The 114,878-nt window shown below is 60.4% G+C and carries 109 protein-coding genes, 3 tRNA genes and 2 pseudogenes (2 of these 114 only partly in view); 44 read left to right on the forward strand and 70 right to left on the reverse strand.

The genetic code is table 11. The features are described from left to right. From CFter6_RS16230 to CFter6_RS16275, 10 genes are all read right to left on the reverse strand, one after another. Positions 1–1,161 carry the 5' portion of a type VI lipase adapter Tla3 domain-containing protein gene (locus CFter6_RS16230; protein ID WP_061540810.1) on the reverse strand. Its footprint begins 510 nt before the window's first position, so only the first 1,161 of its 1,671 coding nucleotides appear in the window; its start codon is at positions 1,159–1,161; its stop codon lies beyond the left edge, outside the window. Next, positions 1,158–3,446 (reverse strand): DUF3274 domain-containing protein, encoded by a 2,289-nt coding sequence (locus tag CFter6_RS16235; RefSeq protein ID WP_061540811.1) that lies wholly within the window; start codon positions 3,444–3,446, stop codon positions 1,158–1,160. The genes CFter6_RS16230 and CFter6_RS16235 overlap by 4 nt, the downstream gene beginning before the upstream one ends. 19 nt (positions 3,447–3,465) lie before the next feature. Further along, the gene (locus CFter6_RS16240; protein ID WP_061540812.1) at positions 3,466–6,258 is read right to left on the reverse strand and encodes a type VI secretion system Vgr family protein; all 2,793 of its coding nucleotides are present in this window, start codon (positions 6,256–6,258) and stop codon (positions 3,466–3,468) included. A 509-nt stretch (positions 6,259–6,767) separates the two neighbouring features. After that, the gene (locus tag CFter6_RS16245) at positions 6,768–6,980 is read right to left on the reverse strand and encodes a SymE family type I addiction module toxin (RefSeq protein WP_061540813.1); all 213 of its coding nucleotides are present in this window, start codon (positions 6,978–6,980) and stop codon (positions 6,768–6,770) included. 222 nt (positions 6,981–7,202) lie between these two features. Beyond that, entirely contained in the window at positions 7,203–8,054 is an 852-nt protein-coding gene (locus CFter6_RS16250; protein ID WP_061540814.1) for an ABC transporter permease, read from the reverse strand. A gap of 34 nt (positions 8,055–8,088) precedes the next feature. Continuing rightward, positions 8,089–8,898 carry an ABC transporter ATP-binding protein gene (locus CFter6_RS16255; RefSeq protein ID WP_061540815.1) on the reverse strand — a complete coding sequence of 270 codons (810 nt, stop codon included), beginning with the start codon at positions 8,896–8,898 and terminating at the stop codon, positions 8,089–8,091. Between the two features lie 111 nt (positions 8,899–9,009). Next, positions 9,010–10,047: an ABC transporter substrate-binding protein gene (locus CFter6_RS16260; RefSeq protein WP_014006789.1), complete on the reverse strand. Its 1,038-nt coding sequence runs from the start codon at positions 10,045–10,047 to the stop codon at positions 9,010–9,012. Between the two features lie 177 nt (positions 10,048–10,224). After that, positions 10,225–10,821, reverse strand: a complete 597-nt coding sequence (recR, locus tag CFter6_RS16265) for a recombination mediator RecR (RefSeq protein WP_061540816.1) — start codon at positions 10,819–10,821, stop codon at positions 10,225–10,227. Between the two features lie 62 nt (positions 10,822–10,883). Beyond that, a complete protein-coding gene (locus CFter6_RS16270; RefSeq protein ID WP_014006791.1) occupies positions 10,884–11,204 on the reverse strand; it encodes a YbaB/EbfC family nucleoid-associated protein in 321 nt (106 codons plus the stop codon). 84 nt (positions 11,205–11,288) lie between these two features. Next, complete coding sequence (locus tag CFter6_RS16275; RefSeq protein WP_061540817.1) at positions 11,289–13,415, reverse strand: DNA polymerase III subunit gamma/tau; 2,127 nt, start codon at positions 13,413–13,415, stop codon at positions 11,289–11,291. 233 nt (positions 13,416–13,648) lie between these two features. On the opposite strand from CFter6_RS16275, the gene CFter6_RS16280 reads away from it, so the two are divergent. Continuing rightward, positions 13,649–15,295 (forward strand): isovaleryl-CoA dehydrogenase, encoded by a 1,647-nt coding sequence (locus CFter6_RS16280; RefSeq protein WP_061540818.1) that lies wholly within the window; start codon positions 13,649–13,651, stop codon positions 15,293–15,295. A 75-nt stretch (positions 15,296–15,370) separates the two neighbouring features. Here CFter6_RS16280 and CFter6_RS16285 read toward each other — a convergent pair whose 3' ends face one another. The 4 genes from CFter6_RS16285 to CFter6_RS16300 all read right to left on the reverse strand — a co-directional run bounded on the left by CFter6_RS16285 (position 15,371) and on the right by CFter6_RS16300 (position 22,117). Then, positions 15,371–17,818 (reverse strand): penicillin-binding protein 1A, encoded by a 2,448-nt coding sequence (locus tag CFter6_RS16285; RefSeq protein WP_061540819.1) that lies wholly within the window; start codon positions 17,816–17,818, stop codon positions 15,371–15,373. Positions 17,819–17,880: 62 nt separating this feature from the next. After that, positions 17,881–18,708: an alpha/beta hydrolase gene (locus CFter6_RS16290; RefSeq protein WP_236904304.1), complete on the reverse strand. Its 828-nt coding sequence runs from the start codon at positions 18,706–18,708 to the stop codon at positions 17,881–17,883. A 147-nt stretch (positions 18,709–18,855) separates the two neighbouring features. Further along, positions 18,856–21,291 carry a DNA internalization-related competence protein ComEC/Rec2 gene (locus CFter6_RS16295; protein WP_061540821.1) on the reverse strand — a complete coding sequence of 812 codons (2,436 nt, stop codon included), beginning with the start codon at positions 21,289–21,291 and terminating at the stop codon, positions 18,856–18,858. 16 nt (positions 21,292–21,307) lie between these two features. Beyond that, positions 21,308–22,117: a TatD family hydrolase gene (locus CFter6_RS16300; RefSeq protein ID WP_061540822.1), complete on the reverse strand. Its 810-nt coding sequence runs from the start codon at positions 22,115–22,117 to the stop codon at positions 21,308–21,310. 160 nt (positions 22,118–22,277) lie between these two features. Between CFter6_RS16300 and CFter6_RS16305 the strand changes: the two genes are divergently transcribed. The 5 genes from CFter6_RS16305 to CFter6_RS16325 all read left to right on the forward strand — a co-directional run bounded on the left by CFter6_RS16305 (position 22,278) and on the right by CFter6_RS16325 (position 27,951). Beyond that, positions 22,278–23,267, forward strand: coding sequence for a flavin reductase (locus CFter6_RS16305; protein ID WP_061540823.1), 990 nt, complete (start codon positions 22,278–22,280; stop codon positions 23,265–23,267). Positions 23,268–23,329: 62 nt separating this feature from the next. Next, on the forward strand, positions 23,330–24,280 hold the full coding sequence (locus CFter6_RS16310) for a LysR family transcriptional regulator (protein WP_061540824.1): 951 nt from the start codon (positions 23,330–23,332) through the stop codon (positions 24,278–24,280). 228 nt (positions 24,281–24,508) lie between these two features. After that, positions 24,509–25,795, forward strand: coding sequence for an MFS transporter (locus tag CFter6_RS16315; RefSeq protein ID WP_061540825.1), 1,287 nt, complete (start codon positions 24,509–24,511; stop codon positions 25,793–25,795). Positions 25,796–25,862: 67 nt separating this feature from the next. Next, positions 25,863–26,549 carry a DUF2848 domain-containing protein gene (locus CFter6_RS16320; protein ID WP_061540826.1) on the forward strand — a complete coding sequence of 229 codons (687 nt, stop codon included), beginning with the start codon at positions 25,863–25,865 and terminating at the stop codon, positions 26,547–26,549. A gap of 43 nt (positions 26,550–26,592) precedes the next feature. Further along, positions 26,593–27,951: an amidase gene (locus tag CFter6_RS16325; RefSeq protein WP_061540827.1), complete on the forward strand. Its 1,359-nt coding sequence runs from the start codon at positions 26,593–26,595 to the stop codon at positions 27,949–27,951. A gap of 46 nt (positions 27,952–27,997) precedes the next feature. Here the strand turns inward: CFter6_RS16325 and CFter6_RS16330 are convergent, their stop codons facing one another. From CFter6_RS16330 to CFter6_RS16345, 4 genes are read right to left on the reverse strand one after another with little or no spacing between them, the layout of a single operon-like run. Next, a complete protein-coding gene (locus CFter6_RS16330) occupies positions 27,998–28,879 on the reverse strand; it encodes a DUF1223 domain-containing protein (RefSeq protein ID WP_061540828.1) in 882 nt (293 codons plus the stop codon). A gap of 26 nt (positions 28,880–28,905) precedes the next feature. Beyond that, a complete protein-coding gene (locus CFter6_RS16335) occupies positions 28,906–29,700 on the reverse strand; it encodes an SDR family oxidoreductase (protein WP_061542417.1) in 795 nt (264 codons plus the stop codon). Positions 29,701–29,714: 14 nt separating this feature from the next. Beyond that, a complete protein-coding gene (locus CFter6_RS16340; protein WP_417924807.1) occupies positions 29,715–30,050 on the reverse strand; it encodes a 4a-hydroxytetrahydrobiopterin dehydratase in 336 nt (111 codons plus the stop codon). A gap of 46 nt (positions 30,051–30,096) precedes the next feature. Then, positions 30,097–31,095 (reverse strand): alpha/beta hydrolase family protein, encoded by a 999-nt coding sequence (locus CFter6_RS16345; protein ID WP_061540830.1) that lies wholly within the window; start codon positions 31,093–31,095, stop codon positions 30,097–30,099. Between the two features lie 76 nt (positions 31,096–31,171). Between CFter6_RS16345 and CFter6_RS16350 the strand changes: the two genes are divergently transcribed. Next, complete coding sequence (locus tag CFter6_RS16350) at positions 31,172–31,780, forward strand: NADPH-dependent FMN reductase (RefSeq protein ID WP_417924772.1); 609 nt, start codon at positions 31,172–31,174, stop codon at positions 31,778–31,780. Here the strand turns inward: CFter6_RS16350 and CFter6_RS16355 are convergent, their stop codons facing one another. Further along, positions 31,781–32,137, reverse strand: a complete 357-nt coding sequence (locus CFter6_RS16355) for a DUF1304 domain-containing protein (RefSeq protein WP_061540831.1) — start codon at positions 32,135–32,137, stop codon at positions 31,781–31,783. Positions 32,138–32,219: 82 nt separating this feature from the next. After that, positions 32,220–32,870, reverse strand: a complete 651-nt coding sequence (locus CFter6_RS16360) for a glutathione S-transferase family protein (RefSeq protein WP_061540832.1) — start codon at positions 32,868–32,870, stop codon at positions 32,220–32,222. 370 nt (positions 32,871–33,240) lie between these two features. On the opposite strand from CFter6_RS16360, the gene CFter6_RS16365 reads away from it, so the two are divergent. After that, positions 33,241–33,642 (forward strand): hypothetical protein, encoded by a 402-nt coding sequence (locus CFter6_RS16365; RefSeq protein ID WP_061540833.1) that lies wholly within the window; start codon positions 33,241–33,243, stop codon positions 33,640–33,642. A gap of 12 nt (positions 33,643–33,654) precedes the next feature. On the opposite strand, the gene CFter6_RS16370 is transcribed toward CFter6_RS16365, so the two are convergent. The 6 genes from CFter6_RS16370 to CFter6_RS16395 form a co-directional block, all read right to left on the reverse strand. Beyond that, the gene (locus tag CFter6_RS16370; RefSeq protein ID WP_061540834.1) at positions 33,655–33,870 is read right to left on the reverse strand and encodes a hypothetical protein; all 216 of its coding nucleotides are present in this window, start codon (positions 33,868–33,870) and stop codon (positions 33,655–33,657) included. 47 nt (positions 33,871–33,917) lie between these two features. Beyond that, positions 33,918–34,142, reverse strand: a complete 225-nt coding sequence (locus tag CFter6_RS16375) for a hypothetical protein (RefSeq protein WP_061540835.1) — start codon at positions 34,140–34,142, stop codon at positions 33,918–33,920. Between the two features lie 123 nt (positions 34,143–34,265). Continuing rightward, a complete protein-coding gene (locus tag CFter6_RS16380; RefSeq protein WP_061540836.1) occupies positions 34,266–36,155 on the reverse strand; it encodes a S53 family peptidase in 1,890 nt (629 codons plus the stop codon). Positions 36,156–36,658: 503 nt separating this feature from the next. After that, positions 36,659–37,651 carry a DMT family transporter gene (locus CFter6_RS16385; protein WP_061540837.1) on the reverse strand — a complete coding sequence of 331 codons (993 nt, stop codon included), beginning with the start codon at positions 37,649–37,651 and terminating at the stop codon, positions 36,659–36,661. Between the two features lie 163 nt (positions 37,652–37,814). After that, the gene (locus CFter6_RS16390; RefSeq protein WP_061540838.1) at positions 37,815–38,564 is read right to left on the reverse strand and encodes a 2OG-Fe dioxygenase family protein; all 750 of its coding nucleotides are present in this window, start codon (positions 38,562–38,564) and stop codon (positions 37,815–37,817) included. Then, positions 38,565–39,803, reverse strand: coding sequence for an argininosuccinate synthase-related protein (locus CFter6_RS16395; RefSeq protein WP_061540839.1), 1,239 nt, complete (start codon positions 39,801–39,803; stop codon positions 38,565–38,567). It abuts the gene before it with no gap. A gap of 136 nt (positions 39,804–39,939) precedes the next feature. On the opposite strand from CFter6_RS16395, the gene CFter6_RS16400 reads away from it, so the two are divergent. After that, entirely contained in the window at positions 39,940–40,893 is a 954-nt protein-coding gene (locus CFter6_RS16400; protein WP_061540840.1) for a LysR family transcriptional regulator, read from the forward strand. Then, a complete protein-coding gene (locus CFter6_RS16405) occupies positions 40,890–41,600 on the forward strand; it encodes an N-acetylmuramoyl-L-alanine amidase (RefSeq protein ID WP_061540841.1) in 711 nt (236 codons plus the stop codon). Before CFter6_RS16400 ends, CFter6_RS16405 begins: the two co-directional genes overlap by 4 nt. A 14-nt stretch (positions 41,601–41,614) precedes the next feature. Here the strand turns inward: CFter6_RS16405 and CFter6_RS16410 are convergent, their stop codons facing one another. Beyond that, positions 41,615–41,869, reverse strand: a complete 255-nt coding sequence (locus CFter6_RS16410) for a hypothetical protein (RefSeq protein WP_061540842.1) — start codon at positions 41,867–41,869, stop codon at positions 41,615–41,617. An 83-nt stretch (positions 41,870–41,952) separates the two neighbouring features. On the opposite strand from CFter6_RS16410, the gene CFter6_RS16415 reads away from it, so the two are divergent. From CFter6_RS16415 to dapA, 3 genes are all read left to right on the forward strand, one after another. Next, positions 41,953–42,753: an AraC family transcriptional regulator gene (locus CFter6_RS16415; RefSeq protein WP_061540843.1), complete on the forward strand. Its 801-nt coding sequence runs from the start codon at positions 41,953–41,955 to the stop codon at positions 42,751–42,753. A 263-nt stretch (positions 42,754–43,016) separates the two neighbouring features. Then, positions 43,017–43,247 (forward strand): hypothetical protein, encoded by a 231-nt coding sequence (locus tag CFter6_RS16420; protein WP_236904305.1) that lies wholly within the window; start codon positions 43,017–43,019, stop codon positions 43,245–43,247. A gap of 45 nt (positions 43,248–43,292) precedes the next feature. Then, positions 43,293–44,237 carry a 4-hydroxy-tetrahydrodipicolinate synthase gene (dapA, locus tag CFter6_RS16425; protein ID WP_061540844.1) on the forward strand — a complete coding sequence of 315 codons (945 nt, stop codon included), beginning with the start codon at positions 43,293–43,295 and terminating at the stop codon, positions 44,235–44,237. A 6-nt stretch (positions 44,238–44,243) separates the two neighbouring features. Here dapA and CFter6_RS16430 read toward each other — a convergent pair whose 3' ends face one another. Then, on the reverse strand, positions 44,244–44,609 hold the full coding sequence (locus tag CFter6_RS16430) for a VOC family protein (RefSeq protein WP_061540845.1): 366 nt from the start codon (positions 44,607–44,609) through the stop codon (positions 44,244–44,246). A 280-nt stretch (positions 44,610–44,889) separates the two neighbouring features. Here CFter6_RS16430 and CFter6_RS16435 point away from each other — a divergent pair, with 280 nt between their 5' ends. From CFter6_RS16435 to CFter6_RS16510, 16 genes are all read left to right on the forward strand, one after another. Next, the gene (locus CFter6_RS16435) at positions 44,890–45,972 is read left to right on the forward strand and encodes a calcium:cation antiporter (RefSeq protein ID WP_061540846.1); all 1,083 of its coding nucleotides are present in this window, start codon (positions 44,890–44,892) and stop codon (positions 45,970–45,972) included. A gap of 347 nt (positions 45,973–46,319) precedes the next feature. Beyond that, entirely contained in the window at positions 46,320–47,573 is a 1,254-nt protein-coding gene (urtA, locus tag CFter6_RS16440; RefSeq protein ID WP_041742114.1) for an urea ABC transporter substrate-binding protein, read from the forward strand. Positions 47,574–47,751: 178 nt separating this feature from the next. Then, positions 47,752–49,356 carry an urea ABC transporter permease subunit UrtB gene (urtB, locus tag CFter6_RS16445; RefSeq protein ID WP_061540847.1) on the forward strand — a complete coding sequence of 535 codons (1,605 nt, stop codon included), beginning with the start codon at positions 47,752–47,754 and terminating at the stop codon, positions 49,354–49,356. Further along, the gene (gene urtC, locus CFter6_RS16450; RefSeq protein ID WP_236904306.1) at positions 49,353–50,504 is read left to right on the forward strand and encodes an urea ABC transporter permease subunit UrtC; all 1,152 of its coding nucleotides are present in this window, start codon (positions 49,353–49,355) and stop codon (positions 50,502–50,504) included. The genes urtB and urtC overlap by 4 nt, the downstream gene beginning before the upstream one ends. Then, on the forward strand, positions 50,501–51,367 hold the full coding sequence (gene urtD / locus CFter6_RS16455) for an urea ABC transporter ATP-binding protein UrtD (RefSeq protein WP_014006828.1): 867 nt from the start codon (positions 50,501–50,503) through the stop codon (positions 51,365–51,367). Before urtC ends, urtD begins: the two co-directional genes overlap by 4 nt. 6 nt (positions 51,368–51,373) lie before the next feature. Next, positions 51,374–52,072: an urea ABC transporter ATP-binding subunit UrtE gene (gene urtE, locus CFter6_RS16460; protein WP_061540848.1), complete on the forward strand. Its 699-nt coding sequence runs from the start codon at positions 51,374–51,376 to the stop codon at positions 52,070–52,072. A 6-nt stretch (positions 52,073–52,078) separates the two neighbouring features. After that, positions 52,079–52,999 carry an urease accessory protein UreD gene (locus tag CFter6_RS16465; protein WP_082814837.1) on the forward strand — a complete coding sequence of 307 codons (921 nt, stop codon included), beginning with the start codon at positions 52,079–52,081 and terminating at the stop codon, positions 52,997–52,999. A 40-nt stretch (positions 53,000–53,039) separates the two neighbouring features. After that, positions 53,040–53,342 carry an urease subunit gamma gene (locus tag CFter6_RS16470; RefSeq protein WP_061532893.1) on the forward strand — a complete coding sequence of 101 codons (303 nt, stop codon included), beginning with the start codon at positions 53,040–53,042 and terminating at the stop codon, positions 53,340–53,342. Between the two features lie 17 nt (positions 53,343–53,359). Further along, the gene (locus CFter6_RS16475; RefSeq protein WP_061540850.1) at positions 53,360–53,683 is read left to right on the forward strand and encodes an urease subunit beta; all 324 of its coding nucleotides are present in this window, start codon (positions 53,360–53,362) and stop codon (positions 53,681–53,683) included. Next, on the forward strand, positions 53,680–55,383 hold the full coding sequence (gene ureC / locus CFter6_RS16480) for an urease subunit alpha (RefSeq protein WP_061540851.1): 1,704 nt from the start codon (positions 53,680–53,682) through the stop codon (positions 55,381–55,383). Before CFter6_RS16475 ends, ureC begins: the two co-directional genes overlap by 4 nt. 21 nt (positions 55,384–55,404) lie before the next feature. Continuing rightward, positions 55,405–55,935, forward strand: coding sequence for an urease accessory protein UreE (ureE, locus tag CFter6_RS16485; RefSeq protein WP_061540852.1), 531 nt, complete (start codon positions 55,405–55,407; stop codon positions 55,933–55,935). 14 nt (positions 55,936–55,949) lie between these two features. Next, entirely contained in the window at positions 55,950–56,630 is a 681-nt protein-coding gene (locus CFter6_RS16490) for an urease accessory protein UreF (protein WP_061540853.1), read from the forward strand. Positions 56,631–56,665: 35 nt separating this feature from the next. Beyond that, positions 56,666–57,295: an urease accessory protein UreG gene (gene ureG, locus CFter6_RS16495; RefSeq protein ID WP_061540854.1), complete on the forward strand. Its 630-nt coding sequence runs from the start codon at positions 56,666–56,668 to the stop codon at positions 57,293–57,295. A 63-nt stretch (positions 57,296–57,358) separates the two neighbouring features. Next, a complete protein-coding gene (locus tag CFter6_RS16500; protein ID WP_061540855.1) occupies positions 57,359–57,961 on the forward strand; it encodes a HupE/UreJ family protein in 603 nt (200 codons plus the stop codon). Positions 57,962–58,148: 187 nt separating this feature from the next. After that, positions 58,149–59,021 carry a pirin family protein gene (locus CFter6_RS16505; protein ID WP_061540856.1) on the forward strand — a complete coding sequence of 291 codons (873 nt, stop codon included), beginning with the start codon at positions 58,149–58,151 and terminating at the stop codon, positions 59,019–59,021. An 88-nt stretch (positions 59,022–59,109) separates the two neighbouring features. Next, positions 59,110–59,673: a TetR/AcrR family transcriptional regulator gene (locus CFter6_RS16510; protein ID WP_061540857.1), complete on the forward strand. Its 564-nt coding sequence runs from the start codon at positions 59,110–59,112 to the stop codon at positions 59,671–59,673. A gap of 155 nt (positions 59,674–59,828) precedes the next feature. Here CFter6_RS16510 and CFter6_RS16515 read toward each other — a convergent pair whose 3' ends face one another. Beyond that, on the reverse strand, positions 59,829–60,716 hold the full coding sequence (locus tag CFter6_RS16515) for a DMT family transporter (protein WP_061540858.1): 888 nt from the start codon (positions 60,714–60,716) through the stop codon (positions 59,829–59,831). Between the two features lie 133 nt (positions 60,717–60,849). Here CFter6_RS16515 and CFter6_RS16520 point away from each other — a divergent pair, with 133 nt between their 5' ends. Continuing rightward, entirely contained in the window at positions 60,850–61,293 is a 444-nt protein-coding gene (locus tag CFter6_RS16520; protein ID WP_061540859.1) for an Lrp/AsnC family transcriptional regulator, read from the forward strand. Positions 61,294–61,621: 328 nt separating this feature from the next. Here the strand turns inward: CFter6_RS16520 and CFter6_RS16525 are convergent. From CFter6_RS16525 to CFter6_RS16655, 28 genes and pseudogenes are all read right to left on the reverse strand, one after another. Further along, positions 61,622–61,697 (reverse strand) — tRNA-Gly (locus CFter6_RS16525). Between the two features lie 10 nt (positions 61,698–61,707). Beyond that, positions 61,708–61,781: transfer RNA gene (locus tag CFter6_RS16530), tRNA-Cys, on the reverse strand. A 120-nt stretch (positions 61,782–61,901) separates the two neighbouring features. Next, positions 61,902–61,977 (reverse strand) — tRNA-Gly (locus CFter6_RS16535). Between the two features lie 127 nt (positions 61,978–62,104). Beyond that, positions 62,105–62,698 carry a CDP-diacylglycerol--glycerol-3-phosphate 3-phosphatidyltransferase gene (pgsA, locus tag CFter6_RS16540; RefSeq protein WP_061540860.1) on the reverse strand — a complete coding sequence of 198 codons (594 nt, stop codon included), beginning with the start codon at positions 62,696–62,698 and terminating at the stop codon, positions 62,105–62,107. A 121-nt stretch (positions 62,699–62,819) separates the two neighbouring features. Beyond that, positions 62,820–64,700 (reverse strand): excinuclease ABC subunit UvrC, encoded by a 1,881-nt coding sequence (gene uvrC / locus CFter6_RS16545; protein ID WP_061540861.1) that lies wholly within the window; start codon positions 64,698–64,700, stop codon positions 62,820–62,822. 178 nt (positions 64,701–64,878) lie between these two features. Next, entirely contained in the window at positions 64,879–65,928 is a 1,050-nt protein-coding gene (gene nagZ / locus CFter6_RS16550) for a beta-N-acetylhexosaminidase (protein ID WP_061540862.1), read from the reverse strand. After that, a complete protein-coding gene (gene acpS, locus CFter6_RS16555) occupies positions 65,925–66,332 on the reverse strand; it encodes a holo-ACP synthase (RefSeq protein WP_061540863.1) in 408 nt (135 codons plus the stop codon). The genes nagZ and acpS overlap by 4 nt, the downstream gene beginning before the upstream one ends. An 11-nt stretch (positions 66,333–66,343) precedes the next feature. Next, positions 66,344–67,102, reverse strand: coding sequence for a pyridoxine 5'-phosphate synthase (gene pdxJ / locus CFter6_RS16560; RefSeq protein ID WP_061540864.1), 759 nt, complete (start codon positions 67,100–67,102; stop codon positions 66,344–66,346). Positions 67,103–67,155: 53 nt separating this feature from the next. Next, on the reverse strand, positions 67,156–68,004 hold the full coding sequence (gene recO / locus CFter6_RS16565; RefSeq protein ID WP_061540865.1) for a DNA repair protein RecO: 849 nt from the start codon (positions 68,002–68,004) through the stop codon (positions 67,156–67,158). A 52-nt stretch (positions 68,005–68,056) separates the two neighbouring features. Further along, the gene (gene era, locus CFter6_RS16570; protein ID WP_061540866.1) at positions 68,057–68,977 is read right to left on the reverse strand and encodes a GTPase Era; all 921 of its coding nucleotides are present in this window, start codon (positions 68,975–68,977) and stop codon (positions 68,057–68,059) included. After that, positions 68,974–69,969 carry a ribonuclease III gene (gene rnc / locus CFter6_RS16575; RefSeq protein ID WP_061540867.1) on the reverse strand — a complete coding sequence of 332 codons (996 nt, stop codon included), beginning with the start codon at positions 69,967–69,969 and terminating at the stop codon, positions 68,974–68,976. The genes era and rnc overlap by 4 nt, the downstream gene beginning before the upstream one ends. 62 nt (positions 69,970–70,031) lie before the next feature. Beyond that, positions 70,032–70,400: a DUF4845 domain-containing protein gene (locus CFter6_RS16580; RefSeq protein ID WP_061540868.1), complete on the reverse strand. Its 369-nt coding sequence runs from the start codon at positions 70,398–70,400 to the stop codon at positions 70,032–70,034. Positions 70,401–70,428: 28 nt separating this feature from the next. Continuing rightward, positions 70,429–71,346 (reverse strand): signal peptidase I, encoded by a 918-nt coding sequence (gene lepB / locus CFter6_RS16585; protein ID WP_061540869.1) that lies wholly within the window; start codon positions 71,344–71,346, stop codon positions 70,429–70,431. Beyond that, on the reverse strand, positions 71,343–73,136 hold the full coding sequence (gene lepA / locus CFter6_RS16590; protein ID WP_061540870.1) for a translation elongation factor 4: 1,794 nt from the start codon (positions 73,134–73,136) through the stop codon (positions 71,343–71,345). The genes lepB and lepA overlap by 4 nt, the downstream gene beginning before the upstream one ends. 389 nt (positions 73,137–73,525) lie before the next feature. Then, positions 73,526–73,804: a glutaredoxin family protein gene (locus CFter6_RS16595; RefSeq protein ID WP_061540871.1), complete on the reverse strand. Its 279-nt coding sequence runs from the start codon at positions 73,802–73,804 to the stop codon at positions 73,526–73,528. A gap of 113 nt (positions 73,805–73,917) precedes the next feature. Next, positions 73,918–75,431: pseudogene (locus tag CFter6_RS16600) on the reverse strand (DegQ family serine endoprotease). Between the two features lie 6 nt (positions 75,432–75,437). After that, a complete protein-coding gene (locus CFter6_RS16605) occupies positions 75,438–76,454 on the reverse strand; it encodes a MucB/RseB C-terminal domain-containing protein (protein WP_061540872.1) in 1,017 nt (338 codons plus the stop codon). A gap of 1 nt (position 76,455) precedes the next feature. Further along, complete coding sequence (locus CFter6_RS16610; RefSeq protein WP_061540873.1) at positions 76,456–77,079, reverse strand: sigma-E factor negative regulatory protein; 624 nt, start codon at positions 77,077–77,079, stop codon at positions 76,456–76,458. A 54-nt stretch (positions 77,080–77,133) separates the two neighbouring features. Continuing rightward, positions 77,134–77,736 carry an RNA polymerase sigma factor RpoE gene (rpoE, locus tag CFter6_RS16615; protein ID WP_014006857.1) on the reverse strand — a complete coding sequence of 201 codons (603 nt, stop codon included), beginning with the start codon at positions 77,734–77,736 and terminating at the stop codon, positions 77,134–77,136. 112 nt (positions 77,737–77,848) lie between these two features. Next, on the reverse strand, positions 77,849–78,334 hold the full coding sequence (locus CFter6_RS25715) for a flagellar hook-length control protein (RefSeq protein WP_150118794.1): 486 nt from the start codon (positions 78,332–78,334) through the stop codon (positions 77,849–77,851). A 68-nt stretch (positions 78,335–78,402) separates the two neighbouring features. Continuing rightward, positions 78,403–79,644, reverse strand: a complete 1,242-nt coding sequence (gene fabF, locus CFter6_RS16620) for a beta-ketoacyl-ACP synthase II (protein ID WP_061540874.1) — start codon at positions 79,642–79,644, stop codon at positions 78,403–78,405. A 30-nt stretch (positions 79,645–79,674) separates the two neighbouring features. Then, positions 79,675–79,914: an acyl carrier protein gene (gene acpP, locus CFter6_RS16625; RefSeq protein WP_014006859.1), complete on the reverse strand. Its 240-nt coding sequence runs from the start codon at positions 79,912–79,914 to the stop codon at positions 79,675–79,677. Positions 79,915–80,149: 235 nt separating this feature from the next. Continuing rightward, positions 80,150–80,919 (reverse strand): annotated as a pseudogene (gene fabG, locus CFter6_RS16630) (3-oxoacyl-ACP reductase FabG). Further along, positions 80,916–81,848 carry an ACP S-malonyltransferase gene (gene fabD, locus CFter6_RS16635; RefSeq protein WP_061540875.1) on the reverse strand — a complete coding sequence of 311 codons (933 nt, stop codon included), beginning with the start codon at positions 81,846–81,848 and terminating at the stop codon, positions 80,916–80,918. The pseudogene fabG and the gene fabD overlap by 4 nt, the downstream one beginning before the upstream one ends. Before the next feature lie 95 nt (positions 81,849–81,943). Further along, the gene (locus CFter6_RS16640; protein ID WP_061540876.1) at positions 81,944–82,930 is read right to left on the reverse strand and encodes a beta-ketoacyl-ACP synthase III; all 987 of its coding nucleotides are present in this window, start codon (positions 82,928–82,930) and stop codon (positions 81,944–81,946) included. Beyond that, a complete protein-coding gene (gene plsX / locus CFter6_RS16645; RefSeq protein ID WP_061540877.1) occupies positions 82,927–84,018 on the reverse strand; it encodes a phosphate acyltransferase PlsX in 1,092 nt (363 codons plus the stop codon). Before plsX ends, CFter6_RS16640 begins: the two co-directional genes overlap by 4 nt. Positions 84,019–84,167: 149 nt before the next feature. Continuing rightward, positions 84,168–84,350: a 50S ribosomal protein L32 gene (gene rpmF, locus CFter6_RS16650; protein WP_014006864.1), complete on the reverse strand. Its 183-nt coding sequence runs from the start codon at positions 84,348–84,350 to the stop codon at positions 84,168–84,170. Positions 84,351–84,552: 202 nt separating this feature from the next. Then, the gene (locus tag CFter6_RS16655) at positions 84,553–85,053 is read right to left on the reverse strand and encodes a YceD family protein (RefSeq protein ID WP_205631404.1); all 501 of its coding nucleotides are present in this window, start codon (positions 85,051–85,053) and stop codon (positions 84,553–84,555) included. A gap of 157 nt (positions 85,054–85,210) precedes the next feature. Between CFter6_RS16655 and CFter6_RS16660 the strand changes: the two genes are divergently transcribed. After that, the gene (locus CFter6_RS16660) at positions 85,211–85,870 is read left to right on the forward strand and encodes a Maf-like protein (RefSeq protein ID WP_061540879.1); all 660 of its coding nucleotides are present in this window, start codon (positions 85,211–85,213) and stop codon (positions 85,868–85,870) included. A gap of 6 nt (positions 85,871–85,876) precedes the next feature. Next, complete coding sequence (locus CFter6_RS16665; protein WP_061540880.1) at positions 85,877–86,632, forward strand: SAM-dependent methyltransferase; 756 nt, start codon at positions 85,877–85,879, stop codon at positions 86,630–86,632. Between the two features lie 395 nt (positions 86,633–87,027). Here the strand turns inward: CFter6_RS16665 and CFter6_RS16670 are convergent, their stop codons facing one another. The 4 genes from CFter6_RS16670 to CFter6_RS16685 all read right to left on the reverse strand — a co-directional run bounded on the left by CFter6_RS16670 (position 87,028) and on the right by CFter6_RS16685 (position 90,163). After that, entirely contained in the window at positions 87,028–88,005 is a 978-nt protein-coding gene (locus CFter6_RS16670) for a S49 family peptidase (RefSeq protein WP_082815039.1), read from the reverse strand. A 54-nt stretch (positions 88,006–88,059) separates the two neighbouring features. Continuing rightward, positions 88,060–88,431 carry a Rieske (2Fe-2S) protein gene (locus CFter6_RS16675; protein ID WP_061540882.1) on the reverse strand — a complete coding sequence of 124 codons (372 nt, stop codon included), beginning with the start codon at positions 88,429–88,431 and terminating at the stop codon, positions 88,060–88,062. 25 nt (positions 88,432–88,456) lie between these two features. Beyond that, entirely contained in the window at positions 88,457–89,116 is a 660-nt protein-coding gene (locus CFter6_RS16680) for an HAD-IIIA family hydrolase (RefSeq protein WP_061540883.1), read from the reverse strand. 81 nt (positions 89,117–89,197) lie between these two features. Next, positions 89,198–90,163 carry an RluA family pseudouridine synthase gene (locus tag CFter6_RS16685; protein ID WP_236904307.1) on the reverse strand — a complete coding sequence of 322 codons (966 nt, stop codon included), beginning with the start codon at positions 90,161–90,163 and terminating at the stop codon, positions 89,198–89,200. A 744-nt stretch (positions 90,164–90,907) separates the two neighbouring features. Between CFter6_RS16685 and CFter6_RS16690 the strand changes: the two genes are divergently transcribed. The 6 genes from CFter6_RS16690 to CFter6_RS16715 all read left to right on the forward strand — a co-directional run bounded on the left by CFter6_RS16690 (position 90,908) and on the right by CFter6_RS16715 (position 98,350). Then, positions 90,908–94,006: an Rne/Rng family ribonuclease gene (locus CFter6_RS16690; RefSeq protein WP_061540885.1), complete on the forward strand. Its 3,099-nt coding sequence runs from the start codon at positions 90,908–90,910 to the stop codon at positions 94,004–94,006. Positions 94,007–94,225: 219 nt separating this feature from the next. Beyond that, positions 94,226–95,356: a GTP 3',8-cyclase MoaA gene (gene moaA, locus CFter6_RS16695; protein ID WP_061540886.1), complete on the forward strand. Its 1,131-nt coding sequence runs from the start codon at positions 94,226–94,228 to the stop codon at positions 95,354–95,356. A 12-nt stretch (positions 95,357–95,368) separates the two neighbouring features. Further along, positions 95,369–95,977 carry a molybdenum cofactor guanylyltransferase MobA gene (gene mobA, locus CFter6_RS16700; RefSeq protein ID WP_061540887.1) on the forward strand — a complete coding sequence of 203 codons (609 nt, stop codon included), beginning with the start codon at positions 95,369–95,371 and terminating at the stop codon, positions 95,975–95,977. Positions 95,978–95,987: 10 nt separating this feature from the next. Then, positions 95,988–97,295, forward strand: a complete 1,308-nt coding sequence (gene moeA, locus CFter6_RS16705; RefSeq protein ID WP_061540888.1) for a molybdopterin molybdotransferase MoeA — start codon at positions 95,988–95,990, stop codon at positions 97,293–97,295. 9 nt (positions 97,296–97,304) lie between these two features. Continuing rightward, a complete protein-coding gene (locus CFter6_RS16710) occupies positions 97,305–97,772 on the forward strand; it encodes a GNAT family N-acetyltransferase (protein ID WP_061540889.1) in 468 nt (155 codons plus the stop codon). Then, on the forward strand, positions 97,769–98,350 hold the full coding sequence (locus tag CFter6_RS16715; protein WP_061540890.1) for a nucleotidyltransferase family protein: 582 nt from the start codon (positions 97,769–97,771) through the stop codon (positions 98,348–98,350). Before CFter6_RS16710 ends, CFter6_RS16715 begins: the two co-directional genes overlap by 4 nt. Here CFter6_RS16715 and CFter6_RS16720 read toward each other — a convergent pair. Further along, a complete protein-coding gene (locus CFter6_RS16720; RefSeq protein WP_061540891.1) occupies positions 98,326–98,745 on the reverse strand; it encodes a DUF1810 domain-containing protein in 420 nt (139 codons plus the stop codon). The genes CFter6_RS16715 and CFter6_RS16720 overlap by 25 nt on opposite strands. Before the next feature lie 27 nt (positions 98,746–98,772). On the opposite strand from CFter6_RS16720, the gene CFter6_RS16725 reads away from it, so the two are divergent. Further along, positions 98,773–99,168: a VOC family protein gene (locus tag CFter6_RS16725; protein WP_061540892.1), complete on the forward strand. Its 396-nt coding sequence runs from the start codon at positions 98,773–98,775 to the stop codon at positions 99,166–99,168. 114 nt (positions 99,169–99,282) lie between these two features. On the opposite strand, the gene CFter6_RS16730 is transcribed toward CFter6_RS16725, so the two are convergent. Further along, positions 99,283–99,546, reverse strand: coding sequence for a hypothetical protein (locus CFter6_RS16730; RefSeq protein WP_061540893.1), 264 nt, complete (start codon positions 99,544–99,546; stop codon positions 99,283–99,285). 369 nt (positions 99,547–99,915) lie between these two features. Here CFter6_RS16730 and CFter6_RS16735 point away from each other — a divergent pair, with 369 nt between their 5' ends. From CFter6_RS16735 to CFter6_RS16755, 5 genes are read left to right on the forward strand one after another with little or no spacing between them, the layout of a single operon-like run. Next, positions 99,916–102,165 carry a TonB-dependent hemoglobin/transferrin/lactoferrin family receptor gene (locus tag CFter6_RS16735; RefSeq protein WP_236904308.1) on the forward strand — a complete coding sequence of 750 codons (2,250 nt, stop codon included), beginning with the start codon at positions 99,916–99,918 and terminating at the stop codon, positions 102,163–102,165. A gap of 49 nt (positions 102,166–102,214) precedes the next feature. Beyond that, positions 102,215–103,309, forward strand: a complete 1,095-nt coding sequence (locus tag CFter6_RS16740) for a hemin-degrading factor (RefSeq protein ID WP_061540894.1) — start codon at positions 102,215–102,217, stop codon at positions 103,307–103,309. Further along, the gene (locus tag CFter6_RS16745; protein WP_236904309.1) at positions 103,306–104,211 is read left to right on the forward strand and encodes a heme/hemin ABC transporter substrate-binding protein; all 906 of its coding nucleotides are present in this window, start codon (positions 103,306–103,308) and stop codon (positions 104,209–104,211) included. The genes CFter6_RS16740 and CFter6_RS16745 overlap by 4 nt, the downstream gene beginning before the upstream one ends. A gap of 18 nt (positions 104,212–104,229) precedes the next feature. After that, positions 104,230–105,330 (forward strand): FecCD family ABC transporter permease, encoded by a 1,101-nt coding sequence (locus CFter6_RS16750; RefSeq protein WP_061540895.1) that lies wholly within the window; start codon positions 104,230–104,232, stop codon positions 105,328–105,330. Positions 105,331–105,349: 19 nt separating this feature from the next. Next, positions 105,350–106,159 (forward strand): ATP-binding cassette domain-containing protein, encoded by an 810-nt coding sequence (locus CFter6_RS16755; protein ID WP_061540896.1) that lies wholly within the window; start codon positions 105,350–105,352, stop codon positions 106,157–106,159. Positions 106,160–106,207: 48 nt separating this feature from the next. Here the strand turns inward: CFter6_RS16755 and CFter6_RS16760 are convergent, their stop codons facing one another. From CFter6_RS16760 to CFter6_RS16790, 7 genes are all read right to left on the reverse strand, one after another. Continuing rightward, the gene (locus CFter6_RS16760) at positions 106,208–107,671 is read right to left on the reverse strand and encodes a DNA recombination protein RmuC (protein WP_205631405.1); all 1,464 of its coding nucleotides are present in this window, start codon (positions 107,669–107,671) and stop codon (positions 106,208–106,210) included. Between the two features lie 37 nt (positions 107,672–107,708). Further along, positions 107,709–108,080, reverse strand: a complete 372-nt coding sequence (locus CFter6_RS16765; protein ID WP_417924808.1) for a group II truncated hemoglobin — start codon at positions 108,078–108,080, stop codon at positions 107,709–107,711. Between the two features lie 116 nt (positions 108,081–108,196). Continuing rightward, positions 108,197–110,698, reverse strand: coding sequence for an ABC transporter permease (locus tag CFter6_RS16770; protein ID WP_061542424.1), 2,502 nt, complete (start codon positions 110,696–110,698; stop codon positions 108,197–108,199). Next, entirely contained in the window at positions 110,698–111,282 is a 585-nt protein-coding gene (locus CFter6_RS16775) for a DUF4126 domain-containing protein (RefSeq protein WP_061540898.1), read from the reverse strand. Before CFter6_RS16775 ends, CFter6_RS16770 begins: the two co-directional genes overlap by 1 nt. Before the next feature lie 296 nt (positions 111,283–111,578). Further along, positions 111,579–112,667, reverse strand: a complete 1,089-nt coding sequence (aroC, locus tag CFter6_RS16780) for a chorismate synthase (protein WP_061540899.1) — start codon at positions 112,665–112,667, stop codon at positions 111,579–111,581. 99 nt (positions 112,668–112,766) lie between these two features. Then, positions 112,767–113,837, reverse strand: coding sequence for a nucleoside hydrolase (locus tag CFter6_RS16785; RefSeq protein WP_150118796.1), 1,071 nt, complete (start codon positions 113,835–113,837; stop codon positions 112,767–112,769). Positions 113,838–113,878: 41 nt separating this feature from the next. Continuing rightward, on the reverse strand, positions 113,879–114,878 hold the 3' portion of the coding sequence (locus tag CFter6_RS16790) for an MFS transporter (protein ID WP_061540900.1). 887 nt of this gene lie beyond the right edge of the window; the window shows 1,000 of its 1,887 coding nt (coding positions 888–1,887); its start codon lies off the right edge, out of view — the gene reads right to left on this strand; it ends in the stop codon at positions 113,879–113,881.

Here is a 114,878-nt window from a genome sequence, read left to right on the forward strand (position 1 = left end):
CACCGGAATATAGGGTGTTGGTTTAAACTCGCCCGGGCCTTGGTTGCCTATCGTTTGCCACAACTCCGGTAACTGCGACTGCCACCAGCTGGACGACATCGCACCTGCGGAAGGACTGGTAACCCCAGCGGCTTTTTCTTCCTTTCTGAATTGGGCCTCAAAACTGTCAGGGCCTTGATCATCATTTTTTTTCCAAAAGAAATTCCACAGCTTGACGACGTCATACTCGGTATTGGTTTTATTGATATTGGCCGTCTGCGTGACGGCAAACGGCCGGATCAATTTGTCTACACGATCCGAACGCGACACCAGAAACGCGCCGACACTGTCCGGCATGGCTGGAATAACGTGCCCTTCCTTCGGAGTATCCACGTTGCCTGGAGTCTCAACCAGCGAGCGCGTCATTGAACCGTCGGTGCTAAATAGCAGCGCCGCCGGCACATCCGGATGGGTATCGAAAAATGCAAACAGCTTTTCGATCATGGCAGCGCCGTCATCAGTATTGGCATCTTCCTGCCACAACAGCAAGGTCACACCCAGGCTCGCCTGTTGGCGTAATCCCGCCAGGTCTCCCGCTGGCCGGGAAGCTCTTTTTGCCTTCGGCGGATACCAAATAATGACAGGCAGCGGCCACTGATCGACTGCATGGCGTGCGCCTTCTTTGAACGACAGGCCTGTTGAAACACCTAAATCGGACAAGCGTTGACCTGCGCTATTCGTGTAATCTTCTGGGTTCCGGGATGCATAGCTTGCGTAATTGTCGGCCTTTTCTTCAATAGCCTGCCAGATTTCCTCGTCGGCTTTATCGGCAACGACAACTCCCATTCCCCGTACTTCCAGCGCAAACTTCTTTCCCGTTTGCGCAAGCATCGCCTGGGCGCCGGGCAGACTCGACGCCACTGCAGCGGAAGCAGCCTGTTTTGGCGAAGACGAATCCGCGGAGGCATTCGACGACCGATGCATCCACGCCAAACCCCCACCGTATGCAAGGATGGCAATGCCGAGCGCAGCCAATACACCATTTCGAATACTGCTTCCCATATACGACGTCTCCTGTCCTGTTGCTTGCCAATGATTATAATTCCCAACCATCACATAGATGGTCCAGATGATCGCCACCAGCAAGAATCCAGCAGCATATGGCCAAATACGCGGCCTCATCGTAAGCTACCCAATCTTGCCATGCCCTGAGCGGCTTGGTTCTGGTAAAAACGCATTTCCGCTTCTCTCTGTAGATCCGCTGCCTGTTGCTGCGCTGCTGTAGCCTTTGGCGTCAGTTCACTGGTCACCAGCGGTGGCATTGTCATGGAGACAAATTGTTCACCAGGAAATATACCTTTCTGATAGTAGTCTCTGCATGCCTCAATAAAACCCCTTTCTTCCTGAGTAAGCCGATCTGTGTAGGCTTTGTTCTTCGCAATCACATTGAAAACCGCTGGAGACAATTTCCAGTCCGCAATGGCCACCAGCAACTCACGCCAGATTGGATCATCCATCGTCACGGCCTGTCCGATGGCGACATCCATCGCCGTTACCCAGCGGTGATTTTCTGCAGCATGCAGCAAGCCAGAATGATAGTTGTTGGCTTCGTAAGCGTCCTTGTCGGTTTGCATTCGTTCACGCGCTTCTTTCGGCGTCTCCTCGCGTTCCAGCGAAATTCCACTCCAGCTCACGCGCCAATTCTGGGATTGCTCGTCGACAGGATTATTGGCATTGAACTTCGCTTTCTCTTTTTCCAGGGCCGAATAGGGATCGAAAAAGTGCCCCGCTGTTTTCCATTCCAGATCCGCGTACTGATTGCCCAAGATCACATTCTTGGTAACGTCGTCCGGTGTCATCATCCCAGCCCTATCAGCATGTCCAGGCCGGGAGCCACCGGTTTCACCCTTGACCTCGCCACCATACATGTCAGGTTCGCAGGGTGGTTTCAACTCTTCTCCGTTGATGAAACGAATATCGTTGTGCTTAAAGTTCGCCTGCAGAGCGATGTTCGTAGCCATATTCATCGCGCCGGCATCGGGACCTGGCGTCAAGCGCTCGTATTGATCACGAACCGGCACCCGTGCCGGCTTGCTGCCTACCAGCACCTTCTTGTACTTGCCATCGAAGTTGTGGTCGCGCGTCATCCGCGTCCACATCCGCTGAAAGAAGCGCTTGCTCTCCAGAATCTTCATGGCGTCCATGGTCTGCTTGTTTGCTTTTTTTGCCGCGCCGTCGGCAGGCACTACATCGGGAACCCCGAAGGTGCCGATGCCATGGACTGTCTTCAGCCCGACGACAGTATCCTCTGGACAAAAGTACAAATACACCTTGCCGCGGTTATCGCGTTCGTCAAAGGTCACCCAGTTCTTGCCGCTCTTGTCCAGGCGCTTGCCTTGCGTCTTGCTCCAGTCCGTCCCGGCGCGGCCACCGTGCTTGTCGTGATTGATCATCATGTCGGCCAGGTCGGGAATCGTGTAGGGCTTTTTGGTCACTTCGTTGACGATGTCGATCAGGGTCTTGAGTTTGGCATGGCCGGTTTGATTGCAGCCGTCCGTCTGGTAGAGGCTGTAGGGAGTATCGACCATGATGATGCAATCGACGCAGCGCTGGCCCTTCTGTTTCAGGATCGCCTGCGCCAGCAAGGTCAGGATCGTTCCCTGGCTATGCCCCATGATGGTGATCGTTTCATGTTCAGGCTGCATGCCTTGCGCCGCGGCGAGCGCAGAGGGCTTGACCGATCGAATCATGTTGATCAGATGCGCCAGACGCGTCGCCGCCAGGACAAAATAGCGACGCTCCGGTGCATCAGCGGCATACATCGAGTTCCCACCCAAGGCATGCTTGGTCACTGAGCGCGCGGCAAAGTCCGCCCTGAACCCCTCACCGTACATTTGTGGGATATTGTTCGTCGCGTTTGCGAAGAAGCCTCCCGCCTTGCCGAAATGCTTATCGAGGCGATTTCCGTGAATGTCCTGATACTGGTCCCGCATCATCAAATTGCCGTCCTTATCAGCGACACCACCTTTCACCTCTTTGGTGTTGCTTTGCCCCTTGGAGTTGAGCCGCGCAATTTCATCGTTTTGTGCGCGATACCCCCAGTAAAACGGAATGAAGCTGCTTTTGGTTGTGCCAGCAATTTCCTGACGCTGATACAGATAGGTATCGGGGTCGGACAGTACATCATTGTCCGACTTACCGGGATTTTTCTTTGCTTTCAATTTGTTATATTGAGCGCCATAACTTCCCGCATGCAAGTCATTCCGCGATAGGCGCTCGTTGAGCCCTTTGAAAATCCCGTCTTCGACGAACGAATATACCGCGCCAGGATCGTTGACGCCATGGAGAAAAATCACGATGCCCGGCAGATCGCGAGGCAGTTGCGCCGGACGGTCGTTGCCCCGGTCTGCATAGGTGACGGCGCCGGCGGCGCCGACAACGTGGTAGTCGCTGTTGGTATCGGCCATAATTATCCTTGTTGGCTTCTCATAGTGCAGGTTTCAGGATGTCAATCTTGAGGATGCGCATGGCGTCGTCCTTGACCAGGTCGGTATGGCCGTTCGCATCGCTCTTGCCCTCGATCACCCGCCCGTCGTCCATCGTGATACGGTAAGGCTGGTGAGCCGCAGCGGCCGCCGATTCTGGCGACTCGCCAGGGTAGTGCAGCTTGAAACGCTGATCGGTCGGTGCGTTGTTGAAATTTGCCTTGGCCGCCTGCTGCGTCGAAGGACCGCCCCACTGGTGCGACGCGGAGAGCAGTTTGATATCGCCGTTCGTGCCCAGCGTCACGCCGCCGCCGATCTTGATGTAACTGCCGTCTTCGGCAACGAAGCGAATCGTCGGCGCCGTGACCAGGACTTCATTTTCGTTGCTGCTGATCTTGACGCCTTTTTGCGCGTTGGCCGTCAATGCATCCGTCTGCACCTGCAGCAGCATCGGCCCTTCGCCTGCGATCGCCTGGATGCCTTTGCCGCGCGCGAACAGTTGCATGCCCTGGCCCGCAGTGGCATTCAGGCGCTGGCCACTCATCAATTGCAGATGCTGCTGCGCTACCTGGTCGATGTTCTCGCCGGCATAGGTCACATGCGTTTTAGGCGTGACAGCGACGGACCCCGTGGCCGCGCCGAATGCCATGATGGCTGCTGTGTCCCCGGCGCCAGCAGATGTACTACCCGTGCCACTGCTGGTTGCATCCCAATTCTTGAGTGCTGCTGCGAGCTGGTTCTGGGCAGCGCCATCCGCGGCCTGGCCGCCATGCTGGCCGGCATAGTCACCTAGCGCCTTGAACAATTCCGTGCACTCGCCGAGCAACTGGTTCAGTTCATCGCGCTCAAGAAAGTGTCCGGTCGCCTTGTTACGTGCGTAGGTAGTCAGGAGGATGCCTTTCGCAGCGCGCAGCGAAGCCGCCGCATCCGTGCGCAATTCTGCGCCTTCACCGCGGGCCTCGCCACTGCCGTCGGTGCGCGGTTGCGTCAGAAAACCGAGGTTGAGCTCACTGGCCGCATGCTCGCTGGCCAGCTGGCTGCTGATCTGGCCCGCAGTGTCATCAAAACGCAACTGGTTGTAGCGGTTTCCTTTGATCTCTTTCGTCTTCACGCCGGATAAAAAACGATTGCCCGGCAACGCGCCGGTATGACTGAATGTCGCTGGCATGTTCGGCCCATTGTGCAGGACGCCGGTGACGAACATCTTATCCGGATCGCCATTCAGGAAATCCAGGGCAACCTCCATCCCTACCCGCGGCACGGTGTCGTGGCCATAGTTTTTACCGGCCCAGCTGCTGCTGACCCGCACATAGGCGCTGTCTGTCTGCGTTCCGCTGGTTCCCGCGCCTTGCGCATGCGCATGATCGTCCGGATTCAAGCCCTGTATCTGTATCTTGATGCGACCGAATTCGTCACAGTGAACTTCTTCCCCTTGCGGTCCGACTACCAGCGCCGTGATCGGATAGACACGCGGCAGATCGATGCGAGGATCGTATGCCGGAGTCAATGCGACGCCACGCCGTACGCAGGTAAAGGTGTTGTTGTAACGGGTGTCGGGTGTTCCTGGTGAGAGTGCCTGGGTGACGGCTGCCAACGAACCGGCGTGCCAGCGGCTGCTGTCAAACAATGATTGCGCGCGCTCGTTGAGCTCCTTCGGCAAGTTATTCTCGCCGCGATGATGCAAGGCGGTGACCATGAACTGCCGCTGCTCCTGCGGTTGCAGATCCACATCGGGATGGCCAGTCAGTTCGAACCAGCGGCCGACCGCCAGATCGCGCACGCCACTTGCGCCGTCGACGCTGGCGGCCCGTAATTCGTGCGACAGCATCCGCGCCTTGGTCAGCCGGTCGTAATCCGCCCAGGAATCCCCAGCGTGCGGCACATCAATGACGCTATCGGAGAGAAGTTGCGCGAGATCGTTGCCGGCTTGCCCTTGGTCGATGATACTGGTTTGCGACGCCTTCGCCATCTTGCCGCTCTTGTAATCTGCGCTGGCACGATTGACACTGCCGGAAACCAGTTGTTGCGAGGCTGACCACAGCGTCACTGAATCGCGTTCTTCAGTAGCGGCATCACGGTGATAGCGGATCGTGCCGGCGCCCGATTGCGGCAATTTCATCGGGTCATCGAAAAACACCAGCGTATGTATCGGTAAATCGTTTTTATTGCTGGAAGACGAATCCTGTTCCCGTTGGCCGGCTGCCGTGAACCAGGCAATACCTTCGCGGCGGCAGAGCCGGCGGATAAAATCGGCATCAGATTCATGAAACTGCACCGTGAGTTCGCGCACAGGGTACTGGCTTCGATCTGTGCCGGACAGATCAAAGTCGAAGGCCCGAGCAAGTGCGGGACTTTTCTTCTGCCATTCCTTCAGCAAGATATCAATCACGTCCACCACATTTTTAGTGCGGAACATGCGGGTATTGATCCGTCGCTCCAGCACCGACAATGCATCGCGGATAGTTAATTGATAGGTAGCGAGCGATCCATCCGATTGCCCCGCACGCGCGTCCGTGATGATCCCGCAAATCTGATGCAGTGCGCCCCGGTCGTTAACCAGCTGAACCGATACCGGCAGCCCGATAAACGCGTTGAGCGGCAGGTTGGAGCGCGTTGACAGACAGGTCAAATGCCCTTCGATACCTGAACAGAGGCCCTCGGTAATGTCGATGCGCTGAATGACCAGGACCTGTTCGAGGGTAGCCTGGGCATTGCCCCAGTGCAGACGAATAGGCCGGTTTTCCTGACTCAACGAACCGGAGGCAAACGCTTGCAATGCGTCGGCGAGATTCACGCTACTGCTCTCTTGTAGCGAAGAACATATACGATCGGCATTTTGGTGTCCTAGTTGCAATTAATGGAAAATGCAGCGGTCAGGTGGATCCGGGGCGAAAACGAAACGCGCCTTACTTAAATTGGTACGCACCCTACACGCTTGAATATTCTTGTGTAACTGTCAAAATTATCAGGTGTTGTTTCTGAAAATGCGATTATCAAACGAGCATCTTTATAAGTGAGGAACAAGACATTCAGTGAACTCTAGCACTGGATCAGAGGGTATCTCGATGGGAAAAGACTAACATCTTTTTACAGCTCTTATTGCCCAGTAGGAATATATGTGTACTGTATTCATGCCGCTTCCAGATTGCCTCTTAAAGAAACGCACATTGCCGCATCACAATTTTACCTGCCATGGCCAGATGACATTGCAAACAATTGTGGCATCCATATATCGCAAGGCATGGCCCAAAAAACCGCTCCACTGCAACGCAGCGCATTGGCGAAGCGGCTCAATCCGGATAATCAGTTATCGGTGATCACCAGGCAGCCAATCATGATCCTGATGCGCAATGGAGTCTCCGGCATGAAACCGGCTTGCCTGACGGTGGAACCGCATAGGCGGACCCAGAGTGCCTCGAGATCGTCCTCCTGATGGAAGGAGGCTGTGGGCCGCTGCACCTGCGTATCAACTGCTATCGGCGTGCGGGTGTCTCGCGTATGATTGCGCTTAGCCATATTCAACTCCTTAGACTTTAGTTGTTTGTGGTTAGCGGTGCGGGGATGTTGACGCATCCTCGCGCCGCGTTTGTTGCCGTGCCTGCCAGGTCTTTGCAGGCCTGGCGTTTAATACAGTAGCACCATCAACACAAAAAATATCGCTTAAAACGCGCCCGCCTCGTTTTTAAGAAAAAGCATAGAACAAAGGCCCGATACCAATCACGCCGCTTGCGATCATGCTCACAAACGCTCGGTCTCGCCACTCTTAGGCTGCCATTTCATCAGGCGCTTTTCCACCATGCCCACCACGGTATCGAGCACCAGCGCAAATGCCGTCAACACCAGGATGCCGGCAAACACGGTATTGATGTCGAAACTGCCTTCGGCCTGCAGGATCAGGTAACCGACACCGCGTGCAGAACCGAGATATTCACCGACGATGACGCCGACAAACGCCAGGCCGACCGAGGTATGCAGGCTGGAAAACACCCAGGAAGTGGCCGACGGCAGGTATACCGTGCGCAGCAGCTGGCGCTGGTTGGCGCCCAGCATGCGGGCATTGGCCAGCACTACCGGGCTGACTTCCTTGACGCCCTGGTAGACGTTGAAGAACACGATGAAGAACACCAGCGTCACCGCCAGCGCCACCTTGGACCAGATGCCGAGCCCGAACCACATCGCAAAGATCGGCGCCAGGATCACGCGCGGCATGGCGTTGGATGCCTTGATGTAGGGATCGAGGATGGCCGATGTCAGCGGCGACAAGGCCAGCCACAAGCCGACGCCGAGGCCGAGCACCGTGCCTATGCCGAACGCCAGCATGGTTTCGGTCAGGGTCACCAGCAGGTGCGAATAAATCTCCGCCGGAAAAGTCAGGGTGAACCAGGTGTGGTCGCCGAAGCCGACTTCCACCGAACCGCTGCCGACGGTGAACCACTGCCAGATGCGCTGCAGCACCTTGACCGGCTCGCCGAAGAAAAACGCGGTCTGCGGATTGCGCGTGGCGAGGTGCCAGATGAGAAAAAACACCAGCAGCACCAATACTTGATAGATGCGCAGATTCCTGTAATTCGGCTTGATGGCTTTCCACATGATCTTGTTTTATCCCTGTTTCCCGATGCCGCCTTCAGGCGGCTTTTTTCTGTTGCTGGTAACCCTTCAGCACTTCGTCGCGCAGCACGCTCCAGATCTGCTGGTGCAGCTCTACAAAACGCGGCTCGCTACGGATTTCCGCGACGTCGCGCGGCCGCGGCAGGTCGATCACGAATTCGCCGATAGGATGGGTGCCGGGTCCCGCTGACAGTACGATCACCCGGTCCGACATGGCGATCGCCTCATCCAGGTCATGGGTGATGAACAGCACCGCCTTGCGCTTGGCGCTCCACAGTTCCAGCACTTCGTTTTCCATCAGCTGCCGGGTCTGGATATCGAGCGCCGAGAACGGCTCGTCCATCAGGATGATGTCGGGATCGAGGATCAGGGTCTGGGCCAGCGCCACGCGCTTGCGCATGCCGCCCGAGAGCTGGTGCGGATAGCGGTCGCCGAAGCCTTGCAGGCCGACCCGCGCCAGCCATTCTTCTCCGAGCTGGCGCGCCTTGCTTTCATCGGTCTCGCGGTACTGCAGGCCGGCGATGACGTTCTGCAGCGCGCTACGCCACGGCATCAAGGCTTCGGCCTGGAACATATAGCCGGCGCGGCGGTTGATGCCGAGCAGCGGCTCGCCGAACACCTGGACGCTGCCGGTCGACGGTTGCAGCAGACCGGCGCCAACGTTGAGCAATGTCGATTTGCCGCAGCCGGTCGGACCGACCACGGAAACGAATTCGCCCGGCGCGATCGACAGGCTGGTATCGGCCACCGCGGTATAACGCTGGGAACGGTCATCCTTGGAGATGAAGGTGCAGCTGACGTTGTCGAGAAAAAGGGCTGGTGTCATGGGAGTCGGGATGAGCTTGTAGCGATAAGCCGGTAGGGTGGGCAGGGTTTTTTCCCACGCGGACACCCGATTCAAAAAATGTGAGGTTCCGCGTGGGCACAGGCGCCCGCCCTACTTGTATTTGGCGTTGGCCTTCTTTACAAACTCGTTGGTATAAGTTTGCGACAGGTCGATATTCTTGCCGGCCAGGTCGGGATCGAAGGCCTGCAAGGTGCGCAGCGCGACTTGCGGGCCAGCGTCAGGAATGGTGCCGTCCGGTGAAATCGCCTCGCGCACTTTCATGAAGGCTTCGATGTACAGGGCGCGATCGCCTAGCTGGTAGCTTTCCGGCACTGTCTTGACGATGTCGGACGGACCGGCTTTCTGCAGCCATTTCAGCGCGCGCACCATGGCGTTGGTCAAGGCTTGCGTGGTGTTCGGATATTTCTTGATGAAGTCGGCCGAGGCGTACAAGGTGGCAGCCGGCATCGGGCCGCCGAATACGGCATTGGTGTCTTTCAGGGTGCGGGTGTCGGCGATGATCCTGATCTCGTTATTCTGCTGCATCATGGTGATCAGCGGATCGAGGTTGGCGATCACGTCGATCGAACCGGAACGCAGCGCCGACAAGGCGCCGGCCGAAGCGCCGACGCCGATGTAGGAAACATCGGTCGGCTTCAGGCCACCCTTGGCCAGCACGAAATTGGACATCATGCTGGTCGAGGAACCCGGCGCGGTGACGCCGATCTTCTTGCCTTTCAGGTCGGCGATCGACTTGTAGTTAGGCATGGTCTTGTTGGACACGCCCATGACGATCTGCGGCGCCCTGCCTTGCAATACGAAGGCGACGATATGCTGGTTCTTGGCCTGCATGCTGATGGTGTGTTCGAACGCGCCCGAGACCACGTCGGCGCTGCCGCCGACCAGCGCCTGCAGCGCCTTGGCGCCGCCGGCAAAATCGGAAATCGTGACATCCAGGCCTTCATCCTTGAAGTAACCGAGCTGCTCGGCGATTGTCAGCGGCAGGTAATAAAACAGGTTCTTGCCGCCCACGGCGATCGCTACCTTGGTTTTCTCGGGGGTCTGCGCAAACAGTTTGCCATTGAAGGTAAAGTACCCCGCCAAGAATAGGCAAAGGGCGATGCCGAACTGCTTCCAGCTGAATTTCATATTGTCTCCTCGTATATCCAGGGTTATTTCACTGCTGTTTGTTTTTGCAATGTATGTTTTCTTTGCCGTCTTGGCGCGGCTGTCTCGAAACTGGTTACTAGTCTTCTATGATAATACTGCCCGAGCCGGTTTAATTCGGACTACTGCTATGTTTTTTTGGCATGGCGCTCCGTTTTGTCAGGTTGCGCGCCGGTCCAGCATGGCGCGCGCGATGGTGCCGGCGTCGACATACTCCAGCTCGCCGCCTACCGGCACGCCGCGCGCCAAACGGCTGACCTGCAGGCCGCGGGCTTTCATCGTCTCGCTGATGTAATGGGCAGTGGCTTCGCCTTCGTTGGTGAAATTGGTGGCCAGCACCACTTCCTTGACGACGCCGTCGGTGGCGCGGCTGATCAGCTTCTCCAGCTGGATGTCTTTGGGGCCGATGCCGTCCAGCGGCGACAGGCGTCCCATCAGCACAAAATACAAACCCTTGAAAGTCAGCGTCTGTTCGATCATCAGCTGGTCGGTAGGCGTCTCCACCACGCACAGCAAACTCGGATCGCGCTCCGGATCGAGGCAGGTTTCGCACACCTCGTTCTCGGTGAAGGTATTGCACAGCGCGCAGTGGCGGATCTGGTCGACCGCCTGCGTCAGCGCCCGCCCCAGCAAGGCCGCACCGTCGCGGTCATGCTGCAGCAAGTGATAAGCCATGCGCTGAGCCGACTTGGGGCCGACACCGGGCAGATGACGCAAGGCTTCGGTCAGCAAGGTGAGACTGGAAGGAATTTTCACGGCTGGCCCTGCATCAGGTTACAAGCGTCATGCGGTCGGTGCTCAATCAATGATACGGTTGATCAGAATGGCAGTTTGAAGCCGGCAGGCATGCCAGCGGTCAGGCCGGACATTTTTTCAGCCGACAGCGCTTCAGCCTTGCGCACTGCATCGTTGAACGCGGCGGCTACCAGGTCTTCCAGCATGTCCTTGTCGTCAGCCAGCAGCGAAGCGTCGATTGCCACCCGCTTGACTGCGTTCTTGCAAGTCATCACGACTTTCACCAGGCCTGCGCCCGACTCGCCTTCGACTTCGATCAAGGCCAGTTGGTCTTGCATCTTCTTCATGTTGTCCTGCATTGCCTGGGCTTGTTTCATCAGCCCTGCCAGTTGGCCCTTCATCATGGTGCTTCTCCTATAAAAACAGATAATCTGACTGGTATTTCAAACGGGCCAAGCCGATGCCGGCCCGCGTTGCTTCCGGCTGCTTCAGCCCAGAGGCTTGATCGATCCCGGCACGATCGATGCGCCGAATTCACGCATCATGCTCTGGATGAAGGGATCGCTCTGCGCGGTCAGTTCCGCCAGGCGCTGGCGCTCTGCCTGCGCCGCCAGCATCTGCGCGTTGGCGGTATGGCGCACCGTACCGAGCTCGGTTTCCACTTTGACCGGACGGCCGAAATGCTCGCTCAGCGCAAGCTCCAACTTATCGACACTGCCAGCCGAGCGCAGTGTATCGAACGGAATCCGCAGATGAAACTGGGTCGCCGGGCCGCTGCTGTCGGACTTGACCAGTTCGCTCTGCTGCGCCAGCTGATGTGCCACGCCGCGCACCGCAAGGGTGGAAGCCAGCAAGGGCCAGTTGCCGTCCCAGTTCAGGTTCGGATCGGGCTGCAGCACCAGCGGCGGCAGCGGCTCCGGCGCAGCTGCCGGCTGCTGCACCACCGGTTCGGCGCGCACAGGCTGGCGGCCATTGCTCACTGCGCCGTTGGCGGCAGCTGGGCGCGACGGAGGGGCTGGCGATGAATACGACTCAGTTTTTTTTTCAGCCGCCGAACTGGAAAATTCGGTGTCCGGCAAATCCATGGGCAGCGGGATCTCTTCTTCCCAAGGCGGCACCGAAGAATTCTGCGGCACTTGCTGCACATAGGCCGGCGCCGCCGGTTTGGCGTCCGCTACGTCCGCTACGGCCGCCGCGGCTGGCTGGCTGACCGGTGCTGCCGGCGCCTGGCTTGACTGCGGCCGTGCCGGTGCGCCGCCCTTGCGGGAAGACGCGGCGCGCGCTGCTTCCAGCGCCGCCCGGGCCGGACTCATGGCGCCGTTGCCGGCGGCTGGCGCAAGAGGTACAACTGGTGCGCTGGTGCTGAGTGTCGGCGGTGCGCTGCTCAGGCGGGCGGCGGTTGGCGCCGCCTGTGCTGGCGGCCTCGTCGATGCAGCAGGCGCGGCTGTGGCTGGCGCAGTGCTTGCCTGCGGCCGCGGACGGCTGACCGGCGGCGGCGCCGCGATGCTGCCGCCGGCTTGCGGCCGGAACGCCAGCATGCGCAGCAGGGTCATCGAAAAACCGGCGTATTCGTCCGGCGCCAGGCCAAGTTCATTGCGGCCGTGTACGGCGATCTGGTAAAACAGCTGTATTTCTTCGGCATCGAACAAGGCCGACAGCCGGATCACTTCTTCGCGTTCCGGCAAATCGTCGGCCAGGGCTGCCGGCACGCTTTGCGCCAGCGCTACCCGATGCAGCAACGTGCCCAGGTCTTGCAGCGCCGCGCTGTACGACAAGCTGCGGCTGGCCATGTCGTCGGCCACCGCCAGCAAGCCGGGGCCGTCTTTCGCCACCAGCGCATCCAGCACGCGGATCAGGTAAGACTGGTCGAGCGCACCGAGCATGCCCTGCACCGCTTCCAGGGTCACCTTGCCGGCGGCATAGGCGATCGCCTGGTCGGTCAGCGACAGCGCATCGCGCATCGAGCCGTGCGCGCCTTGCGCCAGCAAGCGCAGCGCCGGGGTTTCGAATTCGATCTGTTCCTGGCCCAGGATATTGTCCAGGTGACTGATGATATGGCCGGGCGGCATCTGCTTCAAATTGAACTGCAGGCAACGCGACAGCACCGTCACCGGGATTTTTTGCGGGTCGGTGGTGGCCAGGATGAACTTGACATGTTCAGGCGGCTCTTCCAGCGTCTTCAGCATCGAATTGAAAGCGTGGTTGGTGAGCATGTGCACTTCGTCGATCATGTAGACCTTGAAGCGCGCATTGGACGGCGCATACACAGCCTGCTCCAGCAACTGCGCCATTTCGTCGACGCCGCGGTTCGAGGCCGCGTCCATCTCGATATAGTCGACAAAGCGCCCGGCGTCGATCGCCACGCACGCTTCGCACACGCCGCACGGCGTCGCGGTGATGCCGCCGTTGCCGTCGGCGCCGATGCAATTCAGCGATTTCGCCAGGATCCGCGACAAGGTGGTCTTGCCGACGCCGCGCGTGCCGGTAAATAAATAGGCGTGGTGCAGGCGCTGCTGCTCCAAGGCATGCGTCAAGGCCCTTACGACGTGTTCCTGGCCGACCAGCGTATCGAAACTCCTGGGGCGATATTTACGGGCGAGAACTTGGTAGGACATAGGCAGCGGATAGGGGCAGCAAGTTGTGAAAGCAAATTGTGAAATACAGACAGCATTTTACCTGACAGACGAAGCCCGCACAGCTTTTAAACTTGCCGGCATTTCATTGGGGAAGCGCCGACTGAAGCGCCGCTCTAGATAATTGCCTGACAACACCTTCCAGAGAACCCGGGCAAGGGGTAAAGTCAAGGTAAAGCCAAGCAACACAGCCCCATAAAATCAGGAGATCACTCATGCAAGGGCAGACCCACGAAGTCACCAATCAGGTGCCTGAACTGTATGGCAACAACCTGTACCTGGACGACACCATCTTGCAAGCTGGCGTGCAGCGCCTGCACGGACAATGGCGCGCCGAGCAGCTGGCGCGCTACGGCGCCGAGCTCGGCAGCAAGGAAAGCTGGCAGCTGGCTGAACTGGCCAACCGCCACCAGCCCGAACTGAATACTTTCGACCGCCTCGGCAACCGCATCGACGCCGTCGAATTCCACCCGGCCTGGCACGCCCTGCTAGGCATGCTGCGCCGCGAAGGTTTGCATGCCCTGCCCTGGATCAAGCCGCAAAGCGGCAGCCACGTGGCGCGCGCCGCCGGTTATTTCCTGCACGCCCAGCTGGAAGCCGGATCGCTCTGCCCCACCACCATGACTTTCGCCTCGATCCCGGTGCTGCAGCAGGAACCAGCCTTGTTTGCCGCCCTGCAGGCAAAACTGTTGTCATGTGAACATGACAGCCGCGACCTGGCGCTGGAACACAAGAACTCTATCCTGCTCGGCATGGGCATGACGGAAAAACAAGGCGGCTCCGACGTGCGCAGCAATACCACCACGGCCATCCCGCTCGAGGGCGGCGGCGGACGCGGCGCCGGTTACCTGCTGACCGGACATAAATGGTTTTTTTCGGCGCCGATGTGCGACGCCCACATGGTGCTGGCGCGTACCGAGATGGGCTTGAGCTGTTTTTTCGTGCCACGCTGGCGGCCTGACGGCAGCAAGAACCCGGTGCAGATCCAGCGCCTGAAAGACAAGCTCGGCAACCGTTCCAATTCCAGCAGCGAGGTGGAATTCCGGGAAGCCTTCGGCATCATGGTCGGCGACGAAGGCCGCGGCATCCCGACCATCATCGAAATGGCCAACCACACGCGCCTCGATTGCGTCATCGGTTCCGCCGGCCTGATGCGCCAGGCGCTGGTGCAGGCGCTGCATCATGCGCGCCACCGCAGCGCTTTCGGCCGCCATCTGGCAGAACAGCCGCTGATGCAAAACGTCTTGTCCGACCTGGCGCTGGAAAGCGAGGCGGCGACACTGCTGATGCTGCAGCTGGCTAGCGCTTTCGAACATCCGGACGATCCGCTGCAGCGCGCCTGGCGCCGTATCGTCACGCCCGCCGCCAAGTTCTGGGTCTGCAAGCGGGCGCTGGAATTCAGCGGCGAATGCATGGAAATCTGGGGCGGCAACGGCTATGTCGAAACCGGTCCGATGGCGCGTCTTTACCGCGAAGCGCCGGTCAACTCGATCTGGGAAGGTTCGGGCAACGTCATGTGCCTGGACGTGCTGCGCGCCATTGAACGCGAGCCGGCCAGTTTCGGCTTGCTGCTGGCGCAGCTGGCTGAAACGGCGCGCGACCATCTGGGCCTGCGCGGGATGCTGGACGATTTGCAGAAGGATCTGGCGGCGCCAGCCGAACAGCGCGAGATGCTGGGACGCCGCTTCGTGCAGCGCCTGGTGCTGACGGTCCAGGGCGCTTTGATGCTGCAGCACACGCCTTCAGTCATTGCCGACGCTTTCATCGCCAGCCGCAGCGAAGCGATGGGCGGACGGGTCTATGGAACCTTGGCGGCGGCGCATCTGCAGCAGCAGATTTTGCAGCGGACCTGGGCCAGCTAAACGGCAAATCGGCACGTAGGGTGGGCACCTGTACTCACCCTACCGAAAACAATACGCTTCTATCCGCAAGCAGCGTCAATGACCGCTGAACAACTTCAGGATATTCTGCTTCTCGTCTTCCTGCGGATTGGTTTGCGGCACAGGCGCAGGAACAGGCGTCCCGTCCGGACCGATTTCTACTGGCGCTCCGCTCGCGCCGGCACCCAAGCCAAGCGAAGCGATGAAGCCGTTGCCCGGGGTGAAATTGTCGAAGTAAAACTCGTTGTTGATGGTGGCGACGCCGGGCGGCATAGGCATCTGGTATTCCGGCACGCCACGCAAGGCACGGCCCATGTACTCGGTCCAGATCGGCAGCGCCAGCTGGGCGCCGAATTCGCGGCTGCCCAGGCTCTTCGGCTGGTCGTAGCCCATCCAGGCCACCGCCACCAGGCTGTTCTGGTAACCGGCGAACCAGCCGTCGAAAGCATCGTTGGTGGTGCCGGTCTTGCCGGCCAGGTCGGTGCGGCGCAGCACATTGGTGCCGGCGCCGGTGCCGCGCTGCGCCACCGATTGCAGCAAGCTGGTCATGATGTAGCTGTTGCGCGCATCCAGCACCCGCGTCGCGTTCTGGCCGGCGACCTGCGGCTCGACCTTGGACAATACGGCGCCGCGGGAATCGGTCACTTGCGAAATCAGGTAGGGATTGACACGGTAGCCGCCATTCGCCAGCACCGCGTAGGCGCCGACCAGTTGCAGCGGCGTCACCTGCCCCGCACCTAAAGCCAAAGGCAGGTAAGGCGGGGTCTTGTCGAGATCGAAGCCGAAATGGCTGGTGACAAATTCCTGGGCGTACTTGACGCCGATCGCATCCAGCAGGCGGATCGACACCAGGTTCTTCGAACGCTGCAAGCCGGTGCGAAGCGGCATCGGGCCGTCAGGCTGGTCGTCGTCCTTCGGTTCCCATGGTCCCTGGCCAGGCGCGCCGGGGAACGACACCGGGGCGTCGTTGATGATGGAAGCCGGGCCAAAACCCTTTTCCAGCGCGGCCGAATAGATGAACGGCTTGAAAGTCGAACCAGGCTGGCGCCAGGCTTGGGTGACGTGGTTGAATTTATTCTGGTTGAAATCGAAACCGCCGACCAGGGAACGGATGGCGCCGGTCTGCGGCGTCAGCGACACCATGGTGGCTTCGACCTGCGGCAGCTGGGTGATCTGCCAGCCCTTGGCGGCATTGATGACGCGGATCACCGAACCCTTCTGGATCTTAAGGTTCTTGCCGGCTTTTGCACTCAAGGCCGAAGCGGCAAGACGCAATCCCTCGCCGCTGATGGTGACCACGGTATCGTTGCGCAGCATTGCCTGCACCTGCTTGGAATCAGCGCTCAACACCACGGCGGGCAAGATGTCGTCATTGTCGGGCTTGTCTTGCAGGGCGTCTTCGATGGCCTGGTCGCGCTCGTCGCCGCCGGCCGGCAGCTCGATGGTGGCTTCCGGTCCGCGGTAGCCGTGGCGGCGGTCGTAGTCCATCACACCTTTGCGAACCGCGTCATATGCTGCCTGCTGGTCGGCGGCATTGAGGGTGGTAGTCACGCTCAAGCCGCGCGTGTAAGTATCTTCCTTGAATTGCGCGTACAGCATCTGGCGCACCATTTCGATGGCGTACTCGGCATGCACGCTGTAGTTGTTGCCCTTGGTCTTGACCTGGATGTCTTCCGCCATGGCCTGGTCGTACTGTTCCGGGGTGATGAATCCGAGGTCGCGCATGCGTTTCAGGATGTATTCCTGGCGCACCCTGGCGCGCTTCGGATTGACCACCGGGTTGTAGGCGGAAGGCGCTTTCGGCAAACCGGCCAGCATCGCCGCCTGCGCCAGCGTGATGTCCTTCAGATCCTTGCCGAAATAGGTGCGCGCTGCGGCGGCAAAACCAAACGAGCGCTGCCCCAGGTAGATCTGGTTCATGTAGACCTCGAGGATCTGGTCCTTGCTCAACGCCGTCTCGATCTTGTAGGCCAGCAGGATTTCATAGATCTTGCGCGAGTAGGTTTTTTCGCTGGACAGGAAAACGTTGCGCGCCACCTGCATGGTGATGGTGCTGGCGCCTTGCGAAGCACCGCCGTGCATGATGTCGGCCAGGCCGGCGCGCAGGATGCCGATGACATCGATGCCGCCATGCTGGTAGAAACGCGCATCTTCGATCGCCAGCACCGCATTCTTCATGTCAGCCGGGATGTCATCCAGCTTGACCAGGCTGCGCCGCTCCTCGCCGAACTCGCCGATCAGGACGTGGTCGGCGGTGTAGATGCGCAGCGGCACCTTCGGCCTGTAGTCGGTGATTGCGTCCAGCGCCGGCAGCTGCGGCGTCATGACCACCAGCGCATATGTCACCAGCAAACCGGCTATCACCACGCCGGCCAGGACCAGGCCGCCGATGGTGAGCAACAGTGCGTGCGCCACGCTGCCCTTGCCGTTTTTACGGGCCTGGCCAGAACGGGACTTGTTTCCGAACCTGTTTGTATCTTGCTGGGTTTTCTTTGTTGATGACATAGCAATATTCGAGGGAAATAGCCCTGTATCCTACAACATGCCGGGGATCGGACCTCGAATGGCTACGAATTGTTACGAATCGATGGCCCGGGAGCCCGCTGCCCCAGCAGGGATTGGATCATCTGACGCGTGGTGGCCGCCGCCAGTTCCGGCGTTTCCATCGGAAACAGGTGGCCGCCGGGAATTTGCCTGAAATATTTGCCGACCAGGCGCTCGGTGGCATCCAGCCCGGCCTGCCGGCATTCGACCGAATCGACGCCGCCGACAAAACCGATAGGCACCGGGAAACCGCCTTTCAACACATTGCCCATGTCGTGCGGCAGGGTCCGGTAGACGGCGGTTTCGATATCGCGCCGGAAACGCAGGACCACATTGCCCCGCTCTTCTTCCAGTCCGTAGGTGATGTAGTCGCGCAAGACTTCAGGCGCCCAGCTGGCGAATACCTGCTTGCCGGCGAAATGCTGGTAGGCCGCCTCCGCGCTGGGCCACAGGTTGCGCCGCTTCACCGAAAACCGCGCTTGCGAGACCCGCTTGTCCAGCCCCAGCGCCTTGGCGCCGCGCAGCAGGCTGGCGCGCCAGCCGACCACCACCGGCGTGTCCAGCATCACCACGCAGCTGACCAGGTCGGGACGCTGCTGCGCCGCCAGCAAAGCCAGGCCGCCGCCCATCGAGTGGCCGACCAGGATCACCGGCTCGGCATAACGCGCCGCCAGCTCGTCGATCAGCTCCTGCACCAGCGCCGGCCAGCCGTCTGTGACCGGGTATTTCGGATTATGGGCGTGGATGTCGAGCGAACGCACGTCGTAGTCGTGGCCGAGGAAGTCAAGGAACTGGCGGTAAGTCCCCGCCGGAAAACTGTTGCCGTGGATGAAGTGCAAAATCGGATGCATAGCGTGTTTCATGAATAAAACAGAAAACCTGTCTTGATGGGGTCTCATTTAAAACCGAAAGTAGCCATGTTCCAAAGGGAATTTTAGAGCTTGCGCTCAGGACTGGAGAAAAAAAACCGGCATGGAATTCCTGTTTTACCGGGCAGGTCAGCGGCCGTACCAGTAGCGCCGGTGCCGGTTCCTGTATGTATCGACGCTGACGGCATCGCCGAATTTCAGCAAAATTGCACCGCCTGTGTCGTTGCGCAGATTGGTGCTTCCCAATGCCTGGTAACGTTCCAGGATTTGCTGTTTCGGATGGCGGAAACGATTGCGGTAGCCAACCTGGAACAGGACGATTTGCGGATCGACGGCAGCCAGGAACGCGGCTGTCGACGACGTGCCGCTGCCGTGATGCGGCGCCAGCAGCACGGTCGATTTCAGTTGACCGGCATGGCTGGCGAGCAGCTGTTTTTCCTGCGCCGCTTCGATATCGCCCGGCAGTAACACCGTATGCTGGCCGTGGCTGATCTTGAGCGTGCAGCTGACCGTATTCGCCTTGGTTTTGGCAACGGTCGCCGGCGTCGCCGATGCCGGATACTGCCCAATATCCGGATACAGCATTTCGAATTTCACGCTGCCCCACTGCCACGCCTGGCCGCTATGGCAACGCTGGTGCACGGCTGCGGCCCTGGCGATAGCATGGTCCGGCGCCAGCGAGGAATATACCTTGGCCACCTTGATGCTGGCCATGACCGACAGGGCGCCGCCGGAATGATCATTATCGGCATGCGACACAATCAGCGCATCCAGCGCAGCGATGCCGCGCGCCCTCAGGTAAGGCACGATGATGCGGCTGCCGGCATCCGATGCCGGTGAATAATAGGGCCCGCTGTCGTACAGCAAACGGTGCTCGGCGGTCTCCACCAATACCGCCATGCCCTGGCCGACATCGAGCGCCGTGACCCACATTTCTCCTGGTGCGGGACGGCTGCCGTGATCCAGCAGCAGCGGCAGCCAGCCGGCCAGCGCCAGCCAGCGCAACGGCCATCCGCGCGGCGCCAGCAGCCAAAGGGTGGCCAGCAGCGCCAGCGCAAAAGTCCACGCTTGCGGCAGCGGCGCCTGCCATACCGCAAACGGCAACAGGCTCAGCCAGTTCAGGAACAGCGCCAGCTGCTCCACCAGGACATGGGCGCCGCGCCACAGCCAGGTCGATAGCGGCACCGGCAGCAGACCGGCGATCAAGGTCAGCGGCGTCACCGCCAGGCCAATCAGCGGAATCGCCAGCGCATTGGCGAGCGGGCCGATCAGCGAAACGCGGCCGAACAGCAAGGCCGTCAGCGGCAGCAAGCCGATCGTCACCGCATACTGGGTGGAGCCGGCCGCTTTCAAATTTTTCCGCCAGCGCGTCAGCCACGACTGGTTCTCGGCCGGAGCGGCCAGGCTGCGGCCGACGCTGGTGTACAGGATCACGCCGACCGCGCAGAAAGACAGCCAGAATCCCGGCCACAGCAACGCCCAGGGATCGGCCAGCAAGACCGCCGCCAGCGCCGCGCACAACACATGCGAGACACTGGCGATGCGTCCGCTCCACAAGGCCAGCGCCACCACCAGCAGCATGTACAAGGTGCGCTGCGCGGGTATGCCGAAACCGGCCAGCGCGACATAACACAGGGCCGCCAGCGCGCCGCCCAGCGCCGCCGCTTTTTGCGCCGGCAGCAGTAGCGGCAAGGCTGCAGCGGTAAAAAAGGAACGGCGCCACAGCGCCGCCGTGATGGCGGCGAACATGCCGGCAATCATCGTGATGTGCAAGCCGGAAATGGCGACCAGGTGACTGATGCCGGTACGGTTGAACACTTCCCAATCGGATTGCTCTATCGCGCGCTGGTCGCCTACCGCCAGCGCCACCAGCACGCCGGCATAACGATGTTCGGGCAAGGCTTGCAAGATCCGGTCACGCAGGCGGCTGCGCAGCACTTCGACCAGGTTGCCCGGACTGAACACAAACGCCTGCAGCTGCCGGTTCTGCTGGTTGGAACGGACATAGCCGGTAGCGCGCAGGTTGCGTTCCAGCAGCCATGCCTCATAGTCGAACCCGTGGGGATTGGCATTACCGTGCGGACGCTTCAGGCGCACCGTCAACTGCCAGCGCGCACCAGCCCCCACCCGGGGCTGTTCACCGTTTTCCGCCTGGTACCAGCCCAGCGCCAGGCGTCGCGGAACAGGTGGTGGTTCGCCACTCGGCGCTCCTCCATCCTGATCCAGCACTTTTTCCACGGCAAAAGTAAAACGGACGCCGCTCTCCGAATATGAGGGCAAGCTGTCGACCGTACCGATCACGGTGATATCGCGCCCCTCCCATGCCGGCGGCAATTCATTCCTCAAATAATATTGTGCGAACAATCCGGCCCAGGCAAAACCGAACAGGGCGCCGGCCAGCACGCAGGCAGCCGATCTGAAATACGGACCAGGGATTTTGCGAGAAATCGCCAGCAGCACCGGCCCCAAGGCCAATAAGCCGCACAGCAGCCAGACCGCGGGCAATACCGCCAGGGTTTGCAAAAAGCCAACACCAAGGACAAAACCGATAACGGCGCTGCGCATGCCCGCAGCGTGCTGATTAAGCCAGAGCCGCCAGGCGCGGCAAAGCAGCGCGGGCGTTATCGGCTGTCGCCTGCGCCAGTTCAGGCACAGCCATTCCGCGCAGCTCGGCCAGCACGGCGCCGATGCGGGGAACCTGCTGAGGCTGGTTGATCGGCCGACTGAGTTCCGAATGCAGCCAGGCCGGCGACATGTCGGGCGCGTCGGTCTCCAGCACCAGCGCTGCCAGCGGCAGCTGGACCGCCAGCCGGCGGATCTGCAAAGCGCGGGTAAACGTCATGGCACCGCCAAAACCGAGCCGGAAGCCAAGCCCGATGAAGGCTTCGGCCTGCTGGAAACTGCCGTTGAAAGCATGGGCGATGCCACCCTGCACCTTGATCCGGCGCAAATGCTTGAGCAGGATGTCCTGCGAGCGGCGCACATGGAGCAGCACCGGCAGGTCGAATTCGCGCGCCAGCTTCAATTGTTCGACGTAGAAATGCTCCTGCTTTTCGCGATTGGGCCCGCTATCCATGCCCGGAACAAAAAAATCGAGGCCGATTTCGCCTATCGCCACAAAACGCGGATCGCCCATTGCCGCGGCGATCGCCGTGCGCAGCGCCAGCAAATCGGCTTCCTCGGCCTGCGGCACGTAGAGCGGATGTATGCCGAGCGCATAAGTGCAATTCGGCAGTTGTCCGGCCAGCGTCGCGACCGTGGCGAAATTGGCGCGTTCGACCGCCGGGATCACAATCCAGGCTACACCCTGCTGCGCCGCCGCTGCCGCCGCTTGCGCCTGTCCACCGCCGAATTCGGCAGCGTCAAGATGGCAGTGGGTATCTATCCACATCGTATCCACATCGGCAGGTCTTTTCAAAAGAGATTGATAGATTGCCATCCTAGCATGGGCAAACATTGCCTTGCATAAGCATGCGGATAAACAATCCCCTCGTTCCGGCCCAGAGCCTGATAACATGATGCCAAAAAGTATTTGTTAGAAAGCAATGTAGATGTCCAAACCGTCCACCCCGTTCGACCAGCGTGAATTCCGCAATGCGCTGGGAACCTTCACCACCGGCGTCACCATCATTACCGCCTGCCAGGCCGACGGCAAGCTGGTCGGCGTTACCGCCAACAGCTTCAATTCGGTCTCGCTCGATCCGCCGCTGGTGTTGTGGAGCTTGTCCAAATCCTCGAACAGCCTGGCAGCCTTCGAAGCCGCCGAATACTGGGCGGTGCATATCCTGTCGCACGACCAGGACCAGCTGGCCACCCATTTCAGCAAACGCGCGCACGACAAATTCGCCGGCCTCGACCTCGAAACCGGCATGGGCGGCGCGCCGCTGCTGGACGGCTGCACCACCCGCATGCAATGCAAGACCGCCTACCGCTATGATGGCGGCGACCATATCATCATGGTCGGCGAAGTCATGCATTTCGAACACTCCGACATCGCTCCCCTGGTGTACCAGCGCGGCAATTACGCCGTCGCCACCCGCAAGGAACTGGCCGATGAAGCCGAAGCCCTGATCAAGGCCACCGCCGCTTCCGACAGCTTCGATGAAAACTCGATGAGCTACCTGCTCGGCAGCGCTTATTTCCATCTGTACGGGAAACTGCGCGAATTCGGCGCCCTGCAAGGCTTGAACGACGCCGAATTCTTCGTGCTCAACACGCTGGCCGCCCGCAACGGCCGCAGCCTGGCGGAACTGAACCGCCTGTTCGTGTATGCCGGCCATACGCCGCTGATCAATGTGCTGGACGACATGACCGCGCGCGGCTTGCTGCAAGTAGTGGTAGACCAGGGCGAGCGCACCGAGCGCGGGCTGTTTTACCTGACCGCCATGGGCCAGGCCATGGCACAGGAAATCGCCAACGCCGGCAAAAAAACCGAACTGGCTTTGCTAGGCAGCCTGGGCGCGGTCGACACCATCGCCTTGCGCACGCTGCTGCGGCGTTTCATCACGCTTACCGACGACGGCAAGCTGCCGGGCGAATAAGCTGCCGGCACGGCGGCGATGCGCTACACTGGAACCTCACTGATGGATTGCCGACGGCACCGATGAACATTCGCTTCCTCGAAACCTTCGTCTGGCTGGCGAAATTGAAAAACTTCCGGCTGACGGCGGAAAAACTGCACACTACCCAGGCCGCGGTATCCAGCCGCATCGCCACGCTGGAGCAGGATTTCGGCGTGCGCCTGTTCGACCGCGGTGCGCGCGAGGTAGCCCTGACCACCGACGGCAGCAAAGCGCTGGTGTATGCAGAACGCATCGTCAAGCTGATGCGCGAAATGAAGGACGACATGTCGGCGCGCGACAACTATTCCGGCGTGCTGCGCATAGGCGTGATCGAATCGATCGTGCACAGCTGGTTCCCGGACTTGATCGGCCGCATCCACAAGCTGTTTCCGCAGCTGGAAATCGAAATCGCCAGCGACACCACCATCCACCTGCGCGAGCAGTTCAGCAAGGGCGACCTCGACCTGGTGCTGCAGGCGGAACCGGTGATCGCGCCCAACATCCGCAACCTCAAGCTGTGCGAACTGCCGATGCGCTGGGTCGGCAGCAGCAAGCTGGAGATCGGCAACGAAACCCTGAGCCTGTCGGACCTGGCGGCCTTCCCGCTGGTCAGCTTCGCCCGCAATTCCGGGCCGCACACCATCATCGAGCAGCTGTTCTCCAACAGCGAGCGCGGTTCGCTGCACATCAACTGCATCACTTCGGTGGCGACCATGATACGGCTAGTCAGCGACGGTTTCGGCGTCGCCGTGGTGCCGCCGGCGATCATCCAGCGCGAGCTCAACGACGGCAGCCTGCAGCTGCTGCGCGTGGATGCCGATTTCCCGGCCCTGCTGCTGATGGCCTCATTCCGCAACGACCCGGAAAACGCCCTGACCGAGACTATCGCCAGCATTGCCCAGGAAACAGCCTCCGAATTCGCACTGAATTGGGGCCCGGAAATCGCCCGGTTGCCTGCCGGACCGCTGGAACTGCCCTTTCCGCCGGCCTGACCACAGCTGGCACCATTTGCGCGCACAGGCTTTCCAGGCGCCCCACTTTTGCTCATAAGATTTTCCAATCAATCGCGCTGAGAATTTCTTGTTGGACAGCTGCCGGCCGGCTGCGCATACTCGATTCATCCGGCGGCCAGTCCTGGCTGCCGGTGACGGACGCCAGAGAAGCGCCGCGCTATCCTTCGCCAGCCATGGCGGAGCAAATCTATTTCCGGGTGACATCATATGAGCAACAACCTCAACATAGCGCCGGACGCGCTGGAAGCGACCTACAAGAAAATCGCCTGGCGCCTGATCCCCTTCCTGGTCTTCTTGTTCGTCCTGGCCTGGATCGATCGCGTCAACGTCGGTTTCGCCAAGCTGCAAATGTTGCAAGACCTGCAGTTCAGCGAAGCGGTCTACGGTCTCGGCGCCGGCATCTTTTTCATCGGTTATTTCCTGTTCGAAGTGCCAAGCAACCTGCTGCTGGAAAAAATCGGCGCCCGCAAGACCCTGGCCCGCATCACTATCCTGTGGGGGCTGACCTCGATGGCGATGGTGTATGTCAAGACGCCGGCCACTTTCTATGTGATCCGTTTTTTCCTGGGCGTGTTCGAAGCCGGCTTCTTCCCTGGCGTGGTGCTGTACCTGACCTACTGGTTCCCGGCCGCCAAGCGGGCCCGCGTCAACGGCTTGTTCATGACCTCGTTCGCGATCGCCGGCGTGGTGGGCGGGCCGGTCGCCGGTTTCATCATGAGCCGCATGGATGGCGTCGGCCATTACGCCAACTGGCAATGGCTGTTCCTGCTGGAAGGCATCCCGTCGGTGCTGGCCGGCATCGCGGTGCTGCTGTACCTGCCGGAAAAGCCGGCCAACGCAAAATGGTTGAGCCTGCCTGAACAACAGGCCGTAAGCAAGGCGCTAGCGGCGGAAAACCATGACCACAAACACGCCTCCCTGCGCGACGCCTGCCGCAACTACCGGGTCTGGATCTGCGCCGCGGTGTATTTCTGCGTGGTCAGCGGCAATGCCACGATCGCCTTCTGGTCGCCGTCCATCATCAAGGAAATCGGCGTGGCCGGCAACCTGCAGATCGGCCTGATCTCGGCAGTGCCTTTCCTGGCGGGCACCATCGCCATGATCTGGAACGGCATCCACTCTGACCGCAGCGGCGAGCGGCGCCTGCACTGCGCCATGGCGACGCTGGTAGCCAGCATCGGCCTGATACTGACCGGCTTTTTCATCGGCAATGCAGTGCTGGCGCTGTGTGCCCTGACCCTGGCGGCAGTCGGCATCCTGGCAGCATTCCCGGTGTTCTGGTCGATTCCTGCCGCATTCCTGACCGGCACCGCGGCCGCCGGCGGCATTGCGCTGATCAATTCGATCGGCAACCTGGCCGGTTTCGCTGCGCCTTACCTGATCGGCTCGCTGAAAACCACTACCGGCAGCGTCGCCTCCGGTTTGTATTTCGTCGCCGCGCTGGAATTTTGCGCGACGATCCTGGTCTTGCTGTTCATCAAAAAAGTTCGCTAATCCCTAACTCTCCATTCACCGGCGCCGGGGCTTTCCGCCGGCTGCCTTCTTTAAAGCTGGAACCATCATGCACATTTCCTTTCAGGTCGACAGCGAGCAAGGCTCGTCTCAGCTCGACACCGACATCCACACCTTGGTCGTGGCCGGCTGGGCCGGGCGCGACCATGCGGCCATCGAACATCACATCGAAGAGCTGGCGGCGCTCGGCATCTCGCGTCCCAGCGCCGTGCCGCTGTATTATCGCATCGCCAGCAACCAGCTGACCCAGGCCGGACAAGTGCAGGTGGTCGGCCCCGATTCGTCGGGCGAAGTGGAAACCTTTGTGTTTGCCGTCGACGGCGAACTGTATGTCAGCATCGCTTCCGACCATACCGACCGCAAGCTGGAAGCGCACAGCGTAGCGCTGTCGAAACAGGCATGCGTCAAGCCTGTCGCCGCCGGCGCCTGGCGCCTGGCCGAGGTCGCCGATTATTGGGATGAGCTGGTGATCCGCTCCTACATCGAGGAAAACGGCGAGACAGTGCTTTATCAGGAAGGCCCGCTGGCCTCGCTGCGCACGCCACAGGACCTGATCGCCGGCTATACCAACGGCGCCGCCACGCTGCCGGCAGGCAGCGGCATGACCTGCGGCACCGTCGCCGCGATCGGCGGCATCCGTCCGGCACAGTCATTTACAATGGAACTGTTCGACCCGCGCCGGCAACGCACTTTGCGTCATCACTACCAGGTTGAAGTGCTGCCCGAAGTTGCTTGAAGCTTGCTTGAATACCGGATTCCACACCATTTCACGAGGCCGCATGACTACCAAGCCACCTACCCTGCAATCCCTGGCCACAGCCCTAAGCCAGAATGCCGTCAGTTCGGCCGCCCTCACCGAAGCCGCGCTGCAACGCGCGCTGGAGCCATCCGGCGAAGGCAGCCGGGTGTTTACTGAACTGTATGCCGCGCCGGCACGGGCGGCGGCGCAAGCTTCCGACCTGCTGCGCGCCAGCGGCCAGCTGCGTTCGCCGATAGACGGCTTGCCGATTTCAGTCAAAGACCTGTTCGACGTCGCCGGCAGCACCACGCTGGCCGGTTCGGTGGCGCTGCGCGACGCCGCTCCGGCCAGCGTCAGTTCGGTGGCGGTACAGCGTCTGCTGGCAGCCGGCGCGGTCATCGTGGGCCGCACCAACATGACCGAATTCGCCTATTCCGGCCTCGGCATCAATCCGCACTACGGCACCCCCCGCAATCCTTGGGACAGAAGCACCGGCCGCATACCGGGCGGCTCCTCGTCCGGCGCCGCGGTTTCGGTCAGCGATGCCATGGCAGTCGCCGCCATCGGTTCCGATACCGGCGGTTCGGTGCGCATCCCGGCCGCGCTGTGCGGGCTGACCGGCTTCAAACCGACCGCGCGCCGGGTCTCGCTGCAGGGCGTATTGCCGCTGTCGACGCAACTGGATTCGATTGGCCCTATCGCCAACAGCGTCGCCTGTTGCGCCACCCTCGATGCGATACTGGCCGGTGAACCGGTAGTGCCGCTGCAGCCGTATTCGCTGCGCGGCCTGCGCCTGGCGCTGCCGACCACGCTGGTGCTGGACGGCATGGACCAGCACGTCGCAGCGGCGTTTGCCAGCGCACGCCAGCGGCTGCAAGCGGCGGGGGCTCTGATCGAAGAAATCGAGATACCCGAATTTGCAGCGCTGGGAGCAATCAACGCCAAAGGCGGGTTTACCGGCGCCGAAGCCTATGCCTGGCATCGCGCGCTGATCGCCGAGCGCGCCGCCGCTTACGATCCGCGCGTGATTTCGCGCATCTTGCGCGGCAAGGAAATCAGCGCAGCCGACCTGATCGACCTGTTCGCGGCGCGCAAGCAGTGGATCGCGGCGGTCGAACGCAGGATCGCGGGTTACGATGCGCTGCTGTTGCCGACCGTGCCTGTCGTCGCGCCGCTGATTACCGAGCTGGAAGCCAGCGATGAAGCGTATTTCGCCGCCAACGGCCTGATCTTGCGCAATCCGTCGGTGATCAACTTTCTCGACGGCTGCGCGCTCTCCTTGCCTTGTCATGCCGCGGGCACTGCGCCGGTCGGCCTGATGCTGGCCGGCGCCGGCGGCAATGACCGCAAGATCCTGGAAATCGGGCTGGCGGTTGAGGCTGCGCTAGCCGCGGCCTGACGCTGATCGACATGGTAGGGTGGGCACAGGTGCCCACCCTACTTCTTCAGTGATCGACCGCCAGCCTGGCTACCTGCAATACTTCCCCGCTGCGGGCATTCTGGACAAAGGCGACAATGCCGAAACGGTCGGCGCGGACGTCCGTGCCTATGCTGTCGAGCGCGATCTTCTCATTGATCTGCACCATGCCATCCGTCAATGCAAACGGACCAAGCCAGCGCCGCACTACATAGTCGTGGTGCAGGGTCACGCCATCGTTCTCGCCAGCAGCCACCTTGGATACCAGCTGGTTTTCGTAGAGCGCGACGTAGGCGTTATGGCCATCTTTGGAAGGCTGACGCAGCTTGACCTTGGTCGACAAGTCGAAATTGCGCGCCGCCGTGCCGGACAACTTGATGGCGATGTCTGCCGGCGACGGCTGCTCCGTGATTTTGGCGACCGCGGCGTCAAATGCCTTGTTCGCGCTCCACTGCCTCAGCTCGCGGCCGCCGACGAAAATTTCCGGCGTGTAGACCACGCGACTGTTGGTGAACGCCGCCAGTTCCTGCTGCCGCACGGTGAAGCGGTGGTCGCCGAACCTGTCCTTCCAGCCCAGGTCGTCCCAATAATCGACATGCAGGGCCAGCGGCACGATGCGCTCCGGTCCGGCCTGGCCTGGCTTGGCTTGCGCGCCTTGCCTGGACAGCCACTGGTCGGCCGGCGGGCAGCTGTTGCAGCCTTCGCTGGAATACAGTTCGACCAGCGCCACCCGGTTGGCCGGGCTCTGCGCGCTGTAGTCCTGCGCCTGGGCGGCGGATGCAAGTCCGAACCCAAGCATCGTCAATACAAGCTGTTTTGAAACATCGATAAGGATCTGCACCTGACTCTCCTGGCTGTTCATCTGTAGCTTGGTCGCGCTGGGCGTCACTTCCTTACAGATCAGCTTCATTTCAAGCCCGGCCTCTTGCCAGTGCCCTATGGCGCCCGATACAAATTGATCACGTCGCGCTCGACCCGCACCAGGTTTTGCCCGGCATCCACCACAAACTCTGCGCCATTGAAAGACGGCCTGGTCAGCAGCAGGATGGCATCGGCGATTTCCGCGATCGGCGCGATATATCCGAGCGGCGTAGAACGGGCCGAGGAATATTCGAAATCGGCCTGGCTCTGGTCGCCGCTGGTTGTCATCAGGCCGGGATACAAGGCATTGACGCGCAGCACCGGCGCCGCCGACATCGCCAGCATCGCGGTCAGGTTGCCCAGCGCGGCTTTCGCCACGGTGTAGCTGAAATCCTCCGGATGAAAATTGGCGTGCACCTTCTGGTCCACCACATTGATCACCACACCCTGCTGGGCGCGCTGCATGGCTTGCCGGTGAAATGCCTGGGTCAGCAACAGCGGCGCGCGGCAGTTCACCTGCCATGAACGCTCCAGGTCCGGCAGGGCAAAATCGGCCAGCGTATCCGGGAAAAAAACCGCAGCGCAGTTCACCAGCACATCGAGCCGGCCGAACCTGGCGTAGACCGCCTCTATCATTGCCGTCAGCTGCTCCGGCGCTTGCAGGTCGGCCTGCAGGGCGAGCGCACTGCCGCCGCCGGCTTCGATGGCTTGCACCGTATCCAGCGCTTCTTGCCGCGAACTTCCGTAGTGCACTGCCACCGTATAACCGGCTTGCGCAAACCGCTCGGCGATCACGCGCCCGACCCGCTTGGCGGCGCCAGTGATCAGCACCACGGCGGGCGCCGTATCGGCCTGCGGGTTGACCTGCATCTCAGCGTGCTTGTTCAATTTTTGACGGCAGCGGCGGCGTGACGGTCCATGAATTGCGCCAGGCGCACGTCGAGATCGGTAACGCCGTTGGCGTCATGGGTCGTCAGCAGCACGACCACGCGGTTATAGACGTTGGACCACTCGGGGTGATGGTCCATTTTTTCCGCCAGCAAAGCCGCCTGGGTCATGAAGCCGAAAGCCGCGTTGAAGTCGGCAAACAGGAAAGTCTTTTGAATCGCATCGCGGCCATCGGTTGCGGTCCAGCCGTTCAGGCCCTGGATTGCGGCTGCAGCGCCGATGTGGGTGGAGCTTGGCATTGAAGTATCCGTTCGTGAAAACTTCAATTCTATAACCGGAAGCAGCCGAATGCTTAAAAGATGCGCGACCCAGGGCTGTTCAATCGGGTTTCGGCAGTTTTCGGTTAAAAAAGTCGACAATTTCGGCATTTAATTGCGCATGCTCCGCAACCCGGTCCACTCCAGGGGCGTCCACGCACAAGTATGGCGTCCTGGACTTCATGACAGCGCTGCAAGGCGCAATGAATACGTAATGGCCGCCGGCCAGCTCGCCACGTTCGACGCTGGCCGGCAGCAGGCTCAGCAGATGGTCGGTGTTCCATTGATTGCGCAAGACCTGGTCGTCGCTGGCTTTATAGATGCGCAACGGTATCGTCACATCCGCCACGCTTTTTGCATCGAACATGATGCTGAACGGCGCCATGGCTACCGCGGCGCGCACCCGTTTATCGGCCGGCACGCTCCAGCCGGGACGGGTAATCCGGAGTTTCGCATGGCTGCCGTCCGGACACACTTCATGATCGTCGACGTGCGCCGCGCAATAGGCACTGTATAAAGCGGGGTCCGGTTTGGCGCCGGCCATCACCATGGTGGTATAGGCGCCGGCAGAGAAGCCGGCCATGCCGATGCGCCCGGCGTCGATCGCCGCACCGATCCGCTGGTCGGCCAGGACCGCATCCAGCGTTGCTGCTGCCTGCCACGGACGGCCGATGATCTGCACGTCGGTGAACCTGCCCTCAGGCTGGTCATAGCTGTCGCCAAGATGGCGCGGCGCCGCCACTACATAACCGTGTCCGGCCAGGGCTTCTGCCAGGTCGCTGTGGCCGAATTCGCTGCCGCCGCTGCCGTGCGACAGGATGATCAGCGGATGTAGTCCAGAGGTGATGGCGGCGCCGCGAGTGGCGTGGATAGTATAGGGGCCGGCCTGCCATTCGACCTGCGGCTCGGCGGTCGGATACCAGACCGCCACCGGCACGGCATACTCGCCGCTGGTGGTGAGGCTGAGGAAGCCTATATTCGTCTGCTCGCCGCGGGCCGATGCCGGCGCCGTGAACATGCTGCAAATCAGGGTCAATACCGCCGCGGACAGAAAACGCATGTCGTCTCCAGGTTAAACGAAAGATCCGGACCGCATGCTGCAATCCGGCATAGCGGCAATTGTATGGCGTGGCCGCATGACGCAACTGACCAGGATTGCTGATTTGCTTGGCATAATGGCGGTCTGTGAAACTTCCTCGGGCGCCATGAAATTCCTCGCCATCTCAGGCAGCCTGCGTGCTGCCTCCCACAATTCGGCCCTGTTGCGGGCCATGGCGCGCCTGGCGCCGGCCGGCGCCAGCGTGACGCTGTACCGTGGCCTGGGCGACTTGCCCCTGTTTAATCCCGATATCGAAGCCAGCGACCCGGCCCCTGTGGCAGATCTGCGCAGCCGGATCGTGGCCGCCGACGCCCTGCTGATCGCCAGCCCGGAGTATGCGCACGGCATTACCGGCGCCATGAAGAATGCTCTCGACTGGATGGTGGGTTGCGAAGCTTTTGTGCTGAAGCCGGTGGCATTGCTGAATGCCTCGCCGAGGGCGGTGCACGCCCAGGCATCCTTAAGGGAAATCGTGACGATGATGTCGGCGCAGATTGTCGAAGCGGCATCGGTCACCGTCCCCATCCTTGGTTCGCACCTCAGCGAAGACGAGATCGTCCTGCACCCGGAGATTTCGGCAACGCTGCGCGGCGCCCTGCTCTCGTTGCATGCCGCCGTGCTGGCGGCACGCTCGCAGCCACAATAATTACGCCAGTGTCAGCAAGCCGAGAGCGACGATAGCCGGCACTGCCTGTATGTACAAGATCTTGCGGCTGACCGTGAGCGCACCGAAGATGCCGGCGATGACCACGCAGGCCAGGAAAAAGATCTTGATCGCATACCCCGGCGTACCCAGGCACAAACCCCAGGCCAGGCCGGCAGCCAGGAAGCCGTTGTACAAACCCTGGTTGGCGGCCAGCGCCTTGGAGGCGGCGGCGAACTCCGGCGTCAGCCTGAAAGTCTTGAGGCCGAACGGCTTATCCCACAAGAACATTTCAAGCACCAGGAAATACACGTGTAGCAAGGCGACCAGGGCAATCAGCAGGTTGGTGACAGTATTCAAGGCAGGCTCCGTTTTTTAATGTTAGTGCCTGCCGCCCCTGTTTTATTAGCAGAACGGCGGCAGGCGTTGTGAAAGTCTGCTTTCAGGCCTTGGCCGCGACTTGGCTGGCATGCTGCGCCGCCAGTTCGGCGTCGAGGGCCTTGACGCGCTGTGCGGCCGGGCGTGCATTGACCCGGTCGATATAAGCCTGGATCAGCGGCGACATAGGCACCAGCTGGAAAGCCGTGGTCCAGGTCAGTGCGGTGCCCCACAGTACATCGGCGGCGCTGAATTTTTCACCCAGGATATAGGGTCCGCTGGCCAACTGGTCAGTCAAGGTCTTCAGCATCGTATCGAAATCGCCGTAAGGGCAAGTCGACGGCGCCACCGGCGGGTGCTTTTGCGCCCGGTCGACCACCGCCGGCTCGAAACAGGAACCGTAGTACACCATCCAGCGCAGGTACGGGCCGCGCAGCGGATCGTCCAGCGCGGGCGCCAGGCCGGCATCCTGGTACAGGTCGGCCAGGTACAGGAAGACCGCGACCTGTTCTGTAATCAGCGCTTCGCCATGGCGGATCGCGGGCACTTTGCCCATGGGATTGATCGCCAGGTATGCAGGACCGCGCTGCTCGCCCGCCTTCATGTTGAGCGCGTGCAGCTGGTAGTCGGCGCCCAGCTCCTCAAGCAGGATGCGGGCGCCCGTCGAGCGGGTGTTCGGCGAATGGAAAAATGTTACGCGGCGGTTCGGTGTCATGGCATCTCCTGGTTTTATTTTTATGGCGCTTCGGTCAGTAATATATCCCAAGCGTGGCCGACACATAGCGAAACAACTAGATAAAATTTTTACCTTGCATTAGTCGGAATCCTCTATTCGGGCTGCACCGGATCGTGCTTTATTAATCTATTTGCAAGCCCGCCGCGGTGGCCGCAGCCGCTGCCGCTGCCTCTGCAAAAACAGGAATTTTCATAGAGAAACCGCGCGGGGACGCGGCTCCGCGCCGCGCTCGACATACCGGCCTGGCGCTGTAAGTCAACTGTGAAAAGTGTAAGCAAATGCACGGGACACATTCCTGAAATTCGCGCTTCGTAGAATCGATAGCACTGGACAACTTCAGGAGCGCAAATTGAAACACCCTCTGAGCATCGCAGCGATCATCGCCGGCCGCTTTTCATCGTTCGCCAGCTTGCCGTCAAGGACCCAGGGCGGTCCCGACATCATTCTCAAGAACGCGCCGCCGGCACCAAAAACGGAAGCCGAGCCGGCCCCGCGCGCCGGGCTGGTGTGGAGTCCTGGATTCTGGAATTATGTGGGTGGCTGGTATGTATGGGAAGCCGGCCACTGGGAGCTGGAGCGCGACAATCAGCTTTACCTGAAACCGGGCTGGCAGAAAGTGATACACGGCTGGCAGCTGCAGCGCGGCGAATGGCGCGTCACTTCAGTCAGCTTCATCAAGCGGGGAAATCCTGCCAAGGCGGCAGACGATGCTCCGGAACCGCAATACGATCCGCTTGCGGCGTTTCGCTAGCACAAAGAATTATTATCCGACCTGTTTGGCCAGTGCATCGCGGCGCTGGCGGCTGCGTTCCTGGCAACGGAAACAGATCCAGCGCTTGGATTTATTGCGCAACACGAAATCGCCTTCCGTCACCGAGACTTCACCCTGGTGATGCGAGCAGAATCGCTTGCCGGTAACGTTTGCCGTGGCCTGTGTCACCAGCGCCAGCCGGTCTTGTCGTTGCAGATATGCGGTCATTGCTGGTTCTTCCTTGATTGCTTGCCCGGTTCAGGCCCGGGCGATTACTATTTTCCAAATGGATTGATATTTACGGCGTCTTGCGCCTTCGCCGACAATCCCGGCGATGCGGTCGTCGCTGCGGCGGCTGAGGAGCCGCCCTGCGCATGGGCCGCAAGCGCGGCCTGAGTTCCGGTTTGCGCGATCGAATCGTCCACCGAAAAAACGGCATAGATACCGCCGGCGCCCAGCACAAGGGCGGCAACAATCCATCTGAAATTCGATTTGTTCATCTCCGGTTCCTCGCATGCAAACACAATCCGATCACTGCAGGTACCGCCATTTCGTCGCCGCCGCGGACCGGATCGAACCGCGGCGGCGATTTCAAACAAGCTAACTACAAAAACCGCGGACGATTAACGTGCAAAGTCCGTGGTGTTCTTGACGAAGGTATTCAGGTTGCCGATATTCAGGCTACCGAAACCAGTAGTTGCATCCCAGCCTGCTGCTGCCTTGTAGCCGTACGAGCTGCTGGCGCCGTTGGTGCCGGAAGTCACGTCATGCAATAGCGAAGCGTTGGCGGCAACCGGGAAATACTTGTAGAAGCTGGCTGCCGGGAAACCCAGGGCATTGTTGTTGGCCGATTGCAGGCGGGCCCAGACGCCGGCGAAAATCGGCGCCGACAAGCTGGTGCCGCCGACCGTACCGGTCTGGGTGTTGTAGTAGATGGTGGCGCCGCTGGCGCTGGCGGCATCAAACGCGATGTCCGGCAGGCCGCGGGTGGTCTTGCCGGAAGCAATCACACCTGTTTGGTAAGTTGGCGCCGTTTCGTATTTGCTGTAGCCGCCGCCAGTTGCCCACAGGCGCTTGGTGGAATCGTAGTCGCCTGCGTCGTCGTAGGTGCCGATCGCGCTCAGGCCTTCGTTCCACACGGTTTCGCTGCTGTAGGCGCCGGAGTTGGTGTACAGGGTCGTGCCGCCGACAGCGATGACGTAAGGCGAAGTAGCCGGTTCGCTGACATCATAGGTCGACTTGTTTTTCGGTACGCCAGGCGCACCGGAAATCGAGCTGGTCTGGCAGTTGTAAGTACCAGCATCTCCGGTCGAAATGGAGAATGTCTGGCCTTGCGCCACAGCCTGCTTGAACACCTTGTCGTCAGCTGCCTGGGTGCCGTCGCTATGGGTATCCGATTCGCAGCCGCCGAGCGAAACGTTGATGACCTTGGCCACGTTGTCAGTCACTGCACGGTTGTAGGCTGCAGTGATGCCGCTGAAGCTCATGTCAGGCGACGCGTAGAAAATCAGCTGCTTGACGCCGCCGGAAGTGCCTGTGATGGTCTGGCTGTCGAGGTTCCATTCGACTTGGCCGGAAGTGTCGCTATAGTCGGCGCCGGCAGCACCGGTTTTCACCACCAGGGTATTGACGGTGGCAAGGCCCTTGGCTGTAGTGAAGGTTTTCAGGTCGGTAATCGTCGGGCTGAGATCGCCTGCCGAGATGATGCCGACCACGGTGTTCGAAGCAGTCGGCGTGGTGCCGACGTTATAGATCGCAGGGAATTGCACCGGGCTGTGCGCTGTCGCCACCGGCGTTGCATTGACCGTGACTTTAGCCTGTGCGCTCACGCCGGCTTCAGGCGTCTGCACCCAGCGATGGTGGGTCTGGGCGATCGCAACGTTTTGCAAACCCAGCACCGAATCGACGATGCCGCTCAATGCGGCAGGCACTTGTGCTGCATCGGTATTGGCAAACACCTTGCGGCCGTCTTGCTGGAAGCGTTTCAGCGCAGTGCGGAAGCCGGTTTGCACGGTGGCTGCAGTGCCGTCGGCTGTCACCAGCTGGCGGTTCGGCGCGACCTGGATGTTGACAAAACCGGACTTGCTCAGATGGGCAACCACTTTGGCCACATCTTTTTCCGTAGGCGCATATTCCGCGGCGAATTGCGCCGGTGTCAGGAATTTGCCGTAGGAAGCGGTGCCAGGTGTGTGCAGGTCCTGCAGGAACTTGTCGAGCTTGGCTTCATTGCGCAGGTTCAGGCTGAGCGTCACATGGACCGGTTCGCCTTGCGCCAGCTGCACGGCGGTTGCGGCTGGGGTTACCACGCTGGCATCGGCTGCCACGCTCTTTTGATTCGCTTGGACTTGCGGCAAGAACGCTTGGGTCTTGGTGGTGACCCAAGCGCTGTTGTCCGCCACGGCTGCGTGGACAGACAATGATGCAAACACCAGGGACAGCGCCAATGACAACGCCGAAGCCTGGGGAATCGCAAAATTTGCTGCTAGTACTTTCGCTGATATTTCCGATTTCATTTGCTTATTCCTCTTGAATGGAACAGATAAAAGACGCCGCAGCCCGGCATTGCGATCGGCAATGCAAAGTTGATTTGGCGCTGGAGTCTGCATCACCGGTTGTGATGCAGGGTTTTAACGAGACGTGATGTCCGTTAACTGGATGGCCGCAGCGAGAGCGCTGGCGATGCCGGAAGATCGGGAGCTGCCGCGGTGCTGTGCGCTGCAATTGATGAGCAGCGCGAGCGGCACGGGCGGATGGAGATCGAATTGAATCTGGTGCAAATCATGAGACTTCCCTCTTGAGGATTAACCACGGCATCGATGACTCTTTTGGAGCGGATGCCGTGTGAAAAATCAACGCTTCACATCTTTTTTTATGATTCAAAACTATCTGTCTGACGATCCAGAATAAATCAATTGCGCTCAAGAAACAATAGAAATTGAACTGATATTTTCTTCTATCGAATCATGTATTTCGCTGCATCCATGTTTTCGTTAAAACCCCGTTAAAACCCTTGTATTCATTGGCTCGAATCGATTCCCGCACCGATGATGGGAGCACTCTCCGGCTTGATATTCCGCGTCGAAAAAAACGCACCAAAATTAATCATCGAACGCGGCAATGTGGCCCATAAAGTGGCGCCGACAATCAGCGCGCCGCCGACCCAGGACAGCGCGCCAAGTTTTTCGCCGAGCCAGAAAGATGCGAACAGTGCGCCGAATACCGGCTCGCTTCCCATCAACAGGGAAACCCGGGTCGGGTTGCTGCGCCGCAGTCCATAGTTCTGCGCAAAAAAAGCAAAGATGGTGCAAAACAACACCAGGTAAACCGTGCTCACCCAGAAGCTCGGGTCGCTTGGCAGCGGCGGCAATCCGCCTTGCATGAACAGGCTGGCGACCAGCAGGCAGCCGAAACCGACTACGCCGGATTGCACCGCGGTCAGGGTCAGGTTGGACATATCCTTGTCGACCGTCAGGCGTTTGGTCATGACCATCATGAAGGCGCGCAATAAAGCCGCCGCCAGCATCAGGCCGTCGCCCAGGTTGAATGTGAGGTTACTGCCGATGGTCAGCAGCCAGGTGCCGAAGAGCGAGACAAAAGCCACCACGAAGGCGCTGACCGGCGGCCGTTGCGCCATCACCAGCCATTCGACGAAAGGCGTGAAAACCACGCACAGGCTGATCAGGAAAGCGGCGTTCGAAGCCTGCGTCAGCGCTACGCCGAAGGTTTCGCAAATAAAGATGGCAAGCAGGATCAGGCCCAGCGGCACGCCGGCACGCAATGCCGCCCGTCCTTCCGGCCTGGCCAGCTGGCGCAGGCTGGGCAGCAGCAAAAAAAAGGTCATGCAAAACCGGATCGCGACAAATCCCAGCACCGGATAAAACACCAGCGCGTCCTTGGCGACGCCATAGCTGGTGCCCCAGACGATCGCAACCAGCAGCAACAGCAAGTCGGCGAACCAGAGACCTTTGGCAGATGAGTTGGGGGATCGGCTGGCAGATGAGATCGTCACTTCGCTTTACTCCGGATAGCGCCACCGGCGCTATCAGTTAAGAAAAAAAAACGTTCCGCCTAGGTGGAGGCTGAGCGGAACAAACGGCGGGAGCACCGAGGATATTGGTCAGGGGTAGATCACACTTAACTAAGCACACTCAATCAAGCACGCCTGGTTAAGCTTAAGTTCTGGTATAGGCAATCACCAGCACGTCTCTGAATGCTTCACGCTTGGCTTCATACGGCAGCACCTTGGTCACGCCGTGCATGGTGCGGGCATCGTCGGCCAGCATCAGGTCCATCGGATCGGTCAAGGTATAGCGGCACATCAGCTTGCCGGCGACATCGGTAATATAAGTTTCGCCGCCGGCCACGTTATGACGGCGCACCATCATGGTCACGATGTAGTCGACGCCGTCGCGGTGCAGCCCTTCCGGCGTCGGGTTGCCCGGAACATGGGAGCTGGCGCGTATGCGGTAAGGGTGCAGGCGGATATTCCATTTGCCGCTGTCGCCCTCGACCCTGTCGAACACTTGCGCCAGCGACAGCAGCAGGCCGGACAGGAAAGGGTTATCGATGAAGTGCTGCTCGAGCGGCTCGAAATGGCGGGCAATATCGCCATTCAGTTTATTGATGTAGCTTGGCTGCACGTATGGCGCATGCGGCAGCTGCTGCAGCACGCCTTCGGCACTGTCCAGTTCGAATGCGCTGTAGCGACGGAAACGATAGTTGCCGTTGTCGCCCATGTACTTGTCTTGCGGCAGGTTGTTCCAGCAGCTGGCGAACTCGTCCCAGGTCGCCGGATCGACATCGCAGGCAGCTTGCACGGCGCGGCCCGACATCACGCTGAATTGCCGCTGGCGCAGCTCGCTGCTGAGATGGTCGATAATGGGCGGGGCGATCCTGATGGGCGCCAAGACGTCGATTTCCATTTAGTTTTCCTCGGCCAGCAGCTTGCTGGCATCCAGCACGGAATTCGTCGGCAAAGAAAGCTGCCGGCTGGAGCGCTGCGCGGCAATATCCTTTTCCCAGCTGTCGCGGTCGGTCAGGTACAGCGGCGCATCGGCGCGGATCGCGCAGACATCGGCAGCGCCGGCGCGCAAGCGGTAGTTGACGGTGCCGCTGACATATTGCACGGTTTCCTGGATGAAGCGATCGGTAGCGGCGCGCAGAGGCGTGAACCAGCGTCCTTCGATGGCTTCCCGCACCCACAATTGTTCCATGTGCAGTTTTTCGCGCAGCAGTTCAGCATCCAGCACCGCGGTCTCCAGGTGCCGGTACGCTTCCAGCAGCACCATGGCGGCCGGCGCTTCGCGTACTTCCAGCACCTTCTCGCCCTGCTCCAGATGTTCCAGGCCGCAATAGCGGCCGATGCCGAAGGCGCCGACACGGCGGTTCAGGTGTGCGATCAGTTCCACCAGCGGCAGAGCCTCGCCGTCGATGGCGACCGGGCGGCCGCCGTCGAACCTGATCGACAGCTCGCTGCTGACAGGCGCCGGATCGACCGCGGCAGTCCAGTCAAACAACGATTCCGGCACCCAGAACGATTCCGGATTGTCGAGCGAACCGGATTCGAATTCTCGGCACCACAGGTTGGCGTCGCCGCTGATGCCGCGCGCCTGGAAGTGCGGCAGGCCGGCTGCGCGCAAGGCTTCGATTTTTTCTTCGCGGGAGATCGCGGTGTATTCGTAAGGCGTGCCGTAATAACCGGCGTAACCGAGTTGCGCAATCGCGCCGTTCAGGCGGCGCAGGGTGTTCTGCGACTGGTTGGCGGTATGGACGATGGCGTTGCAGCCGAGGCGCAAGGCGGTTTCGACCGCGAAGCGGGCGATGATCGGGCGCGACAGCGACGAGCTGATCGGATAGATGCCCATGTAGCGGGCATTGGCGCGGATCGCCGGCAGCACGGCATCTTCGGCGAACGCTTGCTGGCCGTCGATCACCAGCAGCTCGGCGCCGAAGTGCGCTGTGATCTGCTGCAGGTCGGCGGCGTTGATGCCCTCGCCCAGGTCCACCGTCAGCGCCGTGACGCGGCAACCGCTGTCGACCAGGCACTTCAAGGCATAGGTACTATCCAGTCCACCACTGAACAAAGTCAGGACATGCTCGCAGTGAGCCGCAACCAGTTTCAGGTCGTCGATGCTGCGTATTCTTTTTAGCGGCTGAATCATGGGCGCTCCGACATTCAAAAACTAGATAGTATGAATAAATCAATAAAAACAATCACTAATGAATGTAATTATGTTTTATTCCAGCAAATACGATAATCTATGTATTCAGAACAACACTTGTGCACGGCGGGAACAAATGGGAGCTAATCGATATATCAAGCTGATGCCGGACATGGCAGTGTTCGTCCGGGTAGTGGAAACCGGCAGTTTTTCGACTGCGGCGCTGGAGCTTGGCATGACGCCCTCGGCTGTCAGCCGCCAGGTGTCGCGTTTGGAACAGGCATTATCCGTCAGATTGCTGGAACGCACCACCCGCAAGCTGCGCCTGAGCGAATCCGGCAGCGAAGCCTACCAGCGCTGCCTGGAGATGGTGGGCGCGGCCAAGGCGGCGATGGAGGTCGCAGACAAGTTCGTTGCGGTGCCGCAGGGCCTGCTGCGGGTCGGCATGCCGAAAGCCTTCGGCAAGGGCGTGGTGACGCCGCTGATTGCCAGTTTCCTCGAAAAATACCCGCAGGTCGATGTGCAGCTGATACTCACCGACCGCCACGTCGACCTGATCAACGACGACGCCGACCTGGTGATCCGCATTACCAGCCAGCCGGCCGACGGCCTGGTGGCGCGGCCGCTGATGTCGATCGACCAGGTGCTGTGCGCCACCCCCAGCTACCTGGCCCAGCACGGCACGCCGAAACAGCCGCAAGACCTGTGCAGCCACAGTTGTCTCTATCTGGGCGAAAATCCAGGCGACTCCGACTGGCACTTCATGCGCCAGGGCGAAACCACCATCATCAAGGTGCGCGGCCGTTATATCGTCAACCACAGCGAAGCGCGCCTGGACGGCGTGCTGCAGAACCTGGGCATCGGCTGCCTGCCCTACTTCATCGTGCGCAACGCCCTTGAGCAAGGGCTGGTCAAAGCCGTGCTCACCGACTGGGAATTCATCGCCGCCTACCAGGGCACGGCTTTCATACAGTACTTGCCGACGCGCTACCTGGCGCCAAAAATGCGTGTCTTCATCGACCATCTGGCGTCGCACATGGAAGCCGACCTGAAACCCCTGGACCGGCGGCGCCTGGCGTCCGACAAATGAAGCGGCTGGCCGGCGGCAAGCTGGTCCTGGCGGCTGCCGGCCTGGTTTTACTATACGGCCTCCCGGCCGCCGGCTGCGGCGCCCAGCAGGTGGTGGTCGATACCGGCCATACCACGGAGAATCCCGGCGCCACCGGCCCCGGCGGCAGCCGCGAGTTCGACCTCAACCGGCAATTCACCCTCGCCCTCGGCCTGGCATTAAAAGCGCAGGGACTGGATGTGATCGATGTCGCCGCGCAAGGCTCGCCGCCCTCCTTGCCGGCGCGGACCAAAGCCAGCGCCAAGGCGGCGCTGTTCGTTTCCATCCATCACGATTCGATGCAGCAAGCCTGGCTCGACGCCGGCAGGAGCCGCGAATTTTCCGGCTACGCATTGTTTGTTTCCGCCAGCAAGCCATACTACGCGCGCAGCCTGGACTGCGCCAAAAGCATCGGCCTCCGCCTGCAGGACATCGGCGAACACCCTTCGCTGTATCACGCCGTTCCTGTCCCGGGTGAAAACCGCCCTTTGCTTGACCGCCAGCTGGGCATCCATCGCTTCGACGAACTGGCGGTGCTGAGGACCGCCGAATCACCAGCCTTGCTGATCGAGGTCGGCGTGCTGGCCAATCCCGACCAGGAGCCGCGCCTGGCGTCGCCGCAGTTTGCCGGCAAAGCCGCCCGCGCCGTCGCCGCCGGCATACGGCAGTGCCTGCCCGCGACGCCCTAGCAATCCCCCTGGCTTCAGCGATGCCGCTCGACAAAAGCCTGCAAGACCGGATCGCGCAGCGCGAATACCTCGAACAAGCCTAGTGCATCCAGCGTCGCAACGGCTTCCGCCATATGCTGCTCCGCTTGGCGGCGGCTGGCGGTCGTGGCCGACGGATCGAGGAAGGTACGGGCGTTGACCAGGAAAGCGCCGACAGTGCCCTTGCGCACCACTGTACCGTTGAAATCGCCGCTATCGACGTGGTTTGGAAGAATGTCTTCTGCTCGCATGTTTGTGCTCCTTTTAATATGGAGCCTTTAGTATGCGATGCAGAAAATGGCCTGGCTTGCGCTATTAAGCCATAATATGTCGCATGCAAGCCAAACCACACACCCTGCTGGACCCGGCCCGCGCCGATGGCCAGGACGGGCCGGAAGTCATTGCGGTGCATTGCCGCAGCGACGACTTCCGCGCCACGCCGCGCCATAACCATGCGCGCGGCCAGCTGATCGCCGCCGCCAGCGGTTTGCTCAGCATAGATACCGGCGCCGAGCGGCTGGTGGTGCCGCCCAGCCACGCCGTCTGGATACCCGGCGGGCAGCCGCACAGCCTGCGGTCGCACGGCCCGTTCGACGGCTGGAGCGTTTATGTCTCGCCTGCCGCCCATGCGCAGCTGCCGCGGCAAGCGCTGGTGCTGCAGGTTTCCGGCTTGTTGCGCGCAGCGGCATTGCGGGCGGCAGGCTGGTCGGATGCACTCACTGTCAATCAAATGCAGGCACGTGTACTGGCTGTCATCCTTGACGAAATCGCCAGCCTGCCGCGAGAAAAACTGGCGCTGCCGTTGCCGGCCGAGCGACGCCTGAAAAAAATCGCCCTGGCCCTGGCCGACAACCCGGCGGACCAGCGCAGCCTGCAGCAGTGGGCCGAGTGGGCTGCGATTGCACCCAGGACCCTGACCCGGCGTTTCGCCGCGGAAACCGGCATGCCCTTCTCCGAATGGCGCCAGCGCGCGCGCCTGATGCGCGCCCTGGAACTGCTGATGGCGGGACAGCCGGTCACCGCCATCGCCATCGATCTCGGTTATGACAGCCTGAGTGCATTCATCGCCATGTTCAGGCGCTCGCTGGGAGTCTCTCCGAGCAAATACCTGTCTGCAAAAAACAGCGTAGCCTGAACCATTGGCGGGACAGGAACAGCACGCAATTTTTACGCGGCGTTTACATGCCCGCCATCCCTTTTTAGAGAATCTTTACGTCCTGCCTGCTAATCTGTAATCATCAAAACGACCAGTAGATACTCTCTATGAATCAGGCAATTCCCGCAGCATGGCGCTTCTCTTCGCTTCCCGCTGCCGTCTCAAGAAAAATCCAGGTTCCTGCCTTGCCTTTCCCTTCGCATACGTATCGCCAGCCGACACTTCCCGTTCAAAAAGATTTCATGATGCGCATCACCGTGGATGCCGCTTCTGTGGCAGAGCTGCGCCGCGTCATCGTCAGCACCTGCGGCGACCTCATGATCTATATGCGGGTCAAGCCAGTTGACCACGCCAGCAAGATGAAATTCTGGCTGTGCCTGAGCAAGAACTCGATCGACGCCGTCATCGGCAACATCATGCGCGCCTTGCCGCAGGCAGAATTCGGCCGCATCACACCGCTGCTGCCGGCATGAGCGCCGCCGCCAAATTTCTCCCACTCCTACTGAAAACAGCAAACCATGTCCATATTTGAAGGTATCTGGGTTCCTCTCGTCACGCCTTTCCGACAAGGCAAACTCGATCTCTACGGCGCCCAGCAGCTAGCCCTGAACCTGTCCGCCGCCGGTGTCCACGGCCTGGTGGTGTGCGGTACCACCGGCGAGGCCGCGACCTTGAGCGAGCACGAGCAAGAAAAAATGTTGTGCAGCGTGATGGAAGCGACGCAGGACCGCTGCCCGGTGGCGATGGGCATCAGCGGCAGCGACACGCGCGCGGTCACGGAAAAAATCGAGCGCCTGAACGCATTGCGCCCGGCCGCTTTCCTGGTTTCGGCGCCGTCATACGTACGACCGTCGCAGGAAGGCATACGGCTGCATTTCGAAGCGCTGGCCGCGGTCGCCGAGAGTCCGCTGATCTTGTACAACATCCCTGCCAGGACCGGTGTCAATATTGATATCGCTACCGTAAGCGCGCTGGAACAGCACGCCAATATCGTAGCGATCAAGGAAAGCAGCGGCAACCTGGCGCAAACCATGGAACTGATCAACCGCACCGACCTGCGTATCCTGTGCGGCGACGACAGTTTGCTGTTCAATACGCTGTGCCTGGGTGGACACGGCGCCATTTCCGCCGCCGCGCACATACGGCCTGACCTGTTTGTGCATTTGTTCGAACTGGTGCGCACCGCACAGCTCGGCTCGGCGCGCGCCCTGTTCAAGCAGTTGCTGCCGATGATCCAGCTGCTGTTTTCGGAACCGAATCCTGGTCCGGTCAAAGCAGCGTTGGCCATGCAAGGCCAGATACAGGACGAACTGCGCCTGCCGATGACAAGGATGTCGGCGGCGGGCCGGGTCAAGCTGGCCAGGGCGCTGGAAAAATTGATGACGGTGCCGGTTGCAGGAAAAAGCGCGCAGCCGGAATCCGCCATGCGCGGCAAATCCCGGTTACTGGGCCTGGTGCGGTGAGCAGCTCTACCCTTGGCGGTGGCTGATTTCTATCCGGATCCCGCCCGGCGCTTGCAGGAAGAACACGCAGGCGCCGCGCGATTCCTGCACCAGACTGATCTGCTCGAACGGCGCAGCGGCCAGCCGGGCGTAAGCATCGTGCACCGCCTGGTCTGAATCCAGCAGGAAGCCGATATGGAATGAGTCCGGGAAAGCGCCGCTGTCCGTGGCGGCCTTGCGGTTGAGCACCAGCACCAGGCCGCCCTCGCCGCGCAGGATGACCATCTCATGGTCGCCCATGGTTTGCAGGTGCTGGAAGCCCAGGTACTCCTGGAAAAAAGCCGAGGTAGCCGCAACGTCGGGTACGGGCAGGTCGATGTGGTTCAATTGCATGGCGGTTCTCCGAAAGTCAAAACCGGGTTCGACCGTGGAATGCGGAGAGATGGAAGCTGCATGCCCGAACGAACCCGTTGGGCGCACAAGCGCCGGGTTCGCCGCGGGTTCTCATGCAGGCACGAGAGCAGGGCTTCCTGGAAACAGGAAGGGAGCGGGCTTACCAATTACCGCTCCGGCCTTTTTCGACCAGGAAATTATATAACCGGCGCTGCACTCGGTCAAACGGGCTTTCCACGCAATACTTGCAAAAAATGCTTGATGCGTGTCCAATCGCCATATGAAAATTTCCCCTGCACTCCCCATATGGTCCATCGCGGCTCCGGTCGTCGGCTGGCTCTTGCTTGGCGGCTCAAGCTTTAATCTTGGCGGCTTTTATACGATATTGCTGGTGGCGGGCTTGCTCGGCAGCGTGCTGGCGGCGGTATATCACGCCGAGGTGGTTGCGCACCGGGTCGGCGAACCGTACGGCACGCTGGTGCTGGCGCTGGCGGTAACCCTGATCGAAGTAGCGCTGATCGTCTCGCTGATGCTGGCCGGCGGCGAAGAAACCACGGGGCTGGCGCGCGATACCGTGTTTGCAGCCATCATGATCATCCTCAACGGCATCGTCGGCATCTGCCTGCTGGTCGGCGCCAGCCGCCACAAGGAACAGAGCTTCGGCCAGCTGGGCGTCAGCGCTTCGCTGGCGACGCTGGCGGCGATCGCGGTGCTGACGCTGGTGCTGCCCAACTACACCTCGACGGCAGTCGGTCCGTACTACAGCGCCAGCCAGCTGGCGTTCATCGCCATCATCTCGCTGATACTGTACGGCACCTTCGTGCTGGTGCAGACCGTGCGCCACCGCGACTACTTTTTGCCGACGGAAGCAGTCAACGACGAAGATGTCCACGCAGCGCCGCCGACGATCAAGGTAGCGGCGATCAGCGGCGGCCTGCTGCTGGTTTGCCTGGGAGCGGTAGTGCTGCTGGCAAAGTCGCTGGCGCCGGCCCTGGAAACCGCGGTGGCAAGCGTCGGCGCGCCCAAGACACTGGTCGGCATCATCATTGCCGCGGTGGTGCTGCTGCCGGAAGGACTGGCCGCGGTGCGGGCCGCGCGCGCCAACCGCCTGCAGACCAGCCTCAACCTGGCGCTGGGTTCGGCGCTGGCCAGCATCGGCCTGACCATTCCGGCGGTGGCCATCGTCTCGCTCACCACCGGCTGGACCTTGTCGCTCGGCCTGGACGTCAAATCGACCGTGCTGTTGCTGCTGTCGTTCATCGTCGCCACGCTGTCGCTCGGCACCGGCCGCACCACGGTCATGCAAGGCACGGTGCACCTGGTGATTTTTGCGGTCTACCTGTTTACCACCATCGTTCCTTGAATTAAAGACCGGGGCTGGCCAGCCAGCTCCGGATTTCCTGCACCAATCGACATCATTTCCGCGCTGGCCATTGCGTCACCGCATGGAGCGGCACCACACTGGTGCGCTTATCCTGCACCAAAATCTCATCTCACCAAATATGGGCGCCGCCTGTCTCGCTTGCGCCAATATTGCTCCAAATTCAAGTAGTTCTCCCTGAATCCGGTGCACGGCGCCTCCCCTCCTCACTGGCATGCATTCTGCTAATCCCATTGTGTAATCAACGCATCCCCGTTCCAGGCTTGCCGCGTGCTTTCTTTACTCGTGTTTTTTCTGTTTTTTATAACTCACTACCGGAGGAGAAATTCATGTCACGTCGCACCGTTCTGAAAGCTACCGCACTCGGCGCTTTCGCCTTGGCCGCCAGCGCATGGCTGCCGTCTGCCTTTGCCGCGGACACCATCAAGGTAGGCATCCTGCATTCATTATCGGGCACCATGGCTATCTCCGAAACTTCGCTCAAGGATGTAGCCCTGATGGCGATCGAAGAGATCAATGCCAACGGCGGCGTGATGGGCAAGAAACTGGAACCGGTGGTGGTCGATCCGGCCTCCAACTGGCCGCTGTTCGCAGAAAAGGCGCGCCAGCTGATTTCGCAGGACAAGGTGTCGGTGGTGTTCGGCTGCTGGACCTCGGTCTCGCGCAAATCGGTGCTGCCGGTATTCAAGGAGCTCAACAGCCTGCTGTTCTATCCGGTGCAGTATGAAGGCGAAGAACTGGAAAAGAATGTGTTCTACACCGGCGCAGCGCCTAACCAGCAAGCGATCCCGGCCACCGAATACCTGATGTCGAAGGAAGGCGGCGGCGCCAAGCGCTTCGTGCTGCTGGGCACCGACTATGTGTACCCGCGCACCACCAACAAGATCCTGCGTTCCTTCCTGCACAGCAAGGGCGTGAAAGATGCGGACATCGACGAAGTCTACACACCGTTCGGCCACTCCGATTACCAGACCATCGTCGCCAACATCAAGAAGTTCTCCGCCGGCGGTAAAACCGCTGTGATCTCGACCATCAACGGCGATTCCAACGTGCCGTTCTACAAGGAACTGGGCAACGCCGGCCTGAAGGCAACCGATGTGCCGGTGGTAGCGTTCTCGGTGGGCGAAGAAGAACTGCGCGGCGTCGACGCCAAGCCGCTGGTGGGCCACCTGGCTGCATGGAATTATTTCGAGTCGGTGAAGAATCCGGTCAACACTGCCTTCATCAAGAAATGGAAAGCCTACGCCGTCGCCAAGAAATTGCCGAATGCCAGCACCGTAGTCACCAACGATCCGATGGAAGCGACCTACGTCGGCATCTACATGTGGAAACAGGCGGTGGAAAAAGCCAAGTCGACAGACACCGACAAAGTCATCGCCGCCATGTCCGGCCAGAAATTCAAAGCGCCGTCCGGCTATGAACTGGAAATGGACGCTACCAACCATCACCTGCACAAACCCGTAATGATCGGCGAAATCAAGGCTGACGGCCAGTTCAACGTCGTCAACAAGACCAAGACCACGATCCGTGCGCAGCCTTGGAGTCCCTACATTCCGGGCAATGAAGGCAAGCAGAAGCTGTAACGCTGGCTGCTTTGAATTTCATAAGGGAACGTATGCGTGTCAGCTAGCGGCAAACCAAACCGTATGGAAACGTAATTACTCCGTGGCCCGTTAAATGGGGTCAGAGTAATTTTCGCAAAAGGCGCGAAAAAAAACTCTGACCCCATTTAACTGCTTTCAGGTGGCGCTAAACAGACTAATGAAAATTTCAAGAAAAATTCTTCTCATTGCAAGTTTGTGCCTGCAGATCACGCTGGCGCATGCCAAGATCGATCCGGCGCTGCTCAAGCCGCTGGCCGGCGACGATCCTGACGCGCGCATTGTTGCCGTCAACCAGATCGCGGCGCTGGCCAACGACGACGCGCTGAAGATTCTGAATGCCCTGAATACCGACGCCCTGTACGCTCAACCCGACGGCACGGTGCTGATCGTCGACGACACTCACGCGTTCAATCCTGCCACCGACCAGACCTTGCCCACTCCCGACGATGCAGAGGGCATCAGCGTCAACAACCGTCTGCGCGGCGTAGTCGAAGGCGCTCTGTCCGGCCTGAAGCTGTTTTCGGCCAACCGCAACCAGCGCATTGCCGCCGCCACAGAACTGATAAAAACCGCCGACCCGGCGCAAATTCCCTTGGTCAGCAAAGCCCTGCACCAGGAAAGCGATCCCGAAATCCAGGCCGTCCTGCAACAGGTGATCGCTACGGCCAACCTGCATTCGGCCGACCCAGCTACCCGCAAGGCCGCTGTGCAGACCCTGGCCGGCAGCACCAACGCCAACCTGCGTCCGGCGCTGCAAAACCTGCTCGACAAGAATCCCGATGGCAGCTACATCGAGCCTGATCCGGCAGTGCGCATCGAAGCGGTGCGCACCCTGGGCGTACTGGACCGCCACCTGGCGACGGTCGACTTCATCGGCAAGGTGTTTTACGGCATCTCGCTCGGCAGCGTGCTGCTGCTGGCAGCGCTCGGACTGGCCATCACTTTCGGCCTGATGGGCATCATCAACATGGCGCACGGAGAACTGCTGATGATAGGCGCCTACACTACCTATGTCTGCCAGCTGCTGTTCCGCCAGTATTTCCCGGGCGCGCTGGACGGTTACCTGCTGGTCGCGCTGCCGGCCGCCTTCATCGTCACCGCCGCGGTCGGCATCGTGCTGGAGCGGCTGGTGCTGCGCTGGCTGTATGGCCGGCCGCTGGAAACCCTGCTTTGCACCTGGGGCATCAGCCTGATGCTGATGCAGCTGGTGCGTTCCGTCTTCGGCGCGCAGAACGTCGAGGTCGCCAATCCCAGCTGGATGTCGGGCGGCGTCACCGTGCTCGGTTCGCTGGTGCTGTCGTATAACCGCATCGTCATCATTTTCTTCGCGCTGTTTGTGGTGCTGGCGGTGTGGCTGATCCTGAACAAGACGCGGCTCGGCCTGTTTGTGCGGGCGGTGATGCAGAACCGCCGTATGGCGTCCTGTGTCGGCGTCTCCACCGGCAAGATCGACATGATGACTTTCGGCCTCGGCTGCGGTATCGCCGGCCTCGGCGGCGTGGCGCTGTCGCAGCTTGGCAACGTCGGCCCGGACCTGGGGCAAGGTTATATCGTCGATTCCTTCATGGTGGTGGTGCTGGGCGGCGTCGGCCAGTTGGCCGGCACCGTGATCGCCGCTTTCGGCCTGGGCGAGGTCAACAAGTTCCTGGAACCGGTGGCCGGCGCGGTGCTGGCCAAGATCGCCATCCTGGTATTCATCATCGTCTTCATTCAAAAACGTCCGCAAGGCCTGTTTGCACTGAAAGGCAGGAGCGTCGAATGAGCACAGCAACTATCCCGGCATCAGGGCCCACCCTGCAGCAAATCGCGGCAGCCAAGACTCCTTTGTTTTCACGCCCGGCGTGGACCGGCATCATCTTCTGCAGCGTGATCCTGGCCTTGCTGCCCGTGCTCAACCTGGCCTTCCCTGCCGGCCATGCGCTGCACATTTCCAGCTACACGGTGGCCCTGGTCGGCAAGTTCATGTGCTACGCCATGGCGGCGCTGGCGCTCGACCTGGTGTGGGGCTATACCGGCATCCTGTCGCTCGGCCACGGCGTGTTTTTTGCGCTGGGCGGCTACGCCCACGGCATGTACCTGATGCGTGCCATCGGCCGCGATGGCGTCTATCAAAGCAACCTGCCCGACTTCATGGTGTTCCTCGACTGGAAAACCTATCCCTGGTTCTGGTCGCTGACCGATCATTTCTGGTACTGCATGGCGCTGGTGGTGCTGGTGCCTGGCGTGCTGGCCTTCGTGTTCGGTTATTTCGCCTTCCGTTCGCGCATCAAGGGCGTCTACTTCTCGATTATCACGCAGGCGATGACCTTCGCCTTCATGCTGCTGTTCTTCCGCAACAATACCGGCTTCGGCGGCAACAACGGCTTCACCGATTTCAAGCGCATCCTGGGTTATTCGATCACCGCGCCGTCGACCAAGGCGGCGCTGTACCTGATCACTCTGGTTTTCCTGCTCGGCGCCCTGTTGCTGTGCCGCTGGATCGTCACTTCCAAATTGGGACGTGTGCTGCAAGCGGTGCGCGATTCCGAATCGCGCCTGATGTTCATCGGCTACAACCCGCTCTGGTTCAAGCTGTTCGTGTGGACCTTGTCGGCAGTGTTGTGCGGCATCGCCGGCGCCCTGTATGTACCGCAAGTCGGCATCATCAATCCGTCCGAGATGTCGCCTGCGAATTCGATCGAAATGGTGATCTGGGCCGCGGTCGGCGGCCGCGGTTCGCTGCTGGGGCCGATCATCGGCGCCTTCTCGGTGAACGGCCTGAAAAGCTGGTTCACCGGCGCTTTCCCTGATTTGTGGCTGTATGCCCTAGGCTTGATTTTCATCCTGGTCACGCTGTTCATGCCGCAGGGCATCCTGGGCCTGGCCGACAAGTTGAAAAGCAAGTTCAAGAGCGGCAAGGAGACGGCATGAGTCAACGCATTAGTCAAATCTATAACCCGGCGCAGCCATCCGACAAGGTCGACAACGCCCTGCACGCCGACTATGGCACCTCGTATGCGCGGATCAAGCCGGAAGGCGTCGACACCACCCACGGCGCCATCCTTTACCTGGAAAACATCACGGTTTCCTTCGACGGTTTCAAGGCGCTCAACAACCTGAACCTCGACATTTCGGTAGGCGAGCTGCGCTGCATCATCGGCCCCAACGGCGCCGGCAAGACCACCATGATGGATGTCATCACCGGCAAGACCCGGCCTAGCGCCGGCACCGCTTTCTTCGGCCAGAGCATAGACCTGACCAAACTGACCGAATACGACATCGCCCACGCCGGCATCGGCCGCAAATTCCAGCGGCCGACAGTATTCGAGCAGCACACCGTGTTCGAGAACCTTGAGTTGGCGATGAAGATGGACAAGCGTGTCAAAACCACCCTGTTTTCCCGGCTGAGCTCGGAACAGGTCGACAAGATCGACGCCTGCCTGCGGCTGATCCGCCTGAACGGCAACGAACGGCGGTTGGCCGGCCTGTTGTCGCACGGCCAGAAGCAGTGGCTGGAAATCGGCATGCTGCTGATGCAGGAACCGCAGCTGCTGTTGCTGGATGAACCGGTGGCTGGCATGTCCGATGCGGAAACCGCGCGCACTGCCGAGCTGCTCAACGAACTGCGCGGCAAACATTCGATCATGGTGGTCGAGCACGACATGGGTTTTGTCGCCGAAATCGCCCAGCAGGGCAAGGTCACGGTGCTGCATGAAGGCTCGGTGCTGGCGGCCGGCAAGATGTCGGAAGTGCAGGCGGATGAGCGCGTGATCGAAGTTTACCTCGGACGCTAGAAGACTATGCTGAACGTTGAACAACTGAACCAGTATTACGGCTCCTCGCATACCCTGCGCGGCGTCTCGCTGTCCCTGGAAAAAGGCAAATGCCTGGCTCTGCTGGGCCGCAATGGCGTCGGCAAGACCACCCTGCTGAAATGCCTGATGGGCGTGCTGCCCAGCGCCAGCGGCAAGGTGACGCTGGAAGGGCGCGACATCACCAGCCTCAAGCCGCACCAGCGCGCCGCCCTCGGCATCGCCTATGTGCCGCAGGGACGTGAAATCTTCGCCCGCCTGTCGGTGGAAGAAAACCTGCTGATGGGCATGGCCACCAAATCGGGCAAGAAGGCTCTGCTGATCAAGGATGAGGTCTACGAACTGTTCCCGGTGCTGAAGGAAATGCTGCAACGGCGCGGCGGCGACCTGTCCGGCGGCCAGCAGCAGCAGCTGGCGATTGCCCGCGCCCTGCTGGCCGAACCCAAGCTGATCATCCTGGACGAGCCGACCGAAGGCATCCAGCCCTCCATCATCAAGGACATCGGCCGCGTGATCCGCCTGCTGCGCGAACGCGGCGACATCGGCATCCTGCTATGCGAACAGTACTTCGATTTCGCGCGTGACCTGGCAGACAACTTTGTGGTGCTGTCGCGCGGCGAAGTGGTGGCCGCCGGCAGCCAGGACAGCATGGATGACGACAGCGTGAAACGGCACTTGGCGGTATAGTGCTCCATGGATAATTTCACTGCTCAGCCCATGCCGGCTAGCGCCGAGCCCGTTGTGCCCACAACCCTGCCCGCAGCCCCGTCCGACGCGGTGCGGGGCGCCGGCAACCAGGCCTGGCTGTCGCTGCGCTTTGGCGACGACCAGGGCACCACGCGCCTGCTGGAGCGCGCCCATTACGGTCCCTTGCGCGTGCAAAAGGCGCTGTATCCGGAACATCCCTCGATCTGCCACGCCATCATCGTCCATCCGCCCGGCGGCGTAGTGGGCGGCGACCAGCTGGCCATCAAGGCCGACGTCGGCGCCGGCGCCCATGCTTTCCTCACCACGCCCGGCGCCGCCAAGTGGTACCAGGCCAACGGCAAGCTTTCGCAGCAGCAGGTCAAACTGCAGCTTGCCGATTCGGCAACGCTGGAATGGCTACCGCAGGAAACCATTTTTTTCGACCAGGCCGAGGTTGCGCTGGTCCATGAAGTCGAACTGCAAGGCGAAGCCCGCTACATCGGCGGCGAAATCCTGTGCTTCGGCCGCACCGCCTCGGGCGAAACATTCAACAACGGCCGCATCTCGCAGCAGACCAGCATCCGCCGCGACGGCAAACTATTATGGTTTGAACAAGGCGCGCTGAGCGGCGCCAGCCCGGCCATGCACAACCACCTGGGATTGGCGGGCTGTACTGTCTGCGCCACCCTGGTGGTGGCCGGCAAGCCGTTTTCACCTGGCTTCGTACAACAGTTGCGTGAACTCTCGAACCAGCTGGCGGCAGGCCAGGCCGGCGTCGGCGTCACGCAGGTGAAGTCGGTCCTGGTGCTGCGCCACCTGGGTCACTCCAGCGAACTGGCGCGGCAGTGGATGATGCAAGCCTGGCAGCTGATCCGCCCGCAACTGCTTGGACATGAAGCATTGATACCGCGTATCTGGAACACATGAATCGACACCACCAACGTCATAGAAAAGAAAGAAAAGCCACATGGACTTGACGCCGAGAGAGAAAGACAAGCTGCTGATCTTCACCGCCGCCCTGCTGGCGGAACGACGCCTGGCGCGCGGCCTGAAGCTGAACTACCCGGAAGCGATCGCTCTGATCAGCGCCGCCATCATGGAAGGCGCGCGCGACGGCAAGAGCGTCGCCGAACTGATGTCCTACGGCAGCCAGATCCTGACGCGCGCCGACGTGATGGACGGCATCGCCGAAATGATTCCCGACATCCAGGTCGAAGCCACTTTCCCGGATGGCAGCAAGCTGGTCACCGTGCATCACCCCATTCCCTAACCAGCGCCGGAGCCAACATGATTCCAGGAGAAATGCAGATCCAGAGCGGCGACATCGAACTCAATGTCGGCCGCCGCTGCAGCAGCGTCACCGTCGCCAACAGCGGCGACCGGCCGATCCAGATCGGCTCGCATTTTCATTTTTACGAAGTCAACCCGGCCCTGCTGTTCGAGCGCGAGGATGCCTACGGCATGCGGCTCAATATCGCGGCCGGCACCGCCGTACGTTTCGAGCCGGGCCAGAAACGCACGGTGGAACTGGTGGAACTGGCGGGCGACCGCATCGTCTACGGCTTCAACGGCAAGGTCATGGGTGCATTGGCGAAACGAGTAAAATCATGAGCAAGATCTCAAGGCACGCCTACGCCGAAATGTATGGCCCGACCACCGGCGACCGCATCCGCCTGGCCGATACCGAGCTGTTCATCGAAATCGAAAAAGACTACGCCACCTATGGCGAAGAAGTGAAGTTCGGCGGCGGCAAGGTGATCCGCGACGGCATGGGCCAGTCGCAACGTATGCATAGGGACGTGATGGACACCGTGATCACCAACGCCGTGATCATCGACCACTGGGGCATCGTCAAGGCCGACATCGGCATCAAGGGCGGCAAGATCGCCGCCATCGGCAAGGCCGGCAATCCGGATATCCAGCCGGACGTGACCATGGTGATCGGCGGCGCCACCGAAATCATCGCCGGCGAAGGCAAGATCGTCACCGCCGGCGGCATCGATTGCCATATCCATTTCATCTGCCCGCAGCAGATGGAAGAAGCCTTGATGAGCGGCGTCACCACCATGCTCGGCGGCGGCACCGGCCCGGCGGCAGGCACCGCCGCCACTACCTGCACACCCGGCCCGTGGCACCTGCATGCGATGCTGTCGGCGGCCGACGCCTTCCCGATGAACCTTGGGTTCCTCGGCAAGGGCAACATCAGCCTGCCGGGTCCGCTGGAAGAGCAGGTGCGCGCCGGCGCCATCGGCCTCAAGCTGCATGAAGACTGGGGCTCGACCCCGGCCGCCATCGACAACTGCCTGAGCGTGGCAGACCGCATGGACGTGCAGGTCGCAATCCACAGCGACACCTTGAACGAAGGCGGCTTCCTGGAACACACGCTGGCGGCGTTTCAAGACCGCACCATCCACACCTTCCATACCGAAGGCGCCGGCGGCGGCCATGCGCCGGACATCATCGCCGCGGTCGGCAACAGCAATGTGCTGCCCTCTTCCACCAACCCGACCCGGCCGTTTACCGTCAACACGCTGGACGAGCATCTCGACATGCTGATGGTCTGTCATCACCTGGATGCTGCGATTGCCGAAGACGTGGCGTTTGCCGAATCGCGCATCCGGCGCGAGACGATTGCGGCCGAAGATATCCTGCACGACATCGGCGCCATCAGCATGATGTCCTCCGATTCGCAAGCCATGGGCCGGGTCGGCGAAGTCATCCTGCGCACATGGCAGACTGCGCACAAGATGAAGGGCCAGCGCGGCAAGCTGGCCGAGGACAGCGGCAGCCAGGCCGACAATTTCCGCGTCAAGCGCTACATCGCCAAGTACACAATCAATCCCGCCATCACCCACGGCATCGCGCATGTGGTGGGTTCGATCGAGGTCGGCAAGATCGCCGACCTGGTGCTGTGGAAACCTGCTTTCTTCGGCGTCAAACCCTCCACCATCCTGAAGAGCGGCATGATCGCGGCGGCGCAGATGGGCGACCCGAACGCCTCCATCCCGACGCCGCAGCCGGTGCACTACCGGATGATGTTCGGCGCCTACGGCGGCGGCCTCAAGACCTCGCTCACCTTCGTCTCGCAAGCGGCGTACGACGACGGCATAGGCGAACGCCTGAAGCTGAACAAGCCGGTGGTAGCGATCAAGGACGTGCGCCACCTGCGCAAGCACCACATGATCCACAACAGCGCCACGCCGCATATGGAAGTCAATCCGGAAACCTATGAGGTGCGTGCCGACGGCGAGCTGCTGGTGTGCGAGCCGGCCAGCGTATTGCCGATGACGCAGCGCTATTTCTTATTCTGATTTTATTGCGACGAAAACAAGATGTTAATCCTCAACACAAAAGTAGAACATGCCGACTTGATCGACGGCGAACTGGTCCTGCCCTATGAGCTGCGCGAGAAAAGCCGCCTGCGCGCGACCCTGAGCAGCGGCGAAGAAGTAGGCGTATTCACGGTGCGCGGCACCGTATTGCGCCATGGCGACCTGCTCAAGGGCAGCGACGACAGCGGCGCGGAGCGCGTGGTCAAGGTCATGGCGGCCGCGGAAGCGACCTACCGTATCGAGTGCGCCAGTCCGCACGCCCTGCTGCGCTGCGCTTTCCACCTGGGCAACCGGCATACCCAGGCCCACGTCGGCGACGGCTTCCTGCGCATACGCAAGGATGCGGTGCTGAAGGAAATGCTGCAGGGCCTGCAGGCCACGGTCACCGAGGAACTGGCGGCGTTCGAGCCGGAATCGGGAGCCTACGGCGGCGGCCACCACCATCATCACGACGGCCTGCTGGCGCCGGTGCCGTTGCGCCAGAAAATCCACCGGCCCAGCGACAAGCCCAACCAAGAGCCCGGCGCCTAAGCCCGGCAGGCAAGATGAACGCGACCGCGCTGCTCCACCTGCTGCAACTGGCCAGCCCATCGTTGCCGATCGGCGCCTACAGCTATTCGCAGGGACTGGAAACGGCGATCGACAGGGGCTGGGTCAAGGATCCGGAATCCGCGCGCGACTGGATCAGCAACAACCTGCGGCAAGTGGTGGCGCTATTCGAGGCGCCCGTCTTGTGGCGCCTGCTGCAAGCGTTCGAAGGCCGCGACGGCGCCGCGGTTGCACTGTGGACTGAACGCTTCATCGCAGCGCGCGACACGGCGGAATTCCGCGCTGAAACCATACAGATGGGATATTCGCTGGGCAAGCTGGCGATCGAATTGCAGGTAGGCGACGCCAGCCTGCTGGCGATCCTGCAGGCGCAGCCGGAACTGCCGCTGCCGACCGCCTACGCCTACGCCGCGGTGGCGCTGCAGGTGCCGCATGAGGCGGCGCTGCTGGGCATGCTGTTTTCCTGGGCGGAAAACCAGGTGCTGGTATGCGTCAAGTCGGTCCCGCTGGGCCAGGTTGCGGGCCAGCGCCTGTTGCTGTCTTTGCAGGCGGAACTGCAGCTGGCCGCACGGCATGCGCAAGAACTGGCCGACCATGAACTGTCCAACTGGGCGCCGGGCCTGTCATTGCTGTCGATGCAGCATGAAGAACAATACAGCCGTCTCTACCGCTCCTGAAACCAAACATTCAATATTTTTAAGCGAATCTCAAAATGACCACTTCCTCAATATCCAATCCACTGCGCGTCGGCATCGGCGGCCCGGTCGGCTCCGGCAAGACCGCCCTGTGCGAAATGCTGTGCAAAGGCATGCGCGACCGTTACGACATGGCGGTCATCACCAACGACATCTACACCAAGGAAGACATGGAGATCCTGCTGCGCGCCGATGCCTTGCCGGCGGAGCGCCTGATGGGCGTGGAAACCGGCGGCTGCCCGCACACCGCGATACGCGAAGATGCTTCGATCAACCTGGAAGCGATTTCGCGCATGAGCGCCGACTTCCCCAATCTCGACCTGATCCTGCTGGAGTCCGGTGGCGACAACCTGGCAGCCACCTTCAGCCCTGAGCTGTCCGATCTGACCATCTACGTGATCGATGTCGCCGGCGGAGAAAAAATACCGCGCAAGGGCGGCCCCGGCATCACTCGCTCCGACCTGCTGATCATCAACAAGACCGACCTCGCCCCCTACGTCGGCGCCAACCTGGATGTGATGGCGCACGATGCCAAAAAGATGCGCGGCGAACGGCCGTTCATTTTCACCAACCTGCGCAGCGGCGACGGCGTTGAGCAAGTGATCGCTTTTATCCGCCAGCAAGGTTTGCTTGATCAACCTAAGTGAGCAGCCTAAATGAGCACTCAAATGAATTCTTCAAATAAACAGCCATTTTCAAGGAGCCCTGCCATGTCCCATCCCTCCGCCAGTACTTATGGCCGCCTCAGCGCGCTGGCTTTTGCCGCCCTCAGCGTCGCCCCGGCCTTCGCTCATCCCGGCCATCCCGATGCGTTCGGCTTCAACAACGGTTTTGCCCATCCATTCTCCGGCATCGACCATTTGCTGGCGATGCTGGCGGTCGGCTTGTGGGCAGCGCAAAACAAGCGCTCCGCGCTATGGGTGTTGCCGCTGGCGTTTCCGCTGATGATGGTGGTCGGCGCGCTACTGGCGTTCGCCGGCTTGCAGATGCCCGGGGTTGAAACCGGCATCGCGGCATCGGTCGCCGTGCTGGGCCTGCTGATCGCTTTCGCCATCCGCATGCCGCTCTGGGCCAGCGCCAGCGTTGTCTCCGTCTTTGCGCTGTTCCACGGTTATGCGCACGGCAGCGAGTTGCCGCACGGCGCCTCGGCGCTTTGGTATGGCGTCGGTTTTGTGGCAGCGACGGCGCTGCTGCATCTGCTCGGCCTGGCGATCGGCCTGGTCGCCGGGCAAAAAATGGCGACGCAGGCAGTGCGGCTGGGCGGCGTGGCGATTGCGGCGGTAGGCGGCTATTTGCTGTCCGGCGCATTCTAGAAAAACAAGCATCTACTGAGCAGCCGCGGCTTGCGGCTGCTCAAACAAAAAGCCAGGTTCTTCCGCAGTTTTGCTGCGGAGACCTGGCTCTTTTTTTGTACGGTTCCCGATCCATTCAAATATGCTAATGTCTCTTAGCGTGACAAATCATTGCACTCCTTTTTTGCTCATCTGGACTGGACATAACATGACTACCTCGATTGCATACCGGATACCCGGCCGCGCCCGCGATCTCGGCGAACTGGTGGTGCGCCGCGTACTGCCCGCCGGCCGCCACCAAAGCGTGGGGCCTTTCCTGTTTTTCGACCACATGGGGCCGGTCGACTTCCCCAGCGGCAAGGGCATCGATGTCCGCCCGCATCCGCACATCGGCCTGGCGACGGTCACCTATCTGTTCGAAGGCGCGATCCGCCACCATGACAGCCTGGGCAACGACCAGGAAATCATTCCCGGCGACGTCAACTGGATGACGGCCGGGCGCGGCATCGTCCACGCCGAACGCACGCCCGCGGCGCAGCGCGCCAATGGCTGGCGCTTGCACGGCATCCAGACCTGGGTGGCGCTGCCGCTGGCCGACGAACAAGGGCCGCCGGCTTTCGTCCACCATCCGGCCGCCAGCCTGCCCTTGGTCCAGGGCGACGGTTACCGGCTGCGCATCATCGCCGGCCGCGCTTTTGGCCGGCAGGCGCCGGTCAAAGTCCTGGCGCCGACCTTGTATGTCGCCGCCGAAATGCAGGCCGGCGCGCAGTTCACGCTGGAGCCGGAATATCCGCAGCAAGCCGTGTATGTCGCCAGCGGCAGCGTGACCATCGATGGCGAAGTGCTGGGAATGGGTGAGCTGGCCGTGCTGGAACCGGATCGGGCGGTCAATATCGCTGCCAGCGAAACGGCCCAGGTCATGCTGCTGGGCGGCGCTCCTATTGACGGGCCGCGCACCATCTGGTGGAATTTTGTCGCCAGCGATCCGCAACTGATCGAGGCCGCCAAAGACAACTGGCGCGAACAACGCTTCGATCCGGTGCCGGGCGACGATGAACGAATCCCCCTGCCGGAAGCATAAGCATAGATTTCAAGTTCCATTTCCAGACCTTGCAAAAGTCAACAGCCGATGACAAAATATGTGGTGTAGTCCACACAAGGAAAAATTGGTGAAATCACCCACGAGAAATGCAGGCGAAACCCGCGAGCGCATCCTGGCGGCGGCACGCATATGGTTTTCGCGCGACAACTACCAGAACGTCGGCATCCGCGACATTGCAGCCGACGCCGGCGTCGATGCGGCGCTGGTGAACCGCTATTTCGGGAGCAAGGAAAAGCTGTTTGCGAAAGTGCTGGAAGGCGGCTTCCTGCTGGAAGAACATCTGACGGGAGATCTCTGCGATTTTGGCGCATACATGGTGGCGCGGATCATGGCCGATGCCGAACCGCAGCCGGACCGGGAGTTCGATGCCTTGCGCGTGCTGTTGCGCGCAGCCGGCAGCCAGCTGACCGCACCCATCGTCGCCGAACGCTTCCATGCCGAATTCGTGCAGCCGCTGGCGGCACGGCTGCGTGGACCTGATGCGGAGTTGCGGGCGGCGCTGGCGGCGTCCTACATCATCGGCCTGGCCACCATGCGCCATGCCCTGCTCTCGCCTTTTCTCCCGCACACCAGCCTGGACCAGGTTGCCGCCCGGACCGGCAGCGCGATCCAGGCCTGCATCGATTCATAAGCGCAACCTGCTCAGAATTCAAGGACGGCTTTGCCCCGGCCGCGCCCGGAGTACGCATAGTCGATTGCCTACTGTATTCGAGCCAGCGCCATGTCAACAGCAGGCTGCGCGCGCCCTGACTTAAGGGCCTCGTTGAAATACCGCGGCGACGGCGGTCACTGCATTTGCACCTTCGGTTTCCACAGCGACCAGCCGAGGTTCATGCCGGCCGCCGCGATCAGGATAGCGGCGGCGCCGGCCAGCTGGCTCAGCTGCAGCCGGTGGCCGAAGGCCAGGAAATCCACCGCGATCGCCACGATGGGATAGATGAAAGACAGCGATCCGGTCAGGTAGGTCGGCAATTTCTGGATCGCGCCATACAGCAGGATATACATCAGCCCGGTATGCACCACGCCGACCGTCACCAGAATGCTCCATGTGCCGATATCGGAAGGCAGCGCCGACAAGCGCGCAAAAGGCGCCAGCATCAGCATGCCGACACAGACCTGGACCAGGGCGATCAGGTGCGGCGGCGTGCCGGCCAGTTTCTTGGTGATGATGGCGGCCACCGCATAGAAAAAAGCCGCGCCCAGGGCCATCAGTATCCCCGCCAGATAATTGCTGCCGCCATCGGCGGCGCCCGGCTGCGCCAGCACGATCAGCAGCATGCCGCCGAAGGCGATCGCGAGCCAGGTCAGCTTGTTGAGGGTCAGCCGCTCGGAAAAGAACACTGCGCCCAGGCCTACCAGCATGAACGGCTGGGTGTTGTAGACCGCGGTGGAGATCGAGATCGAAGCGTGCGAATAAGAAATGAACAGCAACAGCCAGTTGATGACGATGGCGACCCCGCCCAGCGCGGCCAGGGCCAGCAGGCGCAAGGTGATGGCGCCGCGCAGTAAACCCATGGCGGCGCAGACCAGCAGCAAGGTCGCCGCGCCGAATACGCAGCGCCAGAACACCACGTCCAGCACCGGCTGCCCGGACACCACGACGAACCAGCCTATGGTTCCCGAAATAATCATGGCGGCGGTCATTTCAACCGTGCCGCTTACCTTCTTGTTCATATAAAGCCCCAAAAAGTCGTCAGAGCCTGATAATCTCACTTTATAACTGCGTTTTCCATGCCCAATAAAAGGAAATATACTGTCAATACCTTAATATATTAGGCAATATCGCCGATATCCGGAGAAATCTAAAATGCTGAACAATGTCGACCAGCGCATCCTCGAAACCCTGCTCAAAGATGCCCGCATTTCGCTGAAAGAACTAGGCCAGCAGGTCGGCCTGTCCTCGCCCAGCGTGTCGGAACGGTTGCACCGGCTCGAGGAACGCGGCGTCATCCGCGGCTTCACGGTAGATATCGATCCGCAGGCGCTGGGCTACCAGATGCAAGCCATCGTGCGCATCCGCCCTTTGCCTGGCAAGCTGCAGATCGTGCAGAAGCTGATCGAAGACACGCCCGAATTCTGCGAATGCGACAAGGTGACCGGAGAGGATTGTTATATCGCGCGCCTGTTCGTGCGTTCCATCGCCGAGCTGGACCAGATCATCGACCGCATCGCCGACAAGGCCGAGACCAATACCGCGATCGTCAAGGCGCAGCCGATCAAGCGGCGGCCGCCGCCGTTCAGGGCCGAATAGATAAAACGTCGAGGGAGCAGATAGCAAAACGACCCGGCCGCAGCTGCGAACGAGTCGTTGGATGAATACTGGCGCATGAATGCAGGGAAGCATCCGGCGACGGCAGTTTACCGATAAAGGAGAAGACTCCCGGAACCCAGTCCTATCTGGAAAGTGGCCCCGGCGAAAGATGAATCTACTCTTGTATCGGCACCTTGCGGAGAACGACGGCAAGACTCCGGAAAAACCATGCGCGCAGGAATTCTGCGAGGCAAATCAGGAGAAAATCAAGGCAGGATTTTTTACTGAAACGACAAGGAAGACATGTTCATCTTCCTTGCCTGGAATATGGAGCGGGAGAAGAGTCTCGAACTCTCGACCTCAACCTTGGCAAGGTTGCGCTCTACCAACTGAGCTACTCCCGCGTATGGAGTCTGGAGGCGGGGGTCGGGATCGAACCGGCGTAAACGGCTTTGCAGGCCGCTGCATAACCACTTTGCTACCCCGCCAGGGGTGTGCCTACTGCAAAATCAGAGCATATTGGCTGGATGGAGATCAACCAGGCAATACGATCAGCTACTGATTTTACATAAAAAAAGGAAGCTTTTTCCAGCTTCCTTTTTTGAATCTGGAGCGGGAGAAGAGTCTCGAACTCTCGACCTCAACCTTGGCAAGGTTGCGCTCTACCAACTGAGCTACTCCCGCATTTGTTTCTTTTTCTGTATCAACTACAGAGACGACATTATAGTTGTTCTACAGAGATTGTCAATGATTTCGAAAAATTTTCGTCACACATTTTCAAAACACCGTTTCACAACACCAACATTTTACTTCACTGCTTGTTGTTTTCTTTTGCTGCGGTAGTTTCCTTGATCAGCGGCCAGGCTTTACGCAAATAATAAAACATGGACCACACCGTCAACACCGCTGCAATCACCAGCAGCACCTGTCCCCAGAAACGGGTATCGATGCCAAGCAGGTCGCCATAATACAACAACATCGGGATTGCGACCATCTGTGCCGTGGTTTTAATTTTACCGATCGAACTGACGGCCACCGATTTCGATGCGCCGATTTGCGCCATCCATTCGCGCAAGGCGCTGATCGCAATCTCGCGGCCGATGATCACAAACGCGATGATGGGATCGACCCGCCCCAGGTGCACCAGCACCAGCAAGGCGCCGGCGACCATCAGCTTGTCCGCGACCGGGTCGAGGAAAGCGCCGAAAGCCGAAGTCTGGTTCCAGCGCCGCGCCAGGAAACCATCGAACCAGTCGGTCACGGCGGCCACGATGAAAATGATGGTCGACGCCAGGCCCAGCTGCAGCGTCGAAAAACCGAGGTCGGGAAGATAGAAAACGCCGACCACCAACGGGATCAAGGCAACACGTAACCAGGTCAGTAAAATCGGAATATTGAATGGCATAAAAATTATTATAGATAAGTAAGGAGCCAACTGTTCGTACTTTAATTATCTAGGAGTATGCCGTAGTTGGGAAACAAAACCTGCAAAAGCAACAAGCAATGCAACACAGTGCCAACGGGTCCTAGTGAAGTTGCTTGTAGATTTCCTCCGCCAGCAGTCGTGATATGCCTTCGACCGAGGCGATATCCTCGATGCTGGCGTCCGCCACGCCACGCAGGCCGCCGAAGCGCGCCAGCAGTTTCTGGCGGCGTTTGGCGCCGATTCCCTCGATCTCTTCCAGCCGCGAACTCTGGCGCGCCTTGGCCCGCTTGGCGCGCATGCCGGTGATGGCGAAACGGTGCGCCTCGTCGCGGATCTGCGCGATCAGCATCAGGGCTGCCGATTCCTTGCCCAGCTCGCGTGCGGCGCGGCCGTCGGCGAAGATCAGCGTTTCCAGCCCGACCTTGCGCCCTTCGCCTTTGGCCACGCCGACGATCAAGCCGATATCCAGCCCCAGTTCCGACAACACCTGGCGCGCCATTTCAACCTGCCCCTTGCCGCCGTCGATCAGGACGATGTCGGGCATGAGGTTGGACGTAATGCCGTCGCCGTTAGCCACTTTCTCGTAGCGCCGCATCAATACCTGGCGCATCGCCGCGTAGTCGTCGCCAGGCGTGATGTCCTTGATGTTGTAGCGCCGGTATTCGCCGTTTTGCATGGCGTGATGATGGAACACCACGCAAGACGCCTGGGTCGCCTCGCCCGAGGTATGGCTGATGTCGAAACATTCGGCACGCAAGCTGTCGATGTCCTCGATTTCAAGGCCGAGCACTTCCACCAGCGCGCGCGTCCTCGACTGTTGCGAGCCCTGCTCCGAGAGCAATCTGGCGAGCGAAATCTCGGCGCCCTTGTGCGCCATCTCCAGCCATTGCCGGCGCTGCCCCTGCGGCTGGAACAGCAGGTTGATGCGATGGCCGCATTGCTCCATCAGCGCCACCATCAGGGCCGGCTCGTCGAATTCGATATTCAGGATCAGGGTGCCGGGAATGAAAGTATCGATGTAATGCTGCGCCATGAAGGCTTTGAGCACGGCGACTTCGATGGTTTCGCCCGCCGCTTCTTCCGGGCTCGACAGCACGCCGTCGACATGGCTTGGAAAATACGCGCGGTCGCCCAGGTGGCGGCCGCCGCGCACCATCGCCAGGTTGACGCAGGCGCGTCCGCCCTGGACGATGACGGCGACAATATCGATATCGCTGTCGCCCACGGTTTCCATGCTTTGCTGATGCAATACGCGCGACAGCGCGGTGATCTGGTTGCGCACCGCCGCTGCCTGCTCGAACTTCAGCTCGGCGGCATAGGCGTGCATCTTTTTATCCAGCGTCGACAATACTTCGGTCTGGCGTCCGCGCAGGAACTTGGCGGCGTTGTCGACATCGGTCAGGTAATCCTCATGGCTGACCAGGTTGACGCAGGGCGCACTGCAACGCTGGATCTGATGCAGCAGGCAGGGCCGGGTACGGTTGGCAAAGACGCTGTCTTCACAGGTACGCAGCAAGAACACTTTCTGCAGTATCTGCATCGATTCCTTGACTGCCCAGGCATTCGGAAACGGTCCGAAATACTGGTTCTTTTTATCCACCGCGCCGCGGTAATACGCCATGCGCGGATATTCCTGGCCGCTGATTTTCAGGTAGGGATAGGATTTGTCGTCGCGGAACAGGATGTTGTAGCGCGGCTGCAAGGACTTGATCAGGTTGCTTTCCAGGATCAAGGCTTCCGCTTCGCTGCGCGTCACCGTCGTCTCCAGCCGAGCGATGCGCTCAACCATCATGGCGGTGCGCGGGCTGGCGAGATTCTTCTGGAAATAGCTTGAGACCCTTTTCTTCAGGTCGCGCGCCTTGCCGACATACAGGATATTGTCGGCTGCATCGAAATAGCGGTACACGCCAGGCAGGTTCGGCAGCTTGGCGACGGTCTCCAGCACCACCGCGCGCGGATCGGGAATTTCAGCTTCAGTCATGATGCTAGTGTAGTGTTTCGCACATAATGGCGCTTAAGAAATGGTGGATTTTTGTGTCAGGCTAGGCGCGAACCGGAGCGATAGCTGGCCTATCGCGAGGATTCGTAACGACGCATGGCGCGAAAAGACGCCGTTTATTAAGTGTCATTATGTGCGAAACACTACACTAAATGATACCTTACAGCAGCGCCTGCACCAGCGACCTGGCGGCCAGATAACGCGCATCGGTCTGCAATGTTTCCCAGTCCATCGCCGCCGTTTGCGGCACCAGGGCCGCCAGGCGGGCACAGGATGTCGCCGACGAGTCGACAGCGTCCAGTCCCGCCAGCAGCTGGTCAGCCTTGTCCGGCGAATTGCAGATCAGGACCACGTCGCAGCCGGCCGCCAACGCCGCCTTGGCGCCGTCCAGCACGCCACCGGCCGAACCGGCCGCCTCCATGCTCAAATCGTCGCTGAAAACCACGCCGTTGAAACCGACCTCTTCGCGCAGAATGGTCAGCCATTTTTTTGAAAAGCCGGCTGAGTGCTTGTCGACCTTGGAATAAATCACATGCGCCGGCATCACCGCCGCCAGGCTCATGCCGAGCCAGTCGTAAGGCTTGATATCCTCTTCCATGATTTGCGCCAGGCTGCGGTCATCGACCGGCAGCGACGAATGGGAGTCGCCATGCACATAACCGTGGCCGGGGAAATGCTTGCCACAGTTAGCCATGCCGGCCAGCGCCAGGCCGTGGTTCAGGCTCTTCGCCAGTAAAGTGACTACGCGCGGATCGCGGTGGAAAGCGCGTTCGCCGATCACGCTGGAATCGCCATAATCAAGATCCAGCACCGGTGTAAACGACAAGTCGACGCCGCAGGCGCGCAGCTCGCTGGCCAGCACGAAACCTAGCGCGGTCGCTGTTTCGACAGCGCCCAGCACGTCGCGGTCCCATTGCTGTCCGAGCAGGCGCATCGCCGGCAGGCGGGTGAAACCGTCGGTCCTGAATCGCTGCACCCGGCCGCCTTCATGATCGACTGCAATCAGTATTCCGGGACGCTCCGCATGGATCGCGGCAGTCAGCGCGGTCAACTGGGCGCGGTCCTGGTAGTTGCGCGTGAACAGGATCACGCCGCCGGTGAGTGGATGCCGGATGCGGCGGATATCGTCTGCACTCAGGCTGGCGCCGACCACGTCCAGCATGACGGGGCCGAGCGCCGCCAGTTTTTCCGCGTGACTCTCACTGCTCATAATTTCTCCACACGATTTTTTTCCACAATGACGAAGGCGACCGCATACTCCACTTCATCGGTAATCGATACCTGGGCGGTCAGCCCCCTGCTTTGCATGTATTCTTCCAGCGCCGGGTTGACCACGACGACAGGTTTGCCGCTGGGGGCGTTCAAGGTTTGCATGGCGCGCCAGGTCATCGGCATCTTCATGCCCAGCCCGAGCGCCTTGGAAAACGCTTCCTTGGCGGCAAAACGGGTCGCCAGGAAACGGATGCCGCGCGCCTCTACCTTGGCTTTGCGCTGCAGGTATTTTTCCATTTCCTGGGGACCCAGGATTTTTTCGGCGAAACGATCGCCATTGCGCTGCAGCGCCGCGGCTATGCGCGGAATCTGAATGATGTCGGTGCCGATGCCATAAATCATCACAAGCCTTTCTATTTCCCCAGGCGTGCTTTCACCATCAGGGCTTTCATTTCGCTGACGGCGTTTTTCCAGCCGACGAACACGGCATGCGCCACGATGGCGTGGCCGATATTCAGCTCGGCGATATCGGGAATGGCGGCAATGGCCTGGGTATTGGTGTAATGCAGGCCATGGCCGGCATTGACCTTGAGGCCGCGCTTGACGCCTTCCTGCACCGCGATCTGCACCCGCTCCAGCTCGCTGCGCTGTGCGGCCTCGTCATGCGCTTCGGCGTAACGTCCGGTATGCAATTCAATTACCGGCGCGCCGATTTCCGCCGCGGCCTGGATCTGGTCGGCTTCCGGATCGATGAACAGACTGACGCGTATGCCTTCCGCCTGCAGTTGCCGCACTGCTGCCTGCACCTGGCTAAAATACTTGACGACATCGAGGCCGCCTTCGGTGGTCAGTTCATGCCGGCGCTCCGGCACCAGGCAAGAATCCTCCGGCTTGATCTTGCAGGAAAAATCGATCATTTCCTGTGTCACCGCCGCTTCCAGGTTCATCCGCGTGCGCAGTTGCGGCCGGATGATTTCGACGTCGGCATCCTTGATGTGGCGCCGGTCCTCGCGCAAATGCAAGGTGATCACGTCGGCGCCCGCCTCTTCCGCCTGCAATGCCGCTTGCAGCGGATCGGGGTAAGTGGTGCCGCGCGCATTGCGCAAGGTGGCGACGTGGTCAATGTTGACGCCAAGGTCGATCACGGCGGAGGTAGGATTGAGATAGCTCATCGTATGCTCAGGTAATGGGATTGGATTTATCGGCGGCAGTCATCTGTACTGTTTTACAGCTGCATCAGGTCGATCAGGATCTGCCGCGTGTTCAATGGCGCGCCGCCCAGGTGATGGGCCAGCAGGAAGCGCATCAGGACCTTGCTCTGGGCCTGGGTGACGACATCGCTGTAGTCTTCCCTTTCCATATCGAGCAAGGTCTTGCCGCTGACGCGCGGCCAAGAGTCGGCCGCGCGCGCAATGCGCGGACCGCGTTCGGGATCGACCACATAATTTTCGACCGGATCGACCGGTTGGCGGCTGCTGGTGCAGCGGGTGAAATCGCCGGCGACCCCGGTCTGCTTGAGCAGCGCCCGTTCAAACTGACGCAGGACGATAGGTGCCGGTTCCTGGTGCGCCAGCTGGTTCAGCGTGGTGACGTAGTGATCGAACAGTACAGCGTGCGGATCGTCGCGCGCCACCAGCTTGACCAGCAGTTCATTCAGGTAGAAACCACACAGCAAAGCCGACTTTTCCAGCGGCAGCAAGCCGCCTACCCATTCGGCGGCGATCAGGGTGCGGATTTCGGATTTGCCGCTCCAGCTGAGCGAGAGCGGCTGAAAGGTTTGCAAGACGCCGCGCAATTTCGACAAGGGGCGCTTGGCGCCCTTGGCGACCAGCGCGATACGGCCGTAATCGCGGCTGAAGACATCGATGATCAGGCTGGTTTCGCGGTGCGGGTAGCTATGCAGCACAAAACCGGGCTGGCCGGTGACGCGGGTATCGAGCGGCCGGGCCCGGCGTTTTGGCGGACCGGAAGCTACAGCGTCGCCGATGACGGCAATCAGCTGCTCCTCCGCCGCGCTGGACGGCATGGCTGCATCTGTTTCTGCGGCGGGATCGTCAGCGATGATGGCGCTCATGCTCAGTGGTGTGTGGATGTGGGCGGCAAGCTGCGAGCTGCAGGCTGCGGGCTTATTCGTAGCCGTAGGCGCGCAATCCGGCTTCATTGTCGGCCCAGCCGGATTTCACCTTGACCCAGATTTCCAGGTAGACCGGGCCGCCGAACAGGCGCTCCATGTCGAGCCGGGCCTGGGTGGAAATATCCTTGAGGCGGGCGCCCTTCTGCCCGATCACCATCGATTTGTGGGTGTCGCGCTCGACCAGGATCGCTGCAAACACGCGGCGCAGGTTACCTTCCAGCTCGAACTTCTCGATCAGGACGGTGCTGGTATAAGGCAGTTCATCGCCGACAAAACGGAATACTTTCTCACGCACGATCTCGGCGGCCAGGAATTTCTCGCTGCGGTCGGTGATGTCGTCTTCGCCGAACATCGGCGGATTGGCTGGCAGGTGCTTGCGGATTTCGCCTTGCAGGTTATCCAGCTGGAAGCGCAGCTTGGCCGATACCGGCACCACCGCGGCGAAATCGCGCATGGCGGCGATTTTCTGTGCGAACGGCAGCAGCACGGCCTTGTCCTTGACCCGGTCCGACTTGTTGATGACCAGGATGCAAGGCACGTTGGCCGGCAGCAAAGCCATCACCTGCTGGTCCGCCGGGCCGAACGTGCCGGCTTCGATGATGTACAGGATGACGTCGGCTGCCGTCAGCGTCGTGGTTACGGTGCGGTTCAGCGTCTTGTTCAACGCATTCGAATGGCGCGTCTGGAAGCCTGGCGTATCGACATACACGAACTGCGTGTCGGCCACGGTCTGGATACCGGTAATCCGGTGGCGCGTAGTCTGCGCCTTACGCGACGTAATGCTGACCTTGGCGCCGATCAGCTCGTTCATCAAGGTCGACTTGCCTACGTTGGGGCGACCGACAATAGCTATGTAGCCGCAACGGAAATCGGTTGCAGCATCAGTCGATGCCTGGGGTGTAGAGTCTGTCATGCGGTTTTCGATTTACTCGTAGTATGGGGTGCTGCATTGGATGGAGCTGCCGGGGCAGCGGCGACGGCTTCCGTCGCCTGACTGACTGCCTTGGATGGAGCGGCGACTTCGGTGCTGCCGTTGGCGGCAGGCACGTGTGCCTTGGCAGGTGCCTTGGCTGCCGCCACCTCGACCAGGGTTTTATCCTTGGCTGGGGCAGCTGATTTGACTGCATCATCCGGCGCGGCTGCAGGCGCGTCCGGCTGAATCGTCGCGATCCCGCTCAATTTCAATTGCGCGGTGCGCGGCTTGGCTTTGCGCGGCGCGGCCGGCGCTTTCACAAATGCTTTTTGCACGGCCTCCAGCGCCAGCTTGGCGGCGGCCTGCTCGCCGGCGCGGCGGCTGCCGCCGTTGCCGAAGACCTGGATATCCAGCTTCGGCACCAGGCATTCGATTTCGAATTCCTGGTTGTGCGCAGCGCCGTGCGTGGCCACCACGTTGTATTGTGGCAGGGCGATCTTTTTCCCTTGCAGGTACTCCTGCAGCAGGGTCTTGGCGTCCTTGCCGAGGGTCTTCGGATCGACCGTATCCAGGATCGGAATGTACAAGGCGCGGATCACATCGCGCGCGGCATCAAAACCGGCGTCCAGGAAAATCGCGCCGAACAGCGCTTCCAGCGTATCGGCCAGGATCGAAGGCCGGCGGAAGCCGCCGGATTTCAATTCGCCCTCGCCCAGGCGCAGGAATTGCGACAATTCCAGCCTTTGTGCGATTTCATACAGCGATTGCTGCTTGACCAGGTTGGCGCGCACCCGCGACAGGTCGCCCTCGTCTATCTTGGTGTAACGGTCAAACAATAATGAAGCGACGACGCAGTTCAGGATCGAATCGCCGAGGAATTCCAACCGTTCGTTATGCAAAGTGCTATGGCTGCGATGCGTCAAGGCCTGCTGCAATAACGTAGCATCCTTGAAAGTGTGGCCTAGCCGATTCTGCAATAACATGAGGTCCATTTTTCCGTCGACGTTTACGGTTGTCGTCCGCTGTAAGTCTTCAACGCTTCGTTCAACACCGGTCAAGACTTGGCGGTGCTGCCCGCGTAATCGATCAACAAGCTGACAGGCCCGACCAGCGGGATTTTTTTCTGGTACGCGAAGCTGATCTGGATATCGTCGCCATTCTTGGTGATTTCCAGGTCCTTGCCTGAAATCGCGTCGATATAACCAACCTCGGCCTGCTTGTTGAACGCGTTCTGGATTTCCTGCACCGTAGTGCCGGCCGTCCTGGCGCTGGCTATCGCTTTCTTGATCGAAAAATATTCGATCGTGGTCGGCGTCACCTTGGCAATCAGCACGCCGATACAGCCGAGCACCGCCAATATGACGATCAGGCCGAATAATGTGATGCCCTGCTGCTTCCGTGTAGATCCGGAAATTCTTGTCATCCCTGACTCCGCAATGGTTTTAAATGGTTTATTTAAAGAAAGTGCCGATACGCTTGAAATTACCCAGGTTCATCCAGACCAAAAATGCTTTTCCAACAATATTCTCATCCGGTACAAATCCCCAGTACCGGCTGTCTTCGCTGTTATCCCGATTATCCCCCATCATGAAATAATTTCCAGCAGGAACGGTACAGGTAAAACCTTCGGGGTTATAGGAACAGGCGTCCTTGTTAGGGAAATCCATCACACCTTCCAGCGAAATCGGCGGCCGGCCGCTGCGCACTGCGATCGTATGTTGCACGTTTGACAGGTTTTCCGTGAATTGCTGGGAGTAATCCAGGGTGTCTTCATTCAGGTAATCCGGCAGCGGCGCATAAGAAACAGCTTGACCGTTAATCGTTAAGCGCTTGTTTTGGTAAGTTATTTTATCACCGGGCACCCCAACCACGCGCTTGATGTAATCGAGCGACATATCCTTGGGATATTTGAAGACCATGACGTCGCCGCGCTGCGGGTTATTCACTTCGATCACTTTTTTATTCAGGATCGGCAAGCGGATACCGTAGGTAAACTTGTTGACCAGGATCAGGTCGCCCACCAGCAGGGTCGGCACCATCGAACTGGACGGGATCTTGAACGGTTCGTACAGGAACGAGCGCAGGAAGAACACCATGGCGATCACCGGGAAAAAGCTGCCGGAATATTCGACCCAGGTCGGCTGGCGCAGCAGGTTCGCTTCCAGCGCCGCGCGGCCGCTGTTCTCCAGCTTGATGCCGTCGGCGCTCAGCTTGGCGTTGCGGGCGTCGAACTCGGCCAGGGCGGCGTCGGCCTTGGCGCGCCGCTGCCTGCTCAGGTAGAAGCGGTCAAAAAACCAGATGATGCCGGTGACAACGGTCAGGACAAACAGGATTAATGCGAAATTTCCTAAAATTGATTGCAATGTCATTTTTCATCCACTTGTAAGATTGCCAGGAATGCTTCTTGCGGGATCTCGACGGAACCCACTTGCTTCATCCGTTTTTTACCGGCCTTCTGCTTTTCCAGCAATTTGCGCTTGCGGCTGATATCGCCGCCGTAACATTTCGCCAGCACGTTCTTGCGCAGGGCCTTGACGTTCTCGCGCGAAATGATGTTGGCGCCGATCGCCGCCTGGATGGCAACGTCGAACATCTGGCGCGGAATCAGCTCACGCATCTTGGCGGCGACGGCACGGCCACGGTACTGGCTGTTGGCGCGGTGCACGATGATGGCCAGCGCATCGACTTTTTCGCTGTTGATCAGCATGTCGACCTTGACCACGTCGGCCGAACGGTATTCCTTGAATTCGTAATCCATCGAGGCATAACCGCGCGAGGTCGATTTCAGGCGGTCGAAGAAATCGAGCACCACCTCCGCCATCGGGATTTCATAGGTCAGCTTGACCTGCTTGCCGTGGTAGCTCATGTCGACCTGCTGCCCGCGCTTCTGGGTGCAGAGCGTGATGACCGAGCCGACATACTCTTGCGGCATGTACAGGTTGACGGTGACGATAGGCTCGCGCACCTCTTCGATATTCGACGGGTCCGGCATCTTCGACGGATTGTCCACCAGCATGATGGTGCCGTCGCGCTTGACCACTTCGTAGATCACGGTGGGCGCAGTGGTGATCAGGTCCATGTCGAACTCGCGCTCGAGACGTTCCTGGACGATTTCCATGTGCAGCAAACCGAGGAAGCCGCAGCGGAAGCCGAAGCCCAGCGCCTGCGACACTTCAGGTTCGTACTGCAGGGCAGCATCGTTCAGCTTGAGTTTTTCCAGCGAGTCGCGCAGCGCATCGTACTGGTTAGCCTCGACCGGGAACAGGCCGGCGAACACCTGCGGCTGCACTTCCTTAAAACCAGGCAAAGCCGCGGCTGCGGGCTTGGCAGCCAGGGTGACGGTATCGCCCACCTTGGCGGCCTTCAGTTCTTTGATGCCGGCGATGATGAAACCCACCTGGCCGGCGGACAGCGATTCGCGGGCCTGCGATTTAGGGGTGAACACGCCGACGCTTTCGGTCAGATGCTGGGAGCCGGTGGCCATCAGCAGAATCTTGTCCTTCGGACGCAAAGTGCCGTTCTTGATACGCACCAGCATCACGACGCCGACATAGTTGTCGAACCAGGAATCGACAATCAATGCCTGCAAAGGGGCATCCGGATCGCCTTTCGGCGGCGGCACCTTGACGATCAGCGATTCCAGCACTTCGCGCACGCCGAGGCCGGTCTTGGCCGAGCAATGCACGGCATCGTGGGCGTCGATCCCGATCACGTCTTCGATTTCGGCAATCGCATTGTCCGGATCGGCGGAAGGCAGGTCGATCTTGTTCAGTACCGGCACCACTTCCACGCCCAGATCAAGCGCGGTATAGCAGTTGGCCACGGTCTGGGCTTCCACCCCTTGCGAGGCGTCGACCACCAGCAGCGCGCCTTCGCAGGCCGACAGCGAACGGCTGACTTCGTAGCTGAAGTCGACGTGGCCCGGGGTGTCGATCAGGTTCAGGTTGTAGATCTGGCCATCCAGCGCCTTGTAGGACAGCGCCGCGGTCTGGGCCTTGATCGTGATGCCGCGCTCGCGCTCGATATCCATGGAGTCGAGCACCTGGGCTCCCATTTCACGATCAGACAAGCCGCCGCAAGATTGGATGATGCGGTCCGCCAGGGTGGATTTACCGTGGTCGATGTGGGCGATGATGGAGAAATTACGGATGTTGTTCATTGACAGACGCGATTACAAAAAAAGCGCTCTGAGCCGGGCCCGGTACAGTGTTCCGCAATTCGCGAAACCTTGCACCTGTGTCCCAGGCGAGCGCCTTTTATGACAGGTTATTCAGTGCCGCCATTTTACCGGATTTCAGAGGGGAAAACCGACAAATCAAAGGCCTGAAGATATTGCAACCAGTTTAACAAGGAAAGCGTTTTATCAACATACTCCTACAAGTATCTTAAAAGCACCTTAAAACAAGGGCTGCAAGAGTCTCTTTTCATGCTTGACGGCAGGAGTATGCGGGAAATTGTTTCTTTTTAACAAATAATAATTGCTATATCATCATGTACTCCAATGCCTAAGGCGCGGCAGTTCAGCCACCCTCATCTAGGCGGCCCCACCTAGGCGGCCCCACCCAAAAAACCTCTTACAGCATCGACATCGAGAAAATAATGGCAAAGCTGCACGGCCGGCTGGCCGTCCCTGACCCCGGCAAGCACAGGGACCAGCTCATCGTACCTGGCCACCAGTTCCGGATCCGCATCGACATCGATCAATTCGACCGTAAACCAGCCCGGGGCGCTTTCATCGGACGCCTGCAAAGCCAGCAGCGCCTGCAACATGTCTTCGCAGAGATGGCAGTAGGAACGGTTATACAGAATGAAATGGGGCTTTGACATGAATACTCCAGGACCTGGCAAATACGGCAATTCCATGGCGGCCGCGGGCCGGTAAAAACAAAAAGCTGCAGGCCTCTACGGCCTGCAGCTTCGGACTATGACGCTCAGCGCAATCAGTTGCTAGGACGCAGCGGCACGAATTGCGACGACTCACCGCGACGCACCAGCAGCACCGCCATTTTCTTCGGCTCCAGCTTGGCGACCAGGGCGTTGAACTGCTTGGCATCCTTGATATCGGTATTGTTCAGGCGCTGCACCACGTCGCCGGCGCGCAGGCCGACCCGCGCCGCACTACCCTCGGCGGTCTCGATCAGCACACCGCCGTCCACGCCCAGTTCTTTCCGCTTGGCTTCGCTCAGGTCGCTCACCGTCAGGCCCAGTGCATTGGCAACCTGTTCCTTCTTCGGCTTGGCGTCATCGTCGGCGGCGACCTTGTCGGCCGCCAGTTCGGTGATCGTGATCGGGAAATCGCGGCTGCTGCCCTTGCGCCAGACACTGATGGTGCCGCGCGCACCCGGCTTGGTGTTACCGACCAGACGCGGCAAATCGTTGGCCTTGTCAATCGCCACGCCGTTGAACTTCAAGATGATGTCGCCGGCTTGCAGGCCAGCCTTGGCCGCCGGTCCGTCAGCTTCGACCCTGGCCACCAGCGCGCCTTCTGCCTTGGGCAAGCCCAGCGATTCGGCGACGTCCTTGGTCACTTCGCCAATCTGCACGCCGATGCGGCCGCGCGTCACCTTGCCCGATGCTTTCAGCTGGTCAGATACACGCATGGCTTCGTCGATCGGCACCGCAAACGAAATTCCCATGAAACCGCCGGAGCGGCTGTAGATCTGCGAGTTGATGCCGACTACTTCGCCGCGCATATTGATCAGTGGACCGCCGGAATTGCCGGGGTTGACCGCGACGTCGGTCTGGATCAGCGGCAGGTAGTCGCCGGTGTCGCGCGCCTTCGCCGAAATGATGCCGGCGGTCACGGTGTTTTCCAGGCCGAACGGCGAACCGATCGCCAGCACCCATTCGCCGGCCTTGATCTTGTCGGAATCGCCCATCGTCAGGCGCGGCAGGTTGGCGCCGTCGATTTTCAGCAAGGCGACGTCGCTGCGGGTATCGGCGCCGATCACCTTGGCTTTGAATTCGCGCTTGTCGGTCAGCGTCACATACACTTCACTGGCGCCGTCGATCACGTGGGCATTGGTCATGACATAACCGTCGGCCGAAATCACGAAACCGGAACCGACACCGCGCGGCACTTCTTCCTGCTGCTTGGGATCAGCCTTGCGGCCGCGCTGGCCAGGAATCTGGGGCGCGGCATGTTGGGAATCGGGACGCCGAAAAAGCGCCGGAAGAAATCCTGCATTTCGTCGTCGCTGGGGTCGCCGGAATCACCCTGGCCGGCGCCGCCTTTGACTTTTTCGGTGGTGCGGATATTGACTACCGCGGGGCCGGTCTTGTCGACGATGTCGGTGAAGTCCGGCAGTCCGGATACCGGCGCGGCGATCGCCTGGGGGCCGATGCCCATCACGGCGGGAACAAAAAAAGTGGCTGCAACAGGTGCAATACCAACGACAGCGACAACCATTGCAGATAAAACGGAACGAAGCGGAACAGCCATTTTCGTAGTCATAGGGTTTTATTTGTTTTTGAGTTCAATCGAATTCGCCACCTGCCTCATCGCCGCAGGCGGCACATCGCCCACTATCGTCAGCCAATAATCGCCTTGCCGCTTGCCGACGATATTCAATGCTCCCTGCTGCAAGGATCCTTCAGTACGGCTCTGGCTGCCTGGCTCGATAAAGATCGAAATCGCCACCAGCCCGTCAGAAAAAATCAGCTGCGACACCTCGCGCCGCATTGCCGCCGCGCCGACAGCGCCCTTGGCCGGCGGCGCATCGGCCACCATGCGCTTGAGTTCGCGTACTTTCTTGAAACCGGGAGGCATGCCGGTAACCGTCCATTCGTTCAGGTTGGCCGGGTTGATCAGGTTGTTTTCCGTGTGCCAGGAGCTGGTGTTGCCAAAGCTCGGCTTCAGGTGGCTGCGATCGATATTGCCTATGTTGATCTGGGTAAAAGAAATCTGCTCGACGATCTCATTCTTGCCGTTCAGCGTTTGCGCTCGCAACAGCAGGCCGGAAATTTTTTCCGCCCACAGCTTGTAGCCATAGCGCATATTGTCTTTAGGCTCCAGCAGCACGGCCTGGCAATCGAAACCGGCAACCCGCCCGGTCTCGCCCAATTTGACATTGTAATATTCGGTCAGGTCAGCCGGCAACGCCGCCAGGATGGCCGGAAAACCGTCTTGCGTGACCCGTTTCTCGACGATCTTGGTGCGGGTCTCCGGCATATAGCCGGTGACATCCTCGTTACGCCGGATATATTCGCGCGGCTGGCCGTCGAGAATTTCCAGCTTTTCTACTTCATTCCGGCCTTCCAGCACATGCGTGATACGCGAGGTGCGTATCTGGTTCGCCTGCTGGTAGATGAAAGTACCTGAATAATTCAGCTTTTGCGCCGCCGACTGGATTTTTTTCAACAGCGCCTGCGCCTCCTGCTTGTCAGCCGCATTTGCGGCATCGGTGCTTTCCGCATGCGCGGAAAGCACCATGACCAGCGACAGAACGACTCCCAGCAAGACCCGCGTCTGCCGCATGTTAGTTATTAGCATCAGGGGCAAATGTGGCCGGCCGTGCGTATTGCGCAGCGCTATAAAGGGAAGGAGAAAAACGTTGATGCGCCGTCAGATATTCATCCATCCGCGAATCCCGCAGCACTACTCCGGAATGCGTGACGACATGATCGTCGCTGACCGCGGAGGCGGATGCCAGGGCCAGTTGCGGCGCTGCCGACTGACCGCCGACGCCGACCACAGCCGTCTGCGGCGTGATGATGAACGCCGCAGCCGCTACTGCCGCTGCCGCCATGCCCGGCAGGGCAAAGCGCTTGATCGAACGCCGGACGCCTATTCCACCGGCGTGTACGGGCTGGCCGCCACCGACAGCAATCTGTTCCGATGATTGTGCAGTGACGGCCAAGGGCGCGGCAATGATTGCCGGCTCAGCCTCCAGCCGCGCCGCCATGCGGGCGGAAAAATCCGCACTCATGGTCAACGCCATATCGTCCGAACGCATGATGTCGCCTATCTGGTGATAGACGTCCCACGTGTCGCGGCCATCCGCTTGACGCAAAGCCGCCAGTGCCATATCCACATAGGCGTTGGACAATTCCCCGTCAGCCAAGGCAGAGATCTGCTCTTGGGTTATATCTTTGGTATTCATAAGTCACCTTAAAACCTGGCCAACCCCTTCGTTCCCGAAAAACCGCTATCTTTTTTACCAACGTTTGTCGATGGCCGTATCCAGCAATGGCCTCAACTTATCTGCGATAGCTTCCCGTGCTCTAAATATCCGACTGCGTACCGTTCCTATCGGACATCCCATTGCTTCAGCAATTTCGTCATAACTCAATCCCTCAATCTCGCGCAAGGTAATCGCCGTACGCAGTTCTGCCGGCAACGCCTCCATCGCAGTATTCACGGTTTGTGCTATCTGCTTGGTGGCCAGCAAGGATTCTGGAGTGTTTATATCCCTTAGTTGCTCGCCATCGTCAAAAGTTTCTGCTTCCTCTGAATTTGCCTCGGTTGAGGTGGGCGCCCTGCGCCCTTGCGTCACCAGATAGTTCTTGGCGGTATTAATGCCAATTCGATACAACCAGGTATAAAAGGCCGAGTCGCCCCTAAACTGAGGCAGCGCCCGGTAAGCCTTGATAAAGGCTTCCTGCACAACATCCTCGGCTTCTGCCTGGTCGCGCACCAGCCGCGAAACAAGACGCATCAGCTTGCGTTGGTATTTAATAACCAAGAGCTCGAACGCCTTCTTATCGCCACGCTGTACACGCTCGACAAGCAGTTGATCAATTTCGCGTTCTGTCGTCAATCCCCATTCCCTTGTTTTGTTGCGGCTTGCATACGGGCGCGGAAATAGATAGTAAGCAATAACAAAAGTTCAATAACATGCTTATTCATTATCCAATCCAGAGAGTCCCGCCTTATTTGCCCGCGTTCGGCCGTGATTGCGATGCAATCCAGCGACATGCCACGGATAAATTTCTGAAAGTATCGTGAGACACACAATCAGGCAGTATAGCGATTGTTCGGACCGAGCCACTATCCAATCGAAGGCGCAGCAGCAGTAAATGTGACCAGAGAGTAGTGCCTTCAAGCAACTTCGCTGGCGATGGTATCTGTTTTGCAGTGGGCATGGCCTGCGCGATTGCCATATCGGCAATCCTGATGCAGCCGCTTCCGGAAATATCGATGTGAACTGCACGCCTGCCACGATAGTAGCGCGTTATTCCGTAAATAGCCGCTGCCAAACACAGCAAGGCCAGAGCAAGGCGCTCGGGTAACGCCAGATCGCCGACGCCGCCGGCGGCAATCAGGACGCCTGTCGATGCAGCCAGCAGGCATTGCAGGCTAACCAGCGCTGACAATACCCTGGAGGGCTGGATCACGGTTGACAGGGAGATCGACATCGTGACGAACTTAAAACGAATTTCGAACCGGCATCCGCGGAAGCCGGTTCGAAGCCTGCAGCAAAAGTCTAGATTTTGCCAAAAACCAGGGTGCCATTCGTGCCGCCAAAGCCGAATGAGTTTTTGACCGCGATGTCTATTTTCATGTCCCGCGCAGTATTGGCGCAGTAATCAAGATCGCATTCAGGATCCTGGTTGAAAATATTGGTGGTCGGCGGCGAGATCTGATTGTGCAAAGCCAGCACGGTAAACACCGACTCCAGGCCACCGGCGCCGCCCAGCAAATGGCCGGTCATCGACTTGGTCGAATTGACCACCAGTTTGTAAGCGTGGTCGCCGAAAGCCGCCTTGATCGCTTCCGTTTCGTTCTTGTCGCCCAGAGGGGTCGACGTACCGTGCGCATTCAGGTACTGCACCTGGTCAGGGTTGATGCCGGCATCGCGCAAGGCATTGCCTACGCAGCGACGCGGACCGTCCAGGCTTGGCGCAGTCATGTGGTAAGCATCGCCGCTCATGCCGAAGCCTAGCAGTTCCGCGTAAATCTTGGCGCCACGCGCCTTGGCGTGTTCGTATTCTTCGAGCACCAGCACGCCGGCGCCCTCGCCCAATACAAAACCGTCGCGGTCCTTGTCCCACGGACGCGAGGCGGTAGCGGGATCGTCATTACGCGCCGACAAGGCACGCGCCGACGCAAAACCGCCAACCCCCAGCGGCGATACGCTGGATTCCGCACCGCCGGCGATCATCACGTCGGCATCGCCGTACTGGATCATGCGGCCGGCTGCACCGATACAATGCAAGCCCGTGGTGCAGGCAGTCACGATCGCCAGATTCGGTCCTTTCAGACCGTATTTGATCGACAGGTTGCCGGAAATCATGTTGATGATCGATGCCGGGATGAAGAACGGACTGATCCGGCGCGGGCCGCGAGCAGTCAGTTCGGCATGCGTTTCTTCGATCAACGGCAAGCCGCCAATGCCGGAGCCGATGATGACGCCTATCCGCTCAGCATTAGTTTCAGTTACTTCCAGGCCACTGTCTTGCATCGCCTGCATCCCCGCCGCCATGCCATAGTGGATAAAAGTATCCATATGCCGTGCTTCTTTGGCGGGAATGTAATCTTCGATATTGAAGCCCTTCACTTCTCCCGCAAAACGCGTGGAAAAAGCGGTGGCGTCAAACTTAGTGATGGCTGCGATCCCTGATTTGCCTGAGATAATCGCACTCCACGCATCGGCAATCGTATTGCCGACCGGTGAAATGCAACCCAGGCCAGTGATCACAACGCGACGTTCACGTGTGCGGCTCAAGCGGTTCTCCTGGATACATTCAAAGCTTGCTTAGGCCTTAACGTGAGCCGTAGCGTAATCGATAGCCTGTTGCACTGTAGTGATCTTTTCAGCTTGTTCGTCAGGGATTTCCATTTCGAACTCATCTTCCAGCGCCATCACCAGTTCAACTGTATCGAGCGAATCAGCACCCAGGTCGTTGACAAACGACGACTCGGTCTTGATGTCAGCTTCTGCGACGCCCAGTTGCTCAGCGACGATTTTTTTAACGCGTTGTTCGATATCGGACATGTGATGCCTCCATTAGGTTACAGAAAGTGCGCGCATTTTAGCAGGTTTGCGCATTGAAAATTTACTTTCGACATTAGTCTTTAATATTTAACAAAACTACGTCAAAAGCTTCTAAATAGGTACAACTTACATTTAACAACCGTAGGGTGGGCACAAATGCCCACGCGAACCCCGGCTTCAAATCACAACTGATGGGCACTGCATGCCCACCCCACAACTTGCTTCAGCTCACGCTTCAACTCATATACATGCCGCCATTTACGTGCAAAGTGCTGCCCGTAATGTAGCCGGCCTGCGGCGACGCCAGGAAAACCACAGCCGCCGCCACGTCTTCCGCGGCGCCCAGCCGTCCCAGCGGGATCTGCTGCAGCAATGCCGCGTGCTGCTCTTCACCCAGGGACTTGGTCATGTCGGTATCGATAAAACCTGGCGCAACGCAGTTGACCGTAATATTGCGGCTGCCGATCTCGCGCGCCAGCGCACGGCTCATGCCGGAGACCCCGGCCTTGGCAGCAGCATAATTCATTTGCCCGGATTGCCGGCCGAACCGACCACCGAAGTGATATTGATGATGCGGCCATGCTTGGCCTTCATCATGCCACGCAAGACGGCGCGCGACAAACGCGCCACCGCGGTCAGGTTGGTGGAAATGACGGCGTCCCAGTCCTCGTCCTTCATGCGCATCGCCAGCTGATCCTTGGTGATGCCTGCATTATTGACAAGAATCGACAATCCGCCGAATTCCTTATGCGCCAGCTCGACCGCCGCCGCACAGCCGGCTGCATCGTTCACATCCAGCACGATGCCGCGGCCATTGCCCGGCTGGCTAGCCTCCAGGTATTCGGCGATTGCCGCCGCACCAGCCTCGGAAGTTGCCGTGCCGACCACTTTGGCGCCACGCTGCAGCAACTGCAACGCAATGGCCCGGCCGATGCCGCGCGATGCGCCGGTAACCAAAGCTACCTGGCCACTCAAATCCTGCAAAACGGTATTTGGTAAAGTCACTTGAAAGTCTCCAACATTTTATCCAGCGACGCCTGGTCGACAATCATGTCGCCGATCAGGCTGTCATTAATACGCTTGGTCAAGCCAGCAAGAACCTTGCCCGGACCGCATTCCACCACATGGGTGACGCCTTCGGCGGCAATTTTCTGCACCGTTTCCACCCAGCGCACCGGGCTGGCTGCCTGCCGCACCAGCGCATCCTTGATGGCTGCCGGATCATTGACGATGGCGACATCGACGTTATTGATCAGTGCAATCTGCGGCGCGGCAAAAACCAGGTCTTGCATGTATTCACGCAAACGATCCGATGCCGGCTTCAGCAACGAGGAATGAAATGGGGCCGATACCGGCAATGGCAAGGCACGTTTTGCACCTTTTTCCTTGGCAGCAGCGCAAGCCCGCTCTATCGCTCCCTTGTGGCCGGCGATGACCACCTGCGCCGGCGCATTGAAATTCACCGCCTCGACGATTTCGCCCTGGGCAGCCGCCGCGCAGACCGCACGCACGTCTTCATCCGCCAGACCCAGAATAACCGCCATGCCGCCCTGCCCGACCGGCACCGCTTGCTGCATCGCCTGTGCCCGGAACCGCACCAGCGGCACAGCATCCTTGAACGCGATCACGCCGGCGGCGACCAGCGCCGAATATTCGCCCAGGCTGTGCCCGGCCACCAGCGCCGGCGCCTTGCCGCCGGCAGCCAGCCAGGCCCGGTAGCAGGCGACTGCTGCGGTCAGCATGACCGGCTGCGTATTGGTAGTCAGGTCCAGCTCTTCTTTCGGCCCTTCGGCAATCAGCTTGCCGAGATCGAACTGCAGCGCCTCGGAAGCTTCTGCGACAGTATCTTTTACTACCGGGTTATCGGCAAAACCGTTCAGCATGCCAACGGCTTGCGAACCCTGGCCCGGAAAAACAAACGCGAATTTATTCATGCCTTACCTAAATGGGTATCAAATTTATCAAACAGCTTGCCGCGATGCCATGACCGCAGAGCGGGCCGCGAGCAACGCTTCCGCACTCAAGGTCCTTACATGCGGGCCAGGATGGCGCCCCAGGTAAAGCCGCCGCCTACGCCTTCCATCATGACGTTGTGGCCGGGCTTGACGCGGCCATCGCGTACAGCCTGGTCCAGCGCCAGCGGAATCGAAGCTGCCGAAGTATTGCCATGCTGGTCCACCGTCACCACCATGCGCTCGTTGTCCAGGCCCAGTTTGCGGGCGGTGCTTTGCATGATGCGGATATTGGCCTGGTGCGGAATCAGCCAGTCGATCTCGGAAGCCGACATGCCGGCTATCTGCAAGGTTTCGTTGGCGACTTTTTCCAATACCGAGACCGCCAGCTTGAATACTGCCTGGCCGTCCATATACAAATAAGCGCTGCCCTCGACCACGCCGGAATTGACCTTGCCGGGAACGCACAGGATGTCCTTGTGGCGGCCGTCGGCATGCAGCTTGGTGGCGAGAATGCCTGGCTCGGCGGAAGCTGTCATGACTACCGCTCCGGCGCCGTCGCCAAACAGCACGCAAGTGGTGCGGTCTTCAAAATTCAGGATGCGCGAAAAAACCTCGGTGCCGATCACCAGCACGTTCTTGTGCGCACCGGACTTGATGAAGCTGTCCGCGATCGACACTGCATACACAAAGCCGCTGCACACCGCCTGCACATCAAAGGCCGCGCCGCCGTTGACGATGCCGAGCTTTTGCTGCACTACGCAGGCAGTGCTGGGGAAACCGCCGAAATGATCGGGAGTCGAAGTAGCGACGATCACCAGGTCGATATCGTCGGGCTGCATGTGCGCCATGTCCAGCGCCTGCCTGGCTGCTGCTACCGCGAGATCGCTGGATTGCACATCGGCTTCAGCGTAATGGCGCGCGGCGATGCCGCTGCGGGAGAAAATCCATTCATGCGATGTCTCTATGCCCTTCGCGGCAAGCTGCGCAGTGAGTTCCTGGTTGCTTACCCGTTTCGGCGGCAAATAGCTGCCGGTACCGACAATTTTGCTATATGTAGTCATGCTGTCTTTTGTTGGGTTGATTCAGTATTAACGATTTCGCCCGATCCGCCATCCGCAGTGTCGGCCTGCGGCATCAGCTCCGCAATCGTGGTCGCAATACGAGACAATACATCATATTTGGCTGCATCGAATGCACGCTGTATGGCCCACTCGTAGCCATAGGCGTCGGCGCCGCCGTGACTCTTGAAAACCAGTCCGCGCAAACCCAGCAGGCTGGCGCCGTTATAACGCGAAGGATTCAGGCGGCGCGAGATGGCCTTGATGGCGCCGCGGGCGATGACCGCGCCCAGCATGTTCAGGATGCCGCTCTTGAATTCAGTCGTTAACACCGTCTTGACGAAACGGCCCAGGCCTTCGGAAGCCTTGAGCGTGACATTGCCGACAAAACCGTCACAGACGACGATGTCGGTAGTGCCTTCGAAGATATCGTTGCCTTCGACATTGCCGTAGAAATTCAGGATGCCTTTTTCATGGTCGGCGCGCAGCAGTTCCGCCGTCTGCTTGACCACTTCATTGCCCTTGATCGCTTCTTCGCCGACATTCAGCAAACCGATCGTCGGCCGCGGCTTGCCTTCCATGGCCGACACCAGGGCCGATCCCATCAAGGCAAACTGGTGCAGGTGCAAGGCTTCGCAATCGACGTTGGCGCCCAGGTCGAGCATGTAGGTCGGACCATCTTTCTGGTTAGGGAGAATGGTGCAGATCGCCGGGCGGTCAACGCCGTGCAAGGTTTTCAGAAGATAGCGGGAAACCGCCATCAAGGCGCCGGTATTGCCAGCCGACACGCATGCCTGCACCTGCTGGTCTTTGACCAGGCGCAGGGCGACACGCATCGAGGAATCTTTTTTGCGGCGTAACGCGGTTTCGATGGAATCGTCCATCGTCACCACTTCCGATGCATGGTGCACCGATAAACGCGGATGGGAACTGGCCTTGTGCTTTTTCAGTTGCGCCCGGATTTCTTCCTCAAGGCCAACCAGCACCAACTCGGCCTCAGGCTCGCGATTGGCAAATGAAACTGCGGCAGGAACGGTAACCGACGGGCCGTGATCGCCACCCATGCAGTCGATAGAAATTTTGATTGTCATTGTTTTGATTCAGTGCCTACTCTAAGCCGTATTATGAGGCAGATTGGGCGCGATTCAAAATGACGCAAGGAATTATTCTGCATACAAAAACGGCGCCCTGAGAAACTCATCGCGCCGCCTTCGACCTGCATCGCAAGAACAAGTAAGTATTACTCGTCGTTCTTGGTCTTCAACACTTTACGGCCACGGTAAAAGCCGTTCGGGCTGATGTGGTGGCGCAGATGCGTTTCACCAGTCGTTGGCTCGATAGCCAGCGGAGGTGCAACCAGAAAATCGTGGGCACGGTGCATGCCGCGCTTGGATGGGGTCTTCTTATTTTGTTGAACTGCCATGATAACTCCTGCTTTCTTAAGATCTTAAAGTTTAACATATCCAACCCTCAGAACAGGGAAAGGCTGGATATTCCTGCCGCGTTTGTGCGCGGATTTTACTACCTATTGCCACACCTTAGTCACACGGAATCACATTCATGTGAAAATCAGCGCGACAAATTTACCGCAATTCTTTACTAAATCCATTTACTGCCGCTGCTATTTACTGCTGCTTCAAATTCTTGAGCATCGCGAACGGCGACTCTTTCCTGGCGCTCTTCAAGCCCTCAAGCGCAGACTGGTCCGGGCAAACCGGATGCTTCGGCGACAGCGGCAAGGCCAGCAGAGCCTCATCCTCAACCAGTTCAACGATATTCAGTGTTTTAGTGCCGACGATGACATCAATCTCGTCATTATCAAGCAGCGCATCGATCGCATCGGCGCTTTCTTCGTCTTTTGCCAGCACCAGAACCGATTCCGAATCGATATCGAAAGCGAACGGCGTCAGGCAGCGCTGGCACATGATCTTGGTCGAACCGCTGACAGTCAGCGTCAGTTGCGGATGTCCCAACTGATCGGCGCCGCCAACCAGGATCCAATGCAGGGTGCCGGAGCGATCCGCAGTCTCAGCCGAGAGGCGGCTCAGATCGGCCACCAGCACATCGCCTTCACGGCGCTCTTTATGGCGGGCATACTCAAAGGCGTCGATGACAAAAGCACTCATAATATAGCCAAACCCAGCCGAACCCGGAAAACCTGCGATAATAACAGCCTTTTCCCTTATTCGTCAAAGTGTTAGCGCGTTTTCCGCACTTTGACCGCCATTTGCCGGGATTTTACCGTTCTGCAATCGCAGAAACAACAAATAAACAATAAAAACCATGGCTTCTTTACAACAAACCATCTCTTCCAAGGCATCCCTGCCGCGCCTGATCCTCGGCTCCAGCTCGAAATACCGCAAGGAATTGCTTTCCCGGCTGCACATCCCGTTTGACGTGATCGTCCCGGATATCGACGAGACACCCCATCCCGGCGAGAGTCCGCAAGCCACCGCCCTGCGCCTGGCCCTGGAAAAGGCGCGCACGGTGGCGCTGGCGGCGCCAAATGCGCTGGTGATCGGCTCCGACCAGGTGGCGACGCTGGATGGCGAGCAGATCGGCAAACCCGGCAATCACCAGAACGCCCTGGCGCAACTGCAGAAGATGCGCGGCCGCCGCGTCATTTTCCACACCGCGCTGTGCCTGTGGGACAGCCGCCACAGCCGCCACAGCCAGCCCGAGCAGGCCGCGCAGATAGAAAACATCCAGACCTTCGTCACTTTCCGCGACTTGCCCGACGCCGAGCTGGACGCCTACTTGCGCATCGAACAACCCTATGACTGCGCTGGCAGCGCAAAAAATGAAGGGCTGGGCATCGCCATTCTGGAAAAGATCGAAAGCACCGATCCCACTGCCCTCACCGGTTTGCCATTAATTGCGCTGACCGGTATGCTGCGCCGCGCTGCTTTCCCATTTTTCCGCCTTCCCATTTTCACTAAATAGACCGACATGCCAGGTACCCTGTATTTAATCCCCAACACCTTGGGCCAAAACGAGACAGCATCCCCGGCTGCCGCGCTGGCAGCCGTGATCCCGCAAGAAGTACAGGCGCTTACCGCCAGGCTCGATTATTTCATTGCAGAAAATGCAAAGACCACGCGCGCTTTCCTGAAGCTGATCGATGCGGCCCAGTCGCTAGCCAAACCGTTGCAGGAAATCCAGATCGCCGAACTCAACGTCAATACCGCCAGCGCTGCATTGCCTGCCTTGCTGGCTCCGCTCCTTGCCGGCCAGGACGCCGGCCTGATCTCTGAAGCCGGCGTGCCGGCAGTCGCCGATCCCGGCGCCAACCTGGTACGGCTGGCTCATGCGCAAGGCATCCAGGTGCGGCCATTGGTAGGCCCGTCGTCGTTGCTGCTGGCCGTCATGAGCAGCGGCCTGAACGGCCAGAGCTTCGCCTTCAACGGCTACCTGCCCACCGATGCCGAACAGCGCAGCAAACGCATCAAGGCGCTGGAATTACGTTCGCGCCAGGAACAGCAAACGCAATTGTTCATCGAAACGCCATACCGCAACAGCGCTTTCCTGGAAGCCCTGGCCAGCGCCTGCCAGCCCGGCACGCTGATTTGCGTAGCTACCGACCTGACGCTCGCCACTGAAACCATCAGGACCCAGACTGCCGCAAAATGGAAGGCCGCCCTGGCGGCAGGGAAACATCCCGATTTCCATAAAAAACCAACCGTGTTCCTGTTCCTGGCCCAATAGGGTATTGCATACAGCGTCATTACATACAACGCAAAACGGCGACGGTATTGCGCCGTCGCCGTATTTGCCTGTCCCGAAAGACATTTATGTTGAGAAGTCGAAAACTTCTCGGTGCCGCATCCGAGATGCGGGGGGTTTGTCCGGTAGTAATTGCGCTACTCCAAAACAAGGGGTTGTATTGCGCTGGAGTGACTCTTTGCTATCGAAACAATCTCAATCTGTATGGTGATGGGTTTTGGTATTCCGATAATCGCCCCCTCCGTTCGCTGTTCCTCGAGTACCTTTAATATACGACAGGATCGCGAAGATACAAGGCCGATTATGGTATTACCATATGCCGGTTTCCACTTTGATATTTTCCTTAAAGCCCGCCCGGCAGCGGCCTTGTTTGAAACTTAACGCATGCTTGGCTTCACGTTATTCATCAGCGACTGCACAACACCGGCGCCCATCGCCACGCCGAATTTTTTCAGCACGCGTTCAGGCAAACCTTCGCTCTTGGTGTAATCGACAATATCTTCCTGCTTCAAGACATCGCGCGCCACACTGTCTACCGTGCCGTAACCGTCGGCCAGGCCCATCTCGACTGCCTTGGAGCCGCTCCAGAACAGGCCCGAGAAAGTTTCCGGCGTTTCTTTCAGGCGCGTGCCGCGGCCCTTGCGCACTACGTCGATGAACTGCTGGTGGATTTCCGCCAGCATGGTTTGCGCATAACCTTTCTGGGTCGCGCTCATCGGGCTGAACGGATCGAGGAAGCCTTTGTTCTCGCCGGCAGTCAGCAGGCGCCGCTCGACGCCGACCTTATCCATCAGGCCGGTGAAACCGAAGCCATCCATCAGCACGCCGATGGAACCGACGATGCTGGCCTTGTTGACATAAATCTTGTCGGCCGCGGCGGCAATGTAATAACCGCCCGAGGCGCACATTTCGTCGACCACCACATACAGCGGCTTGTTCGGATATTCCTTGCGCAGGCGCGCGATTTCATCGTTGATGATGCCGGCCTGCACCGGGCTGCCGCCAGGGCTGTTGATGCGCAATATCACGCCGACCGAATCGTCCGCGGCGAATGCGTTGTCAAGCGCCGGCACCACCACGCCGGCCGAACCGTTGCCTTCCGATTCGATCGCGCCGTTGATCTTGACCAGCGCCGTATGCGCGCCGACTGTCTGCGTATCCGAGCCTTCGTAATTCATGCCGAGCCACACCCCGAAGACAATCAGGCTGATCACGGCCAGCTTGAAAAAAATCCCCCAGCGGCGGCGCGCGCGCTGCTCGCGCAACGACGCGAACGCCAGCTTCTCCAGCAGTTCGCGCTCCCAGCCTTCTTTTTTGGCGGGCATGGTCGCATTCTCAAAATCGTTATTGCTCATGGCGTTCATCACTCACTTCGTTTATCCGAAATCGTTATTGAATACGCCAGCCTGTCAGGCAATCACAGGCCGCACATATTCATCAGGGATCCAGAACACCTGATCATTGCTTTCTTCAACCAGAATCTTGTGCAAACGTCCGCCGCGGCACGGGCCGCCGGCGCAATGGCCGGTTTCCGGCTCATACACGGCGCCATGGGTAGCGCACATCAGGTACAAACCGCTGGACTCGAAAAACTCACCCTCGTTCCAGTCCAGCTCCAGCGAAATATGCGCGCACCGGTTCAGGTAAGCGTGGACGATATTGTGGTGGCGCACGGCGAATGCAACCGCTTCCTCGCCCCAGGCGGTAACCGCAAAGCGCACGCCCTTGCCGCGCTCTGCCAGCGCAGAAGAAGCACAAAGGGGGAGACGGATATCGTTCACGGCGCGTCGCTCAATGGCTCCAGGGTCAGGCGTTTTCGTCAAGCCAGGCGTGCAACTGCACGGTCGAGGTGGCGTTGAACAAGGGTTTCAGCGCATTCAGTTCATGCGCCGGGTGCGCGCCATACTGGACCGCGATCCCGGCGGCGCCGGCATTGATGGCCATCTGCAGGTCATGGGTGGTGTCGCCGATCATCACTGTGCGCTTCAAGTCCTGGCCCAGCTCTCGCGTCAGTTCCTGCAGCATGGCCGGATGCGGCTTGGAGAAAGTCTCGTCGGCGCAGCGGGTAGCGTCGAATGCCGACAGCAGCTTGGTCTCGTGCAAGGCGCGATTCAGCCCGACCCGGCTCTTGCCGGTGGCGATCGCCAGGAAATAACCCTGCTGCGACAAGTCCGCCAGCATTTCACGCACGCCGTCGAACAAGGTCAGGTCCTGGTCTTGCGCCAGGTAGTGATAACGGTAACGTTCCACTACGCGCGGATACTGGCTGGGCTCCAGGCCCGGCATCGCAACCTGCATGGCTTCCGCCAGGCCCAGCCCGATCACGTGCGAGGCGGCCTTGTTATCCGGAACCGCCAGCCCCAGGTCCCTGGCTGCAGCCTGGATGCATTTCACGATGATGGCGGTGCTGTCCATCAAGGTGCCATCCCAATCAAATACGATTAAATCAAAATTCTTTCTTGCCATATTGCCTGACAATACCTTGCCAGCTCCTGTAATTGGGTTTGGCCTGCCGATTGAAAAAATCGGCAATCCGATAGGCAAATACTAACTGATATTCTGATCGCCCTCAGCTTCCGAAATTGCCGCAGAGATATCTTTCGGCAGGCTTTTCAGGAATTTCTCGCATTCCGGCGGCAGCGGCGCCTTGAGGGTCACCGGCTTGCCCGTCTCCGGATGGGCGAAGGTAATCTGGTAAGCATGCAGGAACATCCGTTTCAGCGCGATACGCTGTCCGTCAGCCTTCTGCAAAGTCCGGTTCAGGGCAAAGTCGCCGTATTTGTCGTCGCCGGCAATGGCGAAGCCGCTGGACGACAGATGGACCCGGATCTGGTGGGTGCGGCCGGTCTTCAGCTCGGCTTCCAGCAAAGCATAGTCGCCGTAACGCCGGATCAGGTTGAAAATCGTGTGAGATGCCTGGCCGTCGGCCTGCACCCGCACCCGGCGCTCGCCATCGGCCGCCGTATACTTGTGCAACGGCAGCTTGACGTGCTGGCGCTCGTTTTGCCAGTCGCCGTGCACCAGCACCAGGTAACGCTTGTCGGTATCGCCGTCGCGCATCTGCTCGTGCAGGTTGGTCAGGGCAGAACGTTTTTTTGCCAGCAGCAAGATGCCGGAGGTATCGCGGTCCAGCCGGTGCACCAGTTCCAGGAACTTGGCTTGCGGACGGGCGGCGCGAAGTTGCTCGATGACACCATAACTGACGCCGGAGCCGCCGTGCACGGCAACCCCGGCCGGCTTGTCGATTACCAGCAAATGATTATCTTCCAGCAATATCTTGAATTCCGCTCCTGGCGCTACCGCTTGTATTTGCTTTTCAGCAATTCGAATCGGCGGCACCCGGATTACGTCGCCCTCGACCAGGCGATAGGTCTGGTCGATGCGGCCTTTGTTAACCCTGACCTCGCCGGAGCGCAATACGCGATAAATATGGCTCTTGGGCACTCCTTTGCAAATACGCAATAAAAAATTGTCGATACGCTGACCTGCGTCGTCTTCCGCAATAGTCAGCATTTGGACGGCAAGGGGCGGCGCAATTGCTGTTAACTGTATACCTTGCTCCACGGCTACCTTGGGTTCGGCCTTATGCTTGCCCGCGGCTTGTGTCCGCGGCTCGGGGCGAGTCTTGACTCGTCCTCCAGAAAATCTCGCTAAGTCCTTCATTTTGAATATATAATTGTTCTGCAATTGTTAGAAAACAGTTGCTGGTGTAAGAATAAAAAGACCATTCTACACAGGGGCGTCCCCATCAGCCTCGCCAATTTGCAAATTTGATGGGAAATGTGTACGCATCACCCCTGCGCGAGTCAAGGTCGCACCGTTGTTGTCATCGGATAACGCGCACGGATGCTGAACAAGAATGTCTGGATGATTAGGATAAAGTCCGGCGAGCCCGATGCGATCTGAACGATCGCGACGAGCTCGCCGGTTGATGTAGTGTTTTTAAATTTGCCGCATACTTACTGAAACCAATGCTTTATTTGGCTCTATCAAGCTGCTCACCGCCAAGCGTCGTGCTCGCGTTCCGCGAACCGCAGGATGCTCTGCCGGCGCGCGCTGATAGTTTTCAGTAAAACGGCAGCACTATATCCGCGCCTGTGCACTGCGCTCATATAGCGCATACACACCAAGGCAATTCTCTCCCCCCTGACACTCCGTTCTCGCGTACATCCTTGTACTTTTTGTCGCTGACAGAAATGCTGAAGAACAGCAATCTTTAAGCGCCATTGCATTGACCCAAGGGTCACGGAGCGAAAAATGAAACGCATGTTGTTTAATGCCACGCAGCAAGAAGAACTGCGCGTGGCTATTGTTGACGGGCAAAAGCTCATCGACATCGATATCGAAACCACCGGACGCGAACAACGCAAGTCCAATATCTACAAAGGTGTGATTACCCGTATCGAGCCGTCGCTGGAAGCCTGTTTCGTCAACTACGGTGAAGAGCGTCATGGCTTTTTGCCGTTCAAGGAAGTTGCCCGCACTTACTTTAAAGAAGGTGTAGACGTCCGTACCGCATCGATCAAGGATGCCCTGCGCGAAGGCCAGGAAATCATGGTCCAGGTCGAAAAGGAAGAGCGCGGCAATAAAGGCGCGGCCCTGACCTCCTTCGTCTCGCTGGCTGGCCGTTACCTGGTCCTGATGCCTAACAACCCGCGCGGCGGCGGTGTTTCGCGCCGGGTCGAAGGCGAAGATCGCCAGGAACTGCGCGAAACCATGGATCAGCTGGATCTGCCTAGCGGCATGTCGGTGATCGCCCGCACTGCAGGCATCGGCCGCAATGTTGATGAATTGCAATGGGACTTGAACTACCTGATGCAACTCTGGCGCGCCATCGAAGGCGCCGGCACCCAAGGCAAGGGCGCGTTCCTGATTTACCAGGAATCGTCGCTGGTGATCCGTGCGATCCGCGATTATTTCCAGCCGGATATCGGCGAAATCCTGATCGACACCGACGAAATCCACGACCAGGCCCAGCAGTTCATGGCCCACGTCATGCCTGACATGGTGCACCGCGTTAAGCGCTACCGCGACGACGTGCCGCTGTTCTCCCGCTTCCAGATCGAACACCAGATCGAAACCGCGTATTCGCGCACCGTGCCGCTGCCATCCGGCGGCGCCATCGTGATCGACCATACCGAAGCCCTGGTTTCCGTCGACGTCAACTCCGCCCGCGCAACCCGCGGCGGCGACATCGAGACCACCGCCTTCAACACCAATTGCGAAGCAGCGGAAGAAGTTGCACGCCAATTGCGTTTGCGCGATCTCGGCGGCCTGATCGTGATCGACTTCATCGACATGGAGAATTCGAAAAACCAGCGCGAAGTCGAAACCCGCCTGAAAGACGCCCTGCGCTATGACCGCGCCCGCGTCCAGATGGGCAAGATCTCGCGCTTCGGCCTGATGGAACTGTCGCGCCAGCGCTTGCGTCCGTCGCTGTCGGAAGGCAGCCACGTGACTTGCCCGCGTTGCAACGGCACCGGCCATATCCGCGATACCGAATCGTCCGCCCTGCAAGTCCTGCGCATCATCCAGGAAGAAGCGATGAAAGAAAACTCGGCGGCGATCCACGTCCAGGCGCCGGTCGACGTCGCAGCTTTCCTGCTCAACGAAAAGCGCGGCGAGATCCTGAAGATCGAAACGCGTCACCGCGTCGGCATCATCCTGATCCCGAACAAGCACCTGGAAACCCCGCACTACAAGCTGGAACGCCTGAAGCACGACGATCCGCGCCTGGAAGAAACCCAGGCCAGCTATGCCATGGCAGAGCAAGCCGATACCGACATCGGCTACAACAAGACCCAGAAAGAAGAAGGCAAGCCGCGCCAGGAAGCCGTGGTCAAGGGCATCACCCCAGACCAGCCGGCCCCTATCGTCGAGCGCAAGCCAGCAGAAGCCCCTGCGCGTCCGACAGCGGTTGCCGCTGCCCCGGCAGAAACAGGTTTCCTCGGCAAGATCTTCGGCTTCTTCTTCAGCAAGCCGGCAGCACCGGTAGCGGCCCCTGCCGCTACTGCGGAAACCAAGGGCTCGCAGCAACGCGGCGACCGTGGCGATCGCAACAACCGTGGCCAGCGCGGCCGTAACCGCGGTGGCCGCAACCGCGATGGCAGCGCGCAAGAAACACGCGACGACAGCGCCAAGAAACCGCTGGTTGAAGCAGTCGAAGCCAAAACCCAGCAAGCCCGTCCGCCACGTCCTCCGCGCGAGCCTAAAGAGCAGCGCGAAAGCAGCGACGGCAAGGCCGAAACACGCAATGAAGGCCGGCGTGAACGGACCGAACGCCCACCGCGTCCGCCACGCGAAGAGCGCAAGGAAAACCTGAGCGAAATCAAGGTCGACGAGACTTTGCTCAAGGGTGGCGTAGTAGCCGCTGCCGGCGTTGCCGTCAGCAGCATCACCGAAACCGCTGATGCTACGGAAGCGGTGCAAACCGAAAGCGGACGGGTTGAAACCAAAGCCGGTGAAGACGAAGAACCACGCCGCCGCCGCCGCCGCGGTGGCCGCAACCGTAACCGCCGCGACCGCGACGGCGCCGAAGGCAGCACCGAAGGCGGTAGCGACGACATCGAAACAGGCGAAGCCGCTGCAGCAGCAGACCTGGCCGAAACCGACAGCGATGCAGTTGCTCCCGAGGCAGCGAACCCAGCAACGCCAGCCGAAGCAAGCAGCCCGGCCAGCAACAGCGTGCCGATGATGGCCTCGGCAGTGCCGATGGCGCAGGAAGCCGCTGCCCCGGCAGTTGAAGCGACAGCAACGCCGAGCGCGCTGTCGAATGCAATCGCAGCGCCGCTGGTGCCACAGCAAATTGCTCTGCAAGAGGAAACCGTCCCGGTCGTCGCTGAAACGACTCCGGTAGCAGCTCCTGCGCAAGAGCCGGTGGTTGCAGCACCGGTTGTAGCCGAACCTAGCCCGGCCGTAGCTGAACCGGTCGCCGCTCCGGCAGCAATCGTGCCGGAACAGCTAGCTGTGCCTGCTGAAGCAGCTCCAGTGGTTGCCAGCCAGCCAGCAATAGAAGCGCCGATCGAAGAAACCCCTGCGCCGCTGGCTCCGGCAGCGCCTGCAGTTGCTCCGGTAATTGCTGCTCCTGCAGTTGCTGAAACAGCAGTGCCGGCAGCAGAAGCGCCGGCCGTCATCAAGACAGCCGTTTCAAGCGGATCGCCTAAGGTGGAAGACCTGCAAAGCGTGCTGGCCGCAGCCGGCCTGACCCTGGCAGCGACCGATCCGAGCAAACTGCGCGCTGCGCAGGAAGCAACGGCCAACATCGTTGCAGCGCCACGTGTGCCGCGCGAGCGCAAGCCTTTGCCGGCGCAATCCAGCGAACCGCTGGTGCAGGTCGAAACCCAGCGCCCGCAGTAAGCCGATGCGCCACCCGGTGGCGTAGCAGTAGACAGTAGTACAACAAAGGGAGTCCCAGACTCCCTTTGTCACGTCTGGCGCAGGCGATATGTTTGAAATTGCGAGAACTGCCGCTTTTCAAAGGGTGCTAAAGCTAAAAAACGACGCCCATGGTATCTTGTAGAAGTTGCTACCTTATATTTAGATGCAAGACATTGCACATTTTTCCAGATACACACCATGACTAGAAAAGTCATCCCGCTGATCGACAGCCGCAGTTTCTTGCCGCTGCCCTTGCCACCGGCATTGCCCTCTATCCTCGAAACGCCGACCGGCCTGATAGCGGACGAGCTGGGGCGGCCGCTGCACGACTTGCGCATCTCTGTCACCGACCGCTGCAATTTCCGCTGCGTGTATTGCATGCCGCGTGCGGTATTCGACAAGGACTATGCGTTCCTGCCGCACACCGCCCTGCTGTCGTTTGAAGAAATCACCCGCCTGGCGAGCCTGTTTGTCGCCCACGGCGTGCACAAGATCCGCCTGACCGGCGGCGAACCCCTGCTACGCAAACACATCGAAAAGCTGATCGGCATGCTGAGCGCCCTGCAGACGCCGGACGGCAAGCCGCTCGACCTGACCCTGACCACCAACGGTTCATTGCTGGCGAAAAAAGCCCAGGCGCTGAAAGACGCCGGCCTGAACCGCGTCACCGTCTCGCTCGACGCACTCGATGAAAACATCTTCCAGCGCATGAACGACGCCGACTTCCCGGTGGCCGACGTCTTGCACGGGCTGGATGTGGCGCATCAGGCCGGGCTCGGGCCGATCAAGGTCAACATGGTGGTCAAACGCGGCGTCAACGAACAGGAAATCCTGCCGATGGCGCGCTATTTCAAGAACACGCCATACATCCTGCGCTTCATCGAATATATGGATGTGGGCGCCTCCAACGGCTGGAAGATGGATGAAGTAGTACCCTCCGCCGAAGTCGCGCAGATAATCCAGAACGAAATGCCGATGCGGCCGCTGGCAGCCAACTATGTCGGCGAAACCGCACAGCGCTGGCGCTACGACGACGGCGTCGGCGAAATCGGCCTGATTTCCAGCGTCACCCAGGCGTTTTGCCACGACTGTTCGCGCGCCCGTCTGTCGACCGAAGGCAAGCTGTACACCTGTTTGTTCGCCAGCGCCGGCCACGACCTGCGCGCCTTGCTGCGCAACGAATGCAGCGACCGCGAAATCTCCAGCGTGATCGGCCAGCTGTGGCGCGCCCGCGACGACCGTTATTCCGAGCTGCGCACGCAGCACACCGAAGGCCTGGCCTCGTCCTCACCCCGCAAGAAAGTCGAAATGTCGTACATAGGCGGCTGACCGGGCCCTGCCATGGAAACCTATCCGCCCCCCTCTGCGCTGGATATCACCGGCCTGATACTGGCCGGCGGCCGCGGCACCCGCATGGGCGGGATCGACAAGGGCCTGGCCCTGCTCGACGGCCAGCCGATGGCGGCGCATGTCATCGCGCGCCTGGCGCCACAGGTGAACAGCCTGATCATCAACGCCAACCGCAACCAGGATAGCTACGCGGCGTTCGGCGCACCGGTCTGGCCCGATGAGCAGCCTGACTTCGCAGGCCCGCTGGCAGGCCTGCAAGCCGGCCTGCGCCACTGCGGCACGCCCTACCTGGCGACCGCACCCTGCGACTCGCCCTACCTGCCGCATGACCTGGTGCGGCGCCTGGCGCAAGCACTGGCCAGCGCCGGCGCCGACCTCGCGGTTGCCAGCATCCGCGAAGGCAGCGACCAGGATATCTGGCCGCAGCCGGTATTCATGCTGCTGAAAACCGCTTTATTGACCGACCTCAATGACTACCTGCAGGGCGGCGGGCGTAAGATGGAAACCTGGTACCGCCGCCTCAACTATTGCGAAACGCTGTTTACCGATGCCGACGCCTTCCGTAACATCAATACCCGAGAACAGTTACTACAGCGATAATGCAAACGCAATGACCAACCTGAATATCCGTCCCGCCAAGCCATCCTTGTCCGAGCTGACCAGTTGCATGTCGGACTACGATCCGCACGCCATGCCGGTCAAGCAAGCGCAGGCCATCATCCGCGACTGCATCACAGCGGTCAGCGCGATTGAAAAAGTGGCGCTGCGCAGCGCCCTCGACCGCGTGCTGGCCAGCGACATCATCTCGCCGATCGACGTCCCGGCGCACGACAACTCGGCCATGGACGGCTACGCCTTCAACTCGGCCGACCTGCGCCATGACAGCGATACCGTGCTGGCGGTGGCCGGCACCGCCCACGCCGGCCGCGCCTACCTGGGAGCGGTTGCCGGCGGCCAGGCGGTGCGGATCATGACCGGCGCCCTGATGCCGGAGGGGCTCGACACCGTGATCCCGCAAGAATTTGTCAGCCCCGGCAGTGCGACCGGTTTCGTCACTATCCCGGCCGATGCCGTCAAACCCGGCGCGAATCGACGCCTGGCCGGCGAGGACCTGAAAGCCGGCAGCGCCGCGATCGCCCGGGGCCGCATCTTGCGTCCGGCCGACCTCGGCTTGCTGGCCTCGCTCGGCATCGCCGAAATCCCGGTAAGGCGGCGCCTGCGCGTGGCGTTTTTCTCGACCGGCGACGAACTGCGTTCGGTCGGCGAGGTGCTGGATCCCGGCTGCGTCTACGATTCCAATCGCTATACCTTGTACGGCATGCTGCGGCGGCTGGGCTGCGACATTATCGACATGGGCGTGGTCGGCGACGATCCGCCGGCGCTGGAGAGCGCTTTCCGCAGCGCTTGCGAGAACGCCGACGCCATCATCACTTCCGGCGGCGTCTCGGTCGGCGACGCCGACCACACCAAGCAGATGATGGCGCAGCTGGGCGACGTCGCTTTCTGGAAAATCGGCATGCGCCCGGGCCGTCCGCTGGCGTTCGGCAGCATTACTTCAGGCGGCAAGCAAGCCCTGTTCTTTGGCCTGCCCGGCAATCCGGTGGCGGTCATGGTGTCGTTTTATTTTTTTGCGCGCGAGGCCCTGTTGCAGATGATGGGCGCGCAGGTCGCTCCGTTGCCGCTGATGCGCGCCACCGCAGCCGTCGCCATCCGCAAGCGCCCGGGACGTACCGAATACCAGCGCGGCATCCTCAGCATGGACAACGGCCAGTGGAGCGTGCGCCCCACCGCGGCCCAGGGCTCCGGCATCTTGCGCTCGATGGCGGAAGCCAACTGCATGATCGTGCTGGGACATGAACAGGGCGACGTCGCCGCCAGCGATGCGGTCGAGGTGATCCTGTTCGACGGCCTAATCTAGGGGGCGCACATGGAATTCCGCGCTGCCCGTATCGAAGACGCCGACGCCATCGCCGCCCTGATCCACGGCTTTACGCATGAATTCCTGGCCACGCCCGACGGCAAAGGCGCTGAGCGTTTTTTTGAATCCGTCTCGGTAACCGCGGTAAGAGGATATATCCCCGATCCGCGTTATCAATACCACCTCGCTTTTGAAAACGGCCTACTCGCCGGTTTTATCACACTGCGCGATCGCAGCCACCTTTGCCATCTGTTTGTCGCCCGGGATTTTCAGCGCCGTGGTCTGGCTACGCAGCTTTGGCAGACGGCGAAAATGGCGGCGACCGGGCTCGGTGCCATCGAAGCATTTACCGTCAATTCCTCGCCTTTGGCTCAGCCTGTCTATGAGCGCTTCGGCTTCATCAAAACCGGCCCGCAAGTTGAAATGCATGGCATATGCTTTGTCCCCATGCGTTTATCCCTAACGTCGGAGAAATGAAACACGCCGGCGATCTCCAGGCCTTGCTGCAGGCGGATCCTGAGCGGTTGCGCATCTTGGCGCTGGTGCACTCCCTGCACCTTCCCGATTGCTGGATCGCCGCTGGTTTTATCAGAAATGCGGTCTGGGATTTCCTGCACGGACGAACGCCTTCATCTCCATCAGGCGATGTCGATGTAATCTGGTTCAATCCTTCTCAGCACAGTGCAGACGCCGATTTGCAGATAGAAAAAAACCTGAAAGCTTTGGACCCATCTATCGAGTGGTCGGTGAAAAACCAGGGACGCATGCACGTCCGCAACGGCGATACACCTTATCAATCCGCTAGCGACGCCATGCGCTTCTGGCCGGAAACCGCCACTGCGGTGGCGGCCCGGTATGCCGCAGGCAACGGCCTGGAAATCGCGGCGCCCTTCGGGCTCGACGATTTGTACGCGGCCATCGTCCGGCCGACGCCCCGCTTCATCGATGCGAAACGCGCGCAGTTTGACGATCGCTTGCAGTGCAAAAACTGGTTGTCTCGCTGGCCCCTGCTGCGAGTCGAAGCAGAAGCTCACAATCGAGCAAGCGTGGCCTGATCAGGCTCTCCTCCATAATATTTTTCCAGGCATTCGTTGAAAACCTGGTTGCCGCCTGCTGCTTGTGCGAACAAGGTCAATGACGATTGAAATTTCATGTAGTCAGGGAAGCCAAAAATATCTTCTGCCGAGCGCCCGTCCACAGCGGCTACCAGGCGGCAGCATTCCTGCAGGCGCGGCCCCAGCAGCGGATGATCCAGGTAGGCACGGGCTTCTTCGAGCGAGGAGATCGCATACCTGATCGCCGTAGTGCTGTGCCCCAGCCCTTCAACCTGCGGGAAAACGAACCACATCCAATGGCTGCGTTTTCTGCCCTGGCTCAGTTCTTCGCGTACGATATCGAAGACCGGCTGCTGGGCGGCCACGAAACGCTGCAGGTTGTATTGATCGCTCACGTCATTTTTCTACCGAAAGGGAAACCCATGATCTCTCACGTTTTTATCGGCGTCACCGATTTCCAGCGCGCATACGGTTTCTATTCTGCTGTTATGGAAAAACTGGGCCTGCAGCTCAAATTCTGCGATGCCGGCAAGCCGTGGGCGGCCTGGATGGCGAGCGGCAAGGCCCGGCCTCTGTTCATCATTGGTGCGCCTTACGACGGCAACAGCGCCTCTGTCGGCAACGGCCAGATGATCGCCCTGCTAGCGCCGACCCGGGCCGCGGTCGACGGCGCTTATGCCCTGGCCCTGGAAAACGGCGGATCGTGCGAAGGCGCGCCCGGCTTGCGCCTGGAATACCATCCCGATTATTACGGCGCCTACTTCCGCGATGCCGACGGCAACAAACTTTGCGTCTGCTGCCACGATGCCGTGGCGTAGGGTGCGCACCTGTGCCCACGTGTGACCGTAATGACCGGGACAGGGACAGGGACCCAAAAACGGGGATGTAGGTGAAATAAGGTTACGCGTGGGCACAGGTGCCCGCCCTACACGTCAGAACGTATTGCACTGGAATAAACCAGGATGGCCAAAACAGGTTGTAGTGGCCGGATAACGTTCGGTATTGTCTTTTGTGTCCAGCCGCAGCACACAACTGCGCCATTCGTTGGTATTGCTTTTATATCCCAGCCTTTCGCAAGCCGGACCATAGATGCGCATCATCTGGTCGACATCACGCTGTGCCTGGGCGGCGCGTTCGGCATCCGTGGCGCAACCGGCCAGCATGGCGACCGCAGCCAAAATTATGAGCGTACGCATGGTGAACTCCTTTTCTTTCGGTTCTGTTCAGTAAACTGCGGTGAACTCCGGTTTTTCTATTTATTGCAGGCAAATGTGGGGATATTCCATACCCCTCCAACATCTGCTATGCCCACAGTATAGGCCAGCGCTTATTGCCCCACTATTTCCAACCATGCATAGTTGCTACCAGATGTAACTATCCTGGCCTCGGGCGATAAAAATCTTCCGGCTCGTTTAATGGATCCCACAAATAGTAATAATTCTCATTTATAATTAGAACTTCAGACAAACTTTACCGATTACCCACCCTACCTCTCTTTTTCAGCCAGCCGCATCACCAGCGTCGCCAGCCATTCAACAAGTTTGATTGTTTTGGAGTACGACGCTTTGCCCAATTTATACCCAACCCGCCTGCCGGGATTGCCTGCGGCCGCCAATTTTGCCGTGTTCGCCACCATCGCCGTATCGATGCCGGTTTTTTCCCAGAGCGCGCCGCAGCTGCTGGCCGGCAGTTCCGCCGCCGGCCGCACGCTGGACGAAATATCGGTCACCGCCACCCGCAGCGAAACCGCGGTGGCGCGCACGCCCAGCAGCATCTCGGTGATCGGCGCCGAGACTATCGACGAGCAGCAGCCAAAGGATGTCAAGGACCTGCTGCGCTACGAACCTGGCGTCACGGTCAGGCGCGGTCCTTACCGGCCGTCGTCGGCGGCGGCCGCCGGCGGCCGCGGCGGCAACGAAGGCATCAATATCCGCGGGCTGGAAGGCAACCGCATCCTGCTGATGGAAGACGGCATACGGCTGCCCAGCTCGTTTTCATTCGGGCCGCTGGAAGCCGGGCGCGGCGACTACATGCAGATGGACATGTATAAACGGGTGGAAATCCTGCGCGGGCCAGCCTCGGCCATGTACGGCAGCGACGGCCTGACCGGCGCTGTCAATTTCATCACCAAGGATCCCTCCGATTTCCTGAAGATCTTCAACAAGCCGACCTATTTCTCGATCAAGCCGGTTTACGACTCCACCGACGGCAGCACCTCGACCACCGCGGTCGCGGCTTTCGGCGGCGAACGTTTCGAAGGTCTGCTGATCGCCAACAAACGCACCGGCCATGAGGTAGACACCAAAGGCACGCGCGACATCAACGGCCCCAACCGCGATACCGCCAATCCGCAAAACGTCAACGGCAACGCGTTGCTCGGCAAGCTGGTGTTCAAGGCCAGCGGCCAGGACACTTTCACCGCGGCGATCGATCACCAGGAACAGAAAACCGATTCCAACGTGCTGTCCGCGGTCACCGCCAGCACGCTGGCGCTGCGCGCCAACGACAAGCTGGAACGCAATCGCTACAGCCTGGCTTACGACTTCAAGGACGGCAGCAATCCTTACTTCCAGAACGCCCACGCGCAAATCTACTACCAGGATGCGAAGAACCACCAGTTTTCCTATGAAGACCGGTTTCCTGCGGCCGACCGTACCCGTGACAATACTTACCGGGAAAGCACCTACGGCGGTTCAGCCCAGGCGGAAAGCGGCTTCGCCACCGGCGGCCTGCAGCACAAGCTGGTCTACGGCTTCGATCTCAGCACGGCGCGCATCAGCGGGCTGCGCGACGGCACCATCCCTGGCGTCGGCGAATCGCCGTTTCCCAACAAGGCTTTCCCGAATACCGACTACTCGCTGTTCGGCGCTTTCATCCAGGATGAAATCCGGCTGTCGCCAACCAGTCCGCTCAGCATCACGCCCGGGTTGCGTTTCGACGGCTACCGCCTGACGCCGGACGAAAACGATCCGGCCTACACCGGCAAGGCCACCAAATCGAGCGGCAATGCAGTGTCGCCACGGCTGGCCCTGATGGTTGAAATCAGTCCGGCGCTGCTGCCCTACATCCAGTACGCGCGCGGTTTCCGCACGCCGACACCGGACCAGGTCAACAACAGCTTCGGCAACCCGATCTTCGGTTACGCCACCATCGGCAACCCCGACCTGAAGCCGGAAACCAGCAACACCTTTGAAATCGGCTTGCGCGGCAAGCTGGGCGGCGGCAACGATACCCTGCGCTATAGCGTGGCGGCGTTCACCGGCCGTTACAGCAACTTCATTTCGCAGGAAATCGTCAGCGGCAGCGGCCGGCCATTCGTCGATCCCTTCATTTACCAGTACGTCAACCGCGCCCGCGCCCGCATCAGCGGCGCCGAAGCCCGGATCGACTGGCAACAGGCCAACGGCCTCGGCTTCAAGGCTGGCATGGCTTATACCAAAGGTCATACCGAAGGCGCAGACGGCAGCAGCACGCCGCTCGATACCGTCAATCCTTTCATGGCCGTATTCGGCTTGCGCTACGAACCCAGCGAACTCTGGTACGGGCAGACCGACTTCATCTACCAAAGCGCGAAACGGCGCAGCGACATGAGCAAGCAAAGCGATTTTGCGCCGCCGGCCGCCTTCGTGGTCGACCTGCGCGGCGGCTACAACATCAGCAAGAACGTATCGCTGTTTGCCGGCATACACAACCTGTTCAACCGCCAGTACTGGAACTGGTCGGACGTGCGCGGCCTGGCCGGCAACACAACGGTCGCCGATGCTTACACCGCCCCTGGCCGCAGTTTCAACGTCGGCCTGAAATTCCAGTATTGATTTCCGTATTTATCTCTTTCTTATCTCATTCCTGGACAAGGAGAAAACAATGTCTGCAACAAGTGATCACCAACAACGCGACCAGCAACAATTGCGCGCGGACTTCCTGAATACGAAACGCGAAAAAAAAATGCGCAATCGCGATGCCGCAGCCGCCATCGGCGTCACCGAAGGCGAGGCCATGGCCGCCTGCGTCGGGGCCGAAGCCATCCGGCTGCTGCCGCATTTCATCGAACTGTTTGAGGAAATCCCGCTGCTGGGCCCGGTCATGGCGCTGACCCGCAACGACAGTGCGGTGCACGAAAAAGACGGCGTGTATGAAAAGATGAGTCACAATGGCCAGGTCGGCCTGGCGCTGGGCGAAGCGATCGACTTGCGGATTTTCTACAAGCAATGGTGCTTCGCCTGCGCCGTGATCGAGGAAGTAGCACGCGGCGCCGGAAAAACCTGGCAGAAAAGCCTGCAGTTCTACGATCTGCACGGGGAGGCAGTGCACAAGGTGTTCTTGCGCGAGCACAGCAATCACGACGCCTTCGACGCCCTGGTGGCGCGCTGGCGCGACCCCGAGCAGCAACCCGGCATGAAGGTCGAACCTGTTCCGCCGGCCGCCATCGACAAGCCCGATGCCGAGATCGACGGTGACGGCTTCCGCGCTGCCTGGAAAGGCATGACGGATACCCACCAGTTCTTCGGACTGTTGCGCGATTTCGGCCTCAGCCGGACCCAGGCGCTGCGGCTGGCGCCGCCGCAATTCGTACGCCAGGTCGACAACAGCGCTACCCGCGCCATCCTGGAACAGGCCGTCGCCAACGCCTTGCCCATCATGGTCTTTGTCGGCAACCGCGGCATGATCCAGATCCATTCCGGCGCAGTAGGCAACATCAAGGCGATGGGTCCCTGGCTGAACATCCTGGATCCTGGGTTCAACCTGCATCTGCGGGAAGACCTGATTGCTGCCAGCTGGGTGGTCAGCAAACCGACCAGCGACGGCGAGGTCACCTCGCTGGAACTGTTCGACCACGAAGGCAACACTATTGCCATGCTGTTCGGCGTACGCAAGCCAGGCCAGCCGGAACTTGCTGCCTGGCGCAGCGCAGCCTTGAACCTGCCGCTGGCGGCAAGCATGGCGGAGGTCCACGCGTGAAGCCGCTTATCGATGTGCAACGGCGCCTGCTGCTGGGCGGCAGCGCTGCCGGCCTGTTGCTGGGCGCCCTGCCCGGCCTGGCGTTCGCAAAAGCTGACGCGGCAAACCCGCCGCGGCGCGTGGTGGTGGCCGGCGGCGCTCTGACCGAAGTAGTGTATGCACTGGATGCCGGCGCGGTCCTGATCGGCGCCGACACCACCAGCACCTATCCCGCCGCGGCGCAGGCGCTGCCCAAGATGGGTTACCAGCGTGCGCTGTCGGCCGAAGGCGTGCTATCGCTGCATCCCGACCTGCTGCTGGCGTCGGCCGACGCCGGCCCGCCGGCCACGCTGCAGCAGATTGCCGCTGCCGGTGTGCGCGTGATACGACTGGGCGAGCGGCATGACGTCAACACCGTGCGTGAAAAAATCACGGGAGTGGCCGCCGCGCTGGAGCTGGCCGCACGCGGCAAGACATTGCTGCAACGCTTCGACAGTGACTGGGAAGCGGCACTGGCGGCAGTGCAAAAACAGCGCCCGGCCAAAGCGCCGCGTGTGCTGTTCATCCTCAGCAATAGCGGCACGCAAGCCATGGTAGCGGGCCAGGAAACGGCGGCCGACGCCATGATCCGTTACGCCGGCGCCATTAATGCTACCTCGGCCGACGGCAAAGGCTTCAAAGGCTACAAACCCTTGACCGCGGAAAGCGCCGTCAACTGCGCTCCCGACATCCTGATGATCGCCAGCGAAAGCCTGGCGGCGATAGGCGGCATGGAGCGCCTGCTGGCCAGCCCCGGCCTGTCGCTGACGCCGGCGGCCAGGAACCGGCGCGTGGTGGCCGGCATGGATTCGCTGTTGCTGCTAGGCTTCGGGCCGCGCCTGCCGCAAGCGCTGACGCAGCTGTCGGCCCAGCTGTATGGTTAACCGCTGACCACCACTGCGATGTCAACTCTCTTTCCCACCGTCCTGTCGGGCCCCGCGCCGGCCGTTCGTGCGCCCGAGCTGCTCCGCAAGGGCCGGCAACGCATGGTGCTGGCCGGCTTGTCGCTGCTGCTGGTCTTGACTACGCTGCTGTGCGCGGCGCTCGGCGCTTATCAGATCGATCCATGGCGTATCCCGCTGCTGCTGTGGCCGGGCGAGCTGAGCATGGCCGATGCGCAAACCCGCGCAGTACTGCTCGATATCCGCCTGCCGCGGGTGCTGCTGGCGATCCTGGTCGGCTGCGGCTTCGGCGCCGCCGGCAGCGCCATGCAAGCCTTGTTTCGCAATCCTCTGGCCGATCCCGGCCTGATCGGCGTTTCCAGCGGTGCCGCTCTCGGCGCCGCGCTGACCATCGTGCTGGGCACTACGCTGTGGCCGGACGCCCTGCGTGTGGCCGGCATCTATGCGCCGATGCTGGCGGCCTTTATCGGCGCCCTGGCGGTAGCCATGCTGGTGTATCGTATCGCCGCGGCACGCGGCCGCCTGGCGCTGCCCCTGCTGCTGCTGGCAGGGATCGCCATCAACGCCATCGTCGGCGCCGCCATCGGCTTGCTGATCTACGTCGCCAGCGACGACCAGCTGCGCACGCTCACCTTCTGGAACCTGGGCAGCTTGGCTGGCGCGCAATGGTCCTTGCTGGCAGTGGCGACACCAGTAGTGGTATTCAGCATCGCCGCCCTGGCGCGCCATTCGGCGGCGCTGAACGCCATGTTGCTGGGTGAAGCGGAGGCCATGCACCTGGGGGTGCCGGTGCAAGCCATCAAGCGCCAGGTGCTGATCGCCAGCGCCTTGTGCGTCGGCGCGCTGGTGGCCTGCACCGGGGCCATCGGCTTCATCGGCCTGGTGGCGCCACACTGCATCCGCCTGGTATGCGGTCCCGACCAGCGCGTGGTGCTGCCGGGCGCCCTGCTGTTCGGCGCCGTGCTGACCCTGGCCGCCGACCTGATCGCACGCACCGTGGCGGCGCCGGTGGAAATGCCGCTGGGCATCCTCACCGCATTGCTGGGCGGACCGTTCTTCATGGTGCTGTTATGGCGCCGGCGCGGGCAATTGGGCCTTTGAACCTATCCGGGACATCATCATGTTAATCGCAAGCAACCTCTCTCTGCGACGCGGCAGCAAGACCATCCTGCGCAACCTCGGCTTGTCTGTCCGGCCCGGTCAAATCGTCGCCCTGCTAGGCCGCAACGGCGCCGGCAAAAGCACTTTGCTGAAAGCCATGTCGGGCGAATTCCACGGCAAGCTGCAAAACAGCGAAGCGCAGCTGAGCGGCCAGATCTCGCTCAACGGCATGGCGCTGACGCAGCTGACGCCGCAGCAACTGGCTGCCAAGCGTGCAGTGCTGCCGCAAAACGTGCAGTTCTCGTTTCCATTCACAGCCATGGAAATTGCCCTGCTGGGCCGTTATCCGCACGGCGGCAACAGCCTCGACGATCGCCTGATCGCGATGGAAGCGTTGGCTTTGGCCGGCGCCGCAACGCTGGCGGAGCGCGACGTCACCACGCTCTCCGGCGGTGAACTGGCGCGGGTCCAGTTCGCCCGGGTGCTGGCGCAGTTGCGGCCACGCGCCGATGATGGTTCGCTGCCTGCCGCACGCTACCTGTTGCTCGATGAACCGACCGCAGCGCTGGACCTGGCGCATCAGCACCATTTGCTTGGCACCCTGCGGCAATTGGCGAAAGAATGGAATATCGGCGTGCTGGCGATCATGCATGATCCCAACCTGGCTGCACGTTACGCCGACCAGCTGGCCTGGCTGGCGGACGGCACCCTGCTAGTGCAGGATACGCCGGCCCTGAGCATGACGCCGCAGGTGGTCAGGGCTTGCCTCGGCCTCGATGTCGAGGTGATCCGGCAAAGCGGCAAACCGCCGTTCGCAATGCCGGCTTGATGTTATTCAAAATCGACCCGGCAACAGAATTGCGCCGGCGATCTTGTTTCAGCTTTCGTCGTCCGGCGTCAGTTCCGGATCTTTACCCAGCAACAGCTGCGCCGCGTCGCTCGGCAGGGCCTCCACCGATTTCAGCTTGCGCGCCATCTGGCGGCTGCGCACTTCGGCCTGGTCGATATTCTTGGCGGCCCGTTCCAGGGTCAGCTTGGTGGCTGCCAGCACGTCGCCGAACTTGCCGAATTCGGTCTTTACCGCACCCAGCACTTGCCATACTTCGGATGAACGCTTCTCTAGCGCCAGCGTCCTGAATCCCATCTGCAGGCTGTTCAACAAGGCCGACAAGGTCGACGGTCCGGCGATGCTGATGCGGTGCACGCGCTGCAATTCGTCGGCCAGGCCGGGACGGCGCATGACTTCGGCGTACAGGCCTTCGGTCGGCAGGAACAGGATGGCGAAATCGGTAGTCAGCGGCGGCGACAGGTATTTCTCGGCAATGGTCTTGGCTTCGCCGCGCACCGCGCGTTCCAGTTCGCGCGAAGCTACGGCCACGCCTTCGGCATCGGCGCGGTCGGCGGCTTCGGCCAGGCGTTCGTATTGTTCTTTCGGGAACTTGGCGTCGATCGGCATCCACACTGGCGTGCCGCCGTCGTCGTTGCCGGGCAGCTTGATGGCGAACTCGACCCGCTCGCCGCTGCCGGGAACGGTTTCCACGTTCTTCGCATATTGTTCCGGCGTCAGCACCTGCTCCAGCAGCATTTCCAGCTGCACTTCGCCCCAGGTGCCGCGCGTCTTGACGTTGGTCAGCACCCGCTTGAGGTCGCCGACGCCGATTGCCAGCTGCTGCATCTCGCCCAGGCCCTGGTGGACTTTTTCCAGGCGGTCGGAGACGATCTTGAACGATTCGCCCAGGCGCTGTTCCAGCGTTGCATGCAGTTTCTCGTCCACGGTCTTGCGCATTTCTTCCAGGCGCAGGCCATTGTCGTTCTGCAGGTCCTTGATTTTCGCTTCCAGCGTGGCGCGCACTTCCGCCATGCGCTGCGCATTCGATTCGGTCAGCGCCGCCAGCGTCTGGTTGAGGGTGTCGCCGAAGCGCTTGAGCGATTGCGCCTGTTCTTCGCGGCTGGTCTGCGCCTGCTGGTTCATCGCCAGCCGCATGCCGTCGAGCTGCTGGGCGTTGGTTTCGGTAAGCTTGACCAGCTGCTGGGCGAAGGTGTCGATCTGGTTGTTCTGCAAGGTGGCGACGCTGGTCATCTGCGCCGCCAGCGTCTGCTGCAGCTGGCCGAAGTTGCTGCCGATTTCCTGCCGCATGTTTTGCGCGCTGCTCTGCACTTCGCCACGCAGGTCGCGCTGCTGGCGTTCGCCAAGTTCTTGCTGATGGCGCTGCAGATCGTTTTGCAGTTGCGTCAGCTGTTGCGCCGGATCGGCGCCGCGCGCGCTGCGCAGGATGGCGACGATCTGCAGCACGATAATGACGACGGCGGCAAGCAGGATGAGCAGTTCGGTTGATGTCATGTATTCTTCGATAAGATAAAAATGGATTGCAGTGAAATCACGACTGGGCGTCTGCCTTGTTGCGCATCCAGTCGGCGGTCTGGAAGAAGGACGTCAGCAAATGCTCCTGCAGCCTTTCCTCCATGCCGACATCCTGCATCGCCAGCGCCATGCAGCGCAGCCACTGGTCGCGTTCCGGCGTCGCGATCGCATACGGCAAATGACGGGCGCGCAGGCGCGGATGGCCGAAACGTTCCATGTACAAATCGGGACCGCCGCTCCAGCCGCTCAGGAACCAGTAGAACTTGTCGCGCGAACCGTCGAGCGTGGTCGGATGCAGGGCCCGGATCACGGAAAATTGCGGCTCCAGGTCCATCAGGTCGTAGAAGCGGTCGACCAGTTCGCGCAGCTTGCCGGCGCCGCCTATCATGTCGTAGAGGCTGGCCTGCTGTTGCGCCGGCTCACTGGCGGCATTGGTGTGTTCTGTAGTCATAAGGGGAAATGGTAGAGTAAGCCGCCATTATCCCCGAATTGACATAATCAGGTTCAGGCTTCGCGCAGGGTTTGCAGCGGCGGCTGGTTCAATACATGGCGCAGGCCGACCCAGCCGCCGGCAAACGTGCAGGCGGCGCCGATCGCCATCCCCGCTAGCCACACCAGTGGGCTGAAGGTCCAGGTAAAGCTGAAAACGTAGTGCGCCAGGGCCCAGCCGGTTGCCGCCGCACCGCTGGCCGCCAGGAAACCGGCCAGGCTGCCGATCAAGGCGAATTCTATCCATTGCGATTGCGACAACTGCTTGCGGGTGGCGCCCAGCGCGCGTAGCAGGCCGGCTTCGCGGGTACGCTCGTCCTGCGAGCCGACCAGGGCCGCATACAGCACCAGCGCGCCGGACAACAGGGTAAACAGGAAAAGGAATTCGACCGCCGCCACCACCTGGTCGATCACGCCCTGGATCTGCTTGATGACGCTGCCGATATCGACCACCGTCAGGTTGGGAAAATCACGCGTCAGCTGGTTGCCGAAATTGATTTGCGCATCCGGCAAATTGAAGGCGGTGATCCAGGTTTGCGGCATCTCGGTCATCAGTTTGGGATTAAGGATGACGAAGAAATTCACGCGCATCGAGCCCCACTCCAGCTTGCGCAGGCTGGTAACCGGCGCCGTCACCAGTTGGCCGGCGATGTCGAATTGCAGCTTGTCGCCCAGCTTCAGGTTCAGGGTCTTGGCCAGGCCTTCTTCGACCGAGGCTTCGGCCCGGCTGTCATCAAACCAGCGGCCGGCGGTCACCGTATTCTGCGCCGGCACCTGGTTCATGGTGGACAGGTTGAATTCGCGGTCGACCAGCCGCTTGGCGCGGTCGTCGGCATAGGTGTCGGCGGTGATCGGCTTGTCGTTGACCTGGGTCAGGCGGCCGCGGATCATCGGGAACAGCTGCGGCTGGGCGATGCCGGCCGCCTGCAGGCGTTGCGTGATGTCGGCGCGCTGGTCGTCCTGGATATTGATCACAAAGCGATTAGGCGCGTCGACCGGCGTAGCCTGGCGCCAGGCGCCGATCAGGTCGCCGCGGATCACCGTCAGCAGCAGCAAGGCCATCAGGCCCAGCGACAAAGCGACGATCTGGACGATGGTGGCCACCGGCCGCCGTTGCAGCGCGGTCAGCGCAAAACGCCAGCTCGGATGGCGCGACAGGCCGCGCACATGGCGCGATCCCTTCAACGCCAGCCAGCCGAGCAAGGCGAACAAGCCGAAACCGCCCAGGAACCCGAGCGCCGTCAGCAGGCCCAGTTTGATATCGCCCGCCTGCCACAGCAGCAGGCCGATAAATGTCAGCGTCCCGAGCAGGTAGGTCGCCAGCACCAGCGCTTGCGGCGCATCCTGTTCGCGCCGGATCACGCGGTTATGCGGCACGTTGCGCAGCTGCAGGACCGGCGGCAGGGCAAAACCGACCAGCAGCAGCAAGCCGGTGACCAAACCCTGCACTGCCGGCATCACGCTGGCGGGCGGCAAGTCGCTGGCGACAAACTTGCCCAGCAAATCCAGCAGCATGAAATGCGCGCCGAAACCCAATACGACGCCGATCAGGCTGCCGGCCAGTCCGACCAGCAGGAATTCCAGCAAATACAGTTGCGTTACCTGGTTCTGCGTCAAACCGAGGCAGCGCAGCATGGCGCAGGCATCCAGGTGGCGCAGCATGAAGCGGCGCGCCGCCATTGCCACCGCCACCGCGGCCAGCAAAGCCGACAACAGGCCGACCAGCGACAGGAACTGCTGGCCGCGATCGAGCGTGGCGCGCATTTCGGGACGGCCGTTTTCCAGGCCCTCGATGCGCACGCCCTTGAGGTTTTCGCGGCTGATGTCGCTTTCCACCCATTGCTGGAAATCCTGCACTTGCTGCGGTCCGCCGGCCAGCAGCAAACGATAGGTCACGCGCGAGCCGTCCTGCACCAGGTTGGTGGAAGCCAGGTCGGCCATGGACAGCATCACGCGCGGCGCGAAGTTGATGAAACCGCTGCCGCGGTCAGGCTCGATCACCAGGACTTTCGCTATCGTGAAAGTACGGTCGCCCAGCTTGAGCGGATCGCCCACGGCCAGGTTGAGCGCCGTCAGCATGTTGGCGTCCAGCCATACCGTACCTTCGGCGGGAATCTGCCGGGTAGTTACATCGGCCCCGCCCAGCTTGTCCGCGACCACCAGGCTGCCGCGCAGCGGATAACCGGCGCTGACGGCTTTCAGCGAAGCCAGCTGCGACCTGGCGCTGTCGCCTTCGCCGGCAATGGCCATGCTGGGGAATACCACCGTGTCGGCCAGGGTCAGCTGGCGCCGCTGCGCCTCGCTGCGCCAGCCGGGGCTGATGCGCTGGTCGCCGGAAATCAGCAGGTCGGCGCCCAGCAGCTGGTGCGCATCGCGGCTCAGGCCGGCGCGCATCCTGTCTACAAAAAAACCGACCGCCGACAAGGAGGCGACGGCCACGATCAGTGCTATCAGCAAGAAACGTAATTCGCCCGCGCGCCAGTCGCGGCGGGTCATGCGTAGAGACTGCAAAAAGATCATGTAGCAAGCCTTTGGAAAACCCAGCGCAGGCCACGCCACAGTTTAGGCAGCAGCCAGATCGCAAACAGGAAAAACAGGAACAGGAAGGCAAACAGCAGCCAAGGATGGAAAAAAGCCGCCCACAGGCCGCCCAGCACGGTCGCGTCTTCCGAGAACGAGGCGGTCCAGTTGCTCAGCGGTTCTGGCGTGGTGTTGATCATGGCCCGGCTGCCTGCCTTGGTGGCATGGGCACCCAGCGCAAACGTGCCGCCGATCAGCGCCGCGATCGTGGTCCATGCAGGATCCATGTGGCCCATGGCGGCCACCGCCAAGATGGCGCCGGCCGGAATCCGGATAAAGGTATGGACTGCATCCCAGACCGAATCGAGGCCGGGAATCTTGTCCACCAGGAATTCGATGGCCGCCAGCAAACCGGTGACGCCGATTACCCAGGGCGATTCCAGCACCTGCAGCGCCTGCGGCAGATCGATCCAGCCCAGGCGGCCGAACCAGCCGGCGATGAACAGCGCCATGTACAGGCGGATGCCGCTGGCCCAGGACAAACCGCCGGCAAGCGCAGCGCTAGATAGTGTATCGATCATGATGTCCCCTCTCGGCGGTCTGTTTTTTTCCCAGGTGTCAGCACACTAGTGGCTAGCGTAACTTAAATCTACGCCAGCCGCCCGAGAATAGCCATCCCGCTGGAGAAAATCCGTCGCAGAAATCTTATTTATCCATTGAACTCGTAGGGTGGGCACCTGTGCCCACGCGGATGTGCCGGGGCGCGCAGCCCGGGACGCGTAGCCCGGGACGGGCACCCGGGACGCGCAGTCCGCGACGAGAATCTCAGGGAGGCGAATATCCGCAGCACCGCGTGGGCAAGAAAACCTTGCCCACCCTACGAATCGACCAGCGGCGCAACCTGCACGTCGCCGCATTGGGCGCGGTGGCGCAAGGCGTGGTCCATCAGCACCAGCGCCAGCATGGCCTCGGCGATAGGCGTGGCGCGGATGCCGACGCAGGGATCGTGGCGGCCGAAAGTCTCGACCGTGGCCGGATTGCCCTGCTTGTCGATCGACTGGCGCGGAGTGCGGATGCTGGAAGTCGGCTTGATGGCGATCGATACGGTGATGTCCTGGCCGCTGGAAATGCCGCCCAGGATGCCGCCGGCATTGTTGGTCAGGAAGCCGTGGCGGGTGATTTCATCGCCATGCTGCGATCCTTTTTGCGCCACCGAGGCAAAACCGGCGCCGATTTCCACGCCCTTGACGGCGTTGATGCCCATCATGGCGTAGCCGATCTCGGCGTCCAGCTTGTCGTACAAAGGCTCGCCCAGGCCGACCGGCACCCCGGAGGCGACGATATCGATGCGCGCGCCGCAGGAGTCGCCATCCTTGCGCAAGGCGTCCATATACGCCTCAAGTTCGGCGATCTGGCTGGCGTTGGCGGCAAAAAAAGGGTTGTTGGGCACATGCTCCCAGGATTCGAACACGACCGGGATTTCGCCCAGCTGGCTCATGCAGCCCTTGAAAGTAGTGCCGTATTGCTGCAGCAGCCACTTCTTGGCGATCGCCGCGGCGCCGACCATGGGCGCCGTCAGGCGCGCCGACGATCGGCCGCCGCCGCGCGGATCGCGGATGCCGTATTTCTGCCAGTAGGTATAGTCGGCATGGCCGGGACGGAAGGTATCGACGATATTGCCGTAATCCTTGCTGCGCTGGTCCTGGTTGCGGATCAGCAGCATGATCGGGGTACCGGTGGTCTTGCCCTCGTAGACGCCGGACAGGATTTCTACCGTATCCGGTTCCTGGCGCTGGGTCACATGGCGCGAAGTGCCCGGCTTGCGGCGGTCGAGGTCGGGCTGGATATCGGCTTCGGACAGTTCCAGGCCCGGCGGGCAGCCATCCACCACGCAGCCGATGGCCGGGCCGTGGGATTCGCCGAAATTGGTGACGCTAAACAGACTGCCGAAGGTATTGCCGGGCATGATGATCCAGGGAAAAGAGGCTGAAAGACATGATTTTACCAGCGCCGCCCCTCAGGGGCTACCTGGCCGGCAAAATCATTGCCTTTTCAACATCCCAAGTCAGGGCAGTTTCGCCAGCTGCGCTGTCAGCAGGTCGAAGAAGCCCTGGGTATCGCCTTCCGTAATCCAGCGCGCGTTTTCCGGGCGCTTGGTGGAACGGTAATAATCGACCACGGTGGCGCCGAAAGTCAGCCCTTCGCGGGTATCGACCTCGACATTGGCCATGCGCCCCTTGAACAGGTCCGGCCGCAGCAGGTAGCCGATGGTGGTGGCGTCATGCACCGGGCCGCCGGGCAAACCGTATTGCTTGATGTCGTGTTCGACATAGGCGTCGAGGATGTCGGCGGCGATCTTGCCGGCCTGGTTGCCGATCTTGCGCAAGCGGTCTATGCGCTCCGGGCTGGTCAGCATCTTGTGCGTCACGTCCAGCGGGATCACGGTGATCGGCAGGCCGCTCTTGAACACCACATCGCTGGCATGCGGATCGGCGAACACATTGAATTCCGCCGCCGGCGTGATATTGCCGCCGTTGAAATGGGCGCCGCCCATCATCACGATTTCCTTGATGCCCTGCTTGATCCCGGGATTTTCGATCAGCGCCATGGCCAGGTTGGTTTGCGGCCCGAGCGTCACGATGGTCATGCTTTGCGGTTTTGCCGCGGTCAGGGTGTCGATCAGGTATTGCACCGCATTGCCTTTGGCCAGCGGCTGTTTCGGTTCGAATACCTTGACGCCGGTGACGCCTTCGGTACCGTGCACTTCGGCGGCATAGATGGGCGCCCGCAGCATCGGACGGGCGCAGCCGGCATACACCGGCACATCCGGCCGGTTGGCCCATTCGCGCACCATGCGCGCATTGCGCGAGGTGTAGTTGAGCTGCACGTTGCCGGCTACCGTGGTCAGCGCCCGCACATCCAGCTTGTCGCGCGCCGACAAGGCCAGCAACAAGGCGATCACATCGTCGGCGCCGGGATCGGTATCGATGATCAGCGGCACGGGGGCGGCCGTGGCCGCCAGCGCCGAACCCATCGGTAAAGCACTCAGCAACAGGCCGCCGGTCAGCAGCTTGCCGCCGTGGGTCAGGAAATTGCGGCGAGCCATGGCGGCGTCCTCCAGTATGTGTTTGGTCATTTCGGTTCTTTCCTTGGTTCTTTGGTCCGGCGTCGGTTGATTTACTGCCAGGCGCCGCGCAAGGCTTGCACCTGCTGCTGCAGGTATTCCGGGGTGGCCTGCTCCGGCACCACGGCGTCGCCCACCGCCAGCTGCAGAGCAGACAGCGGGCCGCGCTTGAACGAGCGCTGGAAAGGATTGCCGGCGCTGCGGGTCCACATGCTGCCCCACAAACCGCTCAGGGCCATCGGGATCACCGGCACCGGCGTGCGTTCGACGATTTTCTTGATGCCGCCGCGGAATTCGTTCATTTCGCCGGTGCTGGTCAGTTTGCCTTCCGGGAAAATGCAGACCAGGTCGCCGTCTTCCAGCGCGGCAGCGATCTGGTCAAAGGCGCGTTCCATCAGTTCAGGATTCTCCTTGGCCGGCGCAATCGGGATTGCCTTGGCGGTCTTGAACAGCCAGGCCAGCACCGGGATCTTGAAAATCCGGTGGTCCATGACAAAACGGATAGGCCGCGGGCTAGCCGCCATGATCACGATCGCATCGACGTAGCTGACGTGATTGCAGACCAGCACTGCAGCGCCCTCGTCCGGAATGCGGTCGCGGTTGACGGTATGCACGCGGTGGATGGTATGGATCAGTATCCAGGCCACGAAACGCACCAGGTATTCCGGCACCACGGTGAAGATGTACAGCGCCACCAGCGCATTCAGGATTGCCGTCACCAGGAAAATCTGCGGGATGGTGAAGCCGGATTGTAGTAAGACCATCGCCACCAGCGCCGCCACCACCATGAACAAGGCGTTCATGATATTCATGCCGGCGATGGTGCGCGACAGGTGCCGGCGGTCGCAGCGGGTCTGGATCACCGCGAACAGCGGCACGATGTACAGGCCGCCGAACAGGCCGATCATCACGCAGTCGAACAGGATGCGCCAGCTGCCGTGCTGCTGCACGAAACCGGCCATGTCGACCGCCGTAGTGTTGGTATAGCCGATGCTGGCAAGGAACAGGTCGAGGCCGAACACCGACAAGCCGATCGCGCCAAACGGCACCAGG

The sequence above is a fragment of the Collimonas fungivorans genome, assembly GCF_001584145.1.
In the GTDB taxonomy this organism is placed as follows: Bacteria; Pseudomonadota; Gammaproteobacteria; order Burkholderiales; family Burkholderiaceae_D; genus Collimonas; species Collimonas fungivorans.

Coding starts and splice junctions, on each gene's coding strand:
- CFter6_RS16775 (WP_061540898.1), bottom strand. CDS start 111,282: ATGATCGATACACTATCTAGCGCTGCGCTTGCCGGCGGTTTGTCCTGG.
- CFter6_RS16275 (WP_061540817.1), bottom strand. CDS start 13,415: ATGTCCTACCAAGTTCTCGCCCGTAAATATCGCCCCAGGAGTTTCGAT.
- CFter6_RS16435 (WP_061540846.1), top strand. CDS start 44,890: ATGAAAATTTCCCCTGCACTCCCCATATGGTCCATCGCGGCTCCGGTC.
- CFter6_RS16405 (WP_061540841.1), top strand. CDS start 40,890: ATGAAGCGGCTGGCCGGCGGCAAGCTGGTCCTGGCGGCTGCCGGCCTG.
- CFter6_RS16725 (WP_061540892.1), top strand. CDS start 98,773: ATGATCTCTCACGTTTTTATCGGCGTCACCGATTTCCAGCGCGCATAC.
- CFter6_RS16490 (WP_061540853.1), top strand. CDS start 55,950: ATGAACGCGACCGCGCTGCTCCACCTGCTGCAACTGGCCAGCCCATCG.
- CFter6_RS16580 (WP_061540868.1), bottom strand. CDS start 70,400: ATGACAAGAATTTCCGGATCTACACGGAAGCAGCAGGGCATCACATTA.
- CFter6_RS16515 (WP_061540858.1), bottom strand. CDS start 60,716: ATGAACAAGAAGGTAAGCGGCACGGTTGAAATGACCGCCGCCATGATT.
- CFter6_RS16505 (WP_061540856.1), top strand. CDS start 58,149: ATGACTACCTCGATTGCATACCGGATACCCGGCCGCGCCCGCGATCTC.
- CFter6_RS16395 (WP_061540839.1), bottom strand. CDS start 39,803: ATGATTCAGCCGCTAAAAAGAATACGCAGCATCGACGACCTGAAACTG.
- CFter6_RS16330 (WP_061540828.1), bottom strand. CDS start 28,879: ATGAAGCTGATCTGTAAGGAAGTGACGCCCAGCGCGACCAAGCTACAG.
- pgsA (WP_061540860.1), bottom strand. CDS start 62,698: ATGCCATTCAATATTCCGATTTTACTGACCTGGTTACGTGTTGCCTTG.
- aroC (WP_061540899.1), bottom strand. CDS start 112,667: ATGCCCGGCAATACCTTCGGCAGTCTGTTTAGCGTCACCAATTTCGGC.
- ureC (WP_061540851.1), top strand. CDS start 53,680: ATGAGCAAGATCTCAAGGCACGCCTACGCCGAAATGTATGGCCCGACC.
- CFter6_RS16730 (WP_061540893.1), bottom strand. CDS start 99,546: ATGCGTACGCTCATAATTTTGGCTGCGGTCGCCATGCTGGCCGGTTGC.
- ureE (WP_061540852.1), top strand. CDS start 55,405: ATGTTAATCCTCAACACAAAAGTAGAACATGCCGACTTGATCGACGGC.
- CFter6_RS16335 (WP_061542417.1), bottom strand. CDS start 29,700: ATGCAGGTCAACCCGCAGGCCGATACGGCGCCCGCCGTGGTGCTGATC.
- CFter6_RS16710 (WP_061540889.1), top strand. CDS start 97,305: ATGGAATTCCGCGCTGCCCGTATCGAAGACGCCGACGCCATCGCCGCC.
- CFter6_RS16280 (WP_061540818.1), top strand. CDS start 13,649: ATGCAAGGGCAGACCCACGAAGTCACCAATCAGGTGCCTGAACTGTAT.
- lepB (WP_061540869.1), bottom strand. CDS start 71,346: ATGACATTGCAATCAATTTTAGGAAATTTCGCATTAATCCTGTTTGTC.
- lepA (WP_061540870.1), bottom strand. CDS start 73,136: ATGAACAACATCCGTAATTTCTCCATCATCGCCCACATCGACCACGGT.
- CFter6_RS16430 (WP_061540845.1), bottom strand. CDS start 44,609: ATGCAATTGAACCACATCGACCTGCCCGTACCCGACGTTGCGGCTACC.
- CFter6_RS16295 (WP_061540821.1), bottom strand. CDS start 21,291: ATGCGCAGCGCCGTTATCGGTTTTGTCCTTGGTGTTGGCTTTTTGCAA.
- era (WP_061540866.1), bottom strand. CDS start 68,977: ATGACAGACTCTACACCCCAGGCATCGACTGATGCTGCAACCGATTTC.
- CFter6_RS16260 (WP_014006789.1), bottom strand. CDS start 10,047: ATGAAATTCAGCTGGAAGCAGTTCGGCATCGCCCTTTGCCTATTCTTG.
- acpS (WP_061540863.1), bottom strand. CDS start 66,332: ATGATTTATGGCATCGGCACCGACATCATTCAGATTCCGCGCATAGCC.
- CFter6_RS16410 (WP_061540842.1), bottom strand. CDS start 41,869: ATGCGAGCAGAAGACATTCTTCCAAACCACGTCGATAGCGGCGATTTC.
- moeA (WP_061540888.1), top strand. CDS start 95,988: ATGACCAACCTGAATATCCGTCCCGCCAAGCCATCCTTGTCCGAGCTG.
- CFter6_RS16360 (WP_061540832.1), bottom strand. CDS start 32,870: ATGACACCGAACCGCCGCGTAACATTTTTCCATTCGCCGAACACCCGC.
- CFter6_RS16305 (WP_061540823.1), top strand. CDS start 22,278: ATGTCCAAACCGTCCACCCCGTTCGACCAGCGTGAATTCCGCAATGCG.
- CFter6_RS16245 (WP_061540813.1), bottom strand. CDS start 6,980: ATGGCTAAGCGCAATCATACGCGAGACACCCGCACGCCGATAGCAGTT.
- rpmF (WP_014006864.1), bottom strand. CDS start 84,350: ATGGCAGTTCAACAAAATAAGAAGACCCCATCCAAGCGCGGCATGCAC.
- CFter6_RS16375 (WP_061540835.1), bottom strand. CDS start 34,142: ATGAACAAATCGAATTTCAGATGGATTGTTGCCGCCCTTGTGCTGGGC.
- recO (WP_061540865.1), bottom strand. CDS start 68,004: ATGAGCGCCATCATCGCTGACGATCCCGCCGCAGAAACAGATGCAGCC.
- CFter6_RS16370 (WP_061540834.1), bottom strand. CDS start 33,870: ATGACCGCATATCTGCAACGACAAGACCGGCTGGCGCTGGTGACACAG.
- CFter6_RS16670 (WP_082815039.1), bottom strand. CDS start 88,005: ATGAGCAATAACGATTTTGAGAATGCGACCATGCCCGCCAAAAAAGAA.
- dapA (WP_061540844.1), top strand. CDS start 43,293: ATGTCCATATTTGAAGGTATCTGGGTTCCTCTCGTCACGCCTTTCCGA.
- CFter6_RS16345 (WP_061540830.1), bottom strand. CDS start 31,095: ATGCGTTTTCTGTCCGCGGCGGTATTGACCCTGATTTGCAGCATGTTC.
- CFter6_RS16785 (WP_150118796.1), bottom strand. CDS start 113,837: ATGACCAAACACATACTGGAGGACGCCGCCATGGCTCGCCGCAATTTC.
- urtC (WP_236904306.1), top strand. CDS start 49,353: ATGAGCACAGCAACTATCCCGGCATCAGGGCCCACCCTGCAGCAAATC.
- CFter6_RS16755 (WP_061540896.1), top strand. CDS start 105,350: ATGTTAATCGCAAGCAACCTCTCTCTGCGACGCGGCAGCAAGACCATC.
- urtE (WP_061540848.1), top strand. CDS start 51,374: ATGCTGAACGTTGAACAACTGAACCAGTATTACGGCTCCTCGCATACC.
- CFter6_RS25715 (WP_150118794.1), bottom strand. CDS start 78,334: ATGTCGATCTCCCTGTCAACCGTGATCCAGCCCTCCAGGGTATTGTCA.
- plsX (WP_061540877.1), bottom strand. CDS start 84,018: ATGACAATCAAAATTTCTATCGACTGCATGGGTGGCGATCACGGCCCG.
- CFter6_RS16350 (WP_417924772.1), top strand. CDS start 31,172: ATGACGCAACTGACCAGGATTGCTGATTTGCTTGGCATAATGGCGGTC.
- CFter6_RS16250 (WP_061540814.1), bottom strand. CDS start 8,054: ATGTGGAAAGCCATCAAGCCGAATTACAGGAATCTGCGCATCTATCAA.
- CFter6_RS16685 (WP_236904307.1), bottom strand. CDS start 90,163: ATGCTGACTATTGCGGAAGACGACGCAGGTCAGCGTATCGACAATTTT.
- CFter6_RS16465 (WP_082814837.1), top strand. CDS start 52,079: ATGGATAATTTCACTGCTCAGCCCATGCCGGCTAGCGCCGAGCCCGTT.
- CFter6_RS16300 (WP_061540822.1), bottom strand. CDS start 22,117: ATGTGGATAGATACCCACTGCCATCTTGACGCTGCCGAATTCGGCGGT.
- CFter6_RS16595 (WP_061540871.1), bottom strand. CDS start 73,804: ATGTCAAAGCCCCATTTCATTCTGTATAACCGTTCCTACTGCCATCTC.
- CFter6_RS16610 (WP_061540873.1), bottom strand. CDS start 77,079: ATGAATACCAAAGATATAACCCAAGAGCAGATCTCTGCCTTGGCTGAC.
- CFter6_RS16235 (WP_061540811.1), bottom strand. CDS start 3,446: ATGGCCGATACCAACAGCGACTACCACGTTGTCGGCGCCGCCGGCGCC.
- CFter6_RS16475 (WP_061540850.1), top strand. CDS start 53,360: ATGATTCCAGGAGAAATGCAGATCCAGAGCGGCGACATCGAACTCAAT.
- mobA (WP_061540887.1), top strand. CDS start 95,369: ATGGAAACCTATCCGCCCCCCTCTGCGCTGGATATCACCGGCCTGATA.
- CFter6_RS16655 (WP_205631404.1), bottom strand. CDS start 85,053: ATGAGTGCTTTTGTCATCGACGCCTTTGAGTATGCCCGCCATAAAGAG.
- CFter6_RS16605 (WP_061540872.1), bottom strand. CDS start 76,454: ATGCGGCAGACGCGGGTCTTGCTGGGAGTCGTTCTGTCGCTGGTCATG.
- CFter6_RS16660 (WP_061540879.1), top strand. CDS start 85,211: ATGGCTTCTTTACAACAAACCATCTCTTCCAAGGCATCCCTGCCGCGC.
- CFter6_RS16290 (WP_236904304.1), bottom strand. CDS start 18,708: ATGCATCCGATTTTGCACTTCATCCACGGCAACAGTTTTCCGGCGGGG.
- CFter6_RS16740 (WP_061540894.1), top strand. CDS start 102,215: ATGTCTGCAACAAGTGATCACCAACAACGCGACCAGCAACAATTGCGC.
- acpP (WP_014006859.1), bottom strand. CDS start 79,914: ATGTCCGATATCGAACAACGCGTTAAAAAAATCGTCGCTGAGCAACTG.
- CFter6_RS16470 (WP_061532893.1), top strand. CDS start 53,040: ATGGACTTGACGCCGAGAGAGAAAGACAAGCTGCTGATCTTCACCGCC.
- CFter6_RS16285 (WP_061540819.1), bottom strand. CDS start 17,818: ATGTCATCAACAAAGAAAACCCAGCAAGATACAAACAGGTTCGGAAAC.
- CFter6_RS16680 (WP_061540883.1), bottom strand. CDS start 89,116: ATGGCAAGAAAGAATTTTGATTTAATCGTATTTGATTGGGATGGCACC.
- CFter6_RS16310 (WP_061540824.1), top strand. CDS start 23,330: ATGAACATTCGCTTCCTCGAAACCTTCGTCTGGCTGGCGAAATTGAAA.
- CFter6_RS16400 (WP_061540840.1), top strand. CDS start 39,940: ATGGGAGCTAATCGATATATCAAGCTGATGCCGGACATGGCAGTGTTC.
- uvrC (WP_061540861.1), bottom strand. CDS start 64,700: ATGACTGAAGCTGAAATTCCCGATCCGCGCGCGGTGGTGCTGGAGACC.
- CFter6_RS16765 (WP_417924808.1), bottom strand. CDS start 108,080: ATGATAGGCGGCGCCGGCAAGCTGCGCGAACTGGTCGACCGCTTCTAC.
- CFter6_RS16390 (WP_061540838.1), bottom strand. CDS start 38,564: ATGGAAATCGACGTCTTGGCGCCCATCAGGATCGCCCCGCCCATTATC.
- rnc (WP_061540867.1), bottom strand. CDS start 69,969: ATGGACCTCATGTTATTGCAGAATCGGCTAGGCCACACTTTCAAGGAT.
- CFter6_RS16690 (WP_061540885.1), top strand. CDS start 90,908: ATGAAACGCATGTTGTTTAATGCCACGCAGCAAGAAGAACTGCGCGTG.
- CFter6_RS16500 (WP_061540855.1), top strand. CDS start 57,359: ATGTCCCATCCCTCCGCCAGTACTTATGGCCGCCTCAGCGCGCTGGCT.
- CFter6_RS16415 (WP_061540843.1), top strand. CDS start 41,953: ATGCAAGCCAAACCACACACCCTGCTGGACCCGGCCCGCGCCGATGGC.
- CFter6_RS16715 (WP_061540890.1), top strand. CDS start 97,769: ATGAAACACGCCGGCGATCTCCAGGCCTTGCTGCAGGCGGATCCTGAG.
- nagZ (WP_061540862.1), bottom strand. CDS start 65,928: ATGAGCAGTGAGAGTCACGCGGAAAAACTGGCGGCGCTCGGCCCCGTC.
- CFter6_RS16760 (WP_205631405.1), bottom strand. CDS start 107,671: ATGACATCAACCGAACTGCTCATCCTGCTTGCCGCCGTCGTCATTATC.
- CFter6_RS16270 (WP_014006791.1), bottom strand. CDS start 11,204: ATGATGAAGGGCCAACTGGCAGGGCTGATGAAACAAGCCCAGGCAATG.
- urtA (WP_041742114.1), top strand. CDS start 46,320: ATGTCACGTCGCACCGTTCTGAAAGCTACCGCACTCGGCGCTTTCGCC.
- CFter6_RS16520 (WP_061540859.1), top strand. CDS start 60,850: ATGCTGAACAATGTCGACCAGCGCATCCTCGAAACCCTGCTCAAAGAT.
- CFter6_RS16380 (WP_061540836.1), bottom strand. CDS start 36,155: ATGAAATCGGAAATATCAGCGAAAGTACTAGCAGCAAATTTTGCGATT.
- fabD (WP_061540875.1), bottom strand. CDS start 81,848: ATGAATAAATTCGCGTTTGTTTTTCCGGGCCAGGGTTCGCAAGCCGTT.
- CFter6_RS16750 (WP_061540895.1), top strand. CDS start 104,230: ATGTCAACTCTCTTTCCCACCGTCCTGTCGGGCCCCGCGCCGGCCGTT.
- CFter6_RS16255 (WP_061540815.1), bottom strand. CDS start 8,898: ATGACACCAGCCCTTTTTCTCGACAACGTCAGCTGCACCTTCATCTCC.
- CFter6_RS16665 (WP_061540880.1), top strand. CDS start 85,877: ATGCCAGGTACCCTGTATTTAATCCCCAACACCTTGGGCCAAAACGAG.
- CFter6_RS16325 (WP_061540827.1), top strand. CDS start 26,593: ATGACTACCAAGCCACCTACCCTGCAATCCCTGGCCACAGCCCTAAGC.
- moaA (WP_061540886.1), top strand. CDS start 94,226: ATGACTAGAAAAGTCATCCCGCTGATCGACAGCCGCAGTTTCTTGCCG.
- CFter6_RS16420 (WP_236904305.1), top strand. CDS start 43,017: ATGATGCGCATCACCGTGGATGCCGCTTCTGTGGCAGAGCTGCGCCGC.
- ureG (WP_061540854.1), top strand. CDS start 56,666: ATGACCACTTCCTCAATATCCAATCCACTGCGCGTCGGCATCGGCGGC.
- urtD (WP_014006828.1), top strand. CDS start 50,501: ATGAGTCAACGCATTAGTCAAATCTATAACCCGGCGCAGCCATCCGAC.
- pdxJ (WP_061540864.1), bottom strand. CDS start 67,102: ATGAGCTATCTCAATCCTACCTCCGCCGTGATCGACCTTGGCGTCAAC.
- urtB (WP_061540847.1), top strand. CDS start 47,752: ATGAAAATTTCAAGAAAAATTCTTCTCATTGCAAGTTTGTGCCTGCAG.
- CFter6_RS16640 (WP_061540876.1), bottom strand. CDS start 82,930: ATGACTACATATAGCAAAATTGTCGGTACCGGCAGCTATTTGCCGCCG.
- CFter6_RS16315 (WP_061540825.1), top strand. CDS start 24,509: ATGAGCAACAACCTCAACATAGCGCCGGACGCGCTGGAAGCGACCTAC.
- CFter6_RS16320 (WP_061540826.1), top strand. CDS start 25,863: ATGCACATTTCCTTTCAGGTCGACAGCGAGCAAGGCTCGTCTCAGCTC.